The sequence below is a fragment of the Arthrobacter rhombi genome (assembly GCF_900163545.1).
Classification (GTDB): Bacteria; Actinomycetota; Actinomycetes; order Actinomycetales; family Micrococcaceae; genus Arthrobacter_H; species Arthrobacter_H rhombi_A.
Genome location: NZ_FUHW01000052.1, coordinates 1 through 115343, shown reverse-complemented (window position 1 = coordinate 115343; position 115343 = coordinate 1). Strand labels below are relative to the sequence as shown.

The 115343-nt window shown below is 63.7% G+C and carries 105 protein-coding genes, 2 tRNA genes and 2 pseudogenes (1 of these 109 running past the window's edge); 48 read left to right on the top strand and 61 right to left on the bottom strand.

What is annotated here, in order from left to right:
* The 3 genes in view from FM101_RS14990 to FM101_RS14980 are tightly spaced (at most 29 nt apart) and all read right to left on the bottom strand, a layout consistent with a single transcriptional unit that may run on beyond the window.
* On the bottom strand, positions 1-446 hold the start of the coding sequence (locus FM101_RS14990; protein WP_087001188.1) for a tRNA (adenine-N1)-methyltransferase. The gene continues 649 nt to the left of window position 1, outside the view; only the first 446 of its 1095 coding nucleotides appear in the window; it begins with the start codon at positions 444-446; the stop codon falls past the left edge of the window.
* 29 nt (positions 447-475) lie between these two features.
* Positions 476-1654, bottom strand: a complete 1179-nt coding sequence (locus tag FM101_RS14985) for a site-2 protease family protein (protein ID WP_087001088.1) — start codon at positions 1652-1654, stop codon at positions 476-478.
* On the bottom strand, positions 1651-2382 hold the full coding sequence (locus FM101_RS14980; protein WP_087001086.1) for an HAD family hydrolase: 732 nt from the start codon (positions 2380-2382) through the stop codon (positions 1651-1653). Before FM101_RS14980 ends, FM101_RS14985 begins: the two co-directional genes overlap by 4 nt.
* A 99-nt stretch (positions 2383-2481) precedes the next feature.
* Here FM101_RS14980 and FM101_RS14975 point away from each other — a divergent pair, with 99 nt between their 5' ends.
* A complete protein-coding gene (locus FM101_RS14975) occupies positions 2482-3345 on the top strand; it encodes a PAC2 family protein (protein ID WP_241895172.1) in 864 nt (287 codons plus the stop codon).
* 48 nt (positions 3346-3393) lie between these two features.
* Here the strand turns inward: FM101_RS14975 and mshC are convergent, their stop codons facing one another.
* From mshC to FM101_RS14960, 3 genes are all read right to left on the bottom strand, one after another.
* Positions 3394-4653 carry a cysteine--1-D-myo-inosityl 2-amino-2-deoxy-alpha-D-glucopyranoside ligase gene (gene mshC / locus FM101_RS14970; protein WP_087001085.1) on the bottom strand — a complete coding sequence of 420 codons (1260 nt, stop codon included), beginning with the start codon at positions 4651-4653 and terminating at the stop codon, positions 3394-3396.
* 40 nt (positions 4654-4693) lie between these two features.
* Positions 4694-5518, bottom strand: coding sequence for an undecaprenyl-diphosphate phosphatase (locus FM101_RS14965; RefSeq protein WP_087001083.1), 825 nt, complete (start codon positions 5516-5518; stop codon positions 4694-4696).
* A 73-nt stretch (positions 5519-5591) separates the two neighbouring features.
* On the bottom strand, positions 5592-5894 hold the full coding sequence (locus FM101_RS14960) for a hypothetical protein (protein ID WP_087001081.1): 303 nt from the start codon (positions 5892-5894) through the stop codon (positions 5592-5594).
* A 41-nt stretch (positions 5895-5935) separates the two neighbouring features.
* Between FM101_RS14960 and FM101_RS14955 the strand changes: the two genes are divergently transcribed.
* Positions 5936-6181 carry a DUF5703 family protein gene (locus tag FM101_RS14955; RefSeq protein WP_428844172.1) on the top strand — a complete coding sequence of 82 codons (246 nt, stop codon included), beginning with the start codon at positions 5936-5938 and terminating at the stop codon, positions 6179-6181.
* Positions 6182-6257: 76 nt separating this feature from the next.
* Here the strand turns inward: FM101_RS14955 and FM101_RS14950 are convergent, their stop codons facing one another.
* Complete coding sequence (locus FM101_RS14950; RefSeq protein ID WP_087001079.1) at positions 6258-7586, bottom strand: M20/M25/M40 family metallo-hydrolase; 1329 nt, start codon at positions 7584-7586, stop codon at positions 6258-6260.
* Positions 7587-7745: 159 nt separating this feature from the next.
* On the opposite strand from FM101_RS14950, the gene FM101_RS14945 reads away from it, so the two are divergent.
* The 4 genes from FM101_RS14945 (at position 7746) to FM101_RS14930 (ending at position 11783) form a co-directional block, all read left to right on the top strand.
* Positions 7746-7830: transfer RNA gene (locus tag FM101_RS14945), tRNA-Leu, on the top strand.
* Positions 7831-8328: 498 nt separating this feature from the next.
* Entirely contained in the window at positions 8329-9726 is a 1398-nt protein-coding gene (locus tag FM101_RS14940; protein ID WP_241895164.1) for a M23 family metallopeptidase, read from the top strand.
* Between the two features lie 74 nt (positions 9727-9800).
* Entirely contained in the window at positions 9801-11078 is a 1278-nt protein-coding gene (locus tag FM101_RS14935; RefSeq protein ID WP_087001074.1) for a glycosyltransferase, read from the top strand.
* A gap of 138 nt (positions 11079-11216) precedes the next feature.
* Positions 11217-11783: an HdeD family acid-resistance protein gene (locus FM101_RS14930; protein WP_087001072.1), complete on the top strand. Its 567-nt coding sequence runs from the start codon at positions 11217-11219 to the stop codon at positions 11781-11783.
* A 119-nt stretch (positions 11784-11902) separates the two neighbouring features.
* On the opposite strand, the gene FM101_RS14925 is transcribed toward FM101_RS14930, so the two are convergent.
* The 3 genes from FM101_RS14925 to FM101_RS14915 are packed head-to-tail and all read right to left on the bottom strand — an operon-like array spanning position 11903 to position 15443.
* On the bottom strand, positions 11903-12778 hold the full coding sequence (locus tag FM101_RS14925; RefSeq protein ID WP_087001070.1) for a MaoC family dehydratase: 876 nt from the start codon (positions 12776-12778) through the stop codon (positions 11903-11905).
* Entirely contained in the window at positions 12775-14112 is a 1338-nt protein-coding gene (locus FM101_RS14920; RefSeq protein ID WP_087001068.1) for a 3-oxoacyl-ACP reductase, read from the bottom strand. Before FM101_RS14920 ends, FM101_RS14925 begins: the two co-directional genes overlap by 4 nt.
* Before the next feature lie 2 nt (positions 14113-14114).
* A complete protein-coding gene (locus FM101_RS14915; RefSeq protein WP_087001066.1) occupies positions 14115-15443 on the bottom strand; it encodes an acetyl-CoA C-acetyltransferase in 1329 nt (442 codons plus the stop codon).
* Positions 15444-15507: 64 nt separating this feature from the next.
* On the opposite strand from FM101_RS14915, the gene FM101_RS14910 reads away from it, so the two are divergent.
* Positions 15508-16260, top strand: a complete 753-nt coding sequence (locus tag FM101_RS14910; protein WP_087001064.1) for a TetR/AcrR family transcriptional regulator — start codon at positions 15508-15510, stop codon at positions 16258-16260.
* Positions 16257-18368, top strand: coding sequence for an acyl-CoA dehydrogenase (locus FM101_RS14905; RefSeq protein WP_241895165.1), 2112 nt, complete (start codon positions 16257-16259; stop codon positions 18366-18368). The genes FM101_RS14910 and FM101_RS14905 overlap by 4 nt, the downstream gene beginning before the upstream one ends.
* A gap of 92 nt (positions 18369-18460) precedes the next feature.
* Here the strand turns inward: FM101_RS14905 and glgA are convergent, their stop codons facing one another.
* The gene (gene glgA / locus FM101_RS14900; RefSeq protein ID WP_087001060.1) at positions 18461-19669 is read right to left on the bottom strand and encodes a glycogen synthase; all 1209 of its coding nucleotides are present in this window, start codon (positions 19667-19669) and stop codon (positions 18461-18463) included.
* A gap of 104 nt (positions 19670-19773) precedes the next feature.
* Here glgA and glgC point away from each other — a divergent pair, with 104 nt between their 5' ends.
* The 3 genes from glgC to pepN are packed head-to-tail and all read left to right on the top strand — an operon-like array spanning position 19774 to position 25235.
* Complete coding sequence (gene glgC / locus FM101_RS14895) at positions 19774-21015, top strand: glucose-1-phosphate adenylyltransferase (RefSeq protein WP_087001058.1); 1242 nt, start codon at positions 19774-19776, stop codon at positions 21013-21015.
* Between the two features lie 45 nt (positions 21016-21060).
* The gene (locus tag FM101_RS14890) at positions 21061-22539 is read left to right on the top strand and encodes an SDR family oxidoreductase (RefSeq protein WP_087001056.1); all 1479 of its coding nucleotides are present in this window, start codon (positions 21061-21063) and stop codon (positions 22537-22539) included.
* A 59-nt stretch (positions 22540-22598) separates the two neighbouring features.
* Positions 22599-25235, top strand: a complete 2637-nt coding sequence (gene pepN, locus FM101_RS14885) for an aminopeptidase N (protein WP_087001054.1) — start codon at positions 22599-22601, stop codon at positions 25233-25235.
* Positions 25236-25284: 49 nt separating this feature from the next.
* On the opposite strand, the gene FM101_RS14880 is transcribed toward pepN, so the two are convergent.
* The 5 genes from FM101_RS14880 to FM101_RS14860 form a co-directional block, all read right to left on the bottom strand.
* Positions 25285-26391, bottom strand: a complete 1107-nt coding sequence (locus tag FM101_RS14880; protein ID WP_087001052.1) for a lipoate--protein ligase family protein — start codon at positions 26389-26391, stop codon at positions 25285-25287.
* 125 nt (positions 26392-26516) lie between these two features.
* Complete coding sequence (locus FM101_RS14875; protein ID WP_087001050.1) at positions 26517-26771, bottom strand: type B 50S ribosomal protein L31; 255 nt, start codon at positions 26769-26771, stop codon at positions 26517-26519.
* A 124-nt stretch (positions 26772-26895) separates the two neighbouring features.
* On the bottom strand, positions 26896-27702 hold the full coding sequence (locus FM101_RS14870; RefSeq protein ID WP_087001048.1) for a TrmH family RNA methyltransferase: 807 nt from the start codon (positions 27700-27702) through the stop codon (positions 26896-26898).
* On the bottom strand, positions 27702-28496 hold the full coding sequence (locus tag FM101_RS14865; RefSeq protein ID WP_087001046.1) for a sulfite exporter TauE/SafE family protein: 795 nt from the start codon (positions 28494-28496) through the stop codon (positions 27702-27704). Before FM101_RS14865 ends, FM101_RS14870 begins: the two co-directional genes overlap by 1 nt.
* Positions 28497-28510: 14 nt before the next feature.
* A complete protein-coding gene (locus FM101_RS14860) occupies positions 28511-29302 on the bottom strand; it encodes an ABC transporter ATP-binding protein (protein WP_087001182.1) in 792 nt (263 codons plus the stop codon).
* Positions 29303-29411: 109 nt separating this feature from the next.
* Here FM101_RS14860 and serB point away from each other — a divergent pair, with 109 nt between their 5' ends.
* Positions 29412-30359, top strand: a complete 948-nt coding sequence (gene serB / locus FM101_RS14855; RefSeq protein ID WP_087001045.1) for a phosphoserine phosphatase SerB — start codon at positions 29412-29414, stop codon at positions 30357-30359.
* 155 nt (positions 30360-30514) lie between these two features.
* The gene (locus FM101_RS14850) at positions 30515-32185 is read left to right on the top strand and encodes a VanW family protein (protein ID WP_241895166.1); all 1671 of its coding nucleotides are present in this window, start codon (positions 30515-30517) and stop codon (positions 32183-32185) included.
* An 89-nt stretch (positions 32186-32274) separates the two neighbouring features.
* On the opposite strand, the gene FM101_RS14845 is transcribed toward FM101_RS14850, so the two are convergent.
* Both FM101_RS14845 and FM101_RS14840 read right to left on the bottom strand, forming a co-directional pair.
* The gene (locus tag FM101_RS14845) at positions 32275-33018 is read right to left on the bottom strand and encodes an SDR family oxidoreductase (protein WP_087001041.1); all 744 of its coding nucleotides are present in this window, start codon (positions 33016-33018) and stop codon (positions 32275-32277) included.
* 143 nt (positions 33019-33161) lie between these two features.
* A complete protein-coding gene (locus tag FM101_RS14840) occupies positions 33162-33887 on the bottom strand; it encodes a beta-ketoacyl-ACP reductase (RefSeq protein ID WP_087001039.1) in 726 nt (241 codons plus the stop codon).
* 107 nt (positions 33888-33994) lie between these two features.
* Here FM101_RS14840 and FM101_RS14835 point away from each other — a divergent pair, with 107 nt between their 5' ends.
* The 3 genes from FM101_RS14835 to FM101_RS14825 are packed head-to-tail and all read left to right on the top strand — an operon-like array spanning position 33995 to position 35659.
* Positions 33995-34522, top strand: a complete 528-nt coding sequence (locus FM101_RS14835) for a DUF3099 domain-containing protein (RefSeq protein ID WP_087001037.1) — start codon at positions 33995-33997, stop codon at positions 34520-34522.
* Entirely contained in the window at positions 34519-34761 is a 243-nt protein-coding gene (locus tag FM101_RS14830) for a hypothetical protein (RefSeq protein WP_087001035.1), read from the top strand. The genes FM101_RS14835 and FM101_RS14830 overlap by 4 nt, the downstream gene beginning before the upstream one ends.
* A 4-nt stretch (positions 34762-34765) precedes the next feature.
* Positions 34766-35659, top strand: a complete 894-nt coding sequence (locus FM101_RS14825) for an SURF1 family cytochrome oxidase biogenesis protein (RefSeq protein WP_087001033.1) — start codon at positions 34766-34768, stop codon at positions 35657-35659.
* Between the two features lie 72 nt (positions 35660-35731).
* Here FM101_RS14825 and FM101_RS14820 read toward each other — a convergent pair whose 3' ends face one another.
* The gene (locus FM101_RS14820; RefSeq protein ID WP_087001031.1) at positions 35732-37333 is read right to left on the bottom strand and encodes an ABC-F family ATP-binding cassette domain-containing protein; all 1602 of its coding nucleotides are present in this window, start codon (positions 37331-37333) and stop codon (positions 35732-35734) included.
* 476 nt (positions 37334-37809) lie between these two features.
* On the opposite strand from FM101_RS14820, the gene FM101_RS14815 reads away from it, so the two are divergent.
* Together FM101_RS14815 and FM101_RS14810 are read left to right on the top strand one after the other, a co-directional pair.
* Complete coding sequence (locus tag FM101_RS14815; RefSeq protein WP_087001029.1) at positions 37810-38025, top strand: hypothetical protein; 216 nt, start codon at positions 37810-37812, stop codon at positions 38023-38025.
* 74 nt (positions 38026-38099) lie between these two features.
* On the top strand, positions 38100-39278 hold the full coding sequence (locus FM101_RS14810; protein ID WP_087001028.1) for a MalY/PatB family protein: 1179 nt from the start codon (positions 38100-38102) through the stop codon (positions 39276-39278).
* A 250-nt stretch (positions 39279-39528) separates the two neighbouring features.
* Here FM101_RS14810 and FM101_RS14805 read toward each other — a convergent pair whose 3' ends face one another.
* From FM101_RS14805 to FM101_RS14785, 5 genes are all read right to left on the bottom strand, one after another.
* The gene (locus FM101_RS14805) at positions 39529-39870 is read right to left on the bottom strand and encodes a metal-sulfur cluster assembly factor (protein WP_087001026.1); all 342 of its coding nucleotides are present in this window, start codon (positions 39868-39870) and stop codon (positions 39529-39531) included.
* Between the two features lie 2 nt (positions 39871-39872).
* The gene (gene sufC, locus FM101_RS14800; protein ID WP_087001024.1) at positions 39873-40631 is read right to left on the bottom strand and encodes a Fe-S cluster assembly ATPase SufC; all 759 of its coding nucleotides are present in this window, start codon (positions 40629-40631) and stop codon (positions 39873-39875) included.
* Between the two features lie 65 nt (positions 40632-40696).
* Positions 40697-41974 (bottom strand): Fe-S cluster assembly protein SufD, encoded by a 1278-nt coding sequence (sufD, locus tag FM101_RS14795; protein ID WP_087001022.1) that lies wholly within the window; start codon positions 41972-41974, stop codon positions 40697-40699.
* Between the two features lie 2 nt (positions 41975-41976).
* Positions 41977-43437: a Fe-S cluster assembly protein SufB gene (gene sufB, locus FM101_RS14790; RefSeq protein ID WP_087001020.1), complete on the bottom strand. Its 1461-nt coding sequence runs from the start codon at positions 43435-43437 to the stop codon at positions 41977-41979.
* Positions 43434-44225 carry a helix-turn-helix transcriptional regulator gene (locus FM101_RS14785; protein ID WP_087001018.1) on the bottom strand — a complete coding sequence of 264 codons (792 nt, stop codon included), beginning with the start codon at positions 44223-44225 and terminating at the stop codon, positions 43434-43436. Before FM101_RS14785 ends, sufB begins: the two co-directional genes overlap by 4 nt.
* A 123-nt stretch (positions 44226-44348) precedes the next feature.
* Between FM101_RS14785 and FM101_RS14780 the strand changes: the two genes are divergently transcribed.
* The 6 genes from FM101_RS14780 to FM101_RS14760 all read left to right on the top strand — a co-directional run bounded on the left by FM101_RS14780 (position 44349) and on the right by FM101_RS14760 (position 48940).
* Positions 44349-45302, top strand: a complete 954-nt coding sequence (locus FM101_RS14780) for an ABC transporter ATP-binding protein (RefSeq protein ID WP_241895167.1) — start codon at positions 44349-44351, stop codon at positions 45300-45302.
* Positions 45295-46092, top strand: coding sequence for an ABC transporter permease (locus FM101_RS14775; RefSeq protein WP_428844171.1), 798 nt, complete (start codon positions 45295-45297; stop codon positions 46090-46092). The genes FM101_RS14780 and FM101_RS14775 overlap by 8 nt, the downstream gene beginning before the upstream one ends.
* Before the next feature lie 46 nt (positions 46093-46138).
* Positions 46139-47134, top strand: a complete 996-nt coding sequence (locus FM101_RS14770) for a COX15/CtaA family protein (protein WP_241895168.1) — start codon at positions 46139-46141, stop codon at positions 47132-47134.
* A gap of 356 nt (positions 47135-47490) precedes the next feature.
* A complete protein-coding gene (locus FM101_RS15795) occupies positions 47491-47664 on the top strand; it encodes a hypothetical protein (protein WP_158225840.1) in 174 nt (57 codons plus the stop codon).
* Between the two features lie 280 nt (positions 47665-47944).
* Positions 47945-48265, top strand: a complete 321-nt coding sequence (locus tag FM101_RS15645) for a hypothetical protein (RefSeq protein ID WP_143269305.1) — start codon at positions 47945-47947, stop codon at positions 48263-48265.
* A 132-nt stretch (positions 48266-48397) separates the two neighbouring features.
* Positions 48398-48940: a GNAT family N-acetyltransferase gene (locus FM101_RS14760; RefSeq protein ID WP_087001012.1), complete on the top strand. Its 543-nt coding sequence runs from the start codon at positions 48398-48400 to the stop codon at positions 48938-48940.
* Between the two features lie 322 nt (positions 48941-49262).
* Here the strand turns inward: FM101_RS14760 and FM101_RS14755 are convergent, their stop codons facing one another.
* The 4 genes from FM101_RS14755 to FM101_RS14740 form a co-directional block, all read right to left on the bottom strand.
* Entirely contained in the window at positions 49263-49622 is a 360-nt protein-coding gene (locus FM101_RS14755) for a DUF1801 domain-containing protein (RefSeq protein ID WP_087001010.1), read from the bottom strand.
* Between the two features lie 52 nt (positions 49623-49674).
* Positions 49675-50286, bottom strand: coding sequence for a hypothetical protein (locus FM101_RS14750; protein WP_087001008.1), 612 nt, complete (start codon positions 50284-50286; stop codon positions 49675-49677).
* A gap of 308 nt (positions 50287-50594) precedes the next feature.
* Positions 50595-51251 (bottom strand): DNA-binding protein, encoded by a 657-nt coding sequence (locus FM101_RS15640; RefSeq protein ID WP_143269304.1) that lies wholly within the window; start codon positions 51249-51251, stop codon positions 50595-50597.
* Between the two features lie 690 nt (positions 51252-51941).
* Complete coding sequence (locus FM101_RS14740; RefSeq protein ID WP_143269303.1) at positions 51942-52157, bottom strand: hypothetical protein; 216 nt, start codon at positions 52155-52157, stop codon at positions 51942-51944.
* Positions 52158-53057: 900 nt separating this feature from the next.
* Between FM101_RS14740 and FM101_RS14735 the strand changes: the two are divergent.
* A pseudogene (locus tag FM101_RS14735) lies at positions 53058-53689 on the top strand (recombinase family protein).
* 274 nt (positions 53690-53963) lie between these two features.
* Here the strand turns inward: FM101_RS14735 and FM101_RS14730 are convergent.
* Positions 53964-54947 (bottom strand): heme o synthase, encoded by a 984-nt coding sequence (locus FM101_RS14730; protein ID WP_087001002.1) that lies wholly within the window; start codon positions 54945-54947, stop codon positions 53964-53966.
* Between the two features lie 270 nt (positions 54948-55217).
* On the opposite strand from FM101_RS14730, the gene tkt reads away from it, so the two are divergent.
* From tkt to FM101_RS14705, 5 genes are all read left to right on the top strand, one after another.
* Positions 55218-57329, top strand: coding sequence for a transketolase (gene tkt / locus FM101_RS14725; protein WP_087001000.1), 2112 nt, complete (start codon positions 55218-55220; stop codon positions 57327-57329).
* Positions 57330-57437: 108 nt separating this feature from the next.
* A complete protein-coding gene (gene tal, locus FM101_RS14720; RefSeq protein ID WP_087000998.1) occupies positions 57438-58562 on the top strand; it encodes a transaldolase in 1125 nt (374 codons plus the stop codon).
* Complete coding sequence (locus tag FM101_RS14715; protein ID WP_087000996.1) at positions 58559-60187, top strand: hypothetical protein; 1629 nt, start codon at positions 58559-58561, stop codon at positions 60185-60187. The genes tal and FM101_RS14715 overlap by 4 nt, the downstream gene beginning before the upstream one ends.
* A gap of 67 nt (positions 60188-60254) precedes the next feature.
* Positions 60255-61817, top strand: a complete 1563-nt coding sequence (gene zwf, locus FM101_RS14710; RefSeq protein ID WP_087000994.1) for a glucose-6-phosphate dehydrogenase — start codon at positions 60255-60257, stop codon at positions 61815-61817.
* Complete coding sequence (locus FM101_RS14705; RefSeq protein ID WP_087001176.1) at positions 61814-62755, top strand: glucose-6-phosphate dehydrogenase assembly protein OpcA; 942 nt, start codon at positions 61814-61816, stop codon at positions 62753-62755. The genes zwf and FM101_RS14705 overlap by 4 nt, the downstream gene beginning before the upstream one ends.
* A 124-nt stretch (positions 62756-62879) precedes the next feature.
* On the opposite strand, the gene secG is transcribed toward FM101_RS14705, so the two are convergent.
* The 13 genes from secG to FM101_RS14640 form a co-directional block, all read right to left on the bottom strand.
* Positions 62880-63131, bottom strand: coding sequence for a preprotein translocase subunit SecG (gene secG, locus FM101_RS14700; protein ID WP_087000992.1), 252 nt, complete (start codon positions 63129-63131; stop codon positions 62880-62882).
* 33 nt (positions 63132-63164) lie between these two features.
* Positions 63165-63980, bottom strand: a complete 816-nt coding sequence (gene tpiA, locus FM101_RS14695) for a triose-phosphate isomerase (RefSeq protein ID WP_087000990.1) — start codon at positions 63978-63980, stop codon at positions 63165-63167.
* A gap of 6 nt (positions 63981-63986) precedes the next feature.
* On the bottom strand, positions 63987-65216 hold the full coding sequence (locus FM101_RS14690; protein WP_087000988.1) for a phosphoglycerate kinase: 1230 nt from the start codon (positions 65214-65216) through the stop codon (positions 63987-63989).
* 26 nt (positions 65217-65242) lie between these two features.
* Entirely contained in the window at positions 65243-66253 is a 1011-nt protein-coding gene (gap, locus tag FM101_RS14685; protein ID WP_087000986.1) for a type I glyceraldehyde-3-phosphate dehydrogenase, read from the bottom strand.
* A 263-nt stretch (positions 66254-66516) separates the two neighbouring features.
* Positions 66517-67146, bottom strand: coding sequence for a superoxide dismutase (locus FM101_RS14680; RefSeq protein ID WP_087000984.1), 630 nt, complete (start codon positions 67144-67146; stop codon positions 66517-66519).
* A 95-nt stretch (positions 67147-67241) separates the two neighbouring features.
* Positions 67242-68222 (bottom strand): DNA-binding protein WhiA, encoded by a 981-nt coding sequence (gene whiA / locus FM101_RS14675; protein WP_087000982.1) that lies wholly within the window; start codon positions 68220-68222, stop codon positions 67242-67244.
* Between the two features lie 2 nt (positions 68223-68224).
* On the bottom strand, positions 68225-69280 hold the full coding sequence (locus FM101_RS14670; RefSeq protein ID WP_087000980.1) for a gluconeogenesis factor YvcK family protein: 1056 nt from the start codon (positions 69278-69280) through the stop codon (positions 68225-68227).
* Positions 69281-69284: 4 nt separating this feature from the next.
* Entirely contained in the window at positions 69285-70178 is an 894-nt protein-coding gene (rapZ, locus tag FM101_RS14665; protein ID WP_087000979.1) for an RNase adapter RapZ, read from the bottom strand.
* Between the two features lie 35 nt (positions 70179-70213).
* Positions 70214-72205: an excinuclease ABC subunit UvrC gene (gene uvrC, locus FM101_RS14660; protein WP_087000977.1), complete on the bottom strand. Its 1992-nt coding sequence runs from the start codon at positions 72203-72205 to the stop codon at positions 70214-70216.
* Between the two features lie 9 nt (positions 72206-72214).
* Positions 72215-72883, bottom strand: a complete 669-nt coding sequence (locus FM101_RS14655) for a lysophospholipid acyltransferase family protein (protein WP_087000975.1) — start codon at positions 72881-72883, stop codon at positions 72215-72217.
* A complete protein-coding gene (locus FM101_RS14650; RefSeq protein ID WP_087000972.1) occupies positions 72884-73588 on the bottom strand; it encodes an HAD hydrolase-like protein in 705 nt (234 codons plus the stop codon).
* Between the two features lie 103 nt (positions 73589-73691).
* Positions 73692-76559 carry an excinuclease ABC subunit UvrA gene (uvrA, locus tag FM101_RS14645; protein ID WP_087001174.1) on the bottom strand — a complete coding sequence of 956 codons (2868 nt, stop codon included), beginning with the start codon at positions 76557-76559 and terminating at the stop codon, positions 73692-73694.
* Between the two features lie 132 nt (positions 76560-76691).
* Positions 76692-77069, bottom strand: a complete 378-nt coding sequence (locus tag FM101_RS14640) for a GntR family transcriptional regulator (RefSeq protein WP_087000970.1) — start codon at positions 77067-77069, stop codon at positions 76692-76694.
* Positions 77070-77175: 106 nt separating this feature from the next.
* On the opposite strand from FM101_RS14640, the gene FM101_RS14635 reads away from it, so the two are divergent.
* Positions 77176-77847 carry an MBL fold metallo-hydrolase gene (locus tag FM101_RS14635; RefSeq protein WP_087000968.1) on the top strand — a complete coding sequence of 224 codons (672 nt, stop codon included), beginning with the start codon at positions 77176-77178 and terminating at the stop codon, positions 77845-77847.
* A gap of 18 nt (positions 77848-77865) precedes the next feature.
* Here FM101_RS14635 and FM101_RS14630 read toward each other — a convergent pair whose 3' ends face one another.
* Positions 77866-78069, bottom strand: a complete 204-nt coding sequence (locus FM101_RS14630) for a hypothetical protein (protein ID WP_087000966.1) — start codon at positions 78067-78069, stop codon at positions 77866-77868.
* A 224-nt stretch (positions 78070-78293) separates the two neighbouring features.
* Here FM101_RS14630 and FM101_RS14625 point away from each other — a divergent pair, with 224 nt between their 5' ends.
* Together FM101_RS14625 and FM101_RS14620 are read left to right on the top strand one after the other, a co-directional pair.
* On the top strand, positions 78294-78701 hold the full coding sequence (locus tag FM101_RS14625) for a TM2 domain-containing protein (protein ID WP_087000964.1): 408 nt from the start codon (positions 78294-78296) through the stop codon (positions 78699-78701).
* Positions 78702-79244: 543 nt separating this feature from the next.
* On the top strand, positions 79245-79808 hold the full coding sequence (locus FM101_RS14620) for a hypothetical protein (RefSeq protein ID WP_087000962.1): 564 nt from the start codon (positions 79245-79247) through the stop codon (positions 79806-79808).
* 110 nt (positions 79809-79918) lie between these two features.
* Here FM101_RS14620 and FM101_RS14615 read toward each other — a convergent pair whose 3' ends face one another.
* Positions 79919-80725 (bottom strand): trans-aconitate 2-methyltransferase, encoded by an 807-nt coding sequence (locus tag FM101_RS14615; protein WP_087000960.1) that lies wholly within the window; start codon positions 80723-80725, stop codon positions 79919-79921.
* An 82-nt stretch (positions 80726-80807) separates the two neighbouring features.
* On the opposite strand from FM101_RS14615, the gene FM101_RS14610 reads away from it, so the two are divergent.
* The gene (locus FM101_RS14610; protein ID WP_087000958.1) at positions 80808-83342 is read left to right on the top strand and encodes a DEAD/DEAH box helicase; all 2535 of its coding nucleotides are present in this window, start codon (positions 80808-80810) and stop codon (positions 83340-83342) included.
* A 13-nt stretch (positions 83343-83355) separates the two neighbouring features.
* Here the strand turns inward: FM101_RS14610 and FM101_RS14605 are convergent, their stop codons facing one another.
* A complete protein-coding gene (locus FM101_RS14605) occupies positions 83356-84210 on the bottom strand; it encodes a metal-dependent hydrolase (protein WP_087000956.1) in 855 nt (284 codons plus the stop codon).
* Between the two features lie 140 nt (positions 84211-84350).
* Here FM101_RS14605 and FM101_RS14600 point away from each other — a divergent pair, with 140 nt between their 5' ends.
* Positions 84351-85691, top strand: a complete 1341-nt coding sequence (locus FM101_RS14600) for an alpha/beta fold hydrolase (RefSeq protein ID WP_087000954.1) — start codon at positions 84351-84353, stop codon at positions 85689-85691.
* A 14-nt stretch (positions 85692-85705) separates the two neighbouring features.
* Here FM101_RS14600 and FM101_RS14595 read toward each other — a convergent pair whose 3' ends face one another.
* The 6 genes from FM101_RS14595 to FM101_RS14570 all read right to left on the bottom strand — a co-directional run bounded on the left by FM101_RS14595 (position 85706) and on the right by FM101_RS14570 (position 93187).
* Positions 85706-87049 carry an MFS transporter gene (locus FM101_RS14595; RefSeq protein ID WP_241895169.1) on the bottom strand — a complete coding sequence of 448 codons (1344 nt, stop codon included), beginning with the start codon at positions 87047-87049 and terminating at the stop codon, positions 85706-85708.
* A 49-nt stretch (positions 87050-87098) separates the two neighbouring features.
* Entirely contained in the window at positions 87099-88130 is a 1032-nt protein-coding gene (locus FM101_RS14590; protein ID WP_245806714.1) for a TerC family protein, read from the bottom strand.
* 195 nt (positions 88131-88325) lie between these two features.
* Entirely contained in the window at positions 88326-90428 is a 2103-nt protein-coding gene (uvrB, locus tag FM101_RS14585) for an excinuclease ABC subunit UvrB (protein WP_087000952.1), read from the bottom strand.
* 102 nt (positions 90429-90530) lie between these two features.
* A complete protein-coding gene (locus tag FM101_RS14580) occupies positions 90531-90863 on the bottom strand; it encodes a hypothetical protein (RefSeq protein WP_087000950.1) in 333 nt (110 codons plus the stop codon).
* Positions 90860-91507 carry a dephospho-CoA kinase gene (gene coaE, locus FM101_RS14575; RefSeq protein ID WP_087000948.1) on the bottom strand — a complete coding sequence of 216 codons (648 nt, stop codon included), beginning with the start codon at positions 91505-91507 and terminating at the stop codon, positions 90860-90862. The genes FM101_RS14580 and coaE overlap by 4 nt, the downstream gene beginning before the upstream one ends.
* Before the next feature lie 48 nt (positions 91508-91555).
* Positions 91556-93187: a protoporphyrinogen/coproporphyrinogen oxidase gene (locus FM101_RS14570; RefSeq protein ID WP_158225841.1), complete on the bottom strand. Its 1632-nt coding sequence runs from the start codon at positions 93185-93187 to the stop codon at positions 91556-91558.
* A 191-nt stretch (positions 93188-93378) separates the two neighbouring features.
* Between FM101_RS14570 and FM101_RS14565 the strand changes: the two genes are divergently transcribed.
* Positions 93379-94071 (top strand): IMPACT family protein, encoded by a 693-nt coding sequence (locus FM101_RS14565; protein WP_087000944.1) that lies wholly within the window; start codon positions 93379-93381, stop codon positions 94069-94071.
* Positions 94068-95222 carry a class I SAM-dependent methyltransferase gene (locus FM101_RS14560; protein ID WP_087000942.1) on the top strand — a complete coding sequence of 385 codons (1155 nt, stop codon included), beginning with the start codon at positions 94068-94070 and terminating at the stop codon, positions 95220-95222. Before FM101_RS14565 ends, FM101_RS14560 begins: the two co-directional genes overlap by 4 nt.
* Before the next feature lie 130 nt (positions 95223-95352).
* Here FM101_RS14560 and rpsA read toward each other — a convergent pair whose 3' ends face one another.
* The 3 genes from rpsA to polA all read right to left on the bottom strand — a co-directional run bounded on the left by rpsA (position 95353) and on the right by polA (position 101014).
* A complete protein-coding gene (rpsA, locus tag FM101_RS14555) occupies positions 95353-96828 on the bottom strand; it encodes a 30S ribosomal protein S1 (RefSeq protein WP_087000940.1) in 1476 nt (491 codons plus the stop codon).
* A 224-nt stretch (positions 96829-97052) separates the two neighbouring features.
* On the bottom strand, positions 97053-98381 hold the full coding sequence (locus FM101_RS14550; protein WP_087000938.1) for a GNAT family N-acetyltransferase: 1329 nt from the start codon (positions 98379-98381) through the stop codon (positions 97053-97055).
* A complete protein-coding gene (gene polA, locus FM101_RS14545) occupies positions 98381-101014 on the bottom strand; it encodes a DNA polymerase I (RefSeq protein WP_241895174.1) in 2634 nt (877 codons plus the stop codon). Before polA ends, FM101_RS14550 begins: the two co-directional genes overlap by 1 nt.
* 85 nt (positions 101015-101099) lie before the next feature.
* Here polA and FM101_RS14540 point away from each other — a divergent pair, with 85 nt between their 5' ends.
* Together FM101_RS14540 and FM101_RS14535 are read left to right on the top strand one after the other, a co-directional pair.
* Positions 101100-101597 (top strand): hotdog fold thioesterase, encoded by a 498-nt coding sequence (locus FM101_RS14540; protein ID WP_087000934.1) that lies wholly within the window; start codon positions 101100-101102, stop codon positions 101595-101597.
* A complete protein-coding gene (locus FM101_RS14535) occupies positions 101594-102169 on the top strand; it encodes a hypothetical protein (protein WP_087000932.1) in 576 nt (191 codons plus the stop codon). The genes FM101_RS14540 and FM101_RS14535 overlap by 4 nt, the downstream gene beginning before the upstream one ends.
* Positions 102170-102180: 11 nt before the next feature.
* On the opposite strand, the gene FM101_RS14530 is transcribed toward FM101_RS14535, so the two are convergent.
* The 4 genes from FM101_RS14530 to FM101_RS14515 all read right to left on the bottom strand — a co-directional run bounded on the left by FM101_RS14530 (position 102181) and on the right by FM101_RS14515 (position 104897).
* A complete protein-coding gene (locus tag FM101_RS14530) occupies positions 102181-102603 on the bottom strand; it encodes a DoxX family membrane protein (protein ID WP_087000930.1) in 423 nt (140 codons plus the stop codon).
* 75 nt (positions 102604-102678) lie between these two features.
* Positions 102679-103257, bottom strand: coding sequence for a dihydrofolate reductase family protein (locus tag FM101_RS14525; protein WP_087000928.1), 579 nt, complete (start codon positions 103255-103257; stop codon positions 102679-102681).
* Between the two features lie 45 nt (positions 103258-103302).
* Positions 103303-103539, bottom strand: coding sequence for a hypothetical protein (locus tag FM101_RS14520; protein ID WP_241895170.1), 237 nt, complete (start codon positions 103537-103539; stop codon positions 103303-103305).
* Entirely contained in the window at positions 103536-104897 is a 1362-nt protein-coding gene (locus tag FM101_RS14515) for an inorganic phosphate transporter (protein ID WP_087000926.1), read from the bottom strand. Before FM101_RS14515 ends, FM101_RS14520 begins: the two co-directional genes overlap by 4 nt.
* A 198-nt stretch (positions 104898-105095) precedes the next feature.
* Between FM101_RS14515 and FM101_RS14510 the strand changes: the two genes are divergently transcribed.
* A complete protein-coding gene (locus FM101_RS14510) occupies positions 105096-105716 on the top strand; it encodes an L-threonylcarbamoyladenylate synthase (protein WP_087000924.1) in 621 nt (206 codons plus the stop codon).
* A gap of 43 nt (positions 105717-105759) precedes the next feature.
* On the opposite strand, the gene FM101_RS14505 is transcribed toward FM101_RS14510, so the two are convergent.
* Both FM101_RS14505 and FM101_RS14500 read right to left on the bottom strand, forming a co-directional pair.
* The gene (locus FM101_RS14505; protein WP_428844170.1) at positions 105760-106941 is read right to left on the bottom strand and encodes an acyl-CoA dehydrogenase family protein; all 1182 of its coding nucleotides are present in this window, start codon (positions 106939-106941) and stop codon (positions 105760-105762) included.
* A gap of 78 nt (positions 106942-107019) precedes the next feature.
* Positions 107020-107634, bottom strand: a complete 615-nt coding sequence (locus tag FM101_RS14500; RefSeq protein ID WP_241895171.1) for a TetR/AcrR family transcriptional regulator — start codon at positions 107632-107634, stop codon at positions 107020-107022.
* 94 nt (positions 107635-107728) lie between these two features.
* On the opposite strand from FM101_RS14500, the gene FM101_RS14495 reads away from it, so the two are divergent.
* The 7 genes and pseudogenes from FM101_RS14495 to FM101_RS14470 all read left to right on the top strand — a co-directional run bounded on the left by FM101_RS14495 (position 107729) and on the right by FM101_RS14470 (position 114347).
* The gene (locus tag FM101_RS14495) at positions 107729-108598 is read left to right on the top strand and encodes a CoA transferase (RefSeq protein WP_087000918.1); all 870 of its coding nucleotides are present in this window, start codon (positions 107729-107731) and stop codon (positions 108596-108598) included.
* 2 nt (positions 108599-108600) lie between these two features.
* Positions 108601-109636, top strand: a pseudogene (locus tag FM101_RS14490) (AMP-binding protein); the annotation flags it as partial.
* Positions 109637-109657: 21 nt separating this feature from the next.
* A complete protein-coding gene (locus FM101_RS16025) occupies positions 109658-110107 on the top strand; it encodes a class I adenylate-forming enzyme family protein (protein WP_342744415.1) in 450 nt (149 codons plus the stop codon).
* Between the two features lie 75 nt (positions 110108-110182).
* Positions 110183-110926 carry a 3-hydroxyacyl-CoA dehydrogenase gene (locus tag FM101_RS14485; protein ID WP_087000916.1) on the top strand — a complete coding sequence of 248 codons (744 nt, stop codon included), beginning with the start codon at positions 110183-110185 and terminating at the stop codon, positions 110924-110926.
* 12 nt (positions 110927-110938) lie between these two features.
* Positions 110939-112627 (top strand): long-chain-fatty-acid--CoA ligase, encoded by a 1689-nt coding sequence (locus FM101_RS14480; RefSeq protein ID WP_087000914.1) that lies wholly within the window; start codon positions 110939-110941, stop codon positions 112625-112627.
* A gap of 77 nt (positions 112628-112704) precedes the next feature.
* Positions 112705-113859 carry an acyl-CoA dehydrogenase family protein gene (locus tag FM101_RS14475; protein WP_087000912.1) on the top strand — a complete coding sequence of 385 codons (1155 nt, stop codon included), beginning with the start codon at positions 112705-112707 and terminating at the stop codon, positions 113857-113859.
* Positions 113856-114347: a MaoC/PaaZ C-terminal domain-containing protein gene (locus tag FM101_RS14470; RefSeq protein ID WP_087000910.1), complete on the top strand. Its 492-nt coding sequence runs from the start codon at positions 113856-113858 to the stop codon at positions 114345-114347. The genes FM101_RS14475 and FM101_RS14470 overlap by 4 nt, the downstream gene beginning before the upstream one ends.
* 43 nt (positions 114348-114390) lie before the next feature.
* Here FM101_RS14470 and FM101_RS14465 read toward each other — a convergent pair.
* Positions 114391-114474: transfer RNA gene (locus FM101_RS14465), tRNA-Leu, on the bottom strand.
* Between the two features lie 152 nt (positions 114475-114626).
* Between FM101_RS14465 and FM101_RS14460 the strand changes: the two genes are divergently transcribed.
* On the top strand, positions 114627-115229 hold the full coding sequence (locus FM101_RS14460) for an ANTAR domain-containing response regulator (RefSeq protein ID WP_087000908.1): 603 nt from the start codon (positions 114627-114629) through the stop codon (positions 115227-115229).
* Positions 115230-115343: the final 114 nt, after the last annotated feature.

Genomic DNA, 115343 nt, shown 5'->3' with positions numbered 1-115343 from the left:
TCGGCACGGCGTTCAATGCTGTGCAGGTAACCGCCGTCGCCCACGGCCCGCAACAGGGAAATCGACAGGGCCCCGGAACCGACACCGGCTTCCAGGACGCGGGCTCCCGGATAGATATCGCCCATCGTGACGATCTGGGCGGCGTCCTTGGGGTAGACGACTGCTGCACCGCGGGGCATGGAGAGCACGAAGTCTTTGAGCAGCGGACGCAAGGCCTGGTAGCGCCGACCCTCGGAGTTTTCCAGCACGATGCCCTCGGGCTGGCCAATCAACGCGTCGTGGTCCAGTACCCCGCGATGGGTGTGGAACTGGCCGCCGGGAGTCAGCGTCACGGTGTTCATCCGGCGTTTCTCATCGGTGAGCTGGACCCGGTCCCCCGGGGCGAAAGGGCCGCGACGGTGGGCGGCACCATGCGGTGCTGCGGGCTGCTGGGGGGTTTCGTTCATGCTGGTGCTCGTTCCGTTGACGGGGTGGTTCATGAGCCGGCCTTCTTGCCGGTGATGGCGGAGACGACGGTCCGCTGCAGGAGCAGGCCCACGATCCTGCCGCTGTCGTCGACGACCGCATATTCGCTGCCATCCAGGCTGGCCAGATAGGTGACCAGGTCCCGTCCCGAACGGCTGACCGCCACCACGGCTCCGGGTGCCAGGGCCCGGGCCACGGTCCCTGCCCCGGTGGTGGCGCGCAGTGCTCCGGGGACCGAGGCCACCGAGGCCCGGTCGACGACGGCTTCGGGCCGGCCTGCGGAGGAACACAACAGGAGGTGGCCTGGATAGTGGGCTAATCTGCGGTCGATGTCGGCGACGACGGCTGTGCTGGGCAGCGCAGTGGCCGGCTCCATCAGTTCACCGGCGCCGATCCGTGGCAGGCGCAACCGCATTTTGGCATCGTTGATGGCCCCGGTGGCCCCCACCCAGAGGAATCCGCAGAGCAGCACCGCGATGATGGTGACCTGCAGGTTGATCGGTTCCCGGTTGAACAAGGGGAGGACCACGAAGTAGATCCCCAGACCGATCACGATGATCCGGCCTGCCCACCCGGCAGCCACGGTGCCCTTCTCTTGTGAACCGGTACCGGCCCAGACGGCGGATTCCACCAGCCGGCCGCCGTCCAGCGGCAACCCGGGCAGGATGTTGAAGATGGCGACCAGCAGATTCGCCCAGACCAGGATGGTCAGCAGCAGTCCGGTCACCCCCACCGGCTCCAGGTTCACGATGGCCAGGTAGCCCAGTCCGGCCAACAGGAAGTTCGCTGCCGGCCCGGCCAGCGCCACGAGCAGGGACTTGCCCGGGGTGGCATGGAAGGACCCGAACTGGGTATGTCCTCCCCACAGGGTGAGCACAATATGGGCATTGGGCCAACCGAAGGCGGTGGCACAGAGCGCGTGGGCTAGCTCGTGGATCAGGATCGACACGGCCAGCAGGACCGCATAGCCGAAGGAGACGGCGTAGGCGCCCCAACCGATCCCCGGCAGGATCCGCATCACATCAGGGGTGAAGACCAGCAGGATAAAAGCGGCGATCAGGAACCATGACCAGGCCAGGTAGACGGGGATCCCACCGATGCGCCCCAACGGGATTCCCGGTCGGCGGGTTTTCTCCTCGCCGGGGACCGGGGCGTTGTGCTGGCCTGTTGGCTGCGCGGGACCGCTCATCCGGCGTCTCCTGCGGGGGCCACGAAGGAGTCCAAGTCTCCGGCGGTCACACCATCAAGCGTCGGCCAGACCGTCCAGTTTCCGGTCTCGGGCAGGGTCGAAAAATGGGGGACCGCAACGGTCGGTGTCCCGCTGGCCGCCGCCGAACGCACTCCGGGATCGGAGTCCTCGATCGCGACCGCCCGGTGTCGTTGCAGCGAGGTAACGTGCTGTCCCATCCGCTCCAGGGCCAAGAGATACGGTGCCGGATCGGGTTTGCCGGCGGGGACCATATCCCCGGTGATCAAGAATTCGAAGGTTCCGGAGGGCAGGGAGTCGGCGACGAGTTGCGCCATCGGCCCCTCGGACATGGTGACCAGCGCACACGGCACCCCGTGGGCGCGAAGATCGCCCAACAGCTCCCGGGCTCCTGGACGGAAGACCATGTTCTCGCTGAGGCCGCGCACCACGCTCGCCGTCATTTCGTCGATGATCTCGCGGATTTCAAGGTCGACGCCGGCCTGACGGAGGATCGCCGCACTGGTGGGCAGGGCCTGACCGATCAGTGCCTGGGCCTCTTCATCGCTCCAGGTGCCACCGTGGCGGTGGACCAGTTCCTTCTCGGCAGCAATCCAATACGGCTCGGTATCGACGATGGTCCCGTCCATGTCCCAGAGCACGGCTTGTAGCCCGTCGTGGGCGTCGAAAACGTTCGTGGTACGTGGGGCGCGGGTGGGGAAGGCACTCATGCCTCGATTCTACGTGGGCGGGCACGTTGCCATGGCCACCGTTCGCGTTAGGGTGAGAGCGTGGCTGAGAATAATGAATCGCAGGGCTCGCTCACCGAGCTGATTGCGGCCGAGGCGCGTCCGGGAACCGGCGGCAGGCGGCCCACCATCATGGTGGTCGCCTTCGGCGGCTGGAATGACGCAGGTGAGGCCGCCAGCGATTCCTTACGCTTCCTGGCCCGGCACTTCGAGGCAAAGAAGGTTGCCGAGCTTTCGGAAGACGACTACTACGATTACCAATATTCCCGCCCGTCGGTCCGGCGCAATGCCGCAGGCAAACGCACGATCCGTTGGCCCAGCACCCGCATGTTTCGCGCGCAGATCCCCGGTACGGGGGTCGACCTGCTCTTGGTGCGCGGGACGGAACCGACCTATCGTTGGCAAGCCTTCACCGCCGAGCTGCTGACCCAGGCAGAACTGCAGAACGTGAAGGCAGTGGTGCTGGTGGGCGCACTCTTGGCCGATGTCCCCCATACCCGGCCACTGCCGGCCAGCATCACCAGTGAGGACGGGCATCTGCGTGCGCTCCTCGGTGCCGAACGGACCACCTATGAGGGCCCGACAGGGATCCTGGGGGTCTTGGCGGAAACCTCCGACTCCGCGGGCCTACCCACCCTGTCGATCTGGGCTGCGGTCCCCCACTATGTGGGCCACTCCCCCTCGCCCAAGGCGACCTTGGCGTTATTAACCCAGCTCGAGGAAGTGCTCCACACCTCCTTCGATCTCACGCTGCTCACCGAGGAGGCCGAGGCCTGGCAGCGGGGCGTGAATGAGCTCTCCGAGGAGGATCCTGAGGTTGCCGCCTATGTGCAGCAACTCGAGGAGTCACAGGACGCGACCAAGCTGCCCGAAGCCAGCGGTGAGTCGATAGCCCGGGAATTTGAACGTTATTTGAAACGGCGCGACGGCGGCACTGACGGCTAGCGTTTCATCTGCGCGCAGGGCCCGAAGCCCCGCGCACCAGGCCTGCTGCTAGGCCAGCTTCAAGCCCAACAGCGCATCCAAGGCGGCCAGGACCGTGGCGCTTCCCTGAGCTGTCGGATCGTTTCCGGGGCCTTCGGACGCCCACTCGTCGAGGGCCTTTAATGCCGAGGGCGAATCCAGGTCGTCGGCCAGGTGGCTACGCAGCTGTGACACGAGTGCCTCAGCACGTTCCGGCGTCGTACCGGCAGCCCGGGCCCGCCAGGCAACCAGGCGGTTCTTCGCTTCGTCCAGCAGTTCCTCGGTCCACTCCCAATCGGAGCGGTAGTGCTGGCCCACCAGGACGGCGCGAACGGCCATGGGGTTCTCCCCTGCGGCGCGCAATTTGGAGACCAACACCAGATTGCCCAAGGATTTGCTCATTTTTTCGCCGTCCAGGCCCACCATTCCGGTATGGACATAGTGTTCGGCCAACGGTTTGCCGTCCCCGGCCGTGGCATGGCCTGCCGAGAATTCGTGGTGCGGGAAGATCAGGTCGGTTCCGCCCCCTTGGACGGTGAACGGGGCCGGCAGGAAACGCCGGGCGATCACCGAACATTCGATATGCCAGCCGGGGCGGCCTTCACCGAGGCTGGCCCCGTCCCAGAAGGGTTCGTCGGGGCGGCGCATCCGCCACAGCAGGGGGTCCAGCGTGTTCTTCTTACCGGCTCGTTCGGGATCACCGCCACGTTCTGCGAAGAACGTGGCCATGGTCTCCTGGTCGTACCCGCTCACTGAGCCCAGCCGCCAGACGTCCGAGGCGGCGGCGTCGGAGTCGAAGTAGATATCGCCGTCGGGCTCATCCCCGGCACCGGGCACCCGGTACGCCAGCCCTGCCGTGAGCAGGTTCTCCACGACCGGCACGATCCAGGAGACCGATTCGACGGCACCAACATAGTGTTCGGGGGGGATGACGTTCAGCGACTCCATGTCGGCGCGGAACAGGTCGGTCTGCCCTGCGGCCAAGTCCATCCAGTCGACGCCGGTTTCGGTGGCGCGTTCAAGCAGCGGGTCGTCGACGTCGGTGACGTTTTGTACGTAGGTGACCTCCAACCCGGCGTCCCGCCAGAAGCGGTTGAGCAGGTCGAAGGCCACATAGGTGGCGGCGTGCCCCATATGGGTGGCGTCGTAGGGTGTGATCCCGCAGACGTACATCCCTGCCTGCTTCTTCGTGTCAGGGGACACGAGTTCTCGTGTCGAGGAGTCAAAGATCCGCAACGGTGGAGGGGTTGCCTGGAGGGTGGGAATACTGGGCGCGGGCCATGCGTGCACGAAGGATCGGCCTTTCGAAAGCGGGGTATGGATGGGGGAATCAGGCGTTGATGACGTTGAAACCCAGGAGGACGAACAGCACCAGACCCAAAGCGATCCGGTACCACACGAAGACACTGTAGCTGTGGGTGGAAACGTATTTCAGGAACCAGCCGATGATCACAAATCCGACGGCGAAGGCGATGACGGTGGCCAGGATCGTTTCCCCGCCGGAGTAGACGCTGGGTTCGCCGAAGCTTTTGAAGGCCTGGAACAAGCCGGAGGCGAAGACTGCCGGGATGGCCAGCAGGAAGGAGTAGCGGGCCGCTGCTTCACGGGTGTAGCCCATGAGGAGACCGCCGGTGATGGTTCCGCCCGAGCGGGAGACGCCGGGGATCAGGGCCAGCGCCTGCGCTAGACCGAAGTAGATGCCGTGTTTGACGGACAGTTCCTTCAGCTCACGTTTCTGCTTGCCGTAGTGGTCGGCAATGGCCAGGAAGACGCCGAAGACCACGAGCATGGTCGCCACGAGCCACAGTGATCTGAAGGTCGTCTCGATATCGTCTTGGAAGAGCAGCCCCAGCACACCAATGGGCAGGGAACCGACGATGATGAGCCAGCCCATCCGGGCATCGGGGTCGCTATGCGGGATTTTTCCGACGATGGCTTTGAACCAGGCGCCGATGATCCGCACGATGTCACGCCAGAAAAACATGACGACGGCGGTTTCCGTGCCGAGCTGGGTAATCGCGGTGAAGGCGGCCCCCGGGTCGGCCGCATTGGGCAGGAATTCCCCCACGATGCGCAGGTGGGCGCTGGAGGAAATAGGAAGGAACTCGGTCAGTCCCTGGATCAGGCCCAAAAAGGCCGCTTCAAACCAATTCACGCGTGAAACACTACTTCACCCCGGGCGCACCGGGACCACTTATGTGGCGCGTGCCGCATGGAAGAACGCTGGATCAGGGACGGTCGTCCGTCTCCGCGGGGTCTTCCCCGTCGCCGGAGTCATCCATACCGTCGTCATCGTCATCGTCATCGTCGTCGAGGTCGTCATCGTCGCTGTCGTCGTAGACATCCAAGGGGGTGACTTCGCCATAGGTGTCGTAGAGGGAGTCTTCGTACTCCTCAAAGGCGTCCATCATCCGGTAGGCGGCGCTCTCCACCGCGGGGTCGTCATCGCCCCGTCGTGAGGCCACGGCGGAGAGATGTTCTTCAAACGAGGCAACCAGTGCCTGAAGCGCAACACGCGGATCTGTGCTCATGGTCTAGACGTTACCCGTAGAGCGAGCAGAATGGAGAGAAGATGATGAAAAACTCCTCAGCTGCAGCCCGGAAGACCACCGACCACTCGGCGGGCTTCGAATACCTGGTTCTCACGGTTCGTCCCGGCCAGTCGATCGCCGATGCCCGTCGCGAAATCGTCGAGCACGCCGAATACGGTAAATGGGAACTCCGCACCACGCGGATCTATATGGGCGGCATGCGTCGCTATTGGATGCGTCGCCGCGTGATGCGGGTGGCCAGCACCTTGGACACCTTCCCTAGCTGAGAACCTTCGCGGTGGGGCCGGGACGGGTTCCCTGCCCCCCATCCCAGCCCGGCCACCTGTTGGGCTGTGGTGCGCTTCAGTAGGTGCGCAGCAGCCGGGAGAGGACCCGAGTACCGAACTTCAAGGCCTCCACCGGAACTCGTTCGTCCACGCCATGGAACATGCTGGTGAAGTCCAGGTCGTCGGGGAGCTGCAGCGGCGCAAATCCGTAGCCGGTGATTCCTAGCCGGGAAAGCGACTTGTTATCGGTGCCGCCGGAGAGCATATACGGCAACACCACCGACCCCGGGTCTTCGGCCGAGATCGAAGCGACCATATTGTCCACCAACGTCCCCGAGAAGGGGACCTCCAAGGACGTATCGGAATGCTCGGTGGAGAAATCCACGCCGGCACCTGCTAGTTCTCGCAGGGTTTCGTACAGCAATTCATCGCGTCCGGGCAGGGTCCGACAATCGAGAAACGCCTCGGCGGCACCGGGGATGACGTTGTGCTTATACCCGGATTTCAGGGCCGTCGGGTTCGAGGTGTTTTGCAAGGTGGCGCCAACGAATCGGGAAACATTGCCCAGGGCGTCCAGCAACGGGCCCGGGTTCTGTTCCTCGAATTCGATGCCGGTGAGTTCGGAGACCCCTTCCATCAGCGCCCGTGTCGTCTTGGTGTATTCGATCGGCCACTCGTATCCACCGATGCGGCTGATGGCTCCGGCCAGCCGGGTCACCGCGTTTTCGTCGTTGATCTGCGAACCATGCCCTGCTCGGCCACCGGCATGCATCGTGAGCCAGTGCAGACCCTTTTCTGCCGTCTGCAGGAAATAGGCTCGTCGCCCACCGACGGTTGAGGAGAAGCCGCCCACTTCGCTGATGGCCTCACCCGCGCCGGCGAAGACCTCAGGGTGGTTCTCGACCATCCATCCGGCCCCGTACGTCCCGCCGGCTTCCTCGTCGGCGAAATAGGCGAAGATGATATCGCGTTTGGGTTTCACCCCTTCACGGTGCATCTGTCGCTGCACGGCCAGGATCATGGCGTCCATGTCCTTCATGTCCACGGCTCCACGGCCCCAGATCAGCCCGTCCTTGACCTCGGCAGCAAAGGGATCCACGCTCCAGTCCTCGGCCTGCGCGGGGACCACATCGAGGTGGCCGTGGACCACGAGCGCCGGCAGTGAGGAATCTTGGCCTTCCATCCGTGCCACGACGCTCGCCCGGCCCGGGGAGGATTCATAGATTTTCGGGTCAAGTCCTCCCCCGGCCATCAACTCGGCGGCATACTCGGCTGCGGGCCGTTCGGGGCGGGCCTCGTTGCCGCCGAAGTTGCTGGTGTCGAAACGGATCAACGTCCGGCAAATTTCTTCGACTTCGTCGGCTGCCGTGATGCCTGCAGCACCATGGTTTCCTAGCTCAGTCATGACCTGACCTTCCGGGTTGTTCGGGTGGTCCCAGCCTAGTCACCCAAGCAAAGAGGGTTGAATTGGGAACTGCCCCACCGACATGTTAGAGTCTTACTCGCTGCTTTCGCCGGGCAGGAAGTCCAACGAGTCTTCCGAACCGGTCGCATCGCACCACCTGCGCGGGTGGCGGAATAGGCAGACGCGCTAGCTTGAGGTGCTAGTCCACGTATAGTGGGTGGGGGTTCAAGTCCCCCTCCGCGCACGAAATAAGCCCCGGAATTCCGGGGCTTTTTTCATGCCCAGGAACAAGGTGCTCGACGTCGCCGTCCGGCCACTTCCAGGATCCGGGCTTTTTCTCGGGCTTCTCGGACCTCTGGTCCAAACCCACGCGCAGGGGTAGCCTAAGGTCCACCACGCTCCGCGCGAGAGATGGGTGTCGCGATGTGGGCAACGGGGCCAACCACTCGGGGGAAACATGGGTGCACGGGTGCACGAGCACCAGCCAGAGCATCACCACGCCCCGCGACGTTCTACCGTCAAACGTTCCCTGGTTAAGTGGCTGGGTCTGGCCACAGCTGGGGCCCTTCTCCTCGGCACCGCACCCGCTGCTGGCAGCCTTCCAGCACCGAACGCTGCGCTGCCTCCGACCAGTTCCCCTTCTTCGGACGCTCAACCCAGCAGTTCCGTGCAGCCCGTTTTCGCGATGGTCGCCGGAACGTCCCCATTGCGGGATCCAACCGCAGGTTCCGGCAGTGCCGGCATGGAGTGGTCCCCGGGCTACCAGCCGGAAATCACTTCTAGCGTCAGCCCCGACGGCAGTCCTGCCGATGGGGAGGGCATTCCTTCACGCCGCGGCGTGGACCACGTCACCACCGGCCCCACAGGGTTGCTGCCCGGTGGCCTGACCCTCTCCGCACCGGTGGAAAGCACCCGGATCACCAGTGGCTTCGGCTGGCGTTTGAATCCCACAGGCCCCGGATCCTATATCCACATTGGTCAGGACTACGGTGTCGCGTGCGGCACCCCGGTCAGGGCGGCGGCGGCTGGTCGGGTCGTCCAATCGGCGTGGGCCGGACATTCGGGTCAACGAGTCCGCGTCGATCACGGAAGCGGCGTCGAAACCGCCTATAGCCACAATTCGTTGCTGGTGGCCAGCAAGGGTGAGCGTGTGCAGCAGGGTGACCTTTTGGCTCTCTCCGGCACGACGGGGAACTCCACGGGTTGTCACGTGCACTTTGAGGTCTACCTCAACGGCAAATGGGTCGACCCGGCAAAGTATCTCCCCTTGCTGCCGGGTCAGAAACGTCCGGTTTCCGGACAGGAACTGCGCCAGATCGCCCAAAGCCGCCTCTCCCCGGCTCCCTCGCCCCGTCCGTCAACGAACACGACAGCTTCAGGCTCCACCCCACCACCCCCCGTACGTCAGAATGCTCAGCCCTCCACCGCTGCCGCTTCGAAGACCCCTACCGCTGCCGGACCCGCGCCGAAAGCCCCGAGGACGCCGAAGCCCATGGCAACGGCCAGGCCCACGCCATCCACGGCACCCACACCGTCGCAGGTGACGAAGGATCCCGAGCCTCCCCAGCAGAAGGACAAGAAACCTGCGCAGACGCCCACCACGCCGAGTGCTGCGGCGCCGAGCACCGCGGCTCCCCCGAAGACCACCCCGCCCGCAGGCCCGGTCCAGTCCCCGGCGCCGACTAAGAAACCCACGACGAAACCCACACCGCCGAACACCCTGCCGCCTCAACCAACGCCCACTCCGACTCCCACCCCGGACAAGCCGACGCCTACCCCGGATCCAGGAACCACGGTTCCGCCGACCCTCAGCCAGCTCTGCCTCGCCTACACCAACGAGGACCTTGAGGCGACTGAGGCTCATGAAGGCCATCCGAAGCCTCGTAAGTCCCGCCTGTTGAACGACGTCGAGCTGGGCTTCCTACAAGGGGCCTTGGACGCGCACCTTAGCGCTGCCGAAAATCCCCAGACCGAGGAGTTGAAACCGCCTCTTTCAGTCCACGATGTGGTCGACCACTGCGGTGATTGGTTCCCGCAGAAGATCGATGAAGACACGACACCGGCTGATATTGAGGCCCTCGTGAAGGCAGCAGTTCTGAAGATCGAGAGTGCCCAGGACGCCGACGACAGCCAAAAGTAGTGCCCGGCCGACGGTTCGGACTACTCTTCAAGGGAACGCCCGGCCACTCTCCATTGCTCTCTTCCAGGACCTCCATGACGCACGCCACCGACACGGCCGCCCCTTCACCGGCAGCCGCGACATCGCATCCACTGCGCGTGGCCATGCTCTGCCTCCATACTTCTCCGTTGGACCAGCCGGGTTCGGGTGATGCCGGTGGGATGAACGTGTACGTCCGTGAGGTCGCGCAAGCCATGGCAGCCGCCGGGCTGATCGTGGAGATCTTCACCCGGGGCCCCCGGAACACCCCACCGGTTTTCTTGAACGAGCGGGTGACCGTCCACCATATTCCGGCGGGCCCCGATGGGCCGGTGGCCAAGGAGGGCCTGCCGGCCTACCTGCCGGAGATCACCGCGTCGATCGCCGACGGGGACTATGGCCCCTTCGACATCATCCACAGCCACTATTGGATGTCAGGCCTCGTCGGGCTGGAACTGGCGGAGCGTTGGGAGGTGCCTTTGGTGCACACCATGCACACCTTGGCCAAGGTCAAACGCCGGCTCCAGCAAGATGCCGAGGAAACGGACAGCCGGGTTGAGGCAGAGACCCTCTTGGCCCGTCAGGCCACGCGCCTGACGGCCAATAGCCGGGCCGAGGCTGATGAGTTGGTCAACGACTACGGTGCCGAACGTGCCCGTATCGACCTCGTGGTTCCGGGCGTGAATCTGTCGACGTTCCATCCCGCAGGCCCGCAGATGTGGATCGCCGAGGCAGGACATACTCCGGGTCCAGCCATCGATCCATTGCGTCTGGTCTTTGCTGGACGTATCCAGAAACTCAAGGGTCCCCAAGTCCTTTTGCGGGCCCTCGGGCTGCTGGCCCGTACCCGTCCGGATATCGAGGTCGAACTGGCAATCATCGGTTCCCGCAGTGGTTCGAAGGACCTGGACTTGGCGCGGCTGATCGACGAGGAGCAGCTTCATCAGATCGCCCATCTGCTCCCACCTTCTCCGGCCCATGAGCTCGCTGCCTGGTTCCGGGCCGCCGATGTGGTGGCCGTGCCTTCCTATAGCGAGTCATTTGGCTTGGTGGCCATGGAAGCTCAGGCCTGCGGCACCCCGGTGTTGGCTCATGACGTCGGTGGTTTGCGTCATAGTGTCGCCGATGGTTCCACCGGGGTCCTCGTCCCCGACCTCTCGGCCGAGAGCTGGGCCGAGGCCATCACCCATGCGGCGACGCACCGGACGGAGATCGCACACATGGGCAAGACGGCCGTGGAGCGGTCCCATGGATTCAGTTGGGTTCATACGGCAACAGCGACCCGGGCCAGTTACGCCAAGGCTGCTAGTGATTCGGCCGAGGTAGCCACCTGACCCTGCGGGCGCGTTGGTGCCCTATCGGCCCCACCCGAGAGAAGTCCCTCGTCATCTTTTTCCTGCTGGGATAGTCTGATGGGTCGGCACGGTTCCCCCCGTTCCGGAGCCCTGAGGTTTCATTGAAAAGAGGTAGAAGTGGCCAAGAGCGCGACCGTTTCCCCGTCCCAGTCCGTGGGCAATGCCATGTTGTGGCGTGGTGTGGTGTCCATCGTGTTCGGCATCATGGTGCTGGTCTGGCCGCAGGTGACCGTCGTGTTCTTCGTGGTCCTCTTTGGCATCTATGCGATCGTCGATGGCGTGGCTGCCGGCTCCCAATGGTTCAGCGCGCGACGAGGCCCGACGGCACGGCGCCACTCGGGATGGATCCTGGCCGGTGCCATCATCTCGATCCTGGCCGGATTGCTTGCACTGATCGCCCCCGGCTTGACGGCGTTGGCCGTGGCTCTGATCGTCGGCGCGTGGGCCTTGTTGCTGGGCATCACCCAAGTGGTCGTCGCCATCGCTGCCCGCAGGACGACGCCCTACTGGTGGGCGGGGTTGGTCTCCGGAATCCTGGCCATCCTCTTCGGGCTGCTCCTGGTGGTCGCCCCGGGGGTTGGCATCATCGGATTCCTCGGTGTGGTCGGCGCCTACGTGATCGTCTTTGGCATCGTCTTCGTTCTGGCGGGTTTCCAGATCCGTCGATCGACCCGACGCCCCTAGCCCCGGCCGGTGGTTTGGTGCCGGATTCCACCAACAACAAACCACCGTCACGCCCGAGCCCGAATTCCGAGCCCGGGGCTCCGCGCCGGCAGGGTTACCCCGGCCGGGTCGGCAGTTCCCTAGAGGGCGCGCACGGCTCCTTGGAAATGCCGGCGCCCCTTCTTCGCATTCCAGCCCTCGAAGCTCAGCAGCTTCCCGGTTGTGACCACCCCGAAGCTCACCGTGGACGGCAGTAGGACGGGGGCTTCGAACACGATGTCCCAGTGGTATCCGCCCTCGAGCGGAGCCGTCTGGGCCAGCGCCTTGCCGGCAAGGAACATGCCGTGGGCGATCTGGCGTTTCATGCCCAGCGCCTTGGCCGGCAGGGCCCCGAGGTGGATGGGGTTGTAGTCCCCCAGCACGGCAGCGTATTCACGTCCGGTTCCCGGCCCCAGACGCCAGGCGCCTGTTTGCCGTGGCGGGACGAACTCGGCCCGCTGGCCCCGGCGTTCTGGACGCTGACCGGCCCAGATGCCCTTGGCCAAGTAGGTGGAGGTGCCCACCCAAACGATTTCTGTTCCGACGCTGACCTCGCACACCACGTCCAGCTGAGTGCCGGCCTGGTGGTCGCGCAGCTTCTCGGTCCACGCCCGCACAGCCAGGACCTCATCGACACCCACCGGGCGCAGATGCTCGACCTGGTTGGACAGGTGGACCATCCCCAGCAGGGGCAAAGGGAAGTCACGCGCAGCCAACACGGACATGGCCACCGGGAAGACCGTGCCGTGGATGAAAACGCTCGGCAGATGGGGCCGGACGGTATCTCCGACCAACTGCTGGTAGGCCTCCAACCGCGACTGGTCGGCGACCACGCCGTGGACGCTGTGTTCTACCTCGGGCAGTACCAGTTCGGTCTTGGACCGGCTCAGCTGGTTGCGGACCTGATGCGCCACCGCCTCTGCATAGAGCCTGGGCAGCGCCGGGACGGCATCCAGTGGGACGAGGCGGCGACTCATGCGCCCACCAGTGACTGTCCGCAGACCCGGAGGGTTTGCCCGTTGATCCCCCCGGCGGCGTCGGAGGCCAGGAAGCCGATGGCTTCGGCCACGTCGAGCGGTTGGCCACCCTGCATCAGCGAGGGCAACAGCATCCGCCCCACGGCCCGGGTCGCCACGGGAATCTTCGCGGTCATCTCGGTCTCGATGAAACCGGGTGCGACGGCGTTGATGCCCCCATCGCGTTCGGCCATCGCCGACGCCGTGGAGGCGACCATGCCCATCACGCCGGCCTTCGAGGCGGCATAGTTGGTCTGGCCGCGGTTCCCGGCAATGCCGCTGGTGGAGGCCAGCGACACGATCCGCAGGCCGGGCAGGTCGGCGGCCAGGAACGCTTCGTTCATCCGCAGTTGCGATTCGATGTTCACCGCGATGACCGAATCCCACCGGGAGGCATCCATGTTGGCCAGAAGCTTATCGCGGGTGATTCCGGCATTGTGAATGACAATGTCCAGGTGCCCATGGCGCCCCACGGCGTGCTCCATGATCACTGCTGCGGCATCGTCCCGGGTGATATCGAGCTGCAAGGCCGTCCCACCGACGTCGTTCGCCACGGCCGCCAGCGATTCCCCGGCCTGGGGGACGTCAACGGCGACGATCGTGGCACCGTCACGGTGCAGGGTCCGGGCGATGGCGGCACCAATGCCTCGGGCGGCACCGGTGACCACGGCGACTTTTCCGGCCAACGGCTGGTCCCAGTCCCCCGGCAGGACACCGCGTTCGGATTCGACGGCGATGAACTGTCCATCGACGTAGGCACTGCGTCCGGAGAGCAGGAAGTGCAGGGCAGCTGCCGCCGAGGGGGCTGCGGCGCCGACGCCTTCTGCCAACAGGATGCCGTTGGCGGTGGCACCGCCACGCATTTCACGGCCCAAGGATCGCAATAAGCCGGTCACGCCCATCCGCGCTGCCGAACGTGCCGGTTCGTCGGCGGTGACGGGGGGACGTGATATGGAGACCACCCGCCCACCGGGCAGCAGGCTACGCAACGCGGCTCCTGCCTCCAGGGCGACGGCCGAAAGATCGCCGGGGGCTTCCACGGCGTCCAAGGCCAGAATCAGCGCACCGAGTTTTTCGGGCCCTCCCGCATGGCGGCGGACATCGAGTCCCCAGCCCAGCAGCGTCTCCGTCAGGTCGTGAGCGGCAGAGCCGGCGCCCAGGACGACGACCGGACCGGGGACCAGCGGCTTGCCGGGCTGATAGCGGCGCAAGATCGAGGGCCGTGGAAGCCCCAGCGTCTTGGCTAGCTGCTGAGTGATGCCGGTGTTGACGAGCTTCAAGTAGTTGTCGGCCATAATTAGCGTGCCTCCAAAATCGCGACGACGCCTTGACCGCCGGCTGCGCAGACGGAGATCAGGCCACGGCCCGAACCCTTCTCATGCAGCATCTTGGCCAGGGTGGCCACGATGCGTCCGCCGGTGGCGGCGAACGGGTGGCCGGCCGCCAGCGAGGAACCGTTGACGTTCAATCGGCTGCGGTCAATCGACCCCAGGGGGGCGTCGAGGCCCAGCTTTTCCCGGCAGAAGTCCGGATCCTCCCAGGCGGCGAGGGTGCTCAGGACCGTACCGGCGAAGGCCTCGTGGATCTCGTAGAAGTCGAAGTCTTGCAGTGTCAGGCCGTTGCGGGCCAGCAGGCGGGGTACCGCGTAGGCGGGGGCCATCAGCAGGCCTTCCTCGCCGTTGACGAAGTCCACGGCGCCCGCTTCGAAGTCCACAAAGTTGGCCAGCATCGGCAAATCGTGTTCGCGGGCGTAGTCCTCCGAGCCAATCAGCACGGCGGCAGCTCCATCGGTCAGCGGGGTGGAGTTCGCTGCAGTCATCGTGGCCCGGTCTCCCAGGTTCTTGCCGAAGGCAGGCTTGAGGCTACCCAGCTTCTCCAAGGTGCTGTCAGCACGCAGGTTCGTATCCCGGGTCACGCCACGGAACGGGGTGATGAGGTCATCGAAGAAGTGCCGGTCGTAGGCTGCCGCCATGTTCTTGTGGCTGGCCAGGGCGAGTTCGTCCTGGGCCTGGCGGGTGATGCCCCAAGCAGCCGTGGTGACCGCCTGATGGTCGCCCATCGATAGTCCGGTGCGGGGCTCCCCGGTACCCGGCGCTGCGGGGGAAAGATCCTTGGGACGGAACTTCGACAGGGCCGTCAGACGCTGCTGCAAAGTGCGGGCCCGGGTCAGTTCCAGCAAGACGGCACGCAGTCCCTCGCTGACGGCGATCGGCGCATCGGAGGTGGTGTCCACTCCGCCGCCGATTCCTGATTCGAGCTGTCCGAGTCGGATTTTATTGGCCAAGGATCCGATGGCCTCCATGCCGGTGGCACAAGCCATCTGCACGTCGTAGGCAGGCGTTGTCGGAGAGAGCGCAGTGCCCAGAACCGATTCACGGACCAGGTTGAAATCCTTGGAGTGCTTCAGGACGGCGCCGCCGGCGACAGCGCCGATGCGCTGACCCTGCAGCCCGAAGCGAGCCACCAGACCGTCCAGGGCGGCGGTGAGCATCTCCTGGTTCGAGGCCGTGGAGTATTTGCCGTTGGACCGGGCGAAGGGGATGCGGTTGCCGCCGATCACGACGGCGGGACGCAGACCGGTGGTGCCGGTCTGCGGGGACTGGGCGGGGGAAGCCGGTGCGGCCATGGAATGACTCCTGACGATGTGAAGTTGATTACCGATACCTAGCGTACCTGATACGCTGGGTATCGTGAACACTTCAGAGCCCCCCGCAACCAGCGGACCGGGCGCCACCGGCGACGGGCGCTCCGCCCGTTGGGATGCCCACCGTCAATCGCGGCGCACCGAATTGGTCAAAGCAGCCCGTTCGGTCATCCACCGCATCGGCCCCTCCGCCTCGATGGACGACTTCGCCGCAGCAGCAGGAACCTCGAAATCGGTCTTCTACCGGTACTTCCGCGATAAGGACGGTCTACGTCAGGCCATGGGCGAAATGGCCATCGGCCAGATGCGCGCCAAAGTCGTTGATGCCGCCCGTCGAGCCACCACCGAGGAATCAGGCCTCCGGGCCATGGTGAAGGCCTACCTGCAGATGGCTCAGACCTCCCCGAACGTCTACTTCTTCGTCACCGACACCGCGAGGGACCCCTTCCGCCCGGTTCCGGAGAAGACCGGCGACGCACCCTTGGATGATTTCTTTGCGGAAATCACTTCCATGATGAAGGACCGGATGCACGCCTATCTCAACGACCGCCACGGCACCACCGGAATCACCAGCCCGGCGCTCGAATTGTGGCCGACGGCCTCGATCGGCATGGTCAGAGCCGCCGGCGAAGCCTGGCTACGAACCGCCGCCTCCCCCCTCAAACCCGACGAACTTGAATTGACCGAGACCATCACCACCTGGCTGGTTTCCGGAATCACTGGGCATCCACCCGGTGCCCCCGAACAGTCTCAACACCCCAGCAATGAAGCTATTGAATTGGAAAGGCACACGACGTGACCCAGCAGAACACCGCAGGCTCCGGCCGGACAGAACCCCGCATCGACGTCGCCGCACTCGGAGAGCAGCTTTTGGGCAAGTGGGCGCAAGATCGCCGCACTTCGCGCCGGCTCGCTGGCCGCGAGGATCTCCAGCGCATCGAGGGCCAGTCCATGGACGAGCACCGCGAACGCGTCTTCAACCAGCTCTCCATCCTCGTGGACGAAGGCGCCATCCAGCGCGCCTTCCCCGAGGCGATGGGTGGGGCGAATAACCACGGCGGAAACATCGCCGCCTTCGAGGAACTCGTGGTCGCCGACCCATCGCTGCAGATCAAGGCCGGTGTGCAGTGGGGCCTCTTCGGCTCTGCGGTCCAACACCTGGGCAGCACGGAACACCACGAGAAGTGGCTTCCCGGGATCATGAACCTGGACATCCCCGGGGCCTTCGCGATGACGGAGATCGGACACGGTTCGGATGTGGCCAGCATCAACACCACCGCCACCTACGACCCGGACACCGAAGAATTCGTCATCCACACGCCGTTCAGGGCCGCGTGGAAGGAGTTTTTGGGTAACGCCGCGAAGCACGGTCGCGCAGCAGTGGTCTTCGCCCAACTGATCACCAACGGGGTCAAGCACGGTGTCCACGCCTTCTTTGTGCCCATCCGTGATGACAACGGCTTCCTGCCCGGTGTCGGTGGTGAGGATGATGGCTTGAAGGGTGGACTCAACGGCATCGACAACGGCCGTCTGCACTTCACCCAGGTGCGCATCCCACGGACCAACCTGCTCAACCGCTATGGCGATGTCGCCGTCGACGGCACCTACACCTCCCCCATTTCCAGCCCGGGCCGCCGGTTCTTCACGATGCTCGGCACCCTGGTCCAGGGGCGGGTCTCCCTCGACGGTGCGGCGGTGGCAGCTTCCAAGGTGGCTCTGCAGATCGCCACGACCTACGCCCACCAGCGCCGCCAGTTCAACGCGACCTCCACCGTGCAGGAGGAGACCTTGCTGGACTACCAGCGCCACCAGCGTCGCCTCATCCCCAGGATCGCGACCACCTACGCGATGTCCTTCGCCCATGAGGAACTATTGGAGAAGTTCGACGGCGTGTTCTCCGGCACCGCGGATTCCGACGAGGACCGGCAGGACCTGGAAACCTTGGCTGCCGCGTTGAAGCCGACCTCCACGTGGAACGCGCTCGACATCGTTCAGGAGTGCCGCGAGGCCACCGGCGGTTCCGGTTACATGACGAAGAACCGCTTCACCTCGCTTTACGCAGACCTCGATGTCTATGTGACCTTTGAAGGCGATAACACGGTGCTGCTGCAGCTGGTCGCCAAGCGCCTGCTCACCGACTACGCCCAGGAGTTCCGTCATCTCGACGCCGGGGTCCTGGCTCGCTATGTGGTCCGTCAGGCAGGCAACGTGGCCATCAACCGTTCCGGGCTGCGCCAGCTGGCCCAGACTTTCTCGGATACCGGTTCGGAAAAGCGCTCGGCGAATTTCCTCAAGGACGCCGAAACCCAGCGCGGTCTGCTGACCGACCGGGTCGGCACTGCCGTGGGCGAAGTCGCCGATGCCATGCGCGGGGCCGCCAAGCTCCCTCAGGCCGAGGGCGCCAAGGTATTCAACGAGCACCAGAACGAGATCATCGAGGCCGCTCGCGCCCACGCCGAACTGCTGCTCTGGGAGTCCTTCACCACGGCCCTCGGCAAAATCGAGGACGAGGGCACCCTCCAGATCATGACCTGGGTCCGTGACCTGTACGGCCTGCAGCTCATCGAGAAGGACCTGTCCTGGTACGTGATGCACGGACGCCTGTCCAACCAGCGGGCCCGCACGTTGGGCCCGTACATCAACCGTCTGCTCGCCCGGCTGCGTCCGCACGCCCAGGATCTGGTCGATGCCTTCGGCTACGGCCCCGAACACCTGCGGGCCGACATCTCCTCGGGTATCGAGGCGGAACGTCAGGACGAGGCGGCGGAGTACCTGCGTCGGGAGCGGGCGATGGCCGATGCCCCCATCGACGAAAAGGTCCTGGTCGCGCGGCGCAAGGCCGCTGAGAAGGCCAAGCGCAAGGCCGCGAAGTCCGCGGCGACGAAGGGCAAGAAGGTCGGCGCCTAGCCCCTACCGATGCAGCGGACGACGGCGGTGTTCCCGGGTTCCGGGAGCACCGCCGTCGTCCGCTGTTTTCTGAACCGTTCTGTCCGGTGTTCCTAGCGCCGGTACCCGTCGATCGCGTTGCGGTAGACCTCGAGGGTCCGCACGGCGATCGCGTCCCAGCTGAAGTGGTCCGCGGCCCGCTGCCGCCCGGCCACTCCCATGGCCTGGGTGCCTACCGGGTCCTCCAAGGCACGGTTCAACGCCGCGCCGAAATCCGCAACGAAACCTTCGACGTCCACCGGGGTGCCCGAAGCGTCGTCGAGTTGTTCCAGCGGAACCAGCAGGCCGGTCTCGCCATCGGCGACCACCTCGGGGATGCCGCCGACGGCGCTGGCGACCACTGCTGTGCCGCAGGCCATGGCTTCGAGGTTCACGATCCCCAACGGCTCATAGATGGACGGGCAGGCGAACACGGTCGCTTGGCTGAGAACCTGAATCAGTTCGTCACGCGGGAGCATGCGTTCGATCACGACGACGGCTTCGCGGGTAGCCCGGAGCCGGGCAATCAGCTCGGCCACTTCGGCCGCCAATTCCGGGGTGTCGGCGGCACCGGCACACAGCACCAGCTGGACGTCCGGTGGCAGCAGGGCTGCTGCCCGCAATAAATAGGGCACCCCCTTCTGCCGGGTGATCCGCCCGACGAAGGCCACGGTGCGTTTTTCGGGGTCGATGCCAAGCCCCGGCAGGGCCTCCAGGTCCGGTGCCGGATGCCAGGCGTCGACGTCGACCCCGTTATGCACCACGTGCACCCGTTCCGGGTCGACTCCGGGGTAGGCGTTCAAGATATCGCGGCGCATTCCCGCGGAAACCGCGATGACGGCATCGGCCCCGTGATAGGCCGTGGATTCGGCCCAGGAGCTGACCGCATAGCCGCCACCGAGTTGTTCGGCCTTCCACGGGCGCAGCGGCTCCAGGGAGTGGGCGCTCAGGACGTGGGGGACCCCGTGCATCATTGATCCCAGGTGGCCGGCGAAATTGGCGTACCAGGTATGGGAATGGATGATGTCCGTTCCCGCCAGGGCAGGGACGATGCGCAGATCGGTCCCCAGCGTCGCCACGGCCGGATTCGCGGTGGCCAGGTCCTCTGGCTCGGCATAGCTGGCCACCTGCGCCCCGTGGTAGTCCCCCGGGCGTTCGGCACCGAAGGCATGGACATGCAGTTCCGTCTGCGGGGCCAGCACACGAGCCAGCTCCGCGACGTGCACACCCGCCCCGCCATAGATGGCCGGCGGGAATTCCTTGGTCACAATGTCTACTCTCACAGCACCAACGTAGCCGCATAAGTGACTTCTGCCATAGTCTGATCCCAGAAGGTGCAGCCCGGCGGCCACCTCCGCCGGGAGGGAACGATCACTAGGGAGTCGGCATGCCCCAAAGAAAAGTCCTCGTCGTGGTTCTGGCTGGTGGGGAAGGCAAGCGGTTGATGCCGTTGACGGCCGACCGCGCCAAACCGGCGGTGCCGTTCGGGGGAAGCTATCGGCTGATCGACTTCGCGTTGTCTAATGTCGTGAACTCGGGCTACCTGCGGGTCGTGGTGCTCACGCAATATAAATCGCACAGCCTGGACCGCCATGTTTCCGAAACCTGGCGCATGTCCACCCAACTGGGCAACTATGTCGCTTCGGTTCCGGCCCAGCAGCGTCTGGGCAAGGACTGGTTCCTGGGCTCGGCGAACGCGATCTACCAGTCCCTGAACCTGATCCACGACGCCAAACCCGAATACGTGCTCGTCGTCGGCGCCGACCACGTGTATCGGATGGACTTCTCGGCAATGATCGACGCCCATGTCGCCGCCGGCGTTTCCGCCACCGTGGCCGCCGTGCGCCAGCCGCTGGAGCAGGTGAACCAGTTCGGCGTCATCGAGGTCGATGCGCAGACCCCCGGCAGGATCGCCGCCTTCCGCGAGAAACCCGATTCGACTCCTGGCCTCCCCGATGATCCGAGCAGCTTCCTGGCGTCGATGGGCAACTACGTCTTCTCGACGGATGCCCTGCTGGAGGCGCTGGAGTCGGATAACGTCCGGGATGACACCAAACACGATATGGGTGCCGACATCATCCCCGCCTTCGTGGAAAGCGGGGATTGCGGGGTCTATGACTTCTCGGCCAATCCGGTCCCGGGCGAGGACGCCTCCCTCATACGCTATTGGCGCGACGTGGGAACATTGGATTCCTATTATGAAGCGCATATGGATCTCGTCGCCCCGATCCCGCAGTTCAATCTGTACAACCAGGAGTGGCCGATCCACACCCGCCACCACAGCTCACCTCCCTCCAAACTCGTGCGCTCCAAGAACGGAACCCCCGGCGAAGCCCATGACTCGCTGCTGGCCGCCGGGGTGGTGATCACCGGAGGCACGGTCACCCGCTCCGTGATCTCCACGGACGCACGGGTCGAACACGGGGCCCAGGTCACCGATTCGGTCCTGCTCGACAACGTCGTCATCGGCGCCGGAGCCACGGTGAAGCACGCCATCATCGACAAGAACGTGGTGGTCCCTGCCGGGGCCCGTATCGGGGTGGACCATGAGGTGGATCGGGCGCGTGGATTCCTGGTCACCGAATCCGGATTGACCGTCTTGTCCAAGGGCCAGCAGATCGACGCCTAGACCGACTCGGTGGACGCGGCGTGGGGGCGGTAGAGTTCTCCCGTCATGACTGAACATTCCTTCCCCATCGCCGCCGACGATCTGGCCGCCTGCCTGAGCGTCCTCGAGCGCATCCACGAACTCCCCGACGACAACGAACAATTCATCGCCGTGCGCCGCGCCACCGCGAAGATGTTCAAGGAGGTCAAACGCGCCCGCCGGACCGACGCCCGCCAAGCGGTGGTGGAGGCCGACAGGAAAGTCATGGAACGCACCGCCACCGGAGCCGCCAACCGTCTGGATGACGAAACCGAAGGGCTGGACCTTTCCACCAGCTCGGCGGGCTCCAGCGCCGGGGAATACCAGCAACCGCGCAAATGCTACGTCTGCAAACAGCCCTTCACGAAGGTTGACGCCTTCCACCATCTGTTATGCCCCGATTGCGCCGCCGGGGGCAGGCATTGGCGCGAAGCCCGGGTGGACCTGAGTGGACGCCGAGCCCTACTCACCGGCGGGCGCGCCAAAATTGGCATGCATATCGCCTTGCGGCTCCTGCGCGACGGCGCCCACACCACCATCACCACCCGCTTCCCGGCCGACGCGGCCCGACGCTTCGCGGCACTGGATGACAGTGCCGACTGGTTGCACCGGTTGCGTATCGTCGGGATCGACCTCCGTGATCCCTCGCAGGTGGTCTCGCTAACGGAACAGCTCATCGCCGCCGGCCCCCTGGACATCCTGATCAATAATGCCGCACAAACGGTTCGTCGTTCCGGCGAGGCCTACCGTCACCTGATTGAATCCGAGGCACAACCGCTAGCCCCCGAGCTAACCTATGCCCAAGGCGGCCCCGAGATCTGGGGCGCAGGACAAGCACCACAAGCCCACCCCCAGGCATTGGCAGCTGCCTTTGACTTGGACACCGGGGCCGTGGAATCGGCGGCGGCGTTGGCTCCAGGGCGGCTGGCCGAATTGGCGATGACCGCAGGCTCGGCCTCCTGGGACCGTGTGGCCGCCGGAACCGCCATCGATGCCGGAGGGTTGGTCCCGGACTTGGTCAGCGTGAACAGCTGGACCCACACGCTGGGTCAGGTGGAGGCGCTGGAACTGCTGGAGGTCCAGCTGTGCAATGTCACGGCCCCGTTCCTGCTGGCGAGCCTGTTGCGTCCGGCAATGGCCGCCTCCTCCTTCAAACGCAAGTACATCGTGAACGTCTCGGCGATGGAGGGGCAGTTCTCCCGGGTCTATAAGGGGCCGGGACACCCTCATACCAATATGGCGAAAGCCTCGTTGAACATGCTGACCCGCACCTCGGCAGAGGAACTGTTCGAGACCGATGGCATCCTCATGACGGCGGTGGATACCGGCTGGATCACCGACGAACGCCCACACGAATCCAAGATCCGACACGCCGCCGGAGGCTGGCACGCCCCCTTGGATCTGATCGACGGGGCGGCCCGGGTCTACCATCCGATCGTCGCCGGGGAGGAGGGCACCGATCTGCGGGGCTGCTTCATCAAGGACTACCGCCCCTCCCCCTGGTAACCAGCGAAAGAACGACCCAACGGTGATCTTCAACACCTGTTTCATGGTTGAATGGCCCCGTGGAGAATCAGCAGCCCAGAAACCAGAACCTGTCCCGCGATGAGGCCGCCGAGCGCGCCCGGATCCTCTGTGTCGACTCCTATGAAGTCGATCTCGATCTGACCGGCGCCCCGGATCCCGCGGTCTCCGGCTACCGATCCCGGACGCGGATCGCGCTCACCGCCCATGTCGCCGGCGAAGAGACCTTCCTGGACTTCATCCATGGTGGCGTGGCCTCGGTGGTCCATAACGGCAAGTCCTTGGATCCCGCCACGGCGGTCCGTGGTTCCCGGATCCACTTCACCCCCACGGAAGGCCACAACCTCGTTGAGGTCGACGGCACGGCCCTCTACTCGACCTCCGGAGAGGGCATGCACCGGTTCGTTGACCCGGTGGACGGCCAGACCTACCTGTACACCCAGTACGAGCCGGCCGATGCCCGTCGCGTCTTTGCGAACTTCGAACAACCCGACCTCAAGGCCCCCTTCACCTTCACCGTAACGGCGCCCGCACACTGGCATGTCGCCTCCAACCAGTCGGTGGCCGAACGCAGCGAACACGGCAACGGGATGGCAACCTCGCTCTTCGCCCCGACGCTGCCCATCTCGACCTACATCACCACGATCCTCGCCGGGCCGTACCACTACGTCACCGACAGCTGGTCCCGGCGTCTCGAGGACGGCAGCACGCTGACCGTGCCCTTGGGTCTGAGCTGCCGCGCCTCACTGGCCGGAAACTTCGACGCCGACGCACTTTTCACCACCACACGACAGGGACTGGACTTCTTCCACGACCTCTTCGACTACCCCTACCCCTGGGGCAAATACGATCAGGCCTTCGTCCCCGAATATAATCTCGGCGCCATGGAGAACCCCGGTCTGGTGACCTTCACCGAGAACTACGTCTTCACCTCGCGGGCCACCGAGGCCCAGTACGAGGGGCGCGCAAATACGATCATGCACGAGATGGCGCATATGTGGTTCGGGGACCTGGTGACGATGCGCTGGTGGGATGACCTGTGGCTGAAGGAATCCTTCGCCGACTTCATCGGAACCCTCGCCGTGGCCGAAGCCACCGATTTCAACACCGCCTGGGTAACCTTCGCGAACCGGCGGAAGGCCTGGGCCTACGTCCAGGACCAGCTGCCGACCACCCACCCGATCGTCGCGGACATCCCCGATCTGGAAGCGGCCCGGCAGAACTTCGATGGCATCACCTACGCCAAGGGGGCCTCGGTTCTGAAGCAACTGGACGCCTACGTGGGACGCGACGCCTTCATCTCGGCCGCCCGCACCTACTTCCGTCGCCACGAATACGGCAACACCACGCTCGCGGACTTCTTGGCCGTCCTTGAGGAGGCATCGGGCCGGGATATGGGGGCCTGGTCCGAAGCATGGCTGCGCACCGCAGGTGTCGGTTCGCTGCAGGTCGAACTGACCGAGCACGACGGCGTTGTCACCTCGGCGGTCATTGTCCAGGACGGGGCGGATCCCACCACCGGCTCCCCCGCCATCCGCCCGCACACCCTGGGGGTGGGAACCTTCGAACTGCGTGAGGGCGTCCTGCAGCGCACCGGAGGCTTCAGACTCGATGTCACCGGTTCCAGCACCGAGGTGCCCGAACTCCTCGGCCGGCCCCGCCCCGGCGTCGTGCTCCCGAATGACGGGGACCTGACCTATGCCAAGGTCAGATTCGACGAGGCCACCCTGGGGGTCCTGCTCGAACACCTGGGAACGTTGACCGAGCCGCTGGCCCGGGCGACCGCCTGGGCAGCCCTGTGGTCCATGGTCCGCGACGGTCTGCTCCCGGCGCCGGTCTTCCTGGCTGCCGTGCGGCGCCACGTGGCCACGATCAGCGATGTCGGGGTCCTGTCGATGATTCTCGGCCAGGCCGAAACCGCGGTGCAGCGCTATTGCCCGCCCCATATCAGGGATGCCGAGCACCGGAAGCTGGCTCAGGCTTTGCACGATTTCCTGCTCGCCGCCGAGCCGGGCTCCGATGCCCAACTCGCCTTTGCCCGGGCACTGGCCGAGTTGGCCCGTGCCGGTGAGCTCGACCAGGTAGTGGCCGGGCTGCTGGAGGGCAGTCTCACGGTGGAAGGGCTCCGGGTCGACGAACAACTACGTTGGGCCCTTTTGCAGGCCGGAGCGGCCCGCGGTCAGATCACGACCTCCACGCTGGAAGCCGAACGCCAAGCCAACCCGTCGGCGGTCGCCACCGTGGGACAGGCCCTGGCCTGGGCAGCCCGTCCGGAGGCGCAGGTCAAGCAGGCGGCCTTCGACGCCGCCCTGTCGGGGACCGACGCCGAGGGCGCGGTCCTGTCCAACGATGTCCTCAGCGCCACGGTCAATGGTTTCCTCATCGGTGGCCATGAACTGATCGATGACTACTACACACGCTACTGGCCGGCCCTGGCCGATATTTGGGAGCAAAAGAGTATTGGTCTGGCCACCCGGATCGTCCAGGGCCTCTTCCCCCTGGACCAAGACCTGGGCACCGAGACACCGGAGCAGCATCGTGTCGTCCGCAACGCGGACAGCTGGCTGATCGAGAACGCCCAGGCCCCACGGGCACTGCGTCGGATCATCATCGAACAGCGTGACCAGCTGGTCCGCACCCTGCGCGGGCAGGCGGCCGTCATGGCTTCACGGCCCTGATCAGGACCAGAATCGTCGAGCGCCGGGGCAACCCCCGGCGCTCGACGGGTCAGGGGACCCGGTTCAACCATTCGTCGGTGCGGAACTTCTCATCCGCGAGGCGCTCGGCCCGGGCCAAGGTGTTCTCATCGAGTTCGGTCCGGGTGGCGCCATAACGCTGAATAAACGTGGAGATCATCGTCTCGATGATCTCGTGCCGCGGGATACCGGCCTGACGTTTGAGCGGGTCCACCCGCTTCTTCGCGCTGGCGATGCCCTTATCTGAAATCTTCTCCTGGCCGATGCGCAGAACCTCGGTCATTTTTTCGGCGTCGATATCGTAGCTCATGGTCACGTGATGCAGGATCGCACCGCCGGCGAAACGCTTTTGTGCGGCACCACCGATTTTTCCCTGCGGGGTCGCGATATCGTTCAGCGGCTTATAGAAGGCCTCCACCCCCAGCCGCTGCAAGGAGTCCATCACCCAGGCGTCCAGGAAGGGGTAGGAATCGGCGAAGCTCATGCCGTCCACCAACGAGGCCGGAAGATAGAGCGAATAGGTGACACAGTTGCCGGCTTCCATGAACATGGCCCCGCCACCGCTGATGCGTCGCACCACGGTCACTCCATGGCGTTGAGCTCCTGCGGGGTTGATCTCGTTGCGGACCGACTGGAAACTGCCGATCGCCACTGCCGGTTCGTTCCAGTCCCAGATCCGCAGGGTCGGCTTCCGGGTTCCCTCCATGACTTCGCGGGTCATCACTTCGTCAAGCGAGACATTCACGGCGATGGGTAGTGAGCGTGGTCCGATGACCTCCCAGTCGTGATCGGCCCAGGTGGTGGCCAGTCCCAGCGCCCTGCGGACCGCGGTGGCCACGGCCGACGGGTCGAATCCGAACATGACGGCGTCGTGGCCCACCGCCGTGCCGACGGCTCCACTGATCACCGCATGCGGGGCCGAGGTTTCCATCCCCACCAAGGCGGCGTTGATGTCATCGAGGGCCTCATCGGGTTCAAGGAAGAAGTCCCCGTTGATGTTGGCGCGAACAATCCGTGCTGCCGCTCCCTCTCCGGCGACTTCCAGATCCGCGACCACGAGCTTTCCTCCGTGGACCTTGAATTCGCCGTGATGGGTATAGGGCGTGCTATCTAGCTGGGGAAGATCTTCGACTGGCATGATTCCATCCTAATGACCCCTCCACCCGTTGCCGATCACCCGACGGTCCGGAGATGCGGGGAAGCCATCGAACCGTTAACGACAAAAGGACCCCGAAGGGTCCTTTTGCCACATGAAGTGTCCGCTTACTTCTTGCCGAAGTTCTTGAAGCGGGCGTTGAAGCGCTCGACGCGGCCGGCCGAGTCCATGATGCGCTGCTTACCCGTGTAGAACGGGTGTGATGCTGCCGAGATTTCGACGTCGATCACCGGGTACGTCTTGCCGTCTTCCCACTCGATCGTCTTGTTCGACGAACGGGTGGAGCGGGTCAGGACCTTTTCGCCGGAGGCGAGGTCGTTGAACACGACTGCCTCGTACTTCGGGTGGGTGTTGGACTTCATGAGGAAAACCTTTGTTCGAGCCACTGGATTTTGCCAGCAACCATACGGGTAAAGCCGTTCCGTTCGACACGGAACCGACTACTTACTGTAGCTCACCGGCAGATGTCGAGAAAAATCGCCGCGCCTATCGCGCGCGCAGTTCCCACATGGCAACGGTCGAGGCGGCAGCAACATTCAGTGAGTCCACACCGTCACGCATGGGGATCACCACTGCCAGGTCCACGGCGGCGAGGGTCTCGGGCGAAACGCCGGCCCCTTCGGTGCCCAGCACCAGGGCCAACCGGTCAATCTTCTCTGCGGCTACCTCATCGATGGGGCGCGACGATTCGGTGACCTCCAGAGCGGCGAGGGTGAACCCTGCCCGGCGTATCCCCTCCAACCCGTGGCCCCAATCCTCGAGTCGGGCCCACGGAATCTGGAAGACCCCGCCCATGCTGACCCGGATCGACCGGCGATACAACGGATCGGCACAGCGAGGGGAGACCAGTACCGCGTCCACCCCCAAGGCAGCTGCCGAACGGAAGATCGCCCCGAGGTTGGTGTGATCCACGATGTCCTCGAGCAATAGCACCCGGCGTGCCCCGGCCAGGACGTCGCTCACCGGAACCGGTTGTGGCCGGTTCATGGCGGCCAGCGCCCCACGGTGCAGGTGGAAGCCGGTGATTTCTTCCAGCACCCCCGGGGCGCCAACGAAGGCCGGGACGTCGGGATGGGCTTGGAGGACATCGGAGAGCCCCTCAAGCCATTTATCGGCCAGGAAGAAGGAGCGTGGCACATGCCCGGCCGTCAGGGCGCGACGCAGGACCTTGGAACTTTCGGCGATATAGAGTCCACGCCCCGGATCGGTGCGTTGGCGCAGGGCCGCGTCCGAGAGCGCCACATAATCTGCGACGCGGGGGTCTGCCGCTGATTCGAGCCGAATGATCGGCATCAGGCGACCAGCTTGCCGATCATGGTCACCAGGGCCACGAGCCCGAGCACCACGATAAAGGATCGCAGCAGCAGTGGTGAGAGCTTCCGGCCGACCCGGGCCCCGATGAATCCGCCGACCAGTGAACCGCCGGCGATGAGCAGGACGATCAGCCAGTTGATCCGGTCGAAGGCAAAGAGCAGATAGGACACGGCGGCGACCAGGTTCACCACCAGCGAGAGGATGACCTTGATCGCGTTGGACTGCTGGAGGGAACCGTGGAAGAAGATTCCCAGTACGGCCATGAGCAGGATGCCCTGGGCTGCGGTGAAGTAGCCGCCGTAGACACCGATGAGGAACACCAGGATGTAGACCAGCGGGGAGAGTTTCTGCTCGTCAACGTGGGTCGGGCGCAGCGGGTCGCCACTTTGTCGTTCGCGCACCCACCGCGCCAACCGTGGCTGGAAGATCACCAGCAGGATCGCGATCGCAATGAGCACTGGGGCGACGTAGCCGAAGACCGTCTCGGGAAGGTGCAGCAACAGAAAAGCGCCCAGAATGCCGCCCACAAGCGAGGCTGGAACCAGTTTCAGCATCGTCTTGGGGACGGTGCGCGCTTCCTGTCGGTACCCCCAGGCACCGGAGAAGCCGCCGGCTACCAGTCCCATGGCGTTGGAGATGATGGAGTTGACCGGGGCGAAGCCCAAGGCAACCAGGACCGGGAACGTCACCAGCGAGCCGGAGCCGACGATCGTGTTGATCGTTCCCGCCCAGAGCCCGGCAAAAAGGACGAGGAGTTCTCTCCAAAATTCCATACGCTGGGTTGGTCCTAGGCGCCGTGTCGGGCGACGGCCGTGTAACGGCCCTCGTCAACGCGCAAGCGCAGGTCCAGCTCGAAAGTCTCCGAGAGGTTGGCTTCGGTCAGTGTCGTGGCGATGGGCCCGGCCGAGACGATCTTGCCCTCGTGGAGCAGCATCGCGTGGGTGAAGCCCGGAGGGATTTCTTCGAGGTGGTGGGTGACCAGGACCATGGCCGGGGCCTCTTCGTCGGCGGCGAGCTCCGAGAGGCGGGCCACCAGATCTTCGCGTCCTGCCAAGTCCAGTCCGGCGCCGGGTTCGTCCAGGAGCAACAGCTCCGGGTCGGTCATCAGCGCCCGGGCAATCTGGACGCGCTTGCGTTCGCCGTCGGACAAGGAACCGAATTTTCTGTTGATCAGGGTGGACATGCCCCAGTCGTGCAGCAAGGAGAAGGCCCGGCGCTCGTCCATGGGCTCATACTGTTCGCGCCAGCGGCCGGTGGTGCCGTAGGAGGCGGTAACCACGGCGTTGAGCACCGTTTCGTGGGCGGGGATATGGGTGGCCAGCGCACCCGAGGACAGGCCGATCCGTGGACGCAGTTCGAAGACATCGACGCGTCCGAGGGTTTCGTCAAGAATCTCAGCGGTACCACGTGTGGGGTGCATCCGGGCGGCGGCGATCTGCAACAGGGTGGTTTTCCCGGCCCCGTTGGGACCCAGAACGACCCACCGTTCGTCCTCCTTCACCTGCCAGTCGATGCTCGTCAAGAGGTTCTTTTGACCCCGGACCACGTCGATACCGGTAAAGGAGAGCACATCATTCATGATCAAAACACTAAGGCAATACCTAGGTGATCGGCCAAATGCTACCGGTGCGCCGCCTCACCGCGTCGCGAAGTAGCGCTGAGGAGTCCCAGCAGATAAGAATCGTTCCATGAAGATCAGCAGGTACCTCATCTCGCATCAGCGCCTCGCCCCCTCCCCTGACCACAGCGTGGAGAACCGCGCGGCATCCGACGGGCGGCAGGCCAACGCACTGGACCCATCCCAGCTCGAGGCCCTGCTGGAGGCCCACGGGTTCACGGTGGTTTCCTCCACTGGCTTCTCGGGGCCCGGTTACCGAGGAACACGCAGGGCTCTGGCTCGGAGGACGCCGGAAGATTCCCCCGGCGCACAAACGAAGGCCTTGCTGGAACGGCTTGTTGATGACGTTGCCTGGCACGCCGTGGTGCCCGCCACGCTCTTTGAGGCCCCCCGCAAACTGCTGGTGATGGATGTCGATTCCACGTTGATCCAACAAGAGGTCATCGAACTGCTGGCCGCCCATGCTGGACGTGAGTCTGAAGTCGCCGCTGTCACCGAGGCGGCCATGCGCGGGGAATTGGACTTCGCCGAGAGCCTCCACGCCCGGGTCGCCACCCTGGCTGGGCTGGATGCCGGGGTCGTCGAACAGGTGCGCGCCTCCGTCGTCCTTTCACCTGGAGCCCGGGAACTGATCGAAGCCTGCCATGCCGGCGGCCACCTGGTGGGCGTCGTCTCCGGCGGCTTCCTCCAGATCCTCCGGCCCCTGGCCGAGGAATTGGGCCTGGATTTCGCCTTGGCCAACGATCTGGGCGTCACGGCGGGCCGGCTCACCGGAACCGTCCACGGAGCCGTCGTCGATGCAGCCGCCAAGGAGTCATCCCTCAGGGCGTGGGCCGCCGAGGCTGGCATCCCCCTCGAACACACCATCGCAGCTGGTGACGGTGCCAATGACGTGCACATGGTCCGTGCCGCGGGACTCGGAATCGCCTATGGCGCGAAGCCTGCCTTACGAGCGGCCGCCGATGCCGTCATTGACCTGCCGCGCCTGGACATCGTCCGGCATCTGGCGGGTATTTGATCATGACGATTGCATAACTACCTGACCCGGGGGGCACGTGCAGCACTATAGCGCGTGTCCGCGGCGCTAGGATTTTCTGTGGTGCGCGTTCCGACGGGCGCACCGCGTCGATGAACATGGAGCATTCGCGGGTAATGATGCGGGACAAGCAAGGCATGAGCAAGAAGAAAAAGGGCTGGCTGATGGGCGGGGGTGCCGTCATCATCGTGGCTGCAGCCTACGCAGGCGGGGCCTCGCTGCTTGACGACCAGATACCCCAGGGAGCCACGGTTCACGGGGTAGAGATCGGCGGTCTCAGCAGTTCAGATGCTGCCGCACGTCTGCACCAGAAACTGGACCCGTTGGCTTCAGGCCCGATCAAGATCACCGCCGGGGAGCAGTCCACCTCCCTGACCCCCGACCAGTCCGGATTGGGGCTGGACATCGATGCCACCCTGCAGGGCAAGACCGGGTACACCCTGAACCCGGTGGTCCTCTTCCAGCGGCTCACCGGTGGCGCCGCCATCGAACCGGTTCTGACCCAGGATGACGACGAACTGCACGCAGCCGTTGAAAAGCTTCGCCCGCAGCTCGACAAAAAAGCTAGCGAAGGCGAGATCGCCTTCAAGGATGCCACCGTCGATTACCAGAAGCCGACGACCGGCCAAACGGTCGAGGCGGATCAGGCGGTGGAGAACATCGAGAATTCCTGGTTCGGCGCCAGCGAACCCATCGAGGTGCCCACCTCGACGGTTGACCCCAAGACCCCAGCTTCGGCCTTCGAGAAGGTCCGTGACGAACAGGCCAAGCCCCTGGTCGCCGGGAACGTCACCGTGGCCGCCGATGATTTGAAAGCCACGTTGAAGCCGAACCAGTTGGCTGAGGCGGCCTCCTTCAAGGTCGCGGACGGCGCCGTCACGATGTCCCTGGATCAAAAGAAACTTGCCGACCGGCTCCTGAAGGCCAACCCCAAGATGGCCTCCACGGCGAAGGATGCCCGCATCGTGCTGAAGGACGGCAAGCCGAAGATCATTCCGGCGGTCAAGGGCCACGGCGTCGACACCAAGGATCTGAACCAGAAGATCCTCACCGCCGCGACGTCCGATTCGCGGACCGCGAAGATCAACGTCTCCGTGACCGAGCCGGAACTGACCACGGCCAAGGCGAAGAAACTGGGCGTCAAGGAAGAGATCGTCAAGTTCTCCACCCCGTACCCCACCTACGACACCGTCAGGACGAAGAACCTGCGTGCCGGCGCCTCAAAGCTCAACGGTGTCTTGGTCATGCCCGGTGACACGTTCTCGCTCACCAAGGCCCTGGCACCCATCACGGAGGCCAACGGCTACTTCAAATCCGGCGTGGTGGAGAACGGTTTCTCTTCCGAAGCCATCGGTGGTGGCCTGTCGCAGATCTCCACCCAGTTGTTCAACGTCGGATGGCTCGGTGGGATGGAAGACGTGACCCACCGCCCCCATAGCCGCTGGTTCGACCGCTACCCGGCCGGCCGTGAGTCCACCCTGTGGGAGGGTCAGATCGACATGGCGTGGAAGAACAACACCGGTCACGCCGTGATGATCCAGGCATGGGTGACCGACAGCCACGTCAACACCCGCCTCTGGGGAACGAAGAAGTACAAGGTCACCTCCAAGACCTCCGAGCACTACGACCGGACCAACCCGAAAACCGTTTATAACGACGCCGAGAAGTGCGTCTCGGAGTCCGGCGGCCAAAAGGGCTTCTCCGTTGACGTCCACCGGACCCGGACTGCGGGTGCTGAAACCCTGAAGGACAGCCTGCACTGGACCTACCAGCCGTGGAATAAGGTCGTCTGCGGCAAGAAGCCGTAGCCCCCGAAGCGACAGAAGGCGGCGGCACCACCTGGTGAAAGGTGGTGCCGCCGCCTTTTGCGATCTACACGCGAGGGGTCGAGCCGGTATTAGTCGAGGAAGTGTCCCGCTCCCCCGGCGTATTGCGTATGACCGGTCGGGACGTCTGCGGTGGCCATCCCGGCCACCTCGACCCCGAATTCCTGGACGGTCAGCAGTTTGCCGGCCGCCTGCCGACGCTCCTCGATGGCCCCCGGCTGGGCGCGGTCCAGCAGCGTGGCGGTGACGGTCCCTTCGATCATGTCCCCGGAAATCACCACCAGCGAGATCCCCTGGGCGTCCAGCGCGGGGATCTGCTCACGCAACGCCAATTCCCCGGCGCGCTTCGAACGGGCCACGGGCTCGTAGGCGTCCAGGGTCGCCGTCTGATCGATGAAATGGGCCTGGTGGCTCGTCACGAACACCACCCGTGATCCTTCGGGCATGACGGCGGCCGCGGTGCTGAGCATGTTGACCTGGGCGTCACGGTTCAGGCGCAGTGCGTAGTCCTCACCGAGATCGGCTTCCATGCCACCCGAGGCGTTCAGTACCAGCACGTCCACCGAACCAAAGTTCTCCTGCGCTGCATCAACCAGCGACTGGGCGCCGCCTTCTGCCGTCAGATCGGCGCCGACGGCCACGGCCTGGCCCCCGGCATCGATGATGCTCTGGACGATCTTCTGGGCGCGCGGCGCCTTCTGCCGGTAGTTCACCACGACGGAGGCACCGTCTGCTGCGAGGTTCTTCGCCACCTCAGCGCCGATTCCCCGGGAGGACCCGGTGACTATGGCTGTTTTTCCGTTGAGTTTTGACATGAATTCTCCTAGTTGGGGTTCACGCGGGATGGCGCGGTTACGGCAAGGGGTGCCCGCGTGCACGGGCGCTTTCTTCCATCTTGCCAGCCCATCCGGCGTCGTACCGTTGTGGGAATGCTCCAAAGACGAACCGTTGGGTGACCTTAGTGGCCCATACCCAATCCTCCGTCGACGGGAATGACGGCACCTGAGATATAGGCGGCTTCGTCGCTGGCCAGCCAACGGACGACCCCTGCCACTTCGGCGGGCTCCGCGAATCGTGCCGCGGGAATCCCCGAGAGGTACTCCTTCTGCGTCTTTTCAGGCAGCGCGGCCGTCATATCGGTGTTCACGAACCCCGGAGCGACCACGTTGGCGGTGATACCGCGGGACCCCAGCTCACGGGTCAGGGAACGGGCCATGCCCACCAGGCCTGCCTTCGACGCGGCGTAATTGATTTGGCCGGCTGAACCCAGCAGGCCCACGACGGAGGAGATCAAAACCACTCGTCCCTGACGCTTCTTGATCATGCCCTTGGAAGCGCGTTTGATCACGCGGAAAGCGCCGGTGAGGTTGGTGTCGATCACCGAGCTGAAGTCATCCTCGTTCATCCGCAGCAACAGCATGTCCTTGGTCATGCCGGCGTTGGCGACCAGAACTTCGACGGGGCCGTGAGCCTGCTCGACCTCGGTGAAGGCGGCGTCGATGGACGCGGTGTCGGTCACATCGGCTTTGACCCCCAGCAGCCCCTCGGGCACCTCGCCGCTGCGGTAGGTGATGGCCACCTGATCGCCGTTCGCTTCGAATGCCCGGGCGATCGCCAGGCCAATCCCCCGGTTGCCCCCGGTGATCAGTACGCTGCGCGGAGTGGGCTGGGCGGTTTCGGTCATGGGTCCTCCAAGTCGGTGGGTCAACGATTCCGCACCATTCTAGCCGTGGAAGGTTCGGCGGATCGTCGTGACGGTGACACAATGGAGGGGAACACCATGGAAGAGACATGAGCCAGCATTCGCACCCTTTGAACCAGCCTGTCCCCGCCGGCCACCCGCAGCGGATCACCGACGCCGATGAGTCGCGCTCGGCGGACAGGCATTCCCGCACCGTCAAGTACACAATTTCGATGTCAGTGCGCATGGCCTGTTTCATTACTGCCTTTTTCGTCCACGGCTGGATTCAAGTGGTCATGTTGATTTTGGCGGTCGTCCTCCCGTATTTCGCTGTGGTCGTCGCCAACGCCAGTGGCGCGGACTTGGCCAAACGCACCGAGACGAACTACTACGAGGGCGGCCCGGGCGAACCCGCCATGCTGGACGGGGCACCGGCAGCCACCGTGGGCGACGACGATGCCCAGAGGCCCTCGGCCGAAGACCGCCGGGAGACGCCGGATGGCTCAGACGATGTGGACGAACCGGACCTGCTGTCCGGACACTGGTACGACCCCGAAGCCGATGCGGACGAGCCACCAGAAGGTCCCCCGCACCGGAACCACCACAGCCGCTCCGGCAACGAAAGGGAGCATGGATGAGCATCTTTGACCAACTCTCCGGCGTGGAGGGACCCGCTGTACCGAAGTGCTCGCGAAAGGGATGCCGGCTGCCGGCGCAGTGGCAACTGCTCTGGAACAACCCCCGCATTCACACCCCGGAGCGCCGGAAGATCTGGCTGGCATGTACCGACCACCGTGAGTGGTTGACCACCTACCTCACGGAGCGCGGTTTGTTCAAGGAATCACAACCGCTCCCCGACGACGCCCAGGAGGGCTGAATCCGTGTACAGATTCCTGGCCAGCACACGCTGGCTTGGCTGGCTGCTGCTGGTCTGCATCTTCGCTGCGGCCTGCGTGGGCTTGGGCAAATGGCAAATGAACCGGCTCGACGAGGCCCGCGCCGCCAACGACCTGGTCAAAGCCAACTACGATGCCCCGGCACTGGACTTCCAGCAGGCGCGCCCGTTCTTCAGCACGCTTCCGGAGGATCGGGCCTGGACCCCGGTCGACATGAAGGGCAGCTACCTCCCCGAGGACACCCGCATCGTGCGTAACCGCACGACCAATGGGCAGCCAGGTTATGAGGTCTTGGTTCCGTTCCAGACCGATGAAGGAACCCGGGTGATCATCGATCGCGGATGGTTGCCCATTGGGGACGACTCCGCCGGCAGGCCGGATGTGATTCCTGCTCCGCCCAAGGGCCAGGTGGACATCACTGCCCGGCTCAAGGTCGGCGAGCCAGCGGTCCGCCGTTCGGCCCCGAAAGGGCAGGTCGCCTCGATCGAACTTCCCGCGTTGGAAGAGGATCTCGGGTACCCGATCGCCACTGGCGCCTACGGAGTGATCGCCGACGAGAAGCCGTCCCCGGCCACGGCGCCCACCGCCTTGGAACGCCCCTCGATCGATGAGGGAAACCACCTGTCCTATTCCTTGCAGTGGTTCGCCTTCGGAGTGCTGTCCTTCATCGGGCTGGGCTACGCCGCTCGTCAGCAGGCCCGGCTTAATCGTGAGGATGCGCAGGAGGCGGCCGAAGCCGCCGCGGCCGGTACCGACGTCGTTCACTCCGCCTACCGGGCGCCCCGTCAACGTACCCACCGCAGGAAGGGCAATGAGCCCACCGATGAAGAGCTCGAAGATGCCTACCTCGACCGGTTCGAGGACCAGGCTCACCACTAGCGGGCCGAGCTTAAAGGAAGCAGCCCCGCCGGATTCACCGACGGGGCTTGCAGACCTTGAGGCCAGACTAACTCAGGCCAAGGTGACCAGGTCCAGATACCCTTCGTTCCACAGGTCCTCGTCGCCATCCGGCAACAAGACCACACGTTCGGGATTCAGGGCGGCCACAGCACCTTCATCGTGACTGACCATGACCACGGCGCCGCTGTAGTTGCTCAGCGCGTTCAGGATCTCGGCGCGGCTGGCCGGGTCCAGGTTGTTGGTCGGTTCGTCGAGGAGCAGCACGTTGGCGCTGGAAGCAACGATGGTGGCTAGGGCGAGACGCGTCTTTTCGCCGCCGGAGAGGACCCCGGCCGGCTTATTGACGTCGTCGCCGCTGAACATGAAGGAACCAAGGATTCCGCGCACTTCGGCGTCGCCGAGTTTATCCGGTGCGGATGAGCGCATGTTTTCCAGGACGGTGCGCTCGACGTCGAGCGTGTCATGCTCCTGGGCGTAGTAACCGACCTTGAGTCCGTGACCGGGAATGACTTCACCGGTATCGGGTTCGGCGACCCCGGCGAGCATACGCAGCAGGGTCGTCTTGCCGGCACCGTTCAGTCCCAAGATCACTACCTTGGAGCCGCGGTCGATGGCCAAATCCACGTCCATGAAGATTTCCAGGGACCCGTAGGACTTACTCAGGTTCTTGGCCATCATGGGTGTCTTGCCACAAGGATCCGGTTCCGGGAATCGCAACGCGGCGACCTTCTCCTGGGCACGAGCTTCCTCCAGGCCACCCATGAGGCGATCCACGCGCTTGAGCATGCTCTGCGCGGCGGAGGCGCCGGAGGCCCTGGCCTTCATCTTATTCGCCTGGGCCAGCAATGCTCCGGCCTTCTTCTCCGTGCTCGCGCGTTCACGCTTACGGGAACGTTCGTCGGTTTCGCGCTGCTCGAGGTAGCGCTTCCACCCGAGGTTGTAGAGGTCCATCGTCGCGCGGTTGGCGTCAAGATGGATCACCTTATTGACGGTCGCTTCGAGCAGGTCGGTGTCGTGGGAGATCACCATCAGCCCACCCTGGTGATTACGCAGGAACTCCCGCAGCCACGCCACCGAATCCGCATCGAGGTGGTTGGTGGGTTCGTCAAGCAAGAGTGTCTGGGCATCGGCATAGAGGATCCGGGCCAGTTCAACACGTCGGCGCTGACCGCCGGAGAGAGTGTCCAGTGTCTGATCGAGGAGTCGCTCGGGCAAGGCCAGGTTATTACAGATGGCCGAGGCTTCCGCTTCGGCGGCATAGCCACCACGCGAGATGAATTCTGCATCCAACCGGTCGTACCGGTTCATCGCCTTGGTCCGAACAGCCTCGTCTTCGCTGCCCATCTCATCGGTGCATTTGCGCAGCTTGGTCACGATCTCATCCATGCCACGAGCCGAAAGGATTCGGTCCCGGGCCAGCTGGCCCATATTCGGTGTCCGGGGATCCTGTGGGAGGTACCCAATGGATCCGTTACGCGCCACGGTCCCTCCGGTGGGCTCCGCTTCGCCTGCCAGAACGCGAGTCATCGTCGTCTTGCCGGCGCCATTGCGTCCGACCAAGCCGATCTTATCTCCCTGATCGATGCGGAAGTTGACACCCTCCATCAGGAGTCGAGCACCGGCGCGGAGCTCAAGGTCGGCAACGGAAATCAATGGGAACCTCTCAAATGGAATGTGATGCGCTGACACGCAACCTTTCCAGTGTACGCGTGCGAACGATGACCACCTAAGGCCAGAGCATCCCACGAGTGCCATCTCACCCCTCAAGGCTGGCTTGAACAGTGATCAAGCACCATGCCGTTCATGACTAATCCCTCGCTCGACACCCAGCGGCAGTCCACCGACCGCAGCAGGTGGGGTCTCCGCGACGTGGGTCTGATCTCCGTTTTCGTCGCCCGCGCGGCCACCCTGAACCTTATTCCTGCGATCCCCCTCGGGCCACAGGGCGTTCCCAGCACCTTGCAGCCCCTGGCTCTCTGCCTCGAGGCACTCTGCCTCGGCGGTCCACGAGGCTCTGTCAGCGTGCTGCCCTATGCCGTCGCCGGGGACGCGGTTCCTGGCCCTCCGGGCCTCCCACTACGCCGGGTGGGAGCCTCAACCTCGAACTCGCGGCATTGGCAGGCGGGCTCATGCTGCCTAGTATCCCCGCGATCCTGGGCTGCATCACCGACGTTTGCGTTGCTGCCCGTGCCCGGGGCTTGGGCCGGAATCCCATCGTCCTGGCCGGGCCCGTCGTGATCTCGGCCGACGTCTTCGCCCACCAGACCGGGGACGTGCTGGCCGCTCGCGGGATTCTTGAGCAAGGCTCTGCAGCAGAAGAAGCCGAGCACCTCCCCCACGCCTAAATGTACGTACTTTTTACGTGTACCTTGGGAACCAGAGTTACCCCTATTTTCTAAAGATTCAGCGAGGGACCCAGATGAGCCATGCCGACGACTTCGATGGCCTCTCGGAGCCAAAACTACGTCAAGCCGGCAGTAGGAAGTGGACGACGTACCCGGAGGCAATAGGGGCGTTCATTGCCGAAATGGACTTCGGTACGGCCCCACAGGTCCAGGCGGCGCTTCAAAAACCGGTAGGGACCGCCGCGCTCGGATACGTTCCGGTGACCGCAGTGGAGGATATGACACTGGCCTGTTCGGACTGGCTCGAAAGCGCCTACGGCTGGAACGTCCCAGCTGCTGATATTCGTCCCATATCGGATGTACTGGCCGGCATTGTCCTCGCGATCACCCACTTCTCGGCCCCCGGCTCCGCGGTCGTCCTTCCGACCCCCGCCCACATGCCCTTCCTGAAAATTCCAGCCAGTCTGAATCGTCGAGTCATCCAGGTGCCGATGACTTTCGACGGCAACAACTGGAAGCTCGACCTGGAGGGGATCGACGCCGCCTTCGCCGCGGGCGGCGGCCTACTGATCTTTTGCAACCCGCATAACCCGATCGGGAAGGTTTATTCGCGTTCCGAGATGCTGGAATTAGCCGAGATCGTGGAAAAACACGGCGTACGAGTCTGTTCCGACGAGATTCATGCCCCACTGGTCTTCTCGAGTAGTCGCCACATACCGTACGCATCTATTTCAGCGGCGGCCGCCGGCCATACAATCACCCTGACGTCTGCCACCAAAGCCTGGAACATGTCGGGCCTCAAATGTGCACAGATCATCTTCAGCAATACAGCAGATCAGGAAACCTGGTCCTCGGTGAGCTTTATGGCCGAACACGGCGTCGGGCATTTGGGCATCCTGGCGACGACAGCGGCGTACCGCGAAGGCAAGCCGTGGCTCGATGAGGTGATGACGTACCTGGATCGAAACAGACGTCTTCTGGCCGAACTGCTCGCCGAGCAGCTCCCAGGGGTCAGCTACAGCGCCCCGGAAGGTACCTACCTTGCCTGGCTGGACTGTCGGGAACTGGAGCTTGGCGACCACCCCGCTGAGTTCTTTCTCGAGAAGGCGGCAGTGGCCTGCTCCGACGGCGCCACCTTTGGAGACAACGGTGCTGGGCATCTTCGATTCAACCTCGCCATGCCAACGCCGCTGCTCGAACGTGCCGTACGACAGATGGGCGAGGCTTTCCGGAAGGCCAACACGGCGAACTAAGGCCTCCCGTCGGGTATGGGGTGGCCGCCCGATTCCCGGCTACCGATGCAGGATGGTCATCGAAGGACTTATCGTCTGGTTTGCGTGGCCCCTCTCCCGCCATCAACCGCGCCCAGACCCTGCTCTTCACAGCCCGAGGGCAGCGGCAGATTAAACACCGATGCTCCCACCGCTCAAGGCGGTGGGAGCATCGGTGAGGCGTCCTGTCGAAGGCTTCCTCAGAGGCCTTCAACCGGATCCAATGAACAAACTAGATGTTGAAGCCGAGGGCTCGCATCTGGTCTCGTCCATCGTCGGTGATCTTCTCAGGTCCCCACGGCGGCATCCAGACCCATGTCAGGCGGTGCTCGTCAACGACGCTGCTCATCGCTTGGCCAACCTGCTCCTCGATGATGTCGGTGAGCGGGCAGGCCGCGGACGTCAGCGTCATGTCAATCAGCAACGCACCGTCGTCGGCATACTTGAGTCCGTAGAGCAAGCCCAGATCAACGATATTCACCCCGAGTTCGGGGTCAATCACGTCTTTGAGTGCCTCCTCGACGTCCTCCAGCGGAGTGTGGGTCGAGCCGTTTGCTTCGTCGGTGGTGCTCATGACTAGGCCCCGACGGGGAGGAAGCGGTCGTAGCCCTCTTCCTCGAGACGGTCGGCAAGATCCGGGCCGCCCTGTTCGGCGATGTGGCCATCGACGAACACGTGGACGAAGTCCGGCTTGATGTACCGCAGGATCCGCGTGTAGTGGGTGATGAGCATGGTGCCCATCTCGTTGCCCTCGGCGGCGCGGTTGACGCCGTCGGCGACGACCTTCAGTGCGTCGACGTCGAGTCCGGAGTCGGTCTCATCGAGGATGGCGAACTTGGGCTTGAAGAGCTCGAGCTGCAGGATCTCGACGCGCTTCTTCTCACCACCGGAGAAGCCTTCGTTGACGTTACGACTGGCGAACTCCGGGTCGATCTTCAGGTTGGCCATGGCCGCCTTGACGTCCTTGGTCCAGTGACGCAGGCTCGGGGCTTCGCCCTCGATGGCCGTCTTGGCGGTCCGGAGGAAGTTCGTCATGGTCACGCCGGGTACCTCGACCGGGTACTGCATGGCCAGGAAGAGACCAGCGCGTGCGCGCTTATCAACGCTCATCGCCAACACGTCGTCGCCGTCGAGGGTGATTGACCCCGAGGTGACGTTGTAGCGCGGGTGACCCGCGATCGTGGAGGCCAGGGTCGATTTGCCCGAGCCGTTGGGTCCCATGATGGCATGTGTTTCACCGGTCTTGATGGTGAGGCTCACGCCCTTGAGGATTTCCTTGCTTCCCTGCTCGGTATCGATCGATACGTGCAGGTCCTTGATTTCCAGGGTAGACATTGGTGTCCGTTCTCTGACATGCCGGGCTGACCGGCGAGGTTCACTGGGTGGGAAAGGCCAAAGGCCTAGTTATCGGTGGCGGCGAGTTCTGCCTCGACCGTTTCGTTCAGGCGGTCCTGCAGCTCCTCGACACCGATCTGCTGAATGATCTCGTTGAGGAAGCCACGGACGACGAGACGGCGGGCCGTTTTTTCGTCGATGCCGCGGGACTGAAGGTAGAACAAGTGCTCGTCGTCGAAGCGACCGGTGGTGCTGGCGTGTCCGGCACCGGCGATGTTGCCGGTTTCGATCTCCAGGTTCGGGACCGAATCGGCCCGGGCACCATCGGTGAGGACCAGGTTCCGGTTGGCCTCGTAGGAGTCCGTGCCCTCTGCTAGAGCGCGGATGAGCACGTCGCCCACCCACACGGTGTGTGCGTCCTTGCCCTGCAACGCACCCTTGTAGAGGACGTTGGAGGTGCAATGAGGCTGGGCGTGATCCACGAACAAACGGTGCTCCAGGTGCTGGCCCGCGTCACCGAAGTACAGTCCAAACATCTCGGCAGTCGCGCCGGTTCCAACAAAGCGGGCCGATGGCGTCAGGCGAACCAGATCGCCACCGAAGGTGACCACAATGTGCTTGAGCTTCGCGTCCTTGGCCACATTGGCCTGCTGCGAACCAGTGTGGATGGCGTCGTCTTCCCAGGCTTGCACACTGACCACTGTCAGTTCTGCACCTTCCTGGACATCGATCTCGATGTTCTCGCCCACGACGGCGCTGCCGACGTGGTCGATGACGACGAGACCGCGGGAGTTCGGCTCCGCGACGATGACCAGGTGCTGGGCCGAGGCTTCCATGCCCGCACCGGTGTAGGTGAGGGTGGCCTTGACGTTTTCCGCATTGGCACCGATGGTCAGCACCGAAGCCTCTGCAGCCGCGTTCCACGCGTTGGCGGACACGCGGTCCTCGGGGATTCCGGCGGAACCGACGCGGGCGTCGTCCATGCCGACGGTCTCTACGGTCGCACCTTCGCTGAGCTCAGTACCCAGCGTCGGCGCCGTGCCCGTTGGAGCCTTCTTATGCAGTCCGCCCAAACGCTTGAGCGGGGTGAAGCGCCAGTCTTCCTCGCGGCCCGTCAGGGGCTTGAAGTCCTCCAGCTTGTAGCTGGTCAGGCGGCCAGCCCGTGATGAATCGGGAATGCCCGCTCCACCACCGTGGCTGTGCTCCTTGCTGGCGTCGCCGCCCAGCGGGGAACTGTCCTCATTCAGCGGCGAGAGGTTCTCGCCCTCTTCCGTGAATCCGGCGATGGCGGGCACGCCGTAACGTGGTTCCTTACCGGTGGTTTCTGTTGCGGTATCAGTCATGATTAACCGACGGATCCTTCCATCTGCAGTTCAATGAGGCGGTTAAGTTCGAGCGCATATTCCATCGGAAGTTCGCGGGAGATCGGCTCGACGAAGCCGCGCACGATCATCGCCATGGCCTCGTCCTCGGCCATGCCGCGGGACATGAGGTAGAACAGCTGCTCCTCGGAAACACGCGAGACAGTTGCCTCGTGGCCCATGGTCACATCGTCTTCGCGGACGTCAATGTAGGGGTACGTGTCCGAACGCGAGATCTGGTCGACCAACAGGGCGTCACAGACGACCGAGTTGCGCGAACCCTTGGCACCTTCGCGAACCTGGACCAGACCGCGGTAGCCCGAACGGCCACCGTTACGGGCAACCGACTTCGCCACGATCGACGAGGAGGTATTCGGTGCAATGTGCACCATCTTCGACCCCGTGTCCTGGTGCTGTCCCTCGCCGGCGAAGGCGATCGAAAGCGTCTCACCCTTGGCGTGCTCGCCCACCAGGTAGACGGCCGGGTACTTCATGGTGACCTTGGAGCCGATGTTGCCATCGATCCACTCCATGGTGGCGCCCTCTTCACAGATCGCGCGCTTGGTGACCAAGTTGTACACGTTGTTGGACCAGTTCTGGATCGTCGTGTAGCGGACGCGGGCGCCCTTCTTCACGATGATCTCCACGACCGCCGAGTGCAGGGAATCCGAATCGTAGATCGGGGCCGTGCAGCCTTCGATGTAGTGGACGTAGGAGTCCTCGTCGGCAATGATCAACGTGCGCTCAAACTGACCCATGTTTTCCGTGTTGATGCGGAAGTAGGCCTGCAACGGGATATCAACGTGAACGCCCTTGGGCACGTACACGAAGGAACCGCCCGACCAGACGGCAGTGTTCAGCGAACCGAACTTGTTGTCGCCCACGGGAATGACGGAGCCGAAGTACTCCTTGAAGACGTCTTCGTGCTCCCTCAGGGCAGTGTCGGTGTCCAAGAAGATGACACCCTGCTTTTCGAGATCCTCACGGAGCTGGTGGTACACCACCTCGGACTCGTACTGTGCGGCGACACCCGAGACGAGGCGGTTCTTTTCCGCCTCCGGGATGCCCAGCTTGTCGTACGTGTTCCGGATGTCCTCCGGGAGGTCTTCCCAGCTCGTGGCCTGTTTCTCGGTCGAGCGCACGAAGTACTTGATGTGGTCGAAGTCGATGCCCGAGAGGTCTGCACCCCAGGTCGGCATGGGCTTGCGATCAAAGTACTTCAGGCCCTTGAGACGCATGTTCAGCATCCATTCGGGCTCGCTCTTCTTTTCGGAGATGTCGCGAACGACGTCTTCGTTCAGGCCACGGCGCGCATTTGCGCCGGCGTCGTTCTTATCCGACCAGCCATACTCGTAGTTTCCGATCCCCTCGAGCTCCGGATTCTTTTCCAGAATCTCGGAGAGTACACCGGGGTCGGCGGTCTCCTGTGCCATCTGATCCGTCATCGCGGCCTTTCCTGCTTTGTCAGTTTGACTCGTGTTCTCTTCTCAGCTTGCTGAGGAGTCTGGTTGCGACCCAACGGGATGTGGGTCGTACAAACGTGTCCACCCGAGGCTAGTGTCGACAGTCGTCGGACGTCGACACCCAACAGGCGGGCAAAAACCTTGGTTTCTTCATCGCAAAACACCGGGAACTCCCGGGCCAGGTCCTGAATGGGGCAATGTCCCTGGCAGAGTTGGATGCTCTGCAACATGGCGGCCGGCTGGTTGAATCCCACGGCGCGTGTCGAGGCCACGAAGCCATCGCCACTGAGCGCCCCCGAGAGAGCTTCTGCGCGATCCTCCAAGGAGTCGCCAGCCGCTTCGACGATGGGGCGGTATCGCCGCTCCATCTCCGCAAAGCGACGTTCGGCGAAGGCAGCGACTGCTTCTTCGCCGGCCGTATTGGCGAGGTCGGTCAAGGCCGAGGTGGCGATGTCGAGGTAATCGTTGCCACGCTTCGACTGCCCACGATGGCTCAATACATAGCGTCTGGCTGGGCGCCCTGCCCCGGCCGGCTGGTTGGCCACGAGTTTGACCTCTACCAATCCATCACGACTCAGGGCGTCCAAGTGACGGCGGACGGCAGCCGGGGTGAACCCGAGGCTTTCGCCTAGTTCGGCGGCGCTGACCGGCCCCTGATGAAGCACGGCTTGCAGGACACGGTCACGGGTCCGCTCTTCGGGTTCGGGCGCCACCGGGGGTGCGACCGGCTTTACGGTCGCTTCCTGAGAGGGCAGCTGGGATGAATACACAACACAATCATGACCTAATCCCGTCGACTCCGCCAGTAAGGTGTGGCTTAGTTCCCGTCCAGCGTAAATCAGTGCCGCCGTGACGACGCCCCTGACCTTCTCTACGTGACGTAGAATGCTCGGGTGACAGCTATAGAACCCAGTCTCGTCGTCGAGTCTCTACGCAAGGACTTCGGCCCGGTCGCCGCACTAGATGGCCGCATGGTCCGGGTCCTCAACGGTATCTCACTGACGGCCCACCGTGGCGCGGTGACGACGTTGCTCGGCTCCAATGGTGCAGGTAAATCCACCACCCTCGCCTGCGCCCAGGGGCTCCTGCTCCCCGATGGCGGCACGGTTCGCCTGCTGGGGACCGACCCGGCCTCCGGAGGAAGCACGCTGCGCTCCCGCGTGGGCGTCATGCTTCAGGACGGCGGCCTGCCACCCTCCGCCAAACCCTTGGCCCTTTTGCGGCATGTCGCCAGGATGTATGCCCGCCCGGTCAACGTCGATGCCCTGGCCGAACGCCTCGGCATTGACTCCTTTGCTCACACCACCATCCGGCGCCTCTCCGGCGGGCAACGTCAACGTGTCGCCTTGGCAGCCTCCCTGGTCGGAAACCCCGACGTCGTCTTCTTGGACGAACCCAGCGCCGGGTTGGATCCGCAATCACGCCAAACCGTCTTCGAGCTGATTGAAGAGTTGCGCGAGCGGGGGCTGTGCATCGTTTTGACGACCCACCTGATGGAAGATGCCGAGCGCCTCTCCGACTACGTCTACATCATCGATAACGGCCGCAACGTCGCCCAGGGTACGGTCGCCGAGCTGACGGCCGAGGCCACCTCGTCGACGGATAGCCGCACCCTCTATTTCACTGCGGAGCCCGGGCTGACACCTCCCCGACTGCACGACGCCGTTTCCCTGATCGAGGAGGGGGCTGGCCAATACCGGGTCGAGGGGTTGCACTCCCCCGCCGGATTGGCTGAGATCACCTCATGGTGGTCTGCCCAGGGAATCTTCCCGACCTCGATCAGCATGGAACCCAAGAACCTCGAAGACGTCTTCCTGGATATCGCCCAAGGAGGCCACCGTGGCTGAATCAACCTCGTCACCCCTTCCCGAGGCCCCGGCAACCGCTCATCCCGCAGGCAACGCCGCCAGCCTGATCACGCGCATCTTCCGCCACGGTGGTTACGAAACCCGCGCCATGCTCAGCAACGGCGAGCAGCTCGTCCTCGCGGTGGCACTGCCCTTGCTGGCCCTTCTCGGGTTGACGTTCACCAGCATCCTCGACGGGGTCGCCGAACACCGTATCGACGCAGCCACGCCCGGCGTGCTCGCACTATGCGTGATGTCCACCGCCTTTACCGGCCAGGGCATTTCCACCGGCTTCGATCGGCGGTACGGCGTCCTGCGCTTTCTGGCCACGACCCCTCTGGGTAGGGCCGGGTTGATCTTCGGCAAGGCGTTGGCAGTGCTGGCAGTGCTGGTCGTCCAGGTTGTCCTGATCGGCGGGGTGGCACTGTTCCTGGGGTGGCGTCCCGAGCCGGCAGGCATCCCCCTCGGCGTGGTCCTGCTGATCCTCGGTGCCGCGGCCTTCACCTCCCTGGGCCTGTTGATTGCCGGCACCGTGAGGCCGGAAGCGACCTTGGCGATCACCAACCTGGCGTGGATCCTCTTGGCAGCAGGAGGTGGCATCCTGATCCCGGGCTCCCGGCTCCCAGGGGTGTTATCCGACGTCGTTGCCGTGCTGCCGTCGTCGGCGCTCGGGGATGCGCTCCGCGAGACTCTCATTAGTGGGAGCATGAATTTGGGTGCCATCCTGATCCTGCTGGCCTGGACGATCGCCGCAGGATTCGCCGCCACCCGCTGGTTCAAATGGAATTGACGCGCGCACGGCCACTCGCCCAGCGTCTCGAATGGAGAAAGACACTATGACAACCCCCATCGCCAGCCATTGGACCGACCGGCTACCGCCGATGTTGGGGCGCGGGGCCCGCGCGGTGGCAACCACCTATACGCGGGGGTACAACCGCCTTCCACTGTCCATCGGTCGGGGGATCCACCGCTTGGCGATCGCCTCCCTGATCACCCAGTCGATCCTGATCGTCTCCGGCGGTGCCGTCCGTCTGACAGCTTCGGGTCTGGGCTGTTCCCAGTGGCCGAACTGCATGCCCGGGACCATGACGCCGACCCCCGAAATGGGAATCCACGGGCTGATTGAATTCGGCAACCGGATGCTGACCTTCGTGCTGGCTGCCGTGGCGATTGCGATGATTATCTCTGTGTGGCGCATACGTCATACGCATCGCACGGTGTTCTGGCTGTCCATCGCCCTGTTGTGCTTCATCCCGATTCAGGCCGTCATCGGCGGGATCACCGTCTTGACGGACCTGAACCCGTGGGTGGTCAGCTTCCATTTCCTCGCCTCCATCGCGTTGGTGGCCGTGGCGACATTGCTGGTCAACCGCACCGGGAGGGAATCCCGTGGCGAAGACCTGGTGGCCTCAGGTCCGCTCACCGGCACCATGCGTTCCTTGGGATGGACCATCGCCATCACCTCTGCCCTGGCCCTGATTCTGGGAACAGTGGTCACCGGTTCGGGGCCGCATGCGGGAGATCCTTCCTCGCCCCGACACGGGTTCAATCTCTACCTCGTGACCCGTATTCACGTGGTCCCCGTCTATCTCCTGGTCATCGCGGCCGTTTTGGGGCTGTATCTGGTGTACCGGACCCATGCCGCGCGGGCCCTCAAGCGCGGGTACTTGATCCTGGTCGTTGCCGTACTGGCACAGGGCGCCATCGGTTACACCCAGTTCTTCCTCGGACTGCCCATTGGCGTCGTGCTTCTGCATATGGTCGGCACAGCCTTCCTGACAGCGGCCGCAACCAATGTATGGGACCGTTCCACCGGCGTCGTTCCGCTATAACGGCGCCCCGCCGACTGCCCGGCTCCTTCCCCATGGTGCAGGAACGGGGCCTTCAGGTCTCCACCCCGGGTCGGGTGCGGAATCACGCCGCGGGTTCCCGGGCCTGCAGTTGGCCGCTCCTCCCCGGCGCCCCATGAGACTGCGAATATTGCCCCGATGTCGTTTTTCAACGACGACTGCAAGGAAGTCGGAAGTCGTCTGCGCAACGAGTCCGTGTCCGTTTGGCAACGGTCTGCGAAGCGGGTGGCACAGACCCCGCTGGCGGCACTGTCCGATATCGCGGCTGCAGGCCGGTCGGCACAGCCTGCCTGGCTACGATGGTGGCGAACGAACGAACATCGAAAGGAATAGAGACGATGGACGGCATTGACCGAATCGAAGTCGACGAAGTGATCGTGAAGACCTTCGGCGAGTTGAAAAAGGCAGTAGACAACTACAGCAAAGGCAGCGTCGAGCTTCACAGTTCGGCATTGCGAGCGTTGACCTTGCTCCGTGAACAGGTCGTCGCGGACGAGCGAGGCCAAATCTAAATCACAAGGACCATGTCCGAACGCGATCGGCATGCATATTCTCCCGCATTGTCGGATCGGGCGGCCGTGACGTCCCCGGCTCCCGATTCGCTTGCGGAATTCTCTGCGACACACTGCTCATTCGTGGGTCTACTTGGAACCACAAAGCCTCGAAGTACCGGCCATGGAGTCCTGACGCTTTGCGTATAGGAAAATGCGGCATTTGCTGACGATGTTGCCCGGGAGGTTCAGGAACTCAACGCCCCCTGACTCGTCGGAAAGCAGGACTACCGACCTTTTCATGGGCGCGAATCATCAAGCGAAGCCGGTCAAGTTCGCGTGCTACCCCCGTGTCCGTGCGCCCTGCGCCCTGCGCCGTGCGCCGTGCGCCGTGAAGCATGAAACGCTGGGTATTATGCGTGACTCTCTGATCGGAATTCCGGGCCTGCTTGCCGCATTCGCCATGAACGCCATGCTGGATGTTTACACCGACGTGCCGATGCTCGTTCGTTGGGCTGTGGCAATTTTGGTTTCACTGTTCGTGACCTTCATCGTGGTCCGGTGGGGCCAACGCGTGAAGGAACGAGATGGCGGCGAAGCACTAGACCGTTGGAATAGCTGAGACGGTGGTGGCGTGATTGGCTGCCACACGTGAGGCAGAACCAGTCCCCCATCCCCGCGTTCAGCTACCCGCGTTGGTCCGCCGGTGAACGCTATGTGGGACTGTTCAAAGATTTGTAACTAGAATCTCCAAATGATTGCTGAGACGAACCGCTTGTTACTGGACCGCCCGACGATCGAGGACGCCGCTGGCTTGCACTTGATCTGTAGCGATCCGCGAGTCTGGGCTCATTTTCCAAGCCTTCGCCACACCCAAATCGAACAGACCCGCGTGATGTTGGATCGATGGATTGCCGCGTGGGACCGCGACGGGATGGGCACCTGGGTTGCAAGGAATCCCGCCAGCCAGACGATTATCGGCTATGGCGGCTGTTCCATCAAGCAAGATACCTTCTGGAATCTGGGATACCGCTTCGCCTTCGACGCACAGGGCCAAGGTTTCGCCACCGAACTCTCGCTTGAAGCCGTCAGGCAGGCGAAGATGAGCCACCACGGCCTCCCCATCGTGGCGTACTTGCTCGAACACAATGTGGCTTCAGCGCGGGTGGCAGAAAAGGTCGGACTCTCCCTAATACATCGGGACAGCGATGCTGGAAACCCAGATCCGAACGCGATTCGACTTGTCTATGCAGATCGACGGTTGAGCGCGGAAGAACTGTCGGAAATTCTGCAATAGCGAATCACGCACAACCTTCCATCCCCGCAGATACGCTTCGTTGCAGTCGGTCTACGGGGATGGGAAAGATCTTCCAGAATGACTCTCGATTGGCTGTTTGATCCCGCAACGGGCGTCCCGCATGAGCGGCCTCTCACTGTCCTGTAAGCCGGTCCTCCGGGCGGACGGCCTGAATGCCGATCGCGATGGGGTGAAAGAGATCGATGAGCCCGTCCGAGGGGGAACGCCTAGTGATACAGATTTACCTCAGCAAGAGGTTTTCGAATGCGCGGATCCGCCCCCCGCGGCCGCCGGGTGCGACGCCATGCCACCGGTGCGCCATCTACCCGCCCGGGGTATTGAGCTCGACGGCGGCATCCAGCAGCGCGGCAATGGAAACCCGGTCCAAGGGCCGGGCCTGGGTAATCTTGACCGTCCTCATCCGGAGGTCGTCGGTTTGCTCGAACAAGCCTTCCGAGTCCTCGAGCAGATAGCCCTTGTAGAAGTAGACGTTGATCCACGCCTTAGCTACGTACCACTTCACGACTGCGCCGTTGTAGTCGAAGTAGGGGTTGCGCCATTTGATGCTCTCTTCCAGCGGAGTCGGCAGCGCACGAATTTCCTCCAGCAGCACTAGGCAGGCGTCCCGCTGCCAGCCGACGGCGAGTCCAGATACGAACGCATCGACATCCACACTTGACATTCCACGAGTCTACGCGCGGGTCGTGCATCAGAAGTCCCGCACAACGAACCCTCTATGACCCCCCAGGATCGTCGTCGGAATGTAGTTGTTCGCCTTTATTGCCCCTGGCTCGATTCATCAACCGGCTAAACCAGCCGGTCGGATTTGGAGCAAAGACCGGCCAAGGGTGGGCATCCATCAATTGCTGGACAGAATCCATGGCCGCGTCGTAGTCCGCGCTTCGAAACTCCAGTTTTTCCGGGAAATAGACGAGCGGGTCTTCCTCGATGATCTCTGAATCCAAGACCTCATCGTCTGACGGCGGGTCTTCAGAATCGTCCCCTGCCCAGTGCGGTCCGCGCCAGGTCACTCGGTCGTGGTCACGCTCAAGCCAAACGGCAAAGGAACCGCAATCAATGTCCGCGTCGACCGAACAGACGGTGAGTTCAAGCTCGCCCTTCGACAATTCTGCGTTGGCCCTCAGCCCGGGATCTCGGTAGCCGGCCAGCCACTCCCTGACGCGGGACTTGGGGAAACGGCGCGCGAAGGGCGACAAGCCGACCAGTCGTTGACGCTGAACAAGATGCGGAACAGGTGCACCGTCCACAACGAGCTCAACTGCTTCGTATCCATCGCTCCAACAAGCGGTGATAGATGAGAATTCACGTGCCTGATCGTCAACCATGCATCAATTATTCCACCGCAAGGTGACCCGGATTCCTGTGACTCATAGGTTCCGTAAGCCGGTCCTCCGGGCGGACGGCCTGAATGCCGATCGCTATGGGGTGAAAGAGATCGATGAGCCCGTCCGAGGGGGACCTTGAACTGGACGGCAGCCAATGTTCGCCACTGGTGCAACTGGAATCTGCGGGTGCGATGGAACTTTCACGCTGAACGGTATTTGTCCGCCCCGTTCTATGGGGCTCGCGTGATGCTCGTGGATATCAGTCCGGTGACGGGCGCGTGGTTGATGATTTCGGTAACGTCGCTGATCTACGTGATCCAGTCATGGACTTCTGGTGAAACGAGCATGAAAAGAGAATTCATATCTGCCAGACGGCTCGTGACGCTGGTTGAGGCGCTAGCGACAGGTTCAAGGTGGGCCAGCCGGTTTCGTAGGCTTACCACGGACTCCAGAAACTTTGCGACATCGGCCCGGGCTGTTCCGCGTGGAAATGCCTTGTGCAGATAAGGAGTCCAGAGTGTACTTTCACGTGCCCTTGGTGTGATCAGGAATTGCCAAAACCCGAATGACAGTCTGGCCATGACTATCCCGTGGGTAGCTGCGGCACCGATATCGCGTTGAGCGCTATGAAGCAGCTTCAACCCGTCGCTGTTGAGTCTCCGTTGCCTGAGACGAACTCGCTGTGCGCCGTTTTCCAGGTGCAACCAACCAGGTTCTGGCTCTGCTGCCCAACCAGGAAAGTCCGGCGCCAGCTGGGCGTCAAAGGCGTTTCGAACAGCGACCTCCACATGGGCCAGATCGCGGAGGATTGCTGACGATAGTTCAGAGTTCCATGCGCAGATTTCCATAGCCAACAAGTGGTCACCGGACGCTAAAGCCAGATACTTTTCGTACCGGTGTTGCGATAGCCACGCCACGGCCTGTTCTGGCGCGGGAATGTTGACGTGTGGCAATCCTTCAGGCATAAGTAGTAGACTACAGGGGCACTACGGGATCGGTCCTCTGGTCAATGGTCAGCCATTCGATTAGGCAGCGTAGTGCATAGAAAGAATTGAAGGGCCCATCGTCACGATGGGCCTTTTCTTTTCATGCTGGCTTCAACTGAGCCGGCGCTCCTCAGGGAATACACGTCTTTCCCAAAAGATATGTCAGCCTTCAACACGTGACTGCACAAGTGTCGATAGGCTTTTCACCAGCACTTCCGCGCCCGCAAGGGAACCTTAAGCGGACGCTTTCAACGTGTCCACAAAAGGAGGCGGCCAACCTTGACAACGTTCCCCTGCTTCCATGCTCTCAACCAAAGTCTGATCCCGAAGCAATGGCTCCAGTGAGTCATAGCCGACGTTTCAACCAGGCGAACGAAAACTATGTTGAGCTGCCTTGCTCTCGTCCTGATGGTCATCAGTCTGGCACTCAGGCTGTTCCTATGTGATGTGGAACCTGGATCGCCATAGCCTCGGATTTCAAGCTCTTGCAACCGTGATCGTGATCGTCTTGCTGGTACGGATTGTCCGTGGCCATCGTGATGAATGCCGGCGAGAACACGGCAAGGGCCCAGCCCGATGAGGCTCCTGCCGATTGCGGTTTCAGGGGACCGAACAGCGAAGCGGCATCTTGACCCACATGCTGGTGGGCGATGACAGAAGGCCGATGTACTACTTGCGGCTCTTGGTCACGACGATAGGCAAGGTGATGGCCGTCATGAACATCCCGATGGCTCCAGTCCATCCGAATGCTGACCGAAAGTCCTCGGCGAGCAACCCGACGACCAGCCCGACCACCAGACTCAAAAGAAATCCGATCCCAATCAGAGCGAAGGCGGTCGCCAGGGGCCGGTCGTCGTCGATGATTCGAGCGATTGAAATAGACATAATTCGATGGTACATGCAGTAGGACTACGGCGTAGTTCCCCGCATCTTTGTCAAAGACGACTGCACAGAATCTCCAAAGTCGTCTGGACTGCGACCTCGTGCCTGCAAGAGGAACCCACTGCGGGATGGTGCTCGCGGGCGCCACACGTCCAACAATTTCGATTCAGCTGCTTGTCGTTCAATCCGCGAATCCCCAGCGGGCGAGCAGCAAGGATCAGTTTGTTCCGACCGAATGACGGTCTCTTCTGGGCATACTCTTCAGCGCGCTCAGGGGAACCGTCGCAAGGATCAATCCAGCAAAGACAGAAACCGCAGCCAGAACTACACCGTTGGCCAAGAGCTGGTATGAAGACCACGCGATCTGAAGCACACAAGCCGTGGCTGAAACCCAAGCAGTGCCCAGGATAGTCGGGCCAGCGTGGACCGCACCAGACTCCCGTGACACGGTTCTTGCAACAACAGCAATCTGGACCGATAAAGCGACAGCGACAAGGGCAATGACGATCCCGACAATGATTGCTGGTATCCAAGTGCTGACCAGGGCAAGGACAGCGGATCCCACCAAGGTACCGACTAGAACCCTTAGCCTTGGGTTAGTGGTTTTTCGTTCCATGGTTACTCCCAGCCCTTCTGCCCACTTGGTACCGCCTGTGGGGCTATTCTACAAATGCTTCATGACCTTGAGCTACGGCCTAGAGAGCTGCATTCCTGTCTGCGACTCGGCTCAAGCATAGGGGCTCATCGTTTTCCATCGTCTATTGTACGGAGCGTCCTAAGACCTCGGGACGGCGATCCCGTGCCCGCAAGCCGGTCCCCCTCCGGAGGCCACCGCTCAGAATGACAGCTACCTAGAGCACTGAGCCGCCATCGTTCCGTAAGGCCCGTCCGCAGCCTTGTCCAATGAAGGGGCCCTCATGTGACACGCTTATCTGCAGGTCTGAGAACATCACCGGCTATGCACGAGTGTCCGCCGAAGAGCAAGAACTCACCGCACTGTGTGATGCCCTGGTAGCCCTCGGCGTCGAGCCGGAACGCATCTAGGTTGATCACGGGTTTACCGGCACCAATAAGAATCGTGCTGGCCTACGCGGAGCCTTGGCCGCGTGCCGCGCGGGGATACCTTCGTCGTTACCAAGCTGGATCGCCTAGCCCGTTCCGTCCGGGACGCTCATGAAATTGCCGATGACCTCGCCAGGCGCGAAGTCAAACTCAGCATCGGCGGTTCCGTCCATGATCCTTCTGCTCCAATGGGCAAACTGCTGTTCAACGTGTTGGCGATGATCTCCGAGTTCGAAGTTGACCTTATTCGGATGCGCACCCGCGAAGGAATGAAGGTTGCCAAGGCCAAGGGGCGGCTTCGGGGCAAGCAGCCCAAACTCTCAGCGAAGCAGGAAGAGCACCTCCTCGAACTGCACATCGCGGGGAAACACAGCAAGGCCGAGCTGGCTGAGCTGTTTAGCGTCGGTCGCTCCACTGTCTATCGGGCCATCGCACGCGGGCAGCTGCGCAACGCAAACCACGACAACCCCTGACATTCTGTGCTGTTCACTTCTGACATTATCTGGGCTCGACTTCGAACAATGAGTTGCTCACAGTCGTCAGCGCACACGTGGCACTGTGATCCAGCACCTGCAGTGGTCTGCGAAAACCGCCACAGCGCCCACGGCCCCCGACGTTCACAAGGAAAACATGCAGACCAACGCCCTGAACCGCCGCGGGCAAGACGACGCCTGCCGTCCAGCGTGGCAAGTCAGAGTCGAAAAGGCCGACCCCCACAGTGCGGGGGCCGGCCTTTGAGCAGAAGGTTTAGCCGAAGATCGGTGTCCCGACGAACGGGTCGATGGCCAGGCCAACGAACAGGATCGTGAGATAACTGATGGAGATGTGGAAGACCTTCATCGCCTTGCGGTTCATGTCACGGGGAAGGTGTTCACGTTGTGCTTCGCGGTAGAGCACATGCGATTCGAAAATGAACCAACCACCGGAAACTGCTGCCAAGACCGTGTAGACGATGCCGGCGTCGCCCATCGGAACCAGCAGCAAGGAGCAGGCGACGGTAGCCCAGGCGTATAAGACAACTTGGACGGAAACGGTCCGGGCACCGGCGATGGCACCGAGCATCGGAACATGGGCGTTGTTGTAGTCGTCGGCGTACTTCATCGACAACGGCCAGTAGTGCGGGGGTGTCCAGAGGAAGATGATCAAGAACAGGATGATGGCCGGCCACGCCAAGGTGCCAGTCACGGCAGCCCAACCGATGAGCACGGGCATACACCCGGCAATACCGCCCCAGACGATGTTCTGCGAGGTGCGGCGCTTGAGGATCAGCGTGTAGAAGACGACGTACAGCAGAATTGCTGCCAGCCCCAGGACCGCAGTGAAGAGGTTGGCTCCAGCCCACAGGATCGCTATCGAGGCCAGGCCGATCACGAAGGAGAAGATCAAAGCTTCGCGCGGAGTGGCCTCGCCGGTCACCAGGGGCCGCTTCGAGGTCCGGTGCATGAGCCGGTCCATATCCCGGTCGAAATAGCAGTTGAAGGCACCGGCGCTCCCGGCGGCCAGTGCACCACCGACAAGGGTGGCCACGATGGTCACCAGATCGGGGAATCCACGCTGCGCGAAAATCATGGTCGGCAGCGTGGTGACCAGAAGCAGTTCGATGACTCGCGGCTTGGTCAGGGCCACATAGGCCCGGGCCTTGCGTCCGATGAAACCACCCAGGGGTTCATCGGTTTGACGTGACGCACGAGGTGCGAGCTCTACGTCGGTCGGTACGGTCTTCACGGACATGCCACTCAGTTCTTCGCGGGAATTACACAGACAAGTCCTATCCTACCCTTTTACCGGCTGTAGAAATCAGAGATCATTCCCCCAGCCGCGAACGGACCCGAAATTATCGGAACAAACAGGCCACGGACACCCGTGAAGCGTTATGGTTGAAGCGATGTGCCGGAGCGCTGGAGCTCAGTATTCTTACGTGGGCGTGCAGCATCTGCGCTTCCTCCGACTCCACTCTTCGGCACCGACCGCCAATACAGGACCAGAGAGAGGGGCCGCCTCGTGGCGCCACAGTCAGATGTTCGGGAATTGTCGTGGACGGAATCGGATCAGCAGGCGGTGGACAGCATCCGCGTCCTGGCGGCCGATGCGGTGGAAAAGGTCGGAAGCGGCCACCCCGGTACGGCGATGAGCTTGGCCCCGGCGGCCTATCTCCTCTTCCAGCAACACCTGCGCCATGACCCGGCCGACCCGCAGTGGATCGGCCGTGACCGGTTCGTCCTCTCCCCCGGCCACACCTCGTTGACGCTCTACCTCCAGCTTTTCCTCTCCGGTTACGGGCTGGAAATGAAGGACATCGAGTCGCTGCGCACGTGGGGTTCGCTCACCCCCGGCCACCCCGAGGTCGGCCACACCGCCGGCGTGGAGATCACCACCGGACCGTTGGGGCAGGGCCTGTCCTCCGCCATCGGTTTCGCCTATGCCCAGCGTCGCATGCGCGGCATGCTCGACCCGCAGGCGGCAGCTGGTACCAGCCCGTTCGACCACTCCATCTTCGCGATCGCCTCCGACGGCGACTTGCAGGAGGGTGTCACTTCCGAGGCTTCCTCACTGGCCGGACACCAAGAACTGGGTAACCTGGTCGTCATCTATGACGAAAACCACATTTCGATCGAGGACGACACGGACGTCTCCTTCACCGAGGACGTGCTTGGCCGTTACTCCGCGTACGGCTGGCACACCCAGCGGGTGGATTGGACCCGGACCGGTAACTACGTCGAAGACATCGAAGCCCTGCATCTGGCCATCAACGAGGCCAAGGCTGAAACGAGTCGCCCGTCGATCATTTCGCTACGCACCATCATCGGTTGGCCGGCGCCGACGAAGAAGAACACCGGCGGCATCCACGGTTCAAAGCTGGGCACCGAGGAGCTCGAAGCGCTGAAGAAGGAACTGGGATTCGACCCGGCCGCCCACTTCGCCCTCGACGACAAGGTGCTCGCCCACGCCCGAGAGGTCGCCGATCGCGGCGCCACCGCCCACGCCGAATGGCAGAAGGGCTTCGACGCGTGGAAGGCAGACAACCCGGAGAATGCCGCGTTGCTCGAGCGCATCCAGGCAGGGAAACTACCCGAAGGGTGGGACGCGAACCTCCCGGAGTTCGAAGCAGGTAAGGATCTGGCCACCCGAGCAGCGTCGGGCAAGGTCATCAATGCCATCGCCGATGTCCTGCCGGAGCTCTGGGGCGGTTCGGCCGACTTGGCCGGCTCGAACAACACGACCATCGAATCCGCGCCGTCGTTCATTCCCGAAACCAAGCAGACCGATTCATGGAAGGGCGACCCCTACGGACGTGTCCTTCACTTCGGCATCCGCGAGCACGCCGCAGCAGCGATCGTCAACGGGATCACCCTGGCCTCGCCGACCCGCGCGTTCTCCGGGACATTCCTGATCTTCTCCGACTACCAGCGTCCGGCCATCCGTCTCTCGGCACTGATGGGCGTGCCGTCCATCTACGTGTGGACCCACGATTCCATCGGTCTGGGCGAAGACGGGCCGACCCACCAGCCGGTCGAGCAACTGGCCTCCCTGCGGGCCATCCCGAACCTCGACGTGGTCCGTCCGGCAGATGCCAACGAAGTGTCTTGGGCTTGGAAGACGGTTCTGGAGAACACCTCCAACCCCGCAGGACTGGTGCTCTCACGTCAAGGACTGCCGGTCTACGACAGGAGCCAGCCAGGATTCGCCCCGGCTTCCGGCGTTGCACAGGGAGGGTACGTGTTCGTTGACGCCATGCGCGACGGTCAGGTCGTGGACCCGGATGTGGTGCTGATGGGCACCGGATCCGAAGTCCAGCTCGCCGTCAATGCCCGCGAGGCGCTGGCCGAAGAAGGCATCGCCGCCCGCGTGGTCTCGTTGCCCTGTGTGGAGTGGTTCAACCGTACGGATCAGTCCTACCGCGATTCGGTCCTCCCGCCATCGGTGAAGGCCCGAGTCAGTGTCGAGGCAGGCGTGGCCCAGGGCTGGCGCGAACTGGTCGGCGACGCCGGCCGGATGGTCTCGCTGGAACACTTCGGTGCCTCCGCCGACTATAAGCGCCTCTACACCGAGTTCGGTATCACCGCCGAGGCGGTGGCACAGGCTGCCCGCGACTCGATCAGCGCAGCGAAATAACCCGATGCCGGTCGGTCACGAAAAAGTGGCCGACCGGTTTCCGTTCCCGTGACCCGAACCCGCAGGAACGGCCCAAAACCTCATTTCCCTCCTGGAAGGATCCATCTCATGAGCAACCCCAACACCCAGGCCCTCTCCGACGCCGGAGTCTCCATCTGGCTCGATGACCTCTCCCGCTCCCGCCTGACCTCGGGATCGCTGCAGAAGCTCATTGGCGAACAGAATGTGGTCGGCGTGACCACGAACCCCTCGATTTTCGCCGCTGCCCTGTCCAAGGGCGATGCCGATTACACCGAGCAGGTGGCCGAACTCGCCGCTGCGGGCGCCGACGTCGAGGAAGCCGTCTTCCAGATCACCACCCAGGACGTCACCCAAGCCTGCGATCTCTTTGCCCCGGTGGCCACCGCCAGCAAGGGCATCGATGGGCGGGTCTCGATCGAGGTCGACCCGCGTTCGGCGCATGACGCGGCAGCCACCATTGCCGAAGCCAAAAAGCTCTCCGCCAAGGTGGATCGCGAGAACGTCTTCATCAAGATTCCTGCCACGCTCGAAGGACTTGAGGCCATCACGGCAACGCTGGCCGCCGGCATCAGCGTCAACGTCACGCTGATCTTCTCGCTCGAACGGTACCGTGCAGTCATCAACGCCTTCCTCTCGGGCATGGAGCAGGCGAAGGAGAACGGCCACGATCTCTCCAAACTCCACTCCGTTGCTTCCTTCTTCGTCTCGCGTGTCGACACCGAAATCGATAAGCGTCTCGACGCCATCGGAACCGAGGAGGCCACCGCGCTCAAAGGCAAGGCCGGTTTGGCCAACGCCCGGCTGGCTTACCAGGTCTTCGAAGAGGACTTCTCCTCCGAACGCTGGAGCGTCCTGGCTGCTTCCGGTGCAAGGCCGCAGCGGCCGCTGTGGGCCTCCACCGGGGTGAAGGATCCTTCGCTGCCGGACACGTTGTATGTGACCGGGCTGGTGGCACCGCAAGTCGTGAACACGATGCCAGAGAAGACCTTGAACGCCGCATCGGACCACGCCGAGGTCACCGGCGACACGATCACCGGCACCTACGACGAGTCGAACCAGGTCTTGGATTCCCTCGCGGGCCTGGGCATCGACTACAACGATGTGGTGCTCCTGCTGGAGAACGAAGGAGTGGAAAAGTTCGAGGCGGCCTGGATTGAATTGCTCGCTGATGTCCGCCACGCACTGGAAGCAGCAGGAAAGGCATCGGCATGAGCGCCCTAGGGTTCACGGCCACCGGAGCCGCCCAAGCTGCCATCCAGGCCCATGTGCCGGGCCTGGTCGCCGAGAAGGTCGCTTCTCGGATCGCAGCCAAGGACGACACCCTCTGGGGTCCCGATGCCCAGTCCGAGGCGTCCAAACGCCTCGGTTGGGTCGATCTGGCCGAGACCTCTCGTCCCCTGGTTGAGCCGATCCTGGACTTGCGCCGAGAATTGCAGGCCGACGGGATCGACCGCATCGTCTTGGCGGGCATGGGCGGCTCTTCCTTGGCACCAGAGGTCATCACCGCCACCGCCGACGTGGAACTGATCGTCTTGGATAGCACCGACCCCGAGATGGTCGGGAATGCGCTGACCGATCGGCTGGCGACCACGGCCCTGGTGGTCTCCTCCAAATCCGGTTCGACCGTCGAAACAGATTCCCAGCGCCGTGTCTTCTCGCAGGCGTTCGAGGACGCCGGCATCGATCCGGCATCGCGCATCATCGTGGTCACCGACCCGGGTTCGCCGATGGACGAAGCCTCCCGCAAGGCTGGCTACCGTGCGGTCTTCAACGCCGATCCCAACGTGGGTGGACGGTATTCCGCGCTGACGGCGTTCGGACTCGTTCCTTCGGGGCTGGCCGGTGTCGACATCGCGACCCTGCTCGACGAGGCGGAGGAAGCCGCGGAGTTCCTGGCGGACGACGACGAAGACAATCTGGGTCTAGCACTGGGTGCCGCCTTGGCCGGAACCACGCCGCTGCGCAATAAGATCGTCTTCGTCGACGAGGGCTCCGGAATCGTCGGCTTCGCCGATTGGGCCGAACAGCTCATTGCCGAGTCCACCGGCAAGCACGGGACCGGGCTGCTGCCGGTTGTCGTGGAACCCGGCGCCGAGGAGACAGTCCACCAGGCCGACGACGTATTGCTCGTCCATCTGGTCTCCGACGATGAAGACCCGGTCATCGCGACCCAAGGACACCATGTGTATGTTGCTGGTTCGTTGGGAAGCCAGATTCTGTTGTGGGAGTATGCCACGGTCGTCGCCGGCAAACTGTTGGGTATTGACCCCTTCGACCAGCCCGATGTGGAGGCGGCGAAGATCGCTGCCCGTGGGTTGCTCGACGCTACCCCCGAACCGGAGGCCGCCCAGCTGGTCGATGGCGATATCGAGCTTCGGGCTACCGAGGGCCTGCTCGAAGGGGCGGCAGGTGTCACCGATGCCGTGGCTAACCTGCTCGCCGCACTGCCTGCCGATGGCTACCTGAGCATCCAAGCGTATGTGGATCGCATCGGTCACGCCGATCTGGCGACCCTGCGTGAGGACCTGGCGGTGGCATCGAACCGTCCGACGACGTTCGGCTGGGGACCACGTTTCCTGCACTCCACCGGACAGTTCCATAAGGGAGGACCCCGCATCGGGGTGTACCTGCAGATCACCGCCGACTCGGATACCGATATCAGCATTCCCGATCGTCCGTTTACGTTCGGTGAGTTGATCGCCGCCCAGGCCACCGGTGACGCCCAAGTGCTCGCTGACAACGGCCGTCCGGTCCTGCGCCTGCATTTGGGGTCCCGGGACGAAGGAATCCGCCAGTTGCGTGCCGCGATCAGCGCACTGCCCGGAATCCACCAGTAGCATCGGGACAGCGGGCGGCCCCTGAGGGCCGCCCGCTCCCCCGCTCTTTCACCACAGAAAGCACCCCATGGCAGATACCAGCGCGCATAACCCCCTGCGCGATCGTCGGGACCGCCGCCTGAACCGAATTGCCGGGCCATCTGCCCTCGTATTCTTCGGTGTCACCGGCGACCTCGCCCGCAAGAAGCTCATCCCCGCCGTCTACGACCTTGCCAACCGCGGGCTCCTCCCGCCCAGCTTCGCCGTCGTCGGTTTCGGTCGCCGCGACTGGTCACCCGAAGACTTCGTCGCCCAGGCCAGGGAATGGGTTGTGGCCAGCGCCAGGACCCCTTTCAACGAAACGGTCTGGGCTCAGCTCTCCGGAGGTTTCCGCTTCGTCACCGGTGGTTTCGGAGATGAAGAGGCCTACGAACGTCTCGGGGAAACCCTGGATGAGCTCAAGGTTTCGCGCGGGACCCGTGGGAACCACGTCTTCTACCTTTCGATCCCCCCGAACTCCTTCGAGCAGGTCTGCGAACAGCTCTCCCGCCATGGTCTGGCCCAGGACGAGCAAATCCTCACGGACTCAGCCGAGGAGCAGGCCCCCTGGCGCCGCGTGGTCATCGAAAAGCCCTTCGGTCATGATCTCGAATCGGCTCGCGAACTGAACACCATCGTGGAGTCGGTCTTTCCGCCCGATGCTGTCTTCCGCATCGACCACTACTTGGGCAAGGAAACCGTCCAGAACCTGTTGGCACTTCGTTTCGCCAACCAACTGTTCGAACCGCTGTGGAACGCGAACTACGTCGACCATGTGCAGATCACCATGGCCGAAGACATCGGTATCGGGGGCCGGGCAGGCTACTACGACGGCGTCGGTGCCGCCCGCGATGTCATCCAGAACCACCTGCTCCAACTCCTGGCCCTGACCGCCATGGAAGAGCCGATCTCCTTCAACGCCGAACATCTGCGGGCCGAAAAGGAAAAGGTCCTCGCAGCCGTCAAACTTCCCGAGGATCTCTCACGTCATTCCGCCCGCGGGCAATACACCGGCGGTTGGCAGGGGGGCGAAGAAGTCACCGGATTCCTCGACGAGGAGGGTTTCAACCCTGACTCGCAAACGGAAACCTATGCGGCCATCCGTGTGGACATCAACACCCGCCGCTGGTCGGGAGTGCCCTTCTACCTCCGGGCTGGCAAGCGTCTGGGCCGACGGGTGACCGAAATCGCCGTCGTCTTCAAACGTGCCCCCAACCTGCTCTTCCGGGACAATGCTTCGGAAGAATTCGGTCAGAACGCAGTGGTCATCCGTGTGCAGCCCGACGAAGGCGCCACCATCCGATTCGGTTCGAAGGTTCCGGGCACCCAGATGGAGGTCAGGGATGTCACCATGGACTTCGGCTACGGACACTCCTTCACGGAGTCGAGCCCCGAAGCCTATGAGCGCCTGATCCTTGACGTGCTCCTGGGCGAGCCGCCCCTGTTCCCGCGGCACCAGGAGGTCGAGCTGTCCTGGAAGATCCTCGACCCGTTCGAGGAATACTGGGCCGGGCTGAATGAACAACCCGAACCCTATGCCCCCGGAAGCTGGGGGCCGAGTTCGGCCGATGAACTGCTGGCACGAGATGGAAGGACGTGGCGGCGGCCATGATCGTAGACCTGCCGAACACCACCACTTCGAAGGTGGCCAAGAAGGTCATGAACCTGCGTGAAACCGGCGGCGTCGTCGCCTTAAGCCGGGTGTTGACGCTGGTGGTCGTGACCCAGTCGGGGTTCGAGGAGGAGGCCATCGCCGCGGCCAATTTGGCCAGCCGTGAACACCCGTGCCGCATTATTGTCGTGGTCGAGGGTGCCACGGGTGCGCCCACCAGCCTCAGCGCCCAGATTCGGGTCGGTGGAGATGCCGGCGCTTCGGAGGTCATCGTCCTCCATGCCGACGGCGAACTGGCCACGGCCAACGAATCACTGGTCAACGCACTCCTGCTGCCCGACGCCCCCATCGTCGCCTGGTGGCCCCATGGGATGCCCGAATGCGCGTCGGAAACGGCCATCGGTAAAATCGCCCACCGCAGGATCACCGATAGCCGGACAGCGGATGAGCCCCAAAAGGCACTCTTCGCGTTGGCGAAAAGCCATGTGGCCGGCGATACCGATTTGGCGTGGACCCGGTTAACCCTCTGGCGGGCCCAGTTGGCGGCGGTGCTGGATCAACTCGACGCCGGACAGCTGACGGCCGCCACGGTCAAGGGTTCCTCGTCGAGTCCCAGCGTCCTGCTCCTGGCCGCCTGGTTGACGCTCCGCCTGGATATTCCGGTCACGATCGCCTCCTCGTCCAACGGGACAGGAGTGCGCAGCGTACGTTTCTCGCGGGACGACGGCGACGTCGTGCTGACCCGCCCGCATGACGACGTGGCTGAGCTGTATCAGCCGGGACAAGCGGTCCAGCGGGTCTCCCTGCCGCGGCGCAATACCTCCGCCTGCCTCTCGGAAGAACTCCGTCGTCTGGACCCCGATGAAGTCCTCGGCGAGGTCCTGCGTGAAGGCCTGGCCCAAACCAACCTACGCTCCGTGACCGCCAGCGAACGCTGAGCGGGACGGCGAACCAGAGAATGCCGAAGAGGCGGCTTCCCCGTGGGGAAGCCGCCTCTTCATGGTTTTTATGGCGCTCAGCACCGGTCCTGGGGACGGGATGCCACCGCAGGGACTCGGTGTCCTAGAGCTCCGAGCTGAAGCGCATGATGATGCCCAGAGCAATGATGACGGCACCCCAGGACACGCCAAGGACAACAGTGATCCGGTTGAGGTTCTTTTCGGCCACGCCTGAGGACCCGAGACTGGTGGTCATACCGCCGCCGAACATGTCCGACATGCCGCCTCCGCGCCCTTTGTGGAGCAGGATCAGCATGACCAGCAACAGGCTCACGAGACCCAACACCACCTGCAGGACAATCTTGAGTGTGTCCACTACTACCTTTCGGTCGAGAACGGCCGCAGCCGGTTAGTCCGTCACCAGATGATGCTCGAACCTAATAATGTTAGCAAATTCCGCGGCGTCCAGGCTGGCACCCCCCACGAGCAGCCCGTCGACATCGGCGCCACGCATGATTGCGGCGGCATTCGCGGCCTTGACTGAGCCACCATAGAGCAGGCGGATACCTGCTGCCGTGTCGGCGTCGTAGATCTTGACGAGCTCGGCGCGGAGCGCGGAGGCCATCTCCTGGGCATCCTCGGGACCGGCGACTTCTCCGGTACCGATGGCCCACACCGGTTCGTAGGCCACGACGAGGTGGGCGGCCTGGGCGGCATCCAGCCCGGCCAGGGATGAACGCAACTGCTCGAGCGTGTGCTCGACATGGCGTCCGGCCTGCCTGACCTCAAGCCCCTCACCGACGCAGAGCACCGGCACCATCGAATGCCTGTAGGCTGCCGCAACCTTGCGGGACAACAGCTCATCGGTTTCGCCGTGGATGGCCCGGCGTTCGCTATGCCCGACCAGGACATACCGTGCCCCGAGTTTGGAGAGGAAAGCCCCTGAGATATCCCCGGTGAAGGCTCCGGAATCTTCGGGTGAAAGATCTTGGCCCCCGTAGACGACCGGCAGGTCGTCGCCGGCGACCAGGGTCTGGACGCCGCGCAGATCGGTGAAGGGAGGGAAGACGGCGACCTCGACCCGGTTGAAGTCGTGTTTGGCGTCCTCGAGCGTCCACGCCAGTTTCTGCAGCAGCGTGATGCCTTGAACATGGTCCATGTTCATCTTCCAGTTGCCGGCAATCAGCGGCTTTCGGTCGAATTGGCCGTTGGTGGAGGTGGTCATAGGTGGCTAGTTCCCTTCGAGCGCAGTAAGTCCGGGCAATTCCTTGCCCTCCAAGTATTCGAGGCTGGCCCCGCCTCCGGTGGAGATATGGCCGAAGTCATCGTCGCTGAAGCCCAGCGTACGTACGGCCGCAGCGGAGTCCCCTCCGCCGATGACGGAGAAGGCTTCGGAATCGGCCAAAGCCTGAGCCACGGCACGGGTTCCCCCGGAGAAGGCCTCGAGTTCGAAGACGCCCATGGGGCCGTTCCAAAAAACGGTGTTCGCGGAGCGGATGTAGCTGACGAATGCCTCACCCGAGGCCGGGCCTATATCGAGGCCCAGTCCGCTGGCACCGAATCGTCCGCTGTCGATTGCATCGGCGGGAAGTACCTCGTGTTCGGCATCCGGGCCGAATTTAGAGGCGACGACCACGTCGGTGGGCAGGATGATGTCGCAGCCGGTTTCCTTGGACCGCGCCAGGTATCCACGCACGGTTTCCAGTTGGTCTTCCTCCAGCAGGGATTTCCCGACCGGGTAGCCCATGGCCGCGAGGAAGGTGAAGGCCATGCCCCCACCGATGAGCAGGTGGTCGGCGCGCCCGAGGAGCTGGTCGATCACCGCGAGTTTGTCAGAGACCTTAGAACCGCCCAGGACGACGACGTAGGGCCGCTGTGGAGCTTCGGTGAGCTGGCGGAGGACTTCCATCTCGGTCCTGACCAGATCTCCCTGATACGCGGGCAGTAGCTGGGCAATATCGACCACGGAGGCGTGCTTGCGGTGCACGGCACCGAAGGCATCATCCACGTAGGCGCCATGAGCACCGGTCAAATCGGCCAGTTCACGAGCGAAGGAGGCCCGTTCGTCGTCGTTTTTGCTGGTCTCGCGAGGATCGAACCGGACGTTCTCCAAGATCAGAACGGCCCCGTCCTGCAACCCGGCAGCGAGTTCGCGGGCGCTGCTACCCACGACGTCCTGGGCGACCTCGACGTCGAAATCGGCGAGCTCGGCCAGCCGGTCCGCCGCAGGCCGGATGGAGTACTTCGGATCCGGGGCGCCCTTCGGACGACCCAGATGGGCCATCACCAAGACCCGGGCACCGGCCTCGGAGAGTTTCGCGAGGACGGGAAGGGACGCGCGGACGCGTCCGTCGTCGGTGACGGTGGAGCCATCAAGCGGCACGTTCAGGTCGCTACGGACCAGAACGTGCCGCCCACGGACACCATCGGCGAGCAGATCGTCGAGAGTGTTGGAAGTCATGACTTCAGGCTATCGGATCGTCGTGACTATGCCAGCTTCGATCCGACGTATTCGGTCAGGTCCACCAGACGGCTGGAGTATCCGAATTCGTTGTCGTACCAGCCGATGACCTTCACGGTGCTGCCGATGACCTTGGTCAGCGGTGCGTCGAAGATCGTCGAATGCGGGTCGGTGACGATATCGCTGGAAACAATCGGATCTTCGTTGTACTTCAGGTAGGGGGCCAGCGTCCCCTCCTCGGCAGCAGCGCGGAAGGCCGCGTTGACTTCCTCGACGGTGGTTTCGCGGGCCAACGTGACCGTCAGGTCGGTGGAGGATCCGGTCGGGACCGGAACGCGCATGGCGTAGCCGTCGAGCTTGCCCTTGAGCTCGGGCAGGACCCGGCCGATGGCCTTGGCGGCACCGGTCGAGGTGGGGATCATGTTCAGCGCTGCGGCCCGGGCCCGGCGTGGGTCCTTATGGGGGCCGTCCTGCAGGTTCTGATCGGCGGTGTAGGCGTGGATGGTGGTCATGAGCCCGTCGACGATGCCGAACTGGTCGTTGAGGACCTTGACCATGGGGCCGAGGCAGTTGGTGGTGCAGGAGGCATTGGAGATGATGTCGTGGTTCGCCGGCTCGTAGAGGTGGTCGTTGACACCCATCACGATCGTGATGTCTTCGCCCTTGGCCGGTGCGGAGATGATGACCTTTTTGGCTCCGGCTTCGAGGTGCTTGCGGGCGCCTTCGGCCTTGGTGAAGCGGCCGGTCGATTCGATGACGACGTCTGCTCCGAGTTCGCCCCAGCCCAGGTTGGCAGGATCCTTCTCGGCGAGGATGCGGATGTGGTGTTCACCGACGACGAGGTCTTCACCATCGACGGAAACGTCTTCGGAGAGTCGGCCGAGGACCGAATCGTATTTCAAGAGCATGGCCAGGCTGTCGATATCTGCCAGGTCGTTAATGGCGACGATCTCGATATCTGCCTGGTTCATGAGCGCGGCGCGCAAGTAGTTGCGGCCAATACGTCCGAAGCCATTGATGCCAACACGGGTAGTCACGTGAATATTCTCCTTGCCGGAAGGTAGCCATCACCGTGCTCCGGGTTAAGGAGATCAAGACGCGGGGATGGCAATGGAAATTTTGCGACACCCCGTTGTGTCTTCGGCCTGTGGGCCGGCCGGTTCAGCGGGCTCCCGTCCCGGGGAAAACCGGATACGGGGCCCGCTCGAGCCGTTGGTAACATCTTACGCCATGAGGCGTCCGATGTGTGAGGAAAGTTACCTGCTCGTTTCCCCGGGTCCGCGGACCCGGGGAAAACCTGCTACTTTCCCGGAACGATCAGTGACTTCGCGCCGGAGCGCGCAGCCGCGAACCGAGCCGATACGTCGGCCCAGTTCACGATGTTCCAGAACGCCTTGACGTAATCGGCCTTGACGTTGACGTAGTCCAGGTAGAAGGCGTGCTCCCACATATCCAGCATCAGCAACGGGGTGGTACCCACCGGGACGTTGCCCTGCTGGTCGTAGAGCTGCTCGATGACCAGGTTTTCGCCGAGGCCCTCGAAGGCCAGCAGCGCCCAACCCGAGCCCTGCAGGCTCAGCGCGGCGTTGGTGAAGTGGTTGCGGAAGGCATCAAACGAGCCGAAGGCGTCGTCGATGGCTGCTGCGAGCTCGCCCTCGGGCTTGTCTCCGCCTTCTGGGGACAGGTTCTGCCAAAAGATCGAGTGGTTGGTGTGCCCACCGAGGTGGAACGCCAGATCCTTGGACAGCTTGGGGATGTTGCCGTACTCGCCCTTCTCGCGGGCCTCAGCCAGCTTATCCAGCGCGGTGTTGGCTCCTGCAACATAAGTCGCGTGGTGCTTGCTGTGGTGCAGCTCCATGATGCGCGCGGAAATGTTCGGCTCCAGCGCCGCGTAGTCATACGGCAGGTCAGGAAGTTCGTACTTCGCCATGATCTCCTCCATTTATCTCTCACATGCCCGTTCAACGGGCATGCTGGTGGGTAGTGCTTCCCGTGCCTCGCGGCGACGGAAATCCAGCGGCTTGATCAGCCGTCGAGCATATCTGCGGTAACGCTGGCCTCCGTGCCGGGTATTCCCAGCTCGGCGGCACGGCGGTCAGCCATCGCCAACAACCGACGGATCCGTCCGGCAATGGCGTCCTTGGTCATCGGCGGGTCGGCCAGATGGCCGAGCTCGTCCAGGCTGGCCTGTTTATGGGCCACCCGCAGTGCACCTGCGTATTGCAGATGGTCCGGGACATCGTCCCCCAAAATCTCCAAGGCCCGTTCAACTCGGGCGCCCGCAGCCACCGCGGCTTGGGCGGAGCGGCGAAGGTTGGCGTCGTCGAAGTTCGCCAAACGATTGGCGGTTGCCCTGACCTCCTTGCGCATGCGGCGTTCCTCCCACACCAATAAGGTGTCGTGGGCTCCCATACGGGTCAGCAACGCAGCGATGGAATCGCCGTCCCGGATGACGACGCGGTCCACTCCGCGTACTTCCCGTGCCTTGGCAACGATATCCAGCCGTCGGGCCGCCCCCACGAGGGCCAGGGCCGCCTCGGGTCCCGGGCAGGTCACTTCCAGGGCCGAGGAACGGCCGGGCTCGGTCAGCGAACCATGGGCGAGGAAGGCCCCGCGCCAGACGGCTTCCGCGTCGGCGGTGGAACCATTGACGATCACTGACGGCAGGCCTCGCACGGGGCGTCCTCGACCATCCAGCAAACCGGTCTGGCGTGCCAGCGATTCCCCGTCGCGAACCACCCGGACGACGTACCGGCTTCCCCGGCGCAGTCCCCCAGCGGAGACGACGATGATTTCTGCGGTATGCCCGTAGACCTCTGAAATGGCCTGACGCAGGCGGCGTGCGGTCGCAGCTAGATCGACTTCCGCCTCGATGACGATGCGCCCCGAAATGATGTGCAGTCCCCCGGCGAAACGTAGGGTCGCCGACACTTCGGCTTTACGTACGGAGGACTTCTTGACGTCCAGCCGGGACAGCTCGTCCTTGACCGAAGCGGTCAGTGCCATGGCTATTCTTCCTCACGTCGCGTTGTATTGCGGGCAAACGCCTCAAAGACATCCTGATACTCCGCCGCGAGCCGCAGGGGCTCGTGGACGGCACGGTCATGCCCAGTAGCCACCTTACCGAAAAAGCACTCGGCACCCAGTCTGCGGGCTGCCGCCCTGAAGGCCTGTTCGTCGTCGACGGATGAAGGATCGGCCAGAACAGCGTCAATTCTCAGGTCGGGAGCGTACCGCGCAATCACGTCCAGATGAGCGGCAGCGGTCATTCCCGAGGTCTCTTGGGTGTCAGTGACCAGGTTCATCGTCAAGAGTCGCCGAGCGGGGGTGTTCTGCAGTGCATCGCGCATTTCGGGCAGCAGCAGATGCGGAAGGACCGAGGTGTACCAGGAGCCGGGCCCCAGGATGACCCAGTCAGCCAATTCAATGGCGTCCAGCGCCTCGGGACAGGCCGGTGCGTCGGAGGGCGACAGTGCAACATTGCTGACCAGGGTGTCGTTCCCGGCTTCGGCCAACGCCGCCTGACCGTGGATCCGCCGCCGCGATAGGCTTCCGCCTTCGGTAGTGGTGAGGACTTCTCCCGAAATATTTAGTGGCACGGTGCTCATCGGCAGCACGGCGCCCCGAGCGCCGAGCAAGGCACCAGCCCAGCGCAGTCCCGCCACGGCATTGCCCAACAGCTCCCAGAGGGTCACGATCAGCAAGTTTCCCACCGCATGGTTTTCCAGCGACGTTTCGACTCCTTCGGAGCCGACGAAACGGTGTTGCATGACGTCGCGCCAGGTACGGCCCCAATCTGATTCGTCACACAGGGCGGCCAGGGCCATCCGGAGGTCCCCGGGCGGCAACACGCCGAGCTCGCGGCGGAGCCGGCCGGAGGATCCCCCGTCGTCGGCCACGGTGACGATCGCTGTGATGTCGTTCGTCAGTCGTCGGAGAGCCGATAGGGAAGCTGAAAGTCCATGGCCTCCCCCGAGGGCGGCGACTCGCATGGTCGTCATCTCGTCTCCCGCCCCTACCGGGCGGGGTGGGAGCATCGGCATCTGTCCCGTGAGGAACGTCATGGCCTTACTCCCGGCCCAAGTCGCGGTGGTTGACCATGACCGTGACGTTGGGGACCTGTCGGAGTCGGCGGGCCATTTCTTCGGTCACGGCCACCGAGCGGTGTTTACCGCCCGTGCACCCGATGGCAATCGTGGCGTAGTGCTTATTCTCCCGGCGGTACCCCTCGAGGACCGGCTCGAGCGCTTCAAGATAGTGGAAGATGAAATCTGCGGTGCCGTCGGCTTCGAGGACGTAGTCGCTGACGACCTTCTCCTGGCCGGTATGCGGGCGCAGTGCGGGCACCCAATGCGGGTTCGGGATGAACCTGACATCTGCCAGGAAGTTCGCGTCGGTCGGCAGCCCGTATTTGAAACCAAAGCTCATGACGTTCAGGCGCAGGACCACCGGTCCCGAATCGGAGAAGAGTTCGATGATCGACCGCCCGAGGGCATGAACGTTCAAGGGTGTGGTGTCGATGACGATCTCTGCGTGGTCCTTGATTTCCTTCAAGACCTCGCGCTCTGCGGCAATGCCGTCTGAAATCCGTCCGTCGCCTTGCAACGGGTGGGGTCGACGTCCCTGTTCGAAGCGGCGGATGAGCAGCTCATCGCTGGCGTCGAGGAACAACACCCGGTATTCAACGCCTGCGGCACGGAGTTGGCCCAGGTTCTCCCGCAGTGCGGCAAACAGTTCCCGACTTCGCACGTCCATGACAACGGCGAGCTTCGGGATGGACCCGGGGTTGCGGGCCACCAGGTCGGTGAGGGTTCCCAACAGCTGCGGCGGGAGGTTCTCCACCACGTACCAGCCTTGGTCCTCCAAGGCGTGTGCTGCCGTGGTGCGGCCGGCACCTGACATGCCGGTCACGACCAGCATTTCTGATTCTTCGGGCTTGACGGGGCTCAGCTCGATACTCATGGTTCCAGTCTAGTCGTGTTCCGACACGCTCGTTCTCAGTCGAGCAGCTCGCCGGTGGTGGTGTTCACCGCCGGGGTGGCCCCGTCGTCGTCCTCCGGGGTGTTGTCGGGGTCCTGAGGCGGGGCCAACGCTTCGACGAGGTGTCCGGCCAGTACTGCCCCGACGCCCTTCACCTCGGTGAAATCTTCGACGGTCGCAGCCCGCATACGCTTCAGCGAACCGAAATGTTTGATCACCGCTTGGCGTTTGGCCGGCCCCAAGCCGGGCACTTGGTCCAGCAGGGAGGAGATCATCGAGGAACTGCGTTTCTGCCGGTGGAAGGTGATCGCGAAACGGTGGGCCTCATCGCGGATGCGTTGGAGCAGATACAGCCCGTGGGATGCCCGTGGCAAGACCACCGGGAAGGGATCCTCGGGCAGCCACAGCTCCTCGAGGCGCTTCGCCAAACCGGCGACATAGACGTCATCGATTCCCAGGTCTTCGAGCGCCCGGACGGCAGCTGCAACCTGTGGCGGACCGCCGTCGACCACGACGAGGGACGGAGGGTAGGCAAATTTTTTCGGCGGGGCCTTCTCGCCCTGTTCCTCGATGCTGATCTCTCCGGAAATCACCGGGGCCATGGCCGCCTGGTCCTCGAGGTAGTGGCGGAATCTGCGGGTGATGACGTCATACATCGATGCCGTGTCATCCCGGGCCGCTTCACCGCTGATGGAGAACTTGCGGTATTCGGACTTCTTGGGCATGCCGTCCTCGACCACCACCATGGAGGCGACGACGTTGGTGCCCGAGACGTGGGAGATGTCGTAGCACTCGATGCGCATCAGCGGCACCGGCAGCGACAGGGCCTCCTGGAGTTCCTGCAGGGCGGCACTACGCGTGGTGATATCGGCGGCGCGGCGTGATTTATGCAGTCGGAGGGACTGTTCGGCGTTCTCCTTCACGGTGCCCATCAGCGTGGCCTTCTCACCGCGTTGCGGGACCCTCAGGTTCACGGCGCTGCCGCGCAGGCCGCGTAGCCAGGTGGCCAGTTCCTGAGGGTTCTCCGGTTCCACAGGGACCAGAACTTCCCGGGGGATCCGATCTCCACCGGTGTTCTCCCCATAGACCTGTTGCAGGAGGTGCTCGATGAATTTGGGGCCGTCGGTTTCCTCGACCTTCTCCACGACCCAGCCTCGTTGCCCACGGATCCGACCGTTACGCACATGGAAGACTTGTACCGAGGCTTCGAGGTCGTCTTCGGCCACGGCGAAGATATCCGCTTCGGTATCCTCCGAGAGGACGACGGCGTTGCGTTCGAACACGCGGCGCAGGGCAGCGATGTCATCGCGGAGCCGAGCCGCCTGTTCGTAATCCAGTTCGGCGACGGCGGCCTTCATCCGGCCCTCGAGGTCACGGATGAACCGGGTGCCTTCCCCTCCCATGAACTGGCAGAGTTCCTCGGCCAGTTTCCGGTGGTCTTCGGGGCTGATCCGTCCCACGCAGGGGGCCGAACATTTTCCGATGTCGGCCAGCAGGCAGGGGCGTCCGGTCAACTGTGCTCGGCGGAAGACCCCGGGGCTGCAGGTGCGGACCGGGAAGACCCGCAGGAGGGTATCCAGCGTTTCGCGGATGGCCTTCGCCGGATAGAAGGGGCCGAAGTACTTCACGTCCTTCCGCCGGTCCCCCCGCATGACCTGGGCCCGCGGGAACTTATCGCCCATCGTCACCGCCAAGTACGGGTAGGACTTATCGTCGCGGAACATGATGTTGAACCGCGGGGCGTATTCCTTGATCCACGTGTACTCGAGCTGCAGGGCCTCGAGTTCGCTGCCCACCACCGTCCATTCGACACTGGCCGCGGTGTGGACCATGGCATGGGTTTTGGGGGCCAGCGTTGCCGGATTAGCGAAATAGGAGTTCAGCCGTGATCTGAGATTTTTGGCCTTGCCGACATAGATGACCCGTGTGCTGGGGTCGCGGAAGCGGTAGACGCCGGGAGAAGTGGGTATCTCGCCGGTCCGCGGACGGTAACTGGTGGGATCGGCCATACCCCAACGCTACTCCGCCGGCGGCGACTGGTTGTAGTTGCCTGACCGTTCCTGGCCGCTGAGTTCGGCGATCGCCTCGACGATCGCGTCGGTGGCCTGACGTCGTTGCGGCAGGGGGTGCTTCCGCCCGACATGTTCGAACTGCAGGGGCTCCCCCACCGACAGCGTGAACTGATGCGGGACGATTCTGTTGCTTCCCGCAGCCTGCAGACGCTCGGTGCCAATCAGGCCCACGGGCACCACCGGCGCGCCCGTGGAAAGGGCCAGCCAGCCCACACCCGTTCTCCCCCGGTACAGCCGGCCGTCCCGTGAGCGAGTTCCTTCGGGATAGATCCCGACCCCTTGGCCCGATTCCAGCAGGTCCACCAGGGAGTCCAATGCGGCGACGCTGGCTGCCTGTTCCCCGCGTTCCACGGGGATCGAACCCACGGACTCGAAGAAGGCCTTCATCGCCCGGCCTTTCACTCCCGGCGTGGTGAAGTATTCGGCTTTCGCGAAGAAGGCGACCGGGCGCGGGCAGATCGCCTGAATGATGATGCTGTCCAGAAACGACAGGTGGTTGGAGGCGATGATGAACGGGCCCTCGGTGGGCACGTTCTCCAACCCGGTAATCGTTGGGCGGCAGAGCGTACGGATCGTTGCGCGAAAACCGGCGCGGACACCTTCGAACATCCCCATCTAGGCGGAAGCCCCCCGGTGTGTTCCCGCGTCGATGGCGGCGGAATCAAGGAGGTGCCCCAGTTCCTTGGGAGAGTGAACGACGGCGACTGCACCCGCCGCTTCCAGTTCGCCTGCTGCGGCGAAGCCCCAGGAAACGCCGATGGCTTTCAAACCGTTGTTCCGGGCGCCTTCGACGTCGTAGAGGCGGTCCCCGACCATGACGGTGTTCTCGGTTCCCCCTCCGCTGGCCTGCAACGCGGCAGCCACGATCCGGGTTTTCCCGGCAGTCGCCGGCGATCCGGAAATCTCTTCCGGCGCCGAACCGTGGATGGAATCGAAATACACGTCGAGACCCTTGGCGGCCAGGAGCCGTCGCGCCAACGGTTCGGGTTTGGAGGTCGCGACGGCGAGCCGGCACCCTGCCTCGCGGAGATCATCCAGCAAGGCAGGAATTCCGGAATAGACCCGGCTGGCGTCCAAGCCGTGGGTCTCGTATTCGGCCCGGTAGTCGGCAATGACTCGTGGCAGGAGTTCCTCGGTCATTCCGGGCAGCGTCAGCAGCCCGATGGCCAACGGAGGGCCGACGAGCAGGTTCAACGCTTCATCGCCCGGGTGCTCCAGCCCGTTGAGTTGAAGGGCGAGTAAGATGCCTCCGGTGATGCCACCGGCGGGGTCCACGAGGGTGCCGTCGAGGTCAAAAAGCACAGTGCGGGCAGGAATCATCACCGGAATATTGTTGCATGAACCACCATGAGTCCACGGCAGGCATGCCCACCGCGGCATACTCCCGGGGTTCCCCTGCGGCGTCCGGACGCCGCAGCGGAGCTTAGCCCAGCACCTCTGCCAGGAACCTGCCCGTGTGGCTGGCTTCGACCTTCGCGACCTGTTCGGGGGTGCCCTGGGCCACGACCTGTCCCCCGCCATGACCGCCTTCGGGGCCGAGATCGATGACCCAGTCAGCGCTCTTGATCACGTCGAGGTTGTGTTCGATCGTGATCACGGTGTTGCCCTTGTCGACCAGCCCCTGAAGAACCAGGAGCAACTTGCGGATGTCCTCAAAGTGCAGACCGGTGGTCGGCTCATCGAGGACATAGATGCTGCGCCCGTTCGAACGCTTCTGCAGTTCCGAAGCAAGCTTCACCCGTTGCGCCTCGCCGCCGGAAAGGGTGGTGGCCGGCTGACCCAGTCGGACGTACCCCAGACCCACATCCACCAGCGTTTTCAGGTGACGTGCGATCGGTGTGAAGGCGGCGAAGAACTCGGCGGCCTCCTCGATCGGCATGTTCAGCACATCGGAGATCGACTTGCCCTTGTACTGGACCTCGAGGGTTTCACGGTTGTACCGGGCCCCGTGGCAGACCTCGCAAGGCACATACACGTCGGGCAGGAAGTTCATTTCGATCTTCAGCGTGCCGTCACCTGAGCAGGACTCGCAGCGGCCGCCCTTCACGTTGAAGGAGAAGCGCCCCGGCAGGTAGCCGCGCACCTTGGCCTCATTGGTCTCGGCAAAGAGCTTGCGGACATGGTCAAAGACGCCGGTGTAGGTCGCCGGGTTGGAGCGGGGGGTCCGACCGATCGGGCTTTGGTCCACGTGGACCACCTTGTCGAGCTGGTCCAGGCCCTCGACCCGGGTATGCCGCCCGGCCACCTGTTTGGCCCCGTTGAGCTGATTGGCCATCACCTTATAGAGGATGTCGTTGACCAGCGTGGACTTGCCGGATCCGCTCACACCGGTGATGCCGGTGAGGACACCGAGCGGGAACTTCACGGTCACATCCTGCAGGTTGTTTTCCCGGGCGCCGACGACGGTGACCTGGCGTTTGCGGTCGATCTTGCGGCGTTTGGCCGGCAATTCGATCTTGCGCCGTCCCGCGAGGTAGTCGCCAGTCATCGAATCGGTATTGGCCAGCAGGCCTTCCAACGAGCCTGAATGCACCACGGTGCCTCCGTGTTCACCGGCGCCGGGGCCCACATCAACGATCCAGTCGGCCTGGTGGATGGTGTCTTCGTCATGCTCGACGATGATCAAGGTGTTGCCCAAATCGCGCAGACGGTTCAACGTCTCGATCAGCCGTCGGTTATCGCGCTGGTGCAGACCGATGGAGGGCTCGTCCAGGACGTAGAGGACACCGACCAGTCCCGAACCGATCTGGGTGGCCAAGCGGATACGTTGCGCCTCCCCACCGGAGAGCGTGCCGGCGGCCCGTTCGAGGTTCAAGTATTCGAGTCCGACGTCGAGGAGAAAGCGCAGCCGGGCCTGGATCTCAATAAGTACCTGGTGGGCGATCTGCTTTTCTCGTCCCGACAGGACCAGGGCGTTGAGGAAGTCGGCGCATTCGCGCATCGGCATGGCGGAAACTTCGGCAATGGACTTGCCGTTGATCAGTACCGATAGCGAGGCAGGGTTCAGCCGGGCACCGTTGCACACGGGGCAGGGGATCTGCCGCATGTATTCCTCGTACCGGTCCCGGGCGTGATCGGATTCGGTTTCCAGGTGCTTGCGGTGGATGTACTGGATGACGCCTTCGAAACCGGTGCTGTATTTGCGTTCGCGTCCGAAGCGGTTGCGGTACTGGACGACGACCTTATGGTCCTTGCCGTTGAGGATCGCGTCACGCTGGGTATCGGTGAATTTGCGCCAGGGGGTATCCAGGTCGAATTTCAGGTCATCGCCCAGACCCTTCAGGAGCCGGTTCCAGTACTGCGTGGTGGCAACGCCCAGCGACCACGGCGCAATGGCCCCTTCCGCCAACGTCTTGCCGGGGTCGGGGACGACCAGGTCTTCGTCTACCTCCAGTCGGGTGCCGATGCCGGTACATGCGGGGCAGGCGCCAAAGGGATTGTTGAAGGAGAAGGACCGCGGTTCGACCTCATCAATGGCCAGCGGGTGCTCGTTCGGGCAAGCCAGGTGTTCGGAGAAGGCCCTGACCCGTGCGTCGTCTTTCTCTGGAAGGTCAACGAAATCGGCGAGCACGCGGCCATCGGCCAGACCCAGAGCCGTTTCGATGGAGTCCGTCAACCGTTGACGGATGCCATCCTTGGCGACGAGCCGGTCAATGACGACCTCTATGGTGTGTTTGTACTGCTTGCCCAGCTTCGGCGGATCACTGAGCTGGATGGTGTCCCCGTCGACCCTGGCCCGTGCGTAGCCTTTGGCTGCGAGCTCTTTGAACAGGTCGACGAATTCGCCCTTACGTGAGCGGACCACCGGAGCGAGGACCTGGAAGCGTGTCCCGTCCTCGAGCTCGAGCAGCTGGTCCACGATGGCCTGCGGCGTCTGCCGGGTGACTGGCTCATGGCACACCGGGCAGTGCGGGTGGCCGACACGAGCCCACAACAGGCGCATGTAGTCATAGATTTCGGTGATGGTCCCGACCGTCGAGCGCGGGTTCTTCGACGTCGACTTCTGGTCGATCGAGACTGCCGGGGACAGTCCTTCGATGAAGTCCACGTCCGGCTTATCGACCTGGCCGAGGAACTGGCGAGCATAGGCGGACAGCGATTCGACATAGCGGCGCTGGCCTTCGGCGAAGATCGTGTCGAAGGCCAGCGAGGACTTACCCGACCCCGAGAGGCCGGTGAAGACGATCATCGCGTCCCGCGGCAGGTCAAGGTCCACGTTGCGCAGGTTATGTTCCCGGGCACCCTTGACGAGAAGGCGTGACCGGTCATGTGCACGCTCAATGGATTCCATGGAAACGCTGGGAACGGATTGCAATTCGCTGGAGGAAATAGCCACGGATCCAGAGTAGTCGAACTTGGCGTCGAACACACGTTCGAAGGGCAAGGTTTTACCCGTGTTTCAGCGGGTTTGCTCCTGAGGTGTTCACTGCACGCGGAAGGCTGCCCGCAAAAATTCAACGGCACGGTCCTCGCCGACGCCCCAACTTTTGGCTTCCGTCGCCAATTCCTGGGCCGCTGAAGCAAGCCTGCGGTCCCCCTCGGAGCCCGTAGCCAGCACGACGGTTCCGTGACGTCCGCGGGTTTCAACAGCCCCTGCTTGTTCAAGTTCACGGTAGGCCCGGGCGACCGTGTTCACGGCAACACCCAGACGTCCGGCGAGCGCCCGCACCGAAGTCAGCCGGGTTCCCGGGACCAGCCTCCCCGAGCCGATAGCTCCGAGGATCTGCTGGCGGATCTGGTCGTACGGGTTCGCCGGCCCGTCCTTGCTGATGGCGACAAAGTCCAAGACGTCGTCATTCACTGGGTCTCCTTGGGGATCCGGGCCGGTCGCTGGCCGTTGCTGCGGGTGCACCCACAGTACCCGTCACCACTTTTCCCTCGTTCCGAGCAGCGCCTAGGCTGGCGTTATGAGCCCAGAGAATTCGCTGTTGCATGACCTGGCGGAGGTCACCATCCGCCGCGTGTCCGTTTCGTCGATGGACAACAACGCCTACCTCATCACCCATAAGCGGACCGGCGCGCAGGTGCTGATCGATGCGGCCGACGAGGCGTCGGCACTCCGCGGCCTCATCCACGACGCCGCCGCAGATGCGTCGGTGGCCCCGCATCTGGAATTGATCGCCACCACCCACCAACATTGGGACCACGTGCGGGCTCTCCGGGAGCTGGCCGATGAGACCGGCGCGCGGACGGCCTGCGGGGCCGAGGACGCAGAAGGTATTCGTGCGGCCACGGGAGTAGAAGCCGATGTAATCCTCGGCCAGGGCGATATCGGGAACGTTGAGGGCTTCGATCTGCGAACCGTGCATCTGCGGGGTCATACGCCGGGTTCCATCGCCTACATCTACGAGGACCCCTCGGGCCCGACGCATATCTTCAGCGGTGACAGCCTCTTCCCTGGAGGGCTGGGGAACACCGAAGGCGATACCGACCGGTTCGCCTCCCTGTATGAGGACGTCTCCGAGCGCCTCTTTGGGCAGTACCCGGATGACTCATTCGTCCACCCGGGTCACGGTCAGGGCACGACGCTGGGTGCCGAGCGCCCTCAGCTCCCTGAATGGAAGCAGCGCGGCTGGTAGACCGCTGGCTGGCCGCCCCTACTCGTGATGCAGTTCCCGGACCTCTCCGAACGGGACCGTCTCCGAAACCAGGGCTTGGACGCCAGTTCCGAGGAACCTCACGAGAACCCCGTACTCGCCTTCGGCAACGGATTCCTGCATGACGGGTCTGACGGTATCGAGGAAGGCTGGTTCGGCCCCCTCCAGATAGCTCTGGTAGGCGCGGGGTAGTGGGTTTTCCATGGCCGGTTCCTCCTGTGCGGTGTTCCGTCGGTGCTGACCCCAGCTCTACCACCCCTGACACGGCACGGGAAGGATTGGTAGAGCTGGCCGTCCACGCCATCTGGTTGCCATGTCCCCGGGACGGTCTCCTGAGAATCCAGACAGCAGTCAGGTGGAACCAAAAACCTCGGAGAACAGTACGCTCTATGGAGTAACTCACATTCACATCCATCCTTGGGGGAAACATGTCTGACACCAACCAGTCCGAAAACAGCGGCCAGGACCATGGCACGGCCTATCACCAGACTCCGTCACCGGACTCCGGCCCCCTGTCCCCGGTCCCGCCCCACCAGGTCACCCACATCACGGTCATGAATCCCAAAAGTGTCGGGCTCGCCTACGTTCTACTCATTTTCTTGGGCGGCCTCGGGATCCATAAGTTCTACGTGGACAAGGTTGGTATGGGGGTCACCTACCTCAGCCTCACTTTCGTCGGCGGACTGCTAACCCTGGTCTGGGTTGGGTGGTTGCTCATCATTGCCGTCTGGGTCATGTTGATCATTGACCTGTTCACGCTCGCCGGTGATGTACGCAGGTTCAATGCACGCCAACAGGCCCAGATCAGCAGCGGCGGCGCCTACGGTCATCGCTGACCAGGCGGTCCACCATCGGGATCGCCGGCACGAGACATGCTGGTTTTACCGGGGTGATCGCTCGAGGATGAGGGGACTTTCGCGCTGTCCACCACGACCGTCGGGCGGCTCTAACCATCAGGAGTTGGGCCGACATGAAGCCGTGGACCCGAACCACCTACCGGTGGGGCGTGCTGGGAGCCATCAGCGTAACGGCCGTCACTGGTTGCAGCGCCTTATCCGGGGGCCAGCACCGGTGACGGTGACCGTCTCGCCGCAGGCAGCGGTGCTGGCGCCCGAAGGCTCCTCGTCGCCGGGAGCTTCCACTCCCCCAGCGTCGGAGGCCCCGGCGCCGCCAAGGAGTCAGGCACCTACGACGCCGGCCCCGTCCAATGATCCCGCCGCCACATGGCCAGAGACTGCGCAGGAGGTCACCAGTGGCATAGCAAAAATCCACGTCGTCACCGGCGAAAGCGGAGTCACCGGCTCGGGTTTCCTGATCGCGGATGATTTGCTTGTGACGGCGGCCCGCTCATCACACAGGATGGTGCCGTTGTTGGTGTCGTGAGCCTGCGCCCGGACCAACGCGGCGAGCGGTCCGTCGACGGCATGGCCTACGCTGTCTCCGGGCCACGTACGGCGCAGGCCGTCGAGGCATGGCAGCAACGAAACGTTCCGGTTGCGGTTTCCACCTGCGAAGATGCCATAGCCGGCAGCGTCGATGTTGAGGTCAACATCGAGTCTGAACACGACCAGGCAGCGAACATTGCCCAGAGTCTGCAAACCCACGGGCAGGGCATTAATGACGGCGCCTACGACGCGGCCTTCGATATGTTCACTCCTCAAATGCAGCAGCGCATGGACGGGCTGCAGACATGGCAGGAAGGTCTCGCTTCTTCCTATTGGACCGGATTCAATCTGGTCGATGTCAGTGGATACGGAGACGACGTCGTAGCCCTCGCCCAACTGCAGACCTTGCAGAACATGGAGGACAGCAAGGGTGGTCAACAGGACTGCTCGGACTGGACCATCGCGTACGAAATGCATTGGAACGGGATCAATTGGCTGATCGATAGAACGCACCAGCCGCAGGGAGACCCCACGCAGTGCGCAGGGATCGGTGACTAGCGGTCGCGAGCCGCCATAGGTTTCCTCGGATATGAGCTACCGGACTCCAACCGGCACCACGGGGAGGGGCTGCTCCGTCTGCTTCAAATCGCGAGCTTGCCCCTGCTGGTTCACCCGAACCTACTGGCCGTCTCCTTGCGTCCGACCATGAAGATGCGACGAAACGGGAAGATGGTCAGCAGTTCACCCTCGGGGCCCGTGAAGGGCGGGTAGGCGTCCCGGACCAACGCGGCATACTCCGCTTCGAACTCGGCGGCATCGGCGTCGTTCAGCACCGAGAGAATGGGGCGCAGCGCCGTGCCACGCACCCAGTCGAGCACCGGGTCGGGTCCACGGAGGATTTGTTCGTAGGTGGTCTCCCACACATCAGCTTCGAACGCATGTTCGAGCATCAGGCGCAGGTACGTGGTTGGTTCTGCGACGGCGTCCTGGCGCAGCACCAAACCCTGGAGCCGGTCGGCCCAATACGGCGTGGCGGCGAGTTCACGCATCAACGCGTGCGAGGGGGCCTGGAAGTTCCCCGGAACCTGAGCGGCGAACCATGCCCCCGGTTTCAGGGCATCGAGCCATCCCGCCATGAGCTCACGGTGTCCGGGAATCCACTGCATCATCGCATTGCTGATGAGGATGTCGGTCTCCGCCTCGGGGGTCCAGGTCGCGGCATCGGTTTCGGCGAAGTCCAGCCGGGGCCGCTGGTGATCTGCAGTGGCTTTGTCGATCATCTCCGGTGAGGCATCCAAGCCGGTGACGTGGGCTTCGGGCCACCGATCGGCCAGGGCTGCAGTCAACGGTCCCGGGCCACAGCCCAGGTCGACGACCCGCGCCGGCACGTTGTCATCGATCCGGGCGATCAGTTCGAAGAAGGGGCGGTCACGGTGGCTGGCGAACTGGACGTAGGCGGCAGGATTCCATTTCATCACTCCAGCCTATTCCGGCCGATGCCCGCTGGGATGGGTCCGCGCCGACGGTGGGCCCGCTGGGCGATAGGCTGGAGGGACCATGAATCTTACCGACTTGCTGCCTGATTCCCCGCCCCGTGGGGCCACCGCCGAATCGACCTATGCCGCCTTCCTCTCGTGGGCGGAGGATCGCGGGATTTCCTTATACCCGGCGCAGGACGAAGCGGTGATGGAACTGGTCGAGGGGAACAACGTCATCCTGGCGACCCCCACCGGCTCCGGAAAATCGCTGGTGGCCGTCGCCGCTCACTTCCATGCGTTGGCCCGGGGGGAACGCAGCTACTACACGGCCCCGATCAAGGCGCTGGTCTCCGAGAAGTTCTTTGCCCTCTGCGAGATCTTCGGGGCCGAGAACGTCGGGATGGTCACCGGGGATTCCTCGGTGAACCAGGACGCACCGATCATCTGCTGCACCGCTGAGATCCTCGCCAACATCGCCTTGCGCGAAGGGGACGACGCCGATCTGGGCCCCGTGGTGATGGACGAGTTCCACTTCTACTCCGACCCGCAACGCGGTTGGGCCTGGCAGGTCCCGCTGCTGGAGTTGCCCCAGGCGCAGTTCCTGCTCATGTCCGCGACCCTGGGGGACGTCACCCGATTCGAGGACGAACTAACCCAACTCACGGGCCGGCACACCACCACGGTAGCCAACGCCGAGCGCCCCATCCCCCTGCACTACTACTACTCCGAGGAGCCGGTTCAGGAGGCCATGGAGGAACTGCTGTCCACCCAGCAGGCCCCCGTCTACGTGGTGCACTTCAGCCAGCTCGAAGCCATCGAGCGAGCCCAGTCGCTGATGAGCATCAATGTCTGCTCCCGCGAGGAGAAGGACAGGATCTCCGAACTGATCGCCGGATTCCGTTTCGCCACGGGCTTCGGCAAGACGCTGAACCGCCTGGTCCGCCACGGGATCGGCGTCCACCACGCCGGTATGCTGCCCAAATATCGTCGCTTGGTCGAACAGTTGGCCCAGGCGGGCCTGCTCAAGGTCATTTGCGGTACCGACACGCTCGGGGTGGGCATCAATGTGCCCATTCGCACGGTGATGCTGACGGCACTGTCCAAATACGACGGCATCCGCACCCGCCCCTTGAATGCCCGCGAGTTCCACCAGATCGCCGGTCGGGCCGGACGCGCCGGCTACGACACCGCGGGAACCGTCGTCGTCCAGGCCCCCGAGTTCGCCATCGAGAACAAGAAGTCGATGAACAAGGCCGTCGCCAAGTTCGGCGACGATTCGAAGAAGCTGCGCCAAGTCGTCAAGAAGAAACCACCCCAGGGTTTCGTCTCCTGGTCGGAGAAGACCTTCGACAAGATGGTGGCCTCCACTCCCGAACCGTTGACCTCTTCATTCAAGGTCACCCATTCAATGCTGCTGAACCTGCTCGAACGTGAGGGGAACTCCTTCGCTGCCGCCCGCAGGCTGCTGACCGAAAACCATGAGCCGCCGGCCCGGCAGAGTGCCTTGCTGCGCCGGGCCCTGGGGATTTTGCGCGAACTGCTGGCCACCGGGGTGGTTGAACGCCTCGATGCACCCGATGAGTACGGCAACCTGCTGCGCCTGACGGTGGAACTGCAGCAGAACTTCGCCCTGAACCAGCCGCTCTCCCCGTTCGCCATGGCCAGCCTGGAGATCCTGGACCGGGAATCACCCAGTTATGCCCTCGACGTGGTTTCCATCATCGAAGCAACGCTGGAAAAGCCACGCCAGGTCCTCAACGCCCAGGAGAAGAAGGCCCGCGGCGAGGCCGTGGCCGCGATGAAGGCCGAGGGGATGGAGTACGAGGCGCGAATGAACGCGCTCGACGAAGTTACCTACGCTCAGCCGTTGGCCGAGCTCCTGGGCGAGGCCTTCGAAACCTACCGTAGTGGTGCCCCCTGGTTGGGGGACTTCGAACTCTCACCCAAATCCGTGGTCCGCGATATGTATGAGCGGGCCATGTCCTTCGGGGAGTACATCGCGTTCTATTCGCTGGCGCGCTCCGAGGGAATCCTGCTGCGCTACCTCACCGACGCCTTCAAGGCGCTACGCCAGACGGTGCCTCGTGACGCGTTGCGTGAAGACCTCGAGGACCTCATCGAGTGGTTGGGCGAGCTGGTGCGCCAGACCGACTCCTCACTTCTTGACGAGTGGGAAAAGCTCTCCAGCGGCGAAATGCCTCAAGACCCCGGCGCGGACATCACCCCACCGCAGCCCGACCGACTGACCTCGAACGAGCGGGCGTTCCGGGTGATGGTCCGCAACGAGATGTTCCGCCGCGTGCAGCTCTTTGCCGATGAGCAGGAACAGACCCTGGGGCAGCTCGACGGGCACCATGGGTTCGACGCCGATGCTTGGGCTGACGCCATGGACGCCTATTTCGACGAGCACGATGACATCGACGACGGCCCGGCCGCCCGCGGACCCCAGTTGCTGATCATCACCCCGAGCCCCACCGAGTGGAAAGTCAGGCAGATCTTCAAGGATCCTGCGGGGAATAACGACTGGGGCATCGACTCGGTGATCAACCTGGCGGATTCGGATGAGGCGGGCACGGCAGTGGTGACCGTGACGGGTGTGGGCCGGCTCGACTAGCCCATACCGCCATTCAGGGGAGGAACACCGCGTATAACGGCTTGGAACCGGCCACTGCCAGGTCCACGGCCGGCATCATGATCCCCAAGGATGCGTAAAGCGAGACCGGTACGCAGAGCAGCCATTCGCGCCAGGACCCGGCAACTCCCAGGACCGGGACGGCGAGCCGTCCACTGGGACGCCAGATCTGGCGCAGGAAGGGGAACCGGCGCAGCTTCCGTGGAGCGCGCAGCCGGAGCGGCCACAGCAGATTGCAGCCCCCAACGGTCAGCAGGTCCCCGACAATATGGGTGACCGTCCCCAACAGGACGGCCAATACGAACCAGTACTGTGCCTCGGGGGCGAAGAGGGCGACGAAGGCCCCGGCGGGAATGGACATCACCCACGGCAGTTTGCGCATGGCGTCCGGGATGAACTTCAAGGCTTTTAGTGCGAAGGCGATCAACAGCACCGCCGATAGGCCTGCGCCGGGGAAAACCGTGCCCCACCGCGGGGAATGGACCTCCCAAAGACCCAGCACGTAGGCGATCACCGTGAAGACGGCGATCCCGAGGAGGGAATGCGTGCCGTTGCGGTGTCCACCGGCCACCCGGCCGATCCCGGAGCACATGAGGTTCGACACCGGTGGCAGCGACTGGGCAATGCTGGCGTGTCGATGGTCAGCATCGGGGAGCAGTGCCGCCCCGGCACACACCAGGGCCCCGGCAAGTACCCCGGCAGGTGTCACCTCGAGAAGGCCCAACCCCCAGACGCTCTGATGGGGAAGGAAGGAGAAGGACTCGGCCACCGGTCCCAGCCTCATGACCGGCTGCGTCGTCACGGCGATCCAGACGGCTGCGCCACTGGCTGCGTGGTGACCTCCCATCATGGGTTCGGCCCTCTTTCTGTCGATGGAAGACGGTGGGTGCTTCGGCCCCACCCCCGGTGGCCACGGCGATCCCCACCCTAGGCGCCACCACCGATCATTAGACGTCGGTGCCCGGCCCCATGGCCGGTAGTGTTGATCACATGACCGCTCTGATGCACCGTGTGTCCGCCACCCACGAGTTCCGCGGCCTACGCGCCACCGAACACTATTTCACCCTCCCGCTGGACCATGGCCAGCCCGGCGGTGAGTCCATCACCGTCTTTGCCCGCGAGATCTCCTCCGTGGACCATGAAGATCCCGGCCAGCTACCCTGGTTGCTGTATCTCCAAGGCGGTCCCGGGGCTGCCAGCCCCCGGGTTTCCTCGCTGACAGGGTGGATGGCCGAGGCGGCAAAGAGCTTCAGGATCCTGCTGTTGGATCAGCGCGGAACCGGGTTGAGCACGCCGGCCAACCGGCAATCCTTGCCCCTGCGGGGTGATGCCGCGGCGCAGGCTTCGTATCTGAGGCATTTCCGCGCCGATTCGATCGTGCGTGACGCCGAAGCCATCCGTGCCGAGCTGGGCATCGACACGTGGAGCACCTTCGGGCAAAGCTTCGGCGGATTCTGCACACTGACCTACCTGTCATTGGCCCCACAATCACTGGACCGTTGCCTGGTCACCGGAGGGTTGGGTCCCGTCGACGGAGGCCCGGAGGAGGTCTACCGGGCGACCTATGCACGGATGTCCGCGCGCAATGCCGAGTATTTCGCTCGCTATCCGGAAGACCGTCTGGTCCTGAATCGCATCATGCGCCACGTCGAACAGGAGCATGAGCAGCTCCCCGACGGGCGGGTGATCACCGGCGGCCTCGTCCAACTTCTGGGCCAGTTCCTCGGTGGGAACACCCGCATGGACCAGCTGCATTTCGTCTTCGAATCGGCGTTTATCCCGACCGTGGACGGCCCGCGGCTGTCGGACTCCTTTACGTCGGTGCTTTTCCAACAGGCCAGTCGAGGCCCGAATCCGCTCTATGCGCTGCTGCACGAATCTATTTATGGGAACGCTCGGGCCACCAACTGGGCCGCAGAACGCGTCGCCTCCGAGTTCCCGGACTTCGATCCGGCCTCCGCCGAGCCGCTACTGACCGGCGAAATGGTCTACAGCTGGTACTTCAGGGAGGACCCGTTCCTGCGTCCATTGGAGGACGTGGCCCGGATCCTCGCAGAGTATGAACAGTGGCCGGCCCTCTACGACCTCGAACAGCTCGCGGCCACCACGGTACCGGTGGCCGCTGCCGTGTACGCCGATGATGTGTACGTGGACCGTGACATCAGCCGGGCAACGGCAGAAAAGGTCAGGGGCCTGCGCGTCTGGGAGACCGCCGACTTCCACCATGATGGGATCGCCGACGACGGGGCGGGCATCTTCGCGCGCCTACTGGGTATGACGAAACCACTCAGTGACACCACTGAGACCGCAACGGCCAACGAGGCCGACTGAGCGTTTCCGGCGACTCATCCGGAGACGACGTCGTCGTATCCGATCTCCAAGATGGCCCGGCGGTGTCGACGCAGTTCGGCGACTCCCCCGGCGGCGACGAGCAGGACCAGCACCAGGCAGGCCACGTTCAGCCCGGCAAAGCCCCAGACGGCGAGCACCAGGCCCGAGCCCGCGGCGCCGAGGGCTCCGGCGGTACCCATGAGGGCATCGGACAGCCCCTGGACGGGAACCCGGTGGCCGGCTTCCACGCTTTCGGAGACGAACGCGGAACCGGCGACCGTGGCCAGGGACCAGCCCACGCCCAACAGGACCAGCCCCACCGTCACGGCCAGCTGACTGGCCGCCCCCACGGCACAACACACCAGGGAGGCGGCCAACACGGCCTGCGCGGCCAGCATCGTCTGCCGGCGCCCCCACCGATCGGCCAGAATCCCGATGAACGGCGAGAGGGCATACATGCCAGCTATGTGGAGTGAAATCGTGAACCCGATGAGCACCAGGACGTCCAGGCTCGCGTGGTGTCCGGCCATGGCTCCCCCGCTCGCCCCCGCGGCGATGGCGTCCAGGTCCTTGAAGTGCACCGGGGTCATGGACATGACGGCGACCATGACCAGGTGGGAGATCACAATGGTGGTGACACCGAGCCGGGCGGCCGGATGATGCCGCAGCACCGACAGTCCCCCACCCAGCGAGGGTCGTACCGGTGCCGGCGCTCCCGGTTCGCGGGACATCCGCAGTGGGTCCGGCCGCAGCCCGATATTGAGGATCAGGACGGCGATGAGCATTCCGGCCATGGAGAAGATGAAGGGCCCACTCTCGTCGGGCAACCCCAGGGAACGGCCCATGGCGGCACCCGGGCCGATCAGATTCGGTCCGGTGACCGCCCCGATCGTGATGGCCCAGACCACCAGCCCAAGGTCTCGGCCGCGGGTGGCAGGTTCGGCGAGGTCGGTCGCTGCGAAACGGGCCTGGAGGTTGGCGGCGTTGCCGACGCCCAATAATGCCGCAGAGACCAGCAAGAGCGGAAAACTCTCCAGGACCGGTGTCAGCAGCATACCCAAGGCACCCACGGCAGCAATGAGCATGCCGGCGGAGAGCGCCACCCGGCGCCCTCGGCGGATGGCCAGACCGGCCAAAGGCAAAGCGGTCAGGGCCCCGGCGACGGAGATCGCCATCGTCGTGGCCCCGGCATAGGCATTGCTTCCGGTCAGATCCACCGCCATCAGCGAGCCGAGGGCAAGCCCCGATCCGTTGCCGAGGCCGCTGAAGAGCTGGGCCAACGACAGGGAGAGGACCACGCGGCGTTGGTGGTTGCGCGGCACTGAGGGCACCGGTGCGGTGCCAAGGTTCTGACTCACCGCGCTAGCCTACCAACGCCGGGGCTCCCCGGCGGCCTGCAGAGTGGTGCTAGATGTCGCCCTCGTCGTGCTTTTCGGCAGCGGTCCTGGCCTTCGCCTCAGCGGCCGCCCGCTTGCCCGCCGGGCTGTACAGGCTGGCGACGGTCGCAATGACCAGGGTCGCGACGATAACGATCAGGGACAGACCCGTACTGATGTCCGGGATCCACTCGATGCCCTGGCCGCCGTTGATGAAGGGCAGCTCGTTTTCGTGCATGGCGTGGAAAATCAGTTTGACCCCAATGAACGCCAGGATGATCGACAGGGCGTGCTTGAGGAAGATGAGCCGTTCCATCAGCCCGCCCAAGAGGAAGTAGAGCTGGCGCAATCCCATCAGGGCGAAAATATTGGCCGTGAAGACGATGAACGGGCTCTGCGTGAGACCGAAGATCGCGGGGATCGAGTCGACAGCGAAGAGCAGGTCGGTCATGCCAATCGTGATGAAGACCAGCACCATCGGGGTGAACATCCGCTTGCCGCCCACGGTGGTGCGCAGCTTATTGCCGTCGTAGTGCTTGGCCACGGGGAGCTTGGCGGTCACCTTGGCGACGAGGCTGCTTTCGCCTTCACCTTCGTCGTCGTCGCTGTCGGTGGCCTGCTTCCACGCGGTCCAGAGCAGGAAGGCGCCGAAGATGTAGAAGATCCAGGTCAGATGTTCAATCAGCGTCGCACCGACCAGAATGAACCCACCACGGAGGATCAGCGCGATGATGATGCCAAACATCAGCACTTCCTGCTGATACTTCCGCGGTACGGCGAAGCGCGCCATGATGATGATGAACACGAAGAGGTTGTCCACGCTCAGGCTGTATTCGGTGATCCAACCGGCAACAAACTCTTGGCCATAATCGGGGCCAGCCTGCCAGAACAGCACCCCGGCGAAGACGAGTGCGAGGGTGACGTAGAAGCCGACCCAGAGGCCGGCTTCCTTCATGGAAGGCTCATGGGGGCGTTTGATCACATAGAGCAGATCGAACAGCAGGATCAGGCCCAGGGCAGTCAGGGAAATAACTTCAAATTGGGTGGTCAGATGTTCCGACACGGTAACCTCTCAGGGCGCAGGAAGCGCCGGCAGGGGACATGGGGCATTGCCGCAAGTCTCTCCGCCGTCCCAGTTCGGGATCGGCCACTGTGCCCGGCATGGCGGCATTGCCATGCGTGTTGACGTCCACAGTGTTCGGGATACTCCCCTACGCCGAGACAATCCTACCCCACGGTCTTCGGGCTCCGTCCCGGATCAGGCGTGCCCTGCCTGCTGCATTTGGCGCAGCTCCTTCTTCAGGTCCCCGACTTCGTCGCGGAGTCGTGCCGCCAATTCGAATTTCAGTTCCTCGGCGGCCCCATGCATCTGCTCGGTCAGATCGGTGATCAGATCCACCAGGTCCTCGGCCGGTGCAGCGGCCAGCCCGTCCTTCCGGACCTTGGACTCTGCCTGGACCGCCGTGGACTTGGAACGTCGGGCCCCCTTGGCGAGTCGCTGGTTATCGAGCAGTTCCTGGGTATCGGCGTCCTCCCGGGCCAGCTGGTCGGTGATGTCGGCGATCTTCTTGCGCAGCGGCATCGGGTCGACACCGCGTTCCTTGTTGTAGGCGTCCTGGATCTGACGGCGACGGTTGGTTTCGGAAATCGCGTGGGCCATCGAATCGGTGATCCGGTCGGCATACATATGCACCTGACCGGAGACGTTGCGAGCGGCGCGTCCGATCGTCTGGATCAGTGACGTCCCTGAGCGGAGGAAGCCTTCCTTATCGGCGTCGAGGATCGCCACGAGGGAGACCTCTGGCAGGTCAAGGCCCTCGCGCAGCAAGTTGATGCCCACCAGTACGTCGAAGACTCCCATCCGTAGTTCGCGCAGCAATTCGACGCGACGCAGCGTATCGACGTCGGAGTGGAGGTACTCGACTTTCACCCCATGTTCGGTGAGGTAGCCGGTGAGGTCCTCGGCCATCCGCTTCGTCAGCGTGGTCACCAGGATGCGCTCGTTGTTGGCGGTGCGGCTCCGGATCTCCTCGAGGAGGTCATCGATCTGGCCCTTGGTCGGCTTGACGATGATCTCCGGGTCCAGCAGGCCGGTGGGTCGGATGATCTGCTGGACGAAGCCATCGGATTTGCCCAGCTCGTATTTGCCAGGAGTGGCCGAGAGGTAGAGGGTCTGTCCAATCCGTTCCAGGAATTCGTCCCATTTCAGCGGACGGTTGTCCATCGCCGAGGGCAACCGGAAACCGTGCTCCACCAGAGTGCGCTTCCGCGACATGTCCCCTTCGTACATGGCGCCGATTTGCGGGATCGTCACGTGTGATTCGTCGACAACGAGCAGGAAGTCGTCGGGGAAGTAGTCCAGCAGGCAGTGCGGGGCGGTGCCGGGCCCGCGGCCGTCGATATGACGTGAATAGTTTTCGATGCCGTTGCAGAAGCCCATCTGCTGCATCATTTCCAGGTCGTAGGTGGTGCGCATGCGCAACCGCTGGGCTTCGACGAGTTTGTTTTGTCCCTCGAGTTCCTCCAGCCGCACCTGGAGTTCGTCCTCGATGTCCTTAATGGCCCGGTTCATCCGTTCGGGTCCGGCGACGTAGTGGCTGGCGGGGAAGATGTACATCTCTTCTTCCTCACGGATCACGTCACCGGTCAAAGGGTGCAGGGTGTGGATCTGTTCGATCTCATCGCCAAAGAACTCGATCCGCAGCGCCTGTTCCTCATACATCGGGATGATTTCCACGGTGTCCCCCCGCACCCTGAACGTCCCGCGGTGGAAATCCATGTCGTTACGGGCGTACTGCATGGAAACGAATTTGCGCAGCAGCTCGTCCCGGTTCATCTCCATCCCCTTGCGCAGGGTGACCATGCCGGCGACGTATTCCTCCGGAGTGCCCAGCCCGTAGATGCAGGAGACGGTGGCGACCACGACGACGTCGCGGCGGGTCAGCAGCGTGTTGGTCGCCGAGTGCCGCAGCCGTTCGACCTCCTCGTTGATGGAGGAGTCCTTTTCGATGAAGGTATCGGTCTGCGGGACGTAGGCCTCTGGCTGGTAGTAGTCGTAGTAGGAGACGAAGTATTCGACGGCGTTATTGGGCAGCAGTTCACGGAACTCGTTGACGAGTTGGGCTGCGAGGGTCTTGTTCTGCACCAGGATGAGGGTCGGGCGCTGCACCTGTTCGACGAGCCAGGCAGTTGTTGCGCTTTTACCGGTACCCGTCGCCCCGAGGAGGACAACGTCCTTCTCCCCGCCGTTGATCCGTTCGGCGAGTTCGGCGATGGCCTGCGGCTGGTCCCCCGCCGGCTCGAAATCACTGATGACTTCGAAGGGGGCGACGACGCGGTTGATCTCCTGGGCAAGACTCATAGGACCAAGGCTACGCTGTGCGCCACGGCGCACGCACGCCTACGGCTGTGGGCTTAAACCCCGTGGTGGTTCGGGGCACGACGACGGTGCCGAGGGCAAGGATCAGGCGCCGGGACGGCGCCCCTTGCCGGTTCTGGCAGGGCCGTCGAGGAGACCGTCGTGTTCGAAACGGCCCAAGATGGCCACGAATATCTGTTGCGCGAAGACCACGCATCCCCCCAGGGCCAACACGATGCCGGTTAAGGTCATCCACGCCGGCACCAAGACCTGCCAGCTCCACGGTGCTTCCCCGGTCGTGAACTCCACCCGGCCACCCGCGACGAGCCACAACACGATAGCCACCGCCCAGAGAAAACCGGTGGCGATGAACAACCAGGTCACCCATTTCATCCCCGAGCCGAACCGGTAGGTCGCGGCCGGGCCCTGTCGTCTCATTCGTTGACCCCAGGGGTCACGACCGAACGGAGGGCCTGTGGTTGCAGGGTTCCGGTCCACAACTCATCCACTGCTGTGCGGAGCTCGTCCAAGCTGCCGGAGTTCTCAAGCACCACATCGCTCACGGCGGCCCGCTGCTCGTCGGAGGCTTGGGCAGCCATCCGGGCGACGGCGTCCTCCTGGCTCATTCCTCGATCCTCCATCATGCGGCGGATTCGTTCGGCGCGGGGAGCCTGTACGGTGACGACGATGTCGAAGGAGCCCGCCTGACCGGTTTCGACGAGCAGTGGGATGTCCTGAACGACGACCACGGGCCGGTGACTCGTTTCCTGGGCCGCAGCTTCGGCGCGGATCCGTGCCGCTTCGGCGCGTACCCGGGGGTGGACGATCCCGTTGAGCGTGTCACGGGCCTGGGGGTCAGCGAAGACGATGCCTCCCAGCCGTGGACGGTCCAGGCGGCCCTTCGAATCAAGCAGTTCCGCGCCGAAGGCCTCCACCACCGAGGCTAGCGCCTCGGTACCGGGTTCGAGGGCCCTGCGGGCCATGGCGTCGGCGTCAATCAAGACGGCACCATGTTCCACGAGGCGCGTGGCCACCGCAGATTTTCCCGAGGCGATCCCGCCGGTCAGTCCAACATCAAGCATGGTCCCAGCTTATGGCAACCAGGTCCCCCTGCGCGTCCGGTAGGCCGGTCACGCCAGCAGTTTGCGCAGACCCACCGAATAGGCGGCCTTCGCGACCAGCGCGCCAGCCGGTCTCAGCGGGCGTGGAAGCCAAGAGGGTCGCAGGCTTTGGCGCCACACGACCTCCACGTCGGAGCCATGCTGCTCGACGGTGGCCTCGACCTCGCCGGCCACGGGTCCGAACTTCGACACGGCCAACCTGCCGGGACGGTCGCCCGTGGGGGCCTCGGCACGGCGCACCAGCATCCGGTCGGACAGCGTCAAAGGACCCAGCCGGGTCAGCCCGACGAACGCCAAGCGCTCGCTCATCCGGGCACCCCGCGGGGTCACGCTGGTGAACGGGATGGCTGCACTGTGGGTGTCCAGATCCGTGAGTCGCGCCCACAAGGTGGCAGCATCACCGGGTCGGCGCAGCCGCACTTCGAAGGTGTCGGAAGTCTTCGGCGCAGCATGAGTGGCTGGCCCTCCGCTTTCCAACGCTGCGGCAGCCGCCGCACCACTGGCCAGCGCACCCTGGATGGAAGCTTCGTGGTGATCACCGGCCAGGAGGACGCCGTCCAACGCACTGTTCGGTGGAGTATGCCCCGGGGAAATAACGGGCAGGGCGTCCCTGATGTCATGGCGGACGAGCAGCTGCCAGTCGGGGTTCTGGACACCGAGGATGGCTGCTGCCTGACTCAACGCCGATTCGTCGCCCAGTCCATGTGCTCCCACGGCGGTCGCCTGAACCAGATGCCACCCCGCCGGGGCGTAGGAAGGACAGACGGTGGAGACCACCGCTGTGTGGGCGAGCCGCGCGCCGGCGCGCAGATCAAGATGCAGGAACGGCAGCCGGCTGGGCTGGTGTTTCGTCGAAAACCACCATGTCGTCAGGGAGTGCAGCTGCGGGGCCGGGTCGCCGAGCAGCCGGGCGCTCGCCGTCGGACCGGCGGCGACCACAACCCGGTCGGCGGTGAAGCGTTCTCCCGAAGCACAGCTGACGGTCCAGCGATCTGCCTGGCGGGTCAGGCTCTCCGCCACGTATCCGAACCGGATGCGCTCCGCGAGGGGAGAGGCCAGCTGATGGGCGATCGCCACCATTCCCTGCCCCGGCAAGGCGGGGGTTCCCCAGGCGAAGTATCCGGCGAGTCGACGGGCGAAGCGGGCGGAGACGTCAAGGTTGGGATCCCCGAGGACGCCCGAAAAGAACCGGCCAATGATCCCTCGCGACGAGGCCGAGAACCCCGCTCCATCCAGGGATTCGTGGAGCGACAACGAGTCATCACCGGCCCTGCGCACCCATCGCAGGGCAGCGAGCACATCCTGGGGCGCCAGCAAGCCGCTGACCAGTCCCCGGAGACGGGACGGATGGCGGAGCGGATCAGCCAGGACGTCGAGCCCATCGTCGCCGCGCACCGCGACACCACGTCCCCAGGCGTGCAGGCCCAGGGCTTCCAGATCGAACGCGCGTCGCGCCTCGGGGTAGCGGGGGTTCAAGAGCTGGAATCCACGGTCGCACCGGAAACCATCAATGACTTCGGTATCGATCCGTCCACCGACCCGGTGCGTGGCCTCCAGCACCGTGACCTCATGTCCTTGGCCGACAGCCAGTCCGGCGGCTCGCAGTCCCGCCAGGCCCGCGCCAATGACCACAACGTCCACGATATCCTCGTTTCCTCTGGCTTGTCCGGTGTCAGGATGACGCAGTTGCCATCCGGCTGGGCCCACGCACCTGGTGCAAGCGGCCGTCGAACCACCCGATGGTGGAGAGTCTACGGGTGACGTGGGCACCCGGCAGCCCGACGGGCCGTGCCCCGCAGCCCCGGCCCGCGAACGCGCATTAGACTGACCGGATGGGCGAAACGGGAAGTGCAGTGGTGGAATACACCACGTTGGCCGGCGATCACCAGGCTGAGCTGGAGGTGAAGCGTTCCCGTTTCCTCACCTATCTGCGCCGCACCAGCACCGAAGCGCAGGCCCGCGAATTCATCGCCGAACTGCGCCGCAGACATTTCGACGCACGGCATCACTGTTCGGCGTTTCTGCTGGGACCCGACCGGGTGGTACAACGCAGTAGTGACGATGGCGAACCCTCGGGGACCGCCGGCCTGCCGATGCTCGAAGCCCTGCTCAAACGGGAAATGCCCTCGGGGGCGTGCGACCTCAGTGATGTCACCGCCGTCGTGGTCAGGTATTTCGGTGGTGTCCTCTTGGGCGCCGGGGGCCTCGTGCGCGCCTATTCCCAGGCCGTCTCGGGGGCCATGGACAGCGCCGGCCTCCTTGCGCGACGACGTATGGCCGTCTTTTCCATCGACGCCCCCCACGCCGAGGCCGGGCGATGGGAAAACGAGCTGCGTCAGGACGGCACCACGGTGTTGGGAACCGACTACGGGCCCCTGTCCGCCACCTTGCGGGTCGCGGTCCCCGACGGGCCCACCGCGGCCCACGATTTCACCGGGCGGCTGGCTACGCTGACCGCCGGGGCAGGAACTGCCGTCGACTACGGGACCGAATGGACCGATATTGCCGTGGCGGGGCACCGATGAGCGCCACGGTTCCCGAGGGGCTACGACGTTGGCCCGATATTGAATCCCCCGAACTGCAGGCGTACGACGGCGCCGACCTCCTGTTGCTCGATACGGCTGCCGACTACGGGCTAGCCGCCTCGGACGGGACGACGACGGTGGTCAACGACCACTATGGGGCTCTGGTTTTGGGCTCCGTGGCAGCCGGGGCCCGCGGTGTCCGGGTCCACCAGGATACGCTTTCGGGCGAACAAGCCATCGAAGCCAATGCCGGGCGGACCGGCTACGGTTCTGCCGACATGGAACCGCCCGGCTTCACTCGGATGCCGCTCGGAGCCGAGCTCTTCGCCGGAGCCCGACTGGTCATCGTGCAACTTCCCAGATCGCTGGCTGCCTTGGAAGAGATTGCGGCCCTGGCGGCGGAACATGCCGACCCCGAGGTGGTGCTCTTGGCCGGAGGGCGCAGCAAACACATGTCCACAGCGATGAATGACGTCCTCGAACGCCATTTCAGCCACGTCAGCGCCGGCCTGGGGGCGCGGAAGTCACGGGTGCTCACCGCCGCGGCTCCCCGCACCAGCAGCAAGGCAGTCGTGGCGCGTTTCCCGCTGGCTTCCCACCACGATGTCGGATTGCCACGGCCGCTGGAACTGCGGGCCTTTGGTGCCACGTTCGGCGGCGCAAAGCTTGATCCGGGCACGCGTTTCCTGCTGCCACATCTGAGCGAGGCCCGCTCCGCGCCCGAGGCAGTGGACCTGGGGTGCGGCAACGGCACCATCGCCAGTTACCTCGCCCTCAGCCGGCCCGCACAACGGGTATTGGCCTGCGACCAGTCGGCATCCGCCGTCGCCTCCACCCGGGCCAGCGCCGAAGCCAACGGTGTCGCCGACAGGGTCCGAACGATCCGCGACGATGCTCTCTCGACCCTGCCCGATGCCTCGCGGGAACTGGTGGTGCTAAATCCCCCCTTCCATGTCGGCAATGCCGTCCATGCCGGCATTGCGTTGAAGCTCATCGCCGATGCCGGCCGGGTCCTGGCCCCGGGCGGGGAATTATGGTGCGTCTGGAATTCGCAGCTGGGCTACCGGGCATATCTGGCCCGGCTGGTGGGCCCCACCCGTCAGGTGGCCCGTAACCCAAAGTTCACGGTCACCGTCTCCACCCGGGGCTGATCCCCGCCTTGACCGGTCCAGACCACGATCGCCCGATGCACGATAAAAAGGACCCCCGTTCCATCGCTGGAGCGGGGGTCCTTCTCAATTGCTGCCGGGAATCAGGGATTCACCGACGGGCAGATGCTGCTTAGGCTCCGGTGAGCTTCTCGCGCAGTGCGGCGAGGGCCTCATCGGAAGCCAGCGTGCCGGCGTCCTCTGCCGGGGCCTCCGAGGAGTAGCTGGTGGATGCGGATTCGCCCGCTCCCCCGCCGGCCTCGGGTGCCGTGGTGTCCTGGACCAGGTGTGCTGCAACCTGCTCCTTGTGGGCTTCCCAACGGGCCTGGGCGTCGGCGTACTGCTGCTCCCAGACGGCGCGCTGCGTCTCGTAGCCTTCGAGCCACTCGTTGGTCTCCGAGTCGAAGCCCTCCGGGTACTTGTAGTTGCCCTCTTCGTCGTACTCGGCGGCCATGCCGTACAGTGCCGGGTCGAACTCGGTACCCTCGGGGTCGACGCCCTCGTTGGCCTGCTTCAGCGACAGCGAGATGCGACGGCGTTCCAGGTCGATATCGATGACCTTGACGAAGAGCTCGTCACCAACGGAGACGACCTGCTCGGCCAGCTCGACGTGGCGCACGGCCAGCTCCGAGATGTGCACGAGGCCTTCGATGCCGTCTTCGACGCGAACGAACGCACCGAAGGGAACCAGCTTGGTGACCTTGCCGGGGACGACCTGGCCCAAGGCGTGGGTCCGGGCGAAGGTCTGCCACGGATCTTCCTGGGTCGCCTTCAGCGACAGGGAGACGCGCTCGCGGTCCAGATCGACTTCGAGAACCTCGACGGTGACTTCCTGGCCAACCTCGACAACCTCGTTCGGGTGGTCGATGTGCTTCCAGGACAGCTCGGAGACGTGCACCAGTCCGTCGACGCCGCCCAGGTCCACGAAGGCACCGAAGTTGACGATGGAGGAGACAACGCCCGGACGGACCTGACCCTTTTCGAGCTTGTTGAGGAACGTGGAGCGAACCTCCGACTGGGTCTGCTCGAGCCAGGCACGGCGGGAGAGGACCACGTTGTTGCGGTTCTTGTCCAGCTCGATGATCTTGGCTTCGATTTCCTGGCCGATGTACGGAGCCAGATCGCGCACACGGCGCATTTCAACCAGCGATGCCGGCAGGAAGCCGCGCAGGCCGATGTCCAGGATGAGCCCACCCTTGACCACCTCGATGACGGTACCGGTGACGACGCCGTCCTCTTCCTTGATCTTTTCGATGTCGCCCCAGGCACGCTCGTACTGTGCGCGCTTCTTGGACAGGATCAAACGGCCTTCCTTGTCCTCCTTGGTGAGGACGAGGGCCTCGACGTTGTCGCCGACGGCGACAACGTCGCCCGGATCAACATCGTGCTTGATGGAAAGTTCGCGGGAAGGAATGACACCCTCGGTCTTATAACCGATGTCGAGCAGGACTTCGTCGCGGTCGACCTTGACGACGGTGCCCTCAACGAGGTCTCCATCGTTGAAGTACTTGATGGTGGCGTCGACAGCTGCGAGGAAGTCTTCAGCGGTACCGATGTCGTTGATCGCGACCTGCGGGGTACCGGTCTTCTCGTTGGAGGTGATGGTCATGTAGTAGGGGCTCCGATGTGGATAGAAACGTCAGTCGGAAAGCCGGAAGTCCCGGCATATTCCGAAGGTGGAACTGAAATCATTGCGAGACAGGGCATGAAAAACCCCGGCAGTCGCCTTATCAGTTTAGTCCCCTGCACACGAGCGGTCAAAACGTCGGGCGCGTCGCTCCCGGCGCCGATCCTGCCGTTGCTTCGCGGGCAGAAACGGGCTCGGGAGCCGACTTAGAAGCCGTTGATCGCGTAAGGGGCTCGGCCCAGGTCCAGTAACCGTGCCGCACGCTCCACGGCTTCGTCATTCCTGGCGCGCACCCGCCCCGCAGCTGCCAACGTCCGCACACCGGTACCACCCAAATACAGCGATCCCAGCAAGGAGATATCCAATTCCAGATCCGCGGGTTCGGAGGGATCAGTTTCGACCTGAACCGACCCAACTCCCGCCTCAACGACCAGCTGGTAATTTCCCGTCGTATACCCCTGCGGGTCCGTGATGCGTAGACGCAAGGACCCGTCGGTCGCGTATTCGCGGGCGGCCAGGGCCGTGGGTACATCGAGGATGCGCAGCCACAGCAGGTCTTCCGTTTCGGTAACGGCCACCTTGCGCGGATCATCCAGGGACCAGGGCAACGGGTCGTCGGGGGCCGCAGCGTCATAGATGACCCGCTCGATGAGGTCATGGGCCCCGAGGTAGCGCCAGAGCTCCCGCCGGGCGACAGCGGTGGTGGCCACCAGATCGCGGATCTCCATCGTCATCGGCGTGGTATCCCAGCCGGCGAAGGCATAGGTCAAGAAACCCCGGGCGACCCCGGAGGCATCCAGGTACACCGCGGCCCTCAGTGCCGGATCGTCCTTGGCCGTTTCGGGACCCAACCGGGCGGTGGCCCGCAGGGTGTAGGCCTCCTGCCGTCCGATGGAACCGCGGTGGGTTGCATGGAACTCGGCGAAAAGTGAAGGCGCCAGGTCGAGCAAGGACGAGGGTGCCACGGTGATGACCGTACCTTCGGGCTCTGCCACGATATTCAGCCCACCCTTCACGTCGACCTTGACCGTGTCCAGGCTGGTGGCCGGGCCGAAACCGAACCGGCCGTAGATGGTGCCCTCCGTCGCGGTCAGCGCCGCCATGGGCAGTCCCGCAGCGCGGGCGCGGTCCAGCGAATCGGTCATCATCGCCCGCAGGATGCCGCGCCGGCGGTGGCTCGGGCGGACGGTGACCACGGTGATGAGGTGGCTGTCGAGCATGCGTCCGGCACCGGTATTCAGCGTCTTGTTGAATTCGGCGAACGTGGCCACCGGGATCCCCGGATCCAGCGACGGAGCCGGAGCATCGTCGTCGTACACCCCCAGCAGTCGACGTCCGTCGACCCGGTAGGAGGCGGCGATACGCGCAGCTTCGGCGGTGGTGTAGGGCTGGTCGTGGAATCCGGTACGGACCGCGCGGAACCAGTTGGCGGTGCGCGTGTCAGGGGCCGGCTCGGCTTCGCCGGCGGCCGGCAGGACTCCCGCGTCGAAGAGTTCATGGCGCAGACCGTTGGTCTGAGTGGTCGCAATATTCATTAGTGGGCAGCCTCCTGCCAGCTGTGCCCGGTGCCGATCTGGACATCGAGCGGGACCGAAAGTTCTGCAGCCGTTCCCATGTGATCCTGAACCAGCAAGGTGACGGCTTCAAGTTCACCGGGAGCAACTTCAAGGACCAGTTCGTCATGGACCTGGAGGAGCATCCGTGAACCCAGTTTCTGTTTTCGCAGTCCGGCGTCGACGCCGAGCATGGCACGTTTGATGATATCCGCAGCCGAGCCTTGGATCGGCGCGTTCAATGCAGCGCGTTCGGCCATATCCCGTAGCTGGCGGTTATCGCTGGCCAGGTCGGGCAGGTAGCGCCGGCGTCCTTCAATGGTGGAGGTGTACCCGTCCTTGCGGGCCTGGTCGACGACGGAACGCAGATAGTCGCGCACGGATCCGAAACGAGTGAAATAGTCCTTCATCAGCCCACGGGCCTCGTCGACGGGGACGTTCAACTGTTTGGAGAGGCCGAAGGAGCTGAGCCCGTAGGCCAACCCGTAGGACATGGCCTTGACCTTGGCGCGCATTTCGGCAGTGACCTCCGCTGGTTCGACGCCGAAGACATGCGAACCGACGAACCGGTGCAGGTCCTCCCCGTCCTTGAATGCCTGGATCAGGGCCTCGTCCCCTGAGAGGTGGGCCATGATGCGCATTTCGATCTGCGAGTAGTCGGCCGTGAGCAGGGTTTCGTATCCTTCGCCGACCACGAAGACCTCGCGGATCCGTCGGCCGGCCTCACTGCGCACCGGGATGTTCTGCAAGTTGGGGTTCAGCGATGACAGCCGCCCGGTGGCCGCGACGGTCTGGGCGTACGTGGTGTGGATCCGGCCGTCCTCGGCGAGTGACTTTTTCAACCCCTCGACCGTCTGACGCAGTTTGGTGGCATCGCGGTAGGCCATGAGCGAGGCCAGGAACGGGTGCTGCGTCTTGGCCAGCAGGTCGGCCAGTGAATCGGCGTCCGTGGTGTATCCGGTTTTGATCTTCTTGGTCTTGGGCAGTTCGAGTTCCTCGAAGAGCACCACCTGTAGTTGCTTGGGCGAAGAGAGGTTCACTTCGTGACCAATCGACGCATAGGCTTCGGCGGTTGCGGCGTCGATGGTGGTGGTGAAGTCAGCCAACAGGTCATCGAGCTGTTGGGCGTCGATGGCGATTCCGGTGCGTTCCATCTGGGCCAGCACGACCGACAGGGGCAGCTCCATTTCTGCCAGCAAGGAGGTTGCCCCGCGTTCAAGGACTTGCCCGGCCAGATACAGGCTCAGTTCACGCACAATATAGGCGGCCCGCACGGCTGCCCCCGCATGACCTGCCCCTTCAAGTTCCAACGCCAACTGCCCCTCCTGCGCCTGTTCCTCGGCTTCGAGGTTCAGGCGCAGGTGGTGCTGGGCGATATCGCCCAGCTCATGGCTGCGGCGATCCGGCTGGATGAGGTAGGCCGAGATCATCGTGTCGTCCACGACTCCCCGCAGTTCCATCCCGCGTGCGGCCAACAACTTATAGCCGGTTTTGAAATCGTGCAGAGCCAGCTTGTAGTCACCGCTGGCCAGGATGGTGCGCAGGGCGCCGTCCGCTGCCTCATCGAGTTCTTCCAGCTCGATGTAGGCGGTCGCCGCGTCGGCGGCCAGCGCGATGCCCACCGCGTCATCCCCACCGGCGGCGGAGCGCACCGTATCCAAGTGCACGCCGATCAGGTGTCCCCCCTGCTCGCGGAACCAGCTGGTCAGTGCCTTGGCGCCGTCCAGAACTGCCGGTTCGGGAACTTCCATTTCGGGTTCCGGTTCGGAGTCGTCGGTACCGAAGAGGTCGAACAGGCGCTTGCGCAACGTGTTGAACTGCAGGGCGTCGAAAAGTTCCTCGATCGCGTCCTGATTGGGGTGTTCCAGTTCCAGGGCACCAAGCTCGACCGGCAGATCCAGGTCGGTGAGCAACCGGTTCAACCGGCGGTTCCTGCGGACATCGTCCAGGTGGGAGCGCAAGGATTCACCGACCTTGCCCTTAATCGTCTCGGCCTGGTCCAGGATCCCTTCAAGTCCCCCATAGAGGTTGATCCACTTCGCGGCGGTTTTGGGTCCAACGCCGGGGACCCCCGGCAGGTTGTCTGCGGTTTCCCCGACCAGAGCGGCCAGATCCGGGTACTGGGCCGGCTGGACGAAGTACTTGGCCTCCACGGCGGCCGCGTCCATCGGCGGGATATCCGAGATACCCTTCTTCGGGTACAGGACGGTGGTCTTCTCGGTGATGAGCTGGAAGGCGTCACGGTCCCCCGAGACGACCAATACGTCCCAGCCTTCACCTTCACCGACCTGGGCGAGGGTGGCAATAATATCGTCGGCTTCGAAACCATCCATGGTGATCGAGGGGATGTTCATCGCCTCCATGACCTTCTGGATCAGGTCGATCTGACCGTGGAATTCCTCAGGAGTCTTATTCCGGCCGGCCTTGTACTCGCTGTACTCCTCCGAACGGAACGTGGGGGTGTCCAGATCGAAAGCAACAGCAACATGGGTCGGTTTGCGCTGTTCGATCATCTTGATGAGCATCGAGACAAAACCGTAGACCGCATTGGTGTGCTGTCCGGTGTCGGTGGCGAAGTTTTCCGCAGGCAACGCATAGAAGGCACGGAAGGCCATCGAGTGGCCATCGATGACGAGCAGGCGGGAAAGGTCATTGGCATCGGTTTTGGTTGATTGACTCACAGGTGCAAGCCTAGTTCCCATGACGGACAAAAACACACGCGGCTCGGCCGCCACCGCAGGGGACGATACCGGTTCGAACCCTTTTGAGGAGCAGCTCGCACGGCACCAGGTGCCACGGCAGATGTGGCCAATGCTCAGCGGACATGGTGTCGGGCCCCTGGTGGAGAAGCTGGGGATCATTTTCGAGGGCATCACCGCCGCACGGGTAGTGGCCACCATGCCGGTGGAAGGCAACCAGCAGGTGGCCGGGATCCTGCACGGCGGTGCGAGCGTGGCCCTGGCGGAGACACTCGGTTCCTTCGCTGCGGCGGTACATGCCGGCCCCACAGGCCGCCCGGCGGGAGTGGACATCAACGCCACCCACCATCGTGCCGGGATCTCGGGGCTCGTCACCGGGGTCTGCACCCCCATTCATTTGGGGCGCAGCACCACGACCCACGAAATCATCATTTCCGATGAGGAAGGCCGACGGGTCTGCACCGCCAGGATCACGAACATGATCCTGGGCCCCACGTGACCGACGGTCCGCGCCGGATCCTCCTCCACGGGGTGACCGGATCGGGGAAAACGAGTTTGGCCCTGGAATTGGGTCGGCTCACCGGTTTGCCGGTGCTGTTGGCCGATGAAGACATCGGCTGGCTCCCCGGGTGGAACCAGCGTCCGGCCGAGGAACAGCGCCGGATCGCCCGGGAAAGGGCATCGGCCCCCGAATGGGTCTTCGACACCGCCTACGGGCCGTATCGCGCAGAGATCGCCGAACGGGCCGACCTCATCCTCTGTCTGGATTATCCGCGGCTGGTTTCGATGGGACGCCTCATCCGCCGCAGCATCCGCCGTGTGGTCACCGCTGAACCGGTCTGCAACGGCAACACGGAGACCTGGAGGCAGTTGTTCTCGAGTGACTCGATCCTGATGTGGCACGCGCGTTCCTTCGCCTCCAAGCGCGCACAGATCAAGACGTTGCTCGCCGCCGAAGGACCCTCGAAGGTGGTGCGTTTCCGGAGTCCACACCGCACCCGCAGCTGGCTGCGACTGGTGGCGAAAAACGGCCGCATCCCCACGCGTCGTGCCGGGGATGCGGCCGTCTGAGGTCACCGCGCCTAGGTGGTTTTGCGCTTCTTCTTCCGCGCCGAATCGAGGATCAGGGCCAGCCCGATGCCGAGCATCCAGAAGTCCTTGGCGATGACGGTGCCCTCCTGGGTGGGGCGCAGCCCGTCATCGCGGGTCATCCCCGGGGTCTTGAAGTACATCGTCGCCATGGAAGCTGAGAAGGCAGTCAGTCCGAGGCCGGCCAGGCGGCTGGGCACGAACGGTAGCAGCAGGGAGGATCCCAGGACGATCTCCACCGCGCTGAGTACCTTGCCGAATTGTTCCGGGTCGAGGTCGGCCACCTGTGGAAAGGCAGAGGCACCCATCTTCTGCAGTCCGGCCGCCGCTTCGGGCTCCAACTGCAACTTGCCCACCCCCGAGTTGAGGATGAAGGCGCCGGTGGTCAGACGCAATGGCAGGTGGCTGAGTTTCATGGGTCGTGTCCTTTCGCTGCATACGGAGGTAGTGATCGAGCCTAGGACTGCTGGCGGTCTCGCGCCAATCGGGGTTCAGGAAACGTTGCGGGATACGGAAGGAGGTTTGGCGACGTCGTACCTTGTTTCGCGGACTCCCCTGCCGTACTCGCGGCTCATGGTGGGGCTGAGTTCCAGCGGTGCCCGCAGACTGGCCAAGGGGCGTCCCCCACCCAAGAGAAGCGGGATGGTGAACAGGATCACTTCGTCGAGGTACCCGGAGTCGAGCAGCTGTCCGGCGAGTCCTCCGCCACCGAGAACCCACACATCCTTCTCGCCCGCGTCAGCTGCGATATCGCCAGCCCACTCTTCGACGTCACCGCGGATGAAGGTGAGATCAGCTCCCGCTTCGGCAGCAAGTTCCCGATGGGTGAAGACCCAGCAGGGTGTACCCGCGTACGGCCAGGGGGCGCGGGTTTTGCTCATGTGGTTGCCAAGCCATCGGTAGGTATCGGCTCCCATGACGACGGCGCCGATCTCCTGAAGAAAAGCAGCCGCCGGGTCGTGGAAGCCCACGTGGTAGTCGTCGTAGGTGGTCAGCCAGTCCAGCGAATCATGCTCATCAGCGATGTATCCGTCGACACTGGCGGCGACAAAATATCGGAAGCGAGTCATGGCCCCATGGTGCCATACCGGTTCCGCCGGGCCACCGGATGCGCGTTAGTGCCCCCCGGAGCCGCCGAGCTGCGGCACGATCAGGTAGATGCCCAGCAGCACCAAACAGCCGCAGAGGACGAAGCAGGCGACAGCACCGGATTTGGCAACGTTGGCGCCCCGACCGCCGTCTTCTGCGATCGCTTTCAACCTCACGGCGAAGGAGTAGAGCGCCACGAGCGATAGGGAGCCGATCAGGGTCACGAGCGTGACGGTCAGAAACGAGAGCCATTCAATGTTCATCGGTTCTCCTCCGTGCCGCGTGCTTCGCGCTTCGGCGCCGAAGCGTCCTGTGCCCGGGATTTCGATCCCGAGGCCGTCGGGACCTTGGCCATCCCGTTGGCTTCCTTCTTCTTGTTCTTCTGAGCCTTCTTGAGTTCGCGGGCCATGCGCTCGGCCTCGGCGCGCTCGGCTTCACGTTGGCGTTTACGCATCTTGCGACGCTGCTTCTTCGTCGGGATGCTGATGGCACCACCGGCTTCATCAACGTCGGAGACACCGTTATGTGGACCGATGATGTCCTTGCGGGAGAGCCACCAGATCAACAGGACGACGCCGAAGCCGATGACGGCAACCAGAACCAGACCGACGTTTCCAAAGTAGGTCAGGGCAGCGGCCAAGGCGCCGACGACGGCAGCTGCCGGCAGAGTGAAGAGCCACCCGGTGGCGATCTTCCCGGCGGTACGCCACTGCACGGAGGCTCCCTTGCGGCCCAGCCCCGAACCGATCACCGAACCCGAGGCCACCTGGGTGGTCGAGAGGGCGAAGCCCAGATGGGAGGAAGCCAGGATGGCCGCCGCGGTCGATGACTCGGCCGCGAAGCCCTGGGCTGGTTTGACCTCGGTCAGGCCGGTGCCCATGGTGGCGATAATGCGCCAGCCACCCACGTAGGTGCCCAGGGCGATGGCCAGGGCGCAGGCGGCGATGACCCAGAAGTGGACGTGGCTTCCCGATTCCTGCAGCCCCGAGGCGACCAGGGCCAGGGTGATGACACCCATCGTCTTCTGTGCATCGTTGGTTCCGTGGGCCAGGGCCACCAACGAGGAGGAGAACACCTGGCCGACACGGAAACCACCACGCTTGGGCGAGGAGACACCCGAGGGGCGCTTGGTCACCCAATAGGCCAATTTGGTACACAGGTACGCAGCCAGACCGGCGATCAATGGGGCCAGCAATGCCGGCAGCAGCACCTTGGAGATCACGGTTCCGTAGTTGACAACGGAGAAACCCGCACCGGCAATCGCCGCACCGATGAGTCCGCCGAAGAGGGCGTGGGACGAGCTGGAGGGCAGACCGAGCAACCAGGTCAACATATTCCAGACGACGGCGCCCATGAGGCCGGCAAAGATGATCTCGGGTCCAATGGAGAACCCATTGTCCCCTTCGTTGATCAGGCCGCCGGAAATCGTGGTGGCGACCTCGGTGGAAAGGAAGGCACCCACCAGGTTCAGGATCGCAGCCAGGGCCACTGCCGTCTTCGGCTTGATGGCGCCGGTGGCGATCGGGGTTGCCATGGCATTGGCCGTATCGTGAAACCCGTTCGTGAAATCAAAGAACAGAGCCAGGGCAATCACCAGGACAACGATGAGTGTGAGATCCATCTAGGAACCAATCTTGAGATGGCAAAAGAGCGCGGTCGTACCGCAGGGAGTAGTTCGACCCGGAAGTCATACTATGGTCACACATTCGCCACCCGCGGCGCACATTCATCTTAGGCCCGGTGCGGCAGCAGTCAATTCCACGGCTCGTGCGGCGGGGCGTTGCGTGCAAGTTCGGTCGTCGGGTCGTAGTCTCCTGTCATGGCTAGATTCTTCGACGTTCACCCTCAGGATCCGCAACCCCGTGCTCTGGGTCAGGTCGTTGACCTGCTGCAGGACGGCGCGCTGATCGCCTACCCCACCGACTCCTGTTATGCGCTGGGCGCCCAATTGGGTAACCGGAAAGCCCTGGATCGGATCCGTACCATCCGACAGCTTGATGACAAACACCACTTCACCCTGATGTGCAGCAACTTCGCGCAGATGGGGCGTTTCGTGGAGATGAGCAATACAGTCTTCCGGAGTTTGAAGGCGGCGACACCGGGCAGCTACACGTTCATCCTCAAGGCCACCTCCGAGGTTCCCAAGCGTCTGCTGCATCCGAAGAAGAAGACCGTTGGGGTGCGTATCCCCGACCACCGTGTCGTTCAGGCTCTCCTGGCGGAACTGGGCGAACCGTTGCTCTCGACCACCTTGCTCTTACCGGACGAGGATGAACCCCTGACGCAGGGATGGGAAATCAAGGAACGTCTGGATCATCAGGTCGACGCCGTCATCGACTCCGGAGAATGCGGCACCGAACCGACGACGGTGGTGGATTTTTCCAGTGGAGTCCCCGAGGTCGTCCGGGTCGGCATGGGCGACCCTTCGCCCTTCGAATAGCCGGTGGGGCCCCGATCCAACCGCGTGGCCCCACCGACGGCCCTCACCTGAAGGCCGGGATGCCCGTGATGTGGTTGCCCAGGATCAAGGCATGAACCTCGTCGGTCCCCTCGTAGGTGCGCACCGATTCGAGGTTGTTCGCATGGCGCAAGGGTGAGTGGTCCAAGGTGATCCCGTTGCCGCCCAGAATGGTGCGCGCCTCGCGGCAGATCCGGATCGCCTCGCGACAGTTATTGAGTTTTCCGACGGAGATCTGCACCGGCTCCAGGGTTCCTGCGTCCTTGAGGCGTCCTGTGTGGATGGCCAGTAGCGTGCCTTTTTGGATCTCCAAGAGCATGTCCACCAATTTGGCTTGGGTGATCTGGTAGCCCGCCAATGGCTTGTCGAACTGCATCCGTTCCTGCGAATACGCCAGCGCTGCCTCGTAGGAATCCCTGGCCGCTCCCATGGCGCCCCAGATGATCCCGTAGCGTGCCTCGTTCAGGCAGGAGAACGGCCCGCGCAACCCCTTGGCGCCGGGTAGCAGCGCCGAGTCGGGCAACCGCACGTCGTTGAAGGTCAGATCGCATTGGATGGAGGCACGCATCGAAAGCTTGGGCTCGATCGCTGTGGCCGTGAAGCCTTCGACGTCGGTGGGGACGAGGAAACCGCGGACCCCGTCTTCGGTTTTGGCCCAGATCACGGCGATCTGGGCGACGGTGGCCAACCCGATCCAGCGTTTGGCGCCGTTGAGGACCCAACCCCGTCCATCGTGTACTGCTGTCGTGGCCATCGCCGACGGGTCCGACCCGGCAGTGGGTTCGGTGAGTCCGAAGCAACCGATGATCTCCCCGGTAGCCATACCCGGCAGGTACGTGTTCTTCTGCTCCTCGGAACCGAACTGGTGGATTGCCGCCATGGCCAAGGAACCCTGTACCGATACGAAGGTCCGCAGACCCGAGTCACCGGCTTCGAGCTCCATCGCGGCGATCCCGTATTCGACGGCGGTGCGCCCCGGACAGCCGTAGCCCTGCAGGTGCATGCCCAGCAGTCCGAGGCTTCCCATCTCACGGGAGAGCTCCACGGGAAAATGGGCGTCCTCATACCAGGTGGAGATGTTCGGGCGGATTCGTTCGTCGACGAAAGCCCGAACGCTGGAACGTAGTTCTCGTTCCTTGGTGGTCAGCAGACCGTCCAAGTTCAGGACATCGGAGGGTGTGGCGGGGGAATTCTCGGCGGTCATCATTCTCCTTTGAACGTGTACACCGCGATCATACGGCGCTTCAACTGGACTCCGGAGCACAGCGGGTGCACTGCTGATCGCTCAGGATTTAACGCCTACATAGAGTTCGGGGGCGCTTTCTCCGGCTTCGCCGAACTCATCGACAATGCGGTTGGCCAGCGGCTGGAGGAGCAACCGCCCGAATTGACGGACGATCGTGGTGACCGTTTGTTCCGTGACGCTGCGATCCATGGAGACCACTCCGGCCTCGCGCAGGATCCGGGTCTGCTCCGCCGTCAATGCCGACAGCCGGCTCAGGATGTCACCGGGACGGCCTGGACCATGCAGCAGGGAACGGCGCACGTAGTCGATGATCGTCGGATTGGCGTGCAGCATCTCGGCCACGGCCTCGTCTCGCAGACCGAGGATCCATCGGGCGGACCCTTCTTGGGGCAGGAGCCGAAGGGTTTCGGCGAAGAGCTCCACGATGAGGGTGTCTACCGCCTCCCGCAGTCCGTCCTTCGTCCCATAGTGATGGGTAACCAACCCGACGGTTACCCCGGCCGCCGTGGCAATGGCCCGCATGGAGGTACCGTCTTCGCCCTGCTGCGCAAACAGGGTGAGTGCGGCATTGCGGATCCGCGCCTTAGACGTCAGGTCATGGGGAGACCAAGCCGTTGCCAAGCCTTCGGGAGGTGTTTCCTTCGTTCTGTCCACACAGCAATGCTAGACCACAAACCATTGAACGTTCGCATTGCTTGCTGTACAACCGTACAAAGAGTAATCCAGGTCACAGTCTTCAGGAGAATTCATGCCCCACCCACTGTCAGGCATCGTTGTGGTTTCGGTTGCCATCAACCTTCCGGGGCCACTGGCCGCATCTCGGCTGACCGAACTCGGAGCAACTGTCATCAAGGTCGAACCACCGCAGGGCGACCCGCTCGGGAGCGTCGCCCCCCACTGGTATGAGGAACTCATCACGGGTCAGGACGTCGTTCCCCTCGATTTGAAGGACCCGTCGAGCAGGTCCACCTTCGAAGAACTTCTTGCCGATGCCGACGTCCTGCTGACCTCGATGCGCCCATCGGCCCTCGCCCGGCTTGATCTCGTCGAGATGCTGAAGACCCGCGGCGTCGCTCTGGTGGAAATCGTCGGGCACGACGGCGCCCGGGCCGAGCAGCCCGGCCACGACCTGACTTACCAGGCCGAGCATGGAACGTTACTTCCCCCTGATCTGCCGTTGGTGCCGGTCGCCGACATTCTCGGTTCCGAACGCGCAGTGGTCGCGACCCTGTCGGCTCTGCGCCAGCGCGAACAGGGGCTTCAGGGCGTCCACGAGAGGGTGGTCCTCGAAGAAGCGGCCCACGCCGCGGCAGCCGGAGTCCGGCACGGCCTCACCTCTCCGGGTGCCGTCCTCGGGGGCGCGATACCTGCGTATGGAATGTACGCAACAGCCGATGGATTCGTTGCCGTCGCGGCGGTTGAGCCTCACTTCGCCGAACGACTCGCCCGCCTCATCGGTGGCACCCGCGAAGAACTAACTCGTGCCTTTGCCACCCAATCCACTGCCTATTGGACGGCTCTGGGCCAAAAACAAGACCTTCCCCTGGCCGCCGTCGCCGCCCCGGGGGAACCCCTCACCATATCGGCGGTTGCCTCGGCCACCGCGGGACAGGAGTAATCATGGCCGACCTCGCAGGAATCCTCGCCCGTACCGCCCGGGGCTGCCCGGACCGCATCGCCCTGAGCTACTGCGGGGTGACCCATAGCTACGCCGAACTCGACGCCAGGGTCTCGCAACTCGCGCACGAATTCGCCTCCCGCGGGCTCGCCAAAGGCGATCGCCTCGTCATGGTCTGTGGGAACAATGACGCCTTCGTCATCGCTTTCTATGCAGGCCTACGTGCCGGTGAATCCGAAGTCGGCACCTAGGGAAATCGACCATTTCCTCACGGACACCGAAGCGAAACTCCTGGTTTTCGGCCCCGAGGTAGCCCAATCCATCACGCAGTGGCGGCAGGCGACCGACATCGATTCCCCTGTCCCCGCCCTGGCACTGGGCGCCTCTGACGGTTACGAAGACATTCTCGGGGCGGCGGCCAAGCAACCGACCGATGCGCCCGCCGTCGAAATCTCCGAAGAGGACGACGCACTGATCATCTACACCTCGGGGACCACCGGTCGCCCGAAGGGCGCCCTCTTCGACCACCACCGCGTCATCTGGGTCGGCATCAATGCCTGCGTGGGCTTCGGCCTGCGGGTCGGGGAACGACTCATCCACGTCGCACCGCTGTTCCACTCGGCGGATCTGAATCTGGTGCTCGTCCCGGGAATGATGTTGGGCTCCACACACTTCATCCTGCCGGCCTTCGACCCGGAAGCCGTGCTCGAAACCATCGAGAAAGAGCGGATCGGATTCTTCTTCGGGGTACCCACCATGTATTCCTTCCTGATGCGTTCCCCGAGCCTGGCCACCCGGGACCTATCGAGTCTTCGCATTCGCATGTACGGCGCGGCCCCCATGCCCACGGACCTGGCCCAGAAGATCGTCGCCGCACTCCCCGACACCTGGATCGTCCAGGCGTGCGGCCAAACCGAGGGTGGACCCGGCGGCATCATCCTCACCCACGAGGAGGTCTTGGAGAGGCCAACGGCCAGTGGACGCTTCCCCATCGCCAACACGGAGGTCCGCATCGTCGGTGCAGACGGCCAAGATGCCGCCCCCGGTGAGGTCGGGGAGATGATCATGCGCGGGGAGACGATGATGAAGGGCTACTGGCGTCAGCCCGAGGCAACTGCCGCGACGGTTCGGGACGGCTGGGTGCATACGGGAGACCTGGCCCAGATGGACGCCGAGGGTTACATCACCCTCGTGGACCGGATGAAGGACATGATCATCACGGGCGGCCACAACGTCTACTCCGCCGAAGTAGAAAATGCCTTGGCGGGGCACCCTGCGGTTGCCGATATCGCCGTCGTCGGACGTCCGCATCTGGAATACGGCGAGACGGTAGTCGCCGTGGTGACCCCCTTGGAGGGACAAGAGGTGACGCTCAAGTCACTGTGCGAGTACGCCCAGGACCGTCTCTCCCACTACAAGCTGCCCCGCGAGCTCGTCATCGCACAGATTCCACGGAACCCGTCGGGAAAGATCCTCAAGCATCGGATCCGGGATGAGCTGCGTGGCTAGGTGACCACAGAGTCCACCTGAACTCGCCCAGCATCCACCCAGTCTATTCAGTTCTACATCACGTCAGGAGAGACCATGGACGTCAAAGACCGCACGTTCATCGTGACCGGAGGAGCCTCGGGACTCGGCGAAGCAACGACCCGGGCGCTGCTTGAACGAGGCGCCCACGTGGTGGTCGCGGACCTGAAAGGAACGGCGCCGGAGGGGGCCCGTTTCGTTGAAACCGACGTCACCGACCCCGATCAGGTCGCCGAAGCCATTTCCGTGGCTTCCCGACAGGCAGGTCCGCTGGCGGGAATCGTCAATTGCGCGGGTATCGGGATCGCCAGGAAGGTCCTGGGCAAGAGCGGCACCCATCCGCTCGACGACTTCCAGCGGGTCCTCACGATCAACCTGGCCGGCACCTTCAATGTCATCCGACTCGGTGCCGAGGCCATGAGGTCCAACGATCCGGGGCCGGACGGTGAACGCGGCGTCATCATCAATACCGCCTCCGCTGCGGCCTTCGATGGCCAGATCGGTCAGGCGGCCTACTCGGCCTCCAAGGGCGGTATCGTCGCGATGACCCTGCCGATCGCCCAGGAGCTGGCCCCCAGCGGAATCCGCGTCGCAGCGATCGCCCCTGGCCTGTTCCTCACCCCCATGATGAGCAGCCTGCCCAAGGCCGCCCGCGAGTCGCTCGGGGCACAAGTCCCCTTCCCCTCCCGCCTCGGAGACCCCGCGGAATACGCGGCACTGGCAGTTCATATCGTCGAAAACCGCATGATCAACGGCGAGGTGATCCGTCTCGACGGAGCACTGCGCATGGCAGCTCAGTAAAAGGAGAACAACATGTCCCCCGCATCACGAACCATCGTTTCGGGCTTTCCCTCCACCACGGGCGACGACGTCCAACTCAACACGACGACGTTGATCCGCCATGCAGCACGGACGCATGGGGAACGGGAAATCGTCTACCGGAGCACCGACGGCGGCTGGGATCGCTACACCTATGCCGCTGCGTACGAACGCATCCAACGCGGTGCCAACGCCTTGCGCGCCCTCGGCGTGGAGCCGGGAACCCGCGTCGGCGTCATCGATTGGAACAGCCGCCGCCACTTCGAGCTCTATTGGGCGATCCCGGGGCTCGCAGCGGTCATGGTGCAGCTGAACCTCCGGCTCTCCCCGGAAGACCTGGCCTATGTCATCGCCGATAGCGACACCTCGGTCATCTGCGTGGACGAAACACTGTTGCCTTTGGCGGAAGCCGTCGCTCCCGCCATGCCCAGCGTCACCACCTGGGTCGTCATGACCGATAAACCGATGTCGCAGATCCACACCACGTTGCCCAACGTCCACCATTATGAGGACCTCCTGGCCGCCAACGAGCCGCGGATCGACTGGCCCGAAGTCGATGAGACCTCTGCCTACAGCGCGTGCTACACCACCGGGACCACCGGCCGCCCCAAGGGCGTCTTCTACTCGCATCGGGCGATCTACCTGCACTCCTACGCCATTGCCGCCAATATCGGCCAGACCTTGGACGACTGCACGATGTTGATCACCCCGATGTTCCACTGCCAGGCGTGGGGCCTGCCCCAAGCGGCGACGCTCATGGCCAATAAGATCGTCCTGCCGGGCCGGTACTCCGCCGAGGACACCGGGCCCCTGACCGAAGCGCTCATCACCGAGGGGGTGACCATCACCAACGGCGCGCCCGCCATTTTCCTGCCCATGCTGCGCTACATCGAAAACCTCGTGGAGAAGCCGGATCTCAGTCGCCTGCGGATGCTCTCCGGGGCCACCGAGCCACCGTTGGCGATGATGCGGGGGTTCAAAAACCTCACCGGCGCCGAACTCGTCCATGCCTACGGAGCGACCGAGACAAGCCCATTGGTGACCATGAACCGCTATAAGCCCAGCGTCCTGGCCCGTCTCTCCCCCGAAGAACTCCTGGAGCTCAAACGCAAACAAGGCGTACCCGTGTCCGGAGTGGACGTGCGCCTCATCAACGCCGACGGCAACGATGTTCCGTGCGATGGTGTGACGCAGGGAGAGATCTGCGTCCGCGGACCGTGGGTCACGCGCAGCTACCACGGCATGTCCGAGGAGGATCTGGCGGACCGCTTCGTCGAGGAATATTGGCGCAGCGGCGACGTCGGGACCATCGATGCCGATGGTTATCTGAAGGTCACCGACCGCATCAAGGACGTGATCAAAAGCGGTGGGGAGTGGATCTCGTCGATCGACATGGAAAACCTCCTGCTGGATCATCCCTTGATTGCCGAGGCAGCCGTCGTGGGTCTACCACATCCGAAGTGGCAGGAGCGCCCCTTCGTCCTGGTGGTCCCCACACCGGGGGCGGACGTGGCACTGGAGGACGTCCGCGACCACCTCTCCGGCGCCTTCGCGGACTGGCAGCTTCCCGAGGCCATGGAGGTCGTGACGGAAATTCCCCGCACGAGTGTCGGGAAATTCGACAAGAAGAGGGTCCGCGCCGAACACACGGGCATCTACGCTTCCGAACCAACCGGCGCCTGAGCGCGCCACCGTCGACACCTCGTCCGTCACCGGGCGACCCACACTGGACTTCAGCACACAGAATGAGGAGCAACACCATGATCTTCGATGATTACCGTTCACCCTGGCGCACCGAGGAACTCGACGACCTGCGGGACCTGGCACGGACCTTCCTGGAGAAGGAGTCGGTTCCCCACCATTCCCGCTGGGCCGAGCAGCACTGCGTGGACCGCGACTTTTGGCGCAAGGCCGGCGAAACCGGCCTGCTGTGCATCAGCATTCCGGAGGAATATGGAGGCGGCGGCGGTACTTTCGCTCACGAAGCAGTGATCATGGAGGAACAAGCCAGGGTCGCCGACGATGCCTGGGCCAACGTCGTCCATAGTGCCATCGTCGCCCATTACATCGCCGCCTTCGGCACCGAGGAGCAGAAACAGCGCTGGCTGCCCGCCATGGCCTCGGGCGAGCTGGTCGGGGCCATTGCGATGACCGAGCCGGGCACCGGATCGGATCTGCAGAGCATCCGCACCAAGGCGCTCCGTGATGGCGAGGACTTTGTGATCAACGGTTCCAAGACGTTCATCACCAACGGCACCCATGGCAGTCTGATCTTGATCGTCGCCAGGACCAGCGAGGACCAGGGGGGCAAGGGGCTATCGCTCATCGTCACCGAAACCGAGGACCTTCCGGGATTCGAGCGTGGCAGGGTCCTGGACAAGATCGGCATGCAGGGTCAGGACACCCGCGAGCTCGCCTTCGTGAACATGCGCGTCCCCGCGGAAAACGTGCTGGGAGGCGTGGAAGGCAAGGGATTCGTCCAGCTCATGCATCAGCTGCCCCAGGAGAGGCTTTCCATTGCCGTCGCAGCGGCTGCCGAATGCGAGGCGGCGGTTCGCGAGACGACGGAGTATGCCCACCAGCGTGAGGCCTTCGGACAGAACCTCCTCGCTTTCCAGAACACTCGCTTCGTGCTCGCGGAATGCGTCGCCGACAGCCTGGCGGCCCGCACCCTGGTGGATCACTGCATCGCACAGCATGTCACCGGGGACCTGGACGCGCCCACCGCCTCGCTGGCCAAATTCTGGTGCACCGACATGCAAAGCAAGGTCGCCGACCGCTGCCTGCAGATCTTCGGCGGCTACGGGTACATGAGGGAATACCCCATAGCCCGCAGATTCGCTGCCGCACGGGTGCAGAAGATCTATGGCGGGACCAACGAAATCATGAAGGAACTGGTCGCCAGAACACTATGACAACCGGAACTCCCCGTCTGCCCGCCGAGCGGATCCCCATCGGGGAAACCTTTGAGCTGGGGTCCCATGCCGTCACCGAGGAGGAGATCATCCGCTTCGCTTCGGAATGGGACAGCCAGTATTTTCACGTCGACCGCGCGTCGGCGCGGGAAGGCCCCTTCGGGGGACTCATCGCCAGTGGCATCCACACCCTGGCGATCTACCAGCGACTGTCGGTGACCGGTCTTTTTGACGGTTATGACGTCATCGCCGGCAAGGAGCTGCGCCAGGTGCGTTTCCTGCGCCCGGTCCGGCCAGGGGACGTGCTGAGCGGTTCGGTGATCATCGACTCGGTCGCGCCCGACGGGAGCGGCCGGGCCACCGTCATGACCTCGGGGTCCCTCAGGAACCAGGACGACGTCGTGGTCCTGGACGTGCAGGTCGAGGCACTGGTCTCCAGCAGCTACAGCCCCGGACCAGACACGGCACCGACGCGGTCTGGTTCCTGACGCAAAGAAGCCCCGATCCCCGGTTCACCGGGGATCGGGGCCATGGTGCCCGAGGTGGGACTCGAACCCACACATCTCTCGATATCGCATTTTGAGTGCGACGCGTCTGCCATTCCGCCACTCGGGCCTGCCTGCCATACGTGCCGGTGAAGCCACCCTACCTATCGGGCAGAACATCACAGTCACGCAGTGCGCTAAACAACTCTACATGCCGATAGGCTTGTTAATGAATCCGAGAACCCACCGCCCCAATTATTAGGGGCAGCCAGGAGAAACACCATGACAGAAGACGCAGCCGAGGCAACGTCATCGCCGGCCCGCCGGGTAGTTGTCGCCGAGGACGAGACCCTCATCCGGCTGGACATCGTCGAGATCCTCAAGGGTGAAGGCTTCGAGGTTGTCGCCGAAGCAGATAATGGCGAGAAGGCAGTTGATCTGGTCCGTGAGCACCGCCCGGATCTGGTCCTCATGGATGTGAAGATGCCCGTCATGGACGGGATTTCGGCCGCGGAGATCATCGTGAAGGAACGTATCGCCCCCGTCGTCTTGCTCACTGCCTTCAGCCAAAAAGAACTCGTCGAGCGGGCCCGCGAAGCCGGCGCCATGGCCTACGTCGTGAAACCGTTCAGCCCCAACGACCTGATTCCGGCCATTGAAATCGCTTTATCCCGGCATGAGGAAGTCATCGCTCTCGAACGCGAAGTCGATGACCTTCAAGAGCAATTCGCCACCCGCAAACTGGTCGAACGGGCCAAATCCGTCTTGACCACCAAAATGGGTCTGACCGAACCCGAGGCTTTCCGCTGGATCCAGAAAACGTCAATGGATCGGCGACTGAGCATGCGCGAGGTCGCCGAAACCATCATCGCCCAGGTGAAGTAGGCAGCCGGAAGCTGGATTGCTCGGCCGGCAGCTTCCTTCCGGAGGGTGCCGGCCCCCGATGAAAACGACGTCCGACGGCGGTGGGGCCCCCCCGGGGGGGGCGCGCCCCGCGGG

Excerpts from the sequence above, each read along its gene's own strand:
- FM101_RS14540 (WP_087000934.1), top strand. The coding sequence starts at position 101,100 with ATGACGGACAAAAACACACGCGGCTCGGCCGCCACCGCAGGGGACGAT.
- FM101_RS14510 (WP_087000924.1), top strand. The coding sequence starts at position 105,096 with ATGGCTAGATTCTTCGACGTTCACCCTCAGGATCCGCAACCCCGTGCT.
- zwf (WP_087000994.1), top strand. The coding sequence starts at position 60,255 with ATGGCAGATACCAGCGCGCATAACCCCCTGCGCGATCGTCGGGACCGC.
- FM101_RS14770 (WP_241895168.1), top strand. The coding sequence starts at position 46,139 with ATGACAACCCCCATCGCCAGCCATTGGACCGACCGGCTACCGCCGATG.
- FM101_RS14810 (WP_087001028.1), top strand. The coding sequence starts at position 38,100 with ATGAGCCATGCCGACGACTTCGATGGCCTCTCGGAGCCAAAACTACGT.
- FM101_RS14950 (WP_087001079.1), bottom strand. The coding sequence starts at position 7,586 with ATGACTGAGCTAGGAAACCATGGTGCTGCAGGCATCACGGCAGCCGAC.
- FM101_RS14750 (WP_087001008.1), bottom strand. The coding sequence starts at position 50,286 with ATGGTTGACGATCAGGCACGTGAATTCTCATCTATCACCGCTTGTTGG.
- FM101_RS14870 (WP_087001048.1), bottom strand. The coding sequence starts at position 27,702 with ATGCCGATCATTCGGCTCGAATCAGCGGCAGACCCCCGCGTCGCAGAT.
- coaE (WP_087000948.1), bottom strand. The coding sequence starts at position 91,507 with ATGCTTGATGTTGGACTGACCGGCGGGATCGCCTCGGGAAAATCTGCG.
- serB (WP_087001045.1), top strand. The coding sequence starts at position 29,412 with ATGAAGATCAGCAGGTACCTCATCTCGCATCAGCGCCTCGCCCCCTCC.
- FM101_RS14860 (WP_087001182.1), bottom strand. The coding sequence starts at position 29,302 with ATGAATGATGTGCTCTCCTTTACCGGTATCGACGTGGTCCGGGGTCAA.
- FM101_RS14615 (WP_087000960.1), bottom strand. The coding sequence starts at position 80,725 with ATGAAATGGAATCCTGCCGCCTACGTCCAGTTCGCCAGCCACCGTGAC.
- FM101_RS14690 (WP_087000988.1), bottom strand. The coding sequence starts at position 65,216 with ATGACTTCCAACACTCTCGACGATCTGCTCGCCGATGGTGTCCGTGGG.
- uvrA (WP_087001174.1), bottom strand. The coding sequence starts at position 76,559 with ATGGAATCCATTGAGCGTGCACATGACCGGTCACGCCTTCTCGTCAAG.
- uvrC (WP_087000977.1), bottom strand. The coding sequence starts at position 72,205 with ATGGCCGATCCCACCAGTTACCGTCCGCGGACCGGCGAGATACCCACT.
- FM101_RS14925 (WP_087001070.1), bottom strand. The coding sequence starts at position 12,778 with ATGAGTCGCCGCCTCGTCCCACTGGATGCCGTCCCGGCGCTGCCCAGG.
- FM101_RS14935 (WP_087001074.1), top strand. The coding sequence starts at position 9,801 with ATGACGCACGCCACCGACACGGCCGCCCCTTCACCGGCAGCCGCGACA.
- FM101_RS14845 (WP_087001041.1), bottom strand. The coding sequence starts at position 33,018 with ATGTCAAAACTCAACGGAAAAACAGCCATAGTCACCGGGTCCTCCCGG.
- FM101_RS14940 (WP_241895164.1), top strand. The coding sequence starts at position 8,329 with ATGGAGTGGTCCCCGGGCTACCAGCCGGAAATCACTTCTAGCGTCAGC.
- FM101_RS14565 (WP_087000944.1), top strand. The coding sequence starts at position 93,379 with ATGGGCGAAACGGGAAGTGCAGTGGTGGAATACACCACGTTGGCCGGC.
- FM101_RS14680 (WP_087000984.1), bottom strand. The coding sequence starts at position 67,146 with ATGGCGAAGTACGAACTTCCTGACCTGCCGTATGACTACGCGGCGCTG.
- FM101_RS15645 (WP_143269305.1), top strand. The coding sequence starts at position 47,945 with ATGGGCGCGAATCATCAAGCGAAGCCGGTCAAGTTCGCGTGCTACCCC.
- sufB (WP_087001020.1), bottom strand. The coding sequence starts at position 43,437 with ATGACGGATCAGATGGCACAGGAGACCGCCGACCCCGGTGTACTCTCC.
- FM101_RS14830 (WP_087001035.1), top strand. The coding sequence starts at position 34,519 with ATGAGCATCTTTGACCAACTCTCCGGCGTGGAGGGACCCGCTGTACCG.
- FM101_RS14730 (WP_087001002.1), bottom strand. The coding sequence starts at position 54,947 with ATGTCCGTGAAGACCGTACCGACCGACGTAGAGCTCGCACCTCGTGCG.
- FM101_RS14960 (WP_087001081.1), bottom strand. The coding sequence starts at position 5,894 with ATGAGCACAGATCCGCGTGTTGCGCTTCAGGCACTGGTTGCCTCGTTT.
- FM101_RS14805 (WP_087001026.1), bottom strand. The coding sequence starts at position 39,870 with ATGAGCACCACCGACGAAGCAAACGGCTCGACCCACACTCCGCTGGAG.
- FM101_RS14875 (WP_087001050.1), bottom strand. The coding sequence starts at position 26,771 with ATGAAGTCCAACACCCACCCGAAGTACGAGGCAGTCGTGTTCAACGAC.
- FM101_RS14985 (WP_087001088.1), bottom strand. The coding sequence starts at position 1,654 with ATGAGCGGTCCCGCGCAGCCAACAGGCCAGCACAACGCCCCGGTCCCC.
- FM101_RS14605 (WP_087000956.1), bottom strand. The coding sequence starts at position 84,210 with ATGATGGGAGGTCACCACGCAGCCAGTGGCGCAGCCGTCTGGATCGCC.
- FM101_RS14890 (WP_087001056.1), top strand. The coding sequence starts at position 21,061 with ATGACTGAACATTCCTTCCCCATCGCCGCCGACGATCTGGCCGCCTGC.
- FM101_RS14920 (WP_087001068.1), bottom strand. The coding sequence starts at position 14,112 with ATGGCCGACAACTACTTGAAGCTCGTCAACACCGGCATCACTCAGCAG.
- FM101_RS14840 (WP_087001039.1), bottom strand. The coding sequence starts at position 33,887 with ATGACCGAAACCGCCCAGCCCACTCCGCGCAGCGTACTGATCACCGGG.
- FM101_RS14560 (WP_087000942.1), top strand. The coding sequence starts at position 94,068 with ATGAGCGCCACGGTTCCCGAGGGGCTACGACGTTGGCCCGATATTGAA.
- tal (WP_087000998.1), top strand. The coding sequence starts at position 57,438 with ATGAGCAACCCCAACACCCAGGCCCTCTCCGACGCCGGAGTCTCCATC.
- FM101_RS14815 (WP_087001029.1), top strand. The coding sequence starts at position 37,810 with ATGCTGCCTAGTATCCCCGCGATCCTGGGCTGCATCACCGACGTTTGC.
- polA (WP_241895174.1), bottom strand. The coding sequence starts at position 101,014 with ATGGCCTTCCGTGCCTTCTATGCGTTGCCTGCGGAAAACTTCGCCACC.
- FM101_RS14525 (WP_087000928.1), bottom strand. The coding sequence starts at position 103,257 with ATGACTCGCTTCCGATATTTTGTCGCCGCCAGTGTCGACGGATACATC.
- FM101_RS14915 (WP_087001066.1), bottom strand. The coding sequence starts at position 15,443 with ATGGCCGCACCGGCTTCCCCCGCCCAGTCCCCGCAGACCGGCACCACC.
- FM101_RS14705 (WP_087001176.1), top strand. The coding sequence starts at position 61,814 with ATGATCGTAGACCTGCCGAACACCACCACTTCGAAGGTGGCCAAGAAG.
- FM101_RS14495 (WP_087000918.1), top strand. The coding sequence starts at position 107,729 with ATGCCCCACCCACTGTCAGGCATCGTTGTGGTTTCGGTTGCCATCAAC.
- FM101_RS14600 (WP_087000954.1), top strand. The coding sequence starts at position 84,351 with ATGACCGCTCTGATGCACCGTGTGTCCGCCACCCACGAGTTCCGCGGC.
- FM101_RS14630 (WP_087000966.1), bottom strand. The coding sequence starts at position 78,069 with ATGGAAAACCCACTACCCCGCGCCTACCAGAGCTATCTGGAGGGGGCC.
- FM101_RS14880 (WP_087001052.1), bottom strand. The coding sequence starts at position 26,391 with ATGCCAGTCGAAGATCTTCCCCAGCTAGATAGCACGCCCTATACCCAT.
- FM101_RS16025 (WP_342744415.1), top strand. The coding sequence starts at position 109,658 with ATGATCATGCGCGGGGAGACGATGATGAAGGGCTACTGGCGTCAGCCC.
- FM101_RS14670 (WP_087000980.1), bottom strand. The coding sequence starts at position 69,280 with ATGACGTTCCTCACGGGACAGATGCCGATGCTCCCACCCCGCCCGGTA.
- FM101_RS14955 (WP_428844172.1), top strand. The coding sequence starts at position 5,936 with ATGATGAAAAACTCCTCAGCTGCAGCCCGGAAGACCACCGACCACTCG.
- sufC (WP_087001024.1), bottom strand. The coding sequence starts at position 40,631 with ATGTCTACCCTGGAAATCAAGGACCTGCACGTATCGATCGATACCGAG.
- FM101_RS14550 (WP_087000938.1), bottom strand. The coding sequence starts at position 98,381 with ATGAATATTGCGACCACTCAGACCAACGGTCTGCGCCATGAACTCTTC.
- FM101_RS14835 (WP_087001037.1), top strand. The coding sequence starts at position 33,995 with ATGAGCCAGCATTCGCACCCTTTGAACCAGCCTGTCCCCGCCGGCCAC.
- whiA (WP_087000982.1), bottom strand. The coding sequence starts at position 68,222 with ATGGCACTGACCGCTTCGGTCAAGGACGAGCTGTCCCGGCTGGACGTC.
- FM101_RS14865 (WP_087001046.1), bottom strand. The coding sequence starts at position 28,496 with ATGGAATTTTGGAGAGAACTCCTCGTCCTTTTTGCCGGGCTCTGGGCG.
- FM101_RS14980 (WP_087001086.1), bottom strand. The coding sequence starts at position 2,382 with ATGAGTGCCTTCCCCACCCGCGCCCCACGTACCACGAACGTTTTCGAC.
- FM101_RS14650 (WP_087000972.1), bottom strand. The coding sequence starts at position 73,588 with ATGATTCCTGCCCGCACTGTGCTTTTTGACCTCGACGGCACCCTCGTG.
- uvrB (WP_087000952.1), bottom strand. The coding sequence starts at position 90,428 with ATGAGTCTTGCCCAGGAGATCAACCGCGTCGTCGCCCCCTTCGAAGTC.
- FM101_RS14475 (WP_087000912.1), top strand. The coding sequence starts at position 112,705 with ATGATCTTCGATGATTACCGTTCACCCTGGCGCACCGAGGAACTCGAC.
- FM101_RS14610 (WP_087000958.1), top strand. The coding sequence starts at position 80,808 with ATGAATCTTACCGACTTGCTGCCTGATTCCCCGCCCCGTGGGGCCACC.
- FM101_RS14515 (WP_087000926.1), bottom strand. The coding sequence starts at position 104,897 with ATGGATCTCACACTCATCGTTGTCCTGGTGATTGCCCTGGCTCTGTTC.
- FM101_RS14635 (WP_087000968.1), top strand. The coding sequence starts at position 77,176 with ATGAGCCCAGAGAATTCGCTGTTGCATGACCTGGCGGAGGTCACCATC.
- FM101_RS14740 (WP_143269303.1), bottom strand. The coding sequence starts at position 52,157 with ATGTCTATTTCAATCGCTCGAATCATCGACGACGACCGGCCCCTGGCG.
- FM101_RS14520 (WP_241895170.1), bottom strand. The coding sequence starts at position 103,539 with ATGAACATTGAATGGCTCTCGTTTCTGACCGTCACGCTCGTGACCCTG.
- FM101_RS14850 (WP_241895166.1), top strand. The coding sequence starts at position 30,515 with ATGAGCAAGAAGAAAAAGGGCTGGCTGATGGGCGGGGGTGCCGTCATC.
- rpsA (WP_087000940.1), bottom strand. The coding sequence starts at position 96,828 with ATGACCATCACCTCCAACGAGAAGACCGGTACCCCGCAGGTCGCGATC.
- glgC (WP_087001058.1), top strand. The coding sequence starts at position 19,774 with ATGCCCCAAAGAAAAGTCCTCGTCGTGGTTCTGGCTGGTGGGGAAGGC.
- sufD (WP_087001022.1), bottom strand. The coding sequence starts at position 41,974 with ATGACTGATACCGCAACAGAAACCACCGGTAAGGAACCACGTTACGGC.
- FM101_RS15640 (WP_143269304.1), bottom strand. The coding sequence starts at position 51,251 with ATGCCTGAAGGATTGCCACACGTCAACATTCCCGCGCCAGAACAGGCC.
- FM101_RS14625 (WP_087000964.1), top strand. The coding sequence starts at position 78,294 with ATGTCTGACACCAACCAGTCCGAAAACAGCGGCCAGGACCATGGCACG.
- FM101_RS14460 (WP_087000908.1), top strand. The coding sequence starts at position 114,627 with ATGACAGAAGACGCAGCCGAGGCAACGTCATCGCCGGCCCGCCGGGTA.
- FM101_RS14755 (WP_087001010.1), bottom strand. The coding sequence starts at position 49,622 with ATGTCAAGTGTGGATGTCGATGCGTTCGTATCTGGACTCGCCGTCGGC.
- tpiA (WP_087000990.1), bottom strand. The coding sequence starts at position 63,980 with ATGACCACCTCCACCAACGGCCAATTCGACCGAAAGCCGCTGATTGCC.
- rapZ (WP_087000979.1), bottom strand. The coding sequence starts at position 70,178 with ATGAGTATCGAGCTGAGCCCCGTCAAGCCCGAAGAATCAGAAATGCTG.
- FM101_RS14480 (WP_087000914.1), top strand. The coding sequence starts at position 110,939 with ATGTCCCCCGCATCACGAACCATCGTTTCGGGCTTTCCCTCCACCACG.
- FM101_RS15795 (WP_158225840.1), top strand. The coding sequence starts at position 47,491 with ATGGACGGCATTGACCGAATCGAAGTCGACGAAGTGATCGTGAAGACC.
- FM101_RS14470 (WP_087000910.1), top strand. The coding sequence starts at position 113,856 with ATGACAACCGGAACTCCCCGTCTGCCCGCCGAGCGGATCCCCATCGGG.
- FM101_RS14530 (WP_087000930.1), bottom strand. The coding sequence starts at position 102,603 with ATGAAACTCAGCCACCTGCCATTGCGTCTGACCACCGGCGCCTTCATC.
- FM101_RS14485 (WP_087000916.1), top strand. The coding sequence starts at position 110,183 with ATGGACGTCAAAGACCGCACGTTCATCGTGACCGGAGGAGCCTCGGGA.
- FM101_RS14505 (WP_428844170.1), bottom strand. The coding sequence starts at position 106,941 with ATGATGACCGCCGAGAATTCCCCCGCCACACCCTCCGATGTCCTGAAC.
- FM101_RS14760 (WP_087001012.1), top strand. The coding sequence starts at position 48,398 with ATGATTGCTGAGACGAACCGCTTGTTACTGGACCGCCCGACGATCGAG.
- FM101_RS14580 (WP_087000950.1), bottom strand. The coding sequence starts at position 90,863 with ATGAGACGACAGGGCCCGGCCGCGACCTACCGGTTCGGCTCGGGGATG.
- FM101_RS14715 (WP_087000996.1), top strand. The coding sequence starts at position 58,559 with ATGAGCGCCCTAGGGTTCACGGCCACCGGAGCCGCCCAAGCTGCCATC.
- FM101_RS14655 (WP_087000975.1), bottom strand. The coding sequence starts at position 72,883 with ATGGGGATGTTCGAAGGTGTCCGCGCCGGTTTTCGCGCAACGATCCGT.